This is a genomic window from Microbulbifer maximicatervae (SeqCode) (assembly GCF_052468295.1).
This window is the reverse complement of sequence record NZ_CP174340.1, coordinates 2,361,585-2,476,927: the sequence shown is the minus strand read 5'-3', so window position 1 is coordinate 2,476,927 and position 115,343 is coordinate 2,361,585. Positions and strand designations below refer to the sequence as shown.

Below are 115,343 nucleotides of genomic sequence, written 5' to 3'. Positions count from 1 at the left end.
TCCCAGGCATATTACCTGGATGCCTATAACTATCGCTACTTTGGTGATTACCGCTATGTGTTGGCAAGGAGCAGCCGCGATTTAGTGCAAACTCTTGACAGCCAATACAGTCAGTGTGAATACGATACTGCGGGAATTGAAGCCTACAAAATGCAGTGTTCTGAGACTTCCCAGGGGACGAAGGTGTGCGCAACTGCACATACTGGAGCCGGCTATTTCGTATTCGTGAGTGACGATCATCACGGCATGCACGTTATTTTCAACCGCTGGGACTGATTACACTATTAGTCCACTTATAAAACGCCTCCCTGTAAAGGGAGGCACCTGATTGCGAACCCTAATTAGCTTGCTCTATACAGTGCGCAAAGCTTATTGCCAGCAGGGTCTCGTAAGTAGGCGAGGTAGATTGGGCCAACGGCGCTATCCCGTACGCCTGGGGGCTCTTCGCAGCTGGTACCACCGTTGGCAATACCTGCAGCATGCCAGGCATCAACCTCTTCAGAACTGTTCACTGTAAAGCCAATAGTGCTGCCATTGCCATGGCTTGCGGGCTCCCCATTGATGGGTTTGGTGATGGCAAAAATACCGTTGTCATTAAAATAGAAGCAGCGGCCACGATCATCAATAGTGCCGGGTTTGTAACCCAATATTCCAAAAGTGGAATCGTAAAATACCTTTGATTCCTCGATATCGTTGGCCCCGACCATAATATGACTAAACATTGATGTCACCTTAAATTAATTTTAGGGTAGTTGTGCGTGAAAGATTGTATACCAATACTATTAAACATCAATGAATAATCATTAACTCAATGCCTAATAGAATTGTTCGTATATCCGTTACCTCCAGGCTGTACTTCTCAGGGTGTGTGGATTGGTGCAGCTTTCTACCTGTTGGGGTTTATATATGAGATGCCTCACAGATATATTAAATATTGTGCGATTCAATGATCATTAATATTTATTTTAAATTCTGTTGTTGATAATAATGTGGTGGCTAATTCGGGCGATATCGAAATTCTTATCGATATTTTTTTGCTTGACTGGCTGGTATTTGTTTTTTGTTCTTTTTAATAGGTTTTATTTTCTGGTTTGGTTTATTTTTATTGTGGTATATAGGTTGATGGTGTGAATTTTATGAGGTTAAAATTCTGGGGGTTTGATTTGATAAAAAATAATAAATGGTTTTCGCTTAAAGGTTTACTTTGGGTGTAAATTGCGCCAATTATTTAATTAAAAAATTTAATTTTATGGTCAGGTTAAGCTGTCGGCCGTATTTTTTAGGGATAAAAAATGAAGCGTCGAGATCTATTGAAGGCTGCAGGTGTAATGTCTGCATCACCGCTTATGGGAGTGGCATCAGCTAAGGCTGGAACAAGTAATGCTTTGGATGGCTCTAGTTTCCCAGAGTCAATAATGGTTGGTGATCTATCAGATTCCTCCGGAGTACTCAGTGTAATACAGGGAATCTTACCTGATGATGTTATCGGCCATCTTCTTATGGCTGAGGGTATTCCACTGGCGTCCAACCATCTTACACCTAATGGAAAGGGAGCTTTGACCCGGCTCGACTTTACTGGGCGGAGCAATAACAGTGAAGTTCCCTATACCCGAAAAATGATACGTACCGCGTCTGCGATAATGCAGGAGCAGGATTTAACAGGTTTTGATAAATTCAATTTATTAGGTGGGACAATATACTCAAGCCCGAATCTGGGATTTATGAACTACTGTAATACGGCCCCCAACTATATGGGAGATAACCGTTTTGCAATGAGTTATGAAGGGGGTATGCCCTATGAGTTTGATGCTACAACTCTAGAGATGGTAACCCCTATTGGAGAAGTGGATGAATGGAAATCGAGCTTACCTCCGCTGCTTGAAAATCTAACCCCAGAAAAGTGGCTATTTCCCCAGGTTCGGACTACCGGTCACCCTTTCTTTGATCTGGAAACAGGTAACTGTATCACCATCAACTATGGTGGAAATATTGGTGATTCTGGTAGCTCAGGATTTATTCGATTAATTCGCTGGGATCGAGAGGGTGCATTTGAAAGTTGGAACATTCGGGATCGTCAGGGTAACAACGCCTATATTGCTGCAAGCTCACACTCTCTTGGCGTAACGCGAAATCATATCATTGTCTTTGAAACTGCAGCGAGAGTTGAATCTACCCGAATTATTGGAACAAGAATAGTTCTGCCTCAAGAACACCGGACCCGGTGTTGGGTTATTCGGAAGGCCGATATGGTGCCGGGTGCTGATACTATTATCGCAGATTACCTGGAGCTCGGCTTTGATACGTCGGACATTGTCTGCAACTACGATGACAATGCGGGTGAGATTACCCTGTATGGCCAATATATGGGGGCAATGGATAAATCTGAGCAGTTATTCCGCTTTGAAATCCTGCAGAAGGGAGGTTTGGTACCCAAGTGGTTGTCCGGATACCCTGCAGCACCGCTGGATGTTGGAGGTTTGGTACGTGCCCGGATTCGAGTTAACTCAAATTCAGCTATTGAGATAAAAGAAGATTACCGGGTTATTCGGGATGATGCGCTTTCCTGGGATATGAATGATCCGGCTTACCGTGGGCACTTCCAGTTCCCTGAAACCTTTGAGCACCTTTATTGGGCTGCTGTGGGTTACAGGCCTGACCATATATCTATGCGGGTTTCCTGGGCATATCGCGATTATCCTGAGCGCCACTACGGCTATTGGAATATGCCTGAAGAAAGTCGTCCCTCTGCCTTGATTCATATGGACTGCGTCAATATGAAAATTGCGGATGCCTTTCAGTTCCCAGAAGATTGCGTAATGCGTACACCGCAATTTATGGCCCGCCCGGGCTCCACGGCCCAGAACGACGGTTTTGTGATTGCAGCAGTTGTACGCAAATATCCAACGACATCCGATTCCAATGGTAAAGAGTTTTGGATTTTTGATGCGGCACGTCTCAGCGGTGGGCCAATTTGTATCCTAGCTAACCGATCACTGGAATTTGCAACCACGAATCATGCACTGTGGGTGCCATCCATTGGTCGTCGCCCTTTATCAGCCTACCGGTCAAATTATGCTGATTTTCTTCGCAGTAAAGCGCCTGATCACAGCAGTAATGTTCGGGACATTATCGATGGGGAGCTGCTTCCCCGTTTTGGTTGATTTATCCAGTCTACGTTAATGCAATAAAGGGAGTTTAGGTATGTGTGCAGAAATAATAACCAAATCCAAACATTTATTGAGGTGGTGTAGAAAAGCTCTTTGTATAGCGGGCGTTTTTATGGCTGCTACAAGTGTTGCAGAGCAGCTACCGCCACCAATTGAAGTGCCTGAGGTATTAAAAAACTACCAGGATACTCAGGATTGTTTCCCTGGTGTTATCCATGATCCGACCAGTATTGAAGAAGTTCAGCAGATAGTACGTGATGCAGCGGATCAAGGCCGTAAAGTGATGACAGGGAGTCGTCGATTCAATAGTCAGATTGATGCGGCCTGTGTAGGTAATGGAGAAGTGCAAATCACTCTGGAAAATATGGATCAGGTTGTTAGCCTGGACAAAGATAACCTGTTGGTTACTGTCCAGGCCGGTATGAGATTCCGGGATTTGACCGCCTATCTTCGAGAGCATGAACTAAGTGTGCCCATGGTGACAGAGCTGGCCATATTCACGATAGGCGGTATGCTGGGAAGCGGTACTCACGGTTCAACTTTTACACAAAAAAGCAGCATGATCTCTGATTATGTCACCGAATTGAAGTTGGTTGATGGCAATGGGGACTTACGAGTAATCAATGGTGAGATGCTCAATGCCGCCAGGGTAAACCTAGGTGTTTTAGGCGTAGTTGTTGAAGTGACCATAGAGGTTGAACCTGGCTATAAAGTACAAGCAAAAGTAAAGGGGTATCACAGCGATGATGAGCTGGAGGATGTTGTTCTTGATTTGGCTCGAGATAATCATTCAGCTAATGTTGCCTGGTTCCCGGGATTAGGGCGCTATACCGTAACAACTTACAACAAGGTACCTTTGTCGACTAAGGGTAATGCCTACAATGCCCAGGCAGATGTATCAGACTTCTCCGAATATTTATTTGGGCTGATATTTGATAGCCTTCATGAAGCCGATAGTGCCGCATTGCAGTGTTTTGCAGCTTCTCTTCGCCATACTGCTCGCTCCAGTTCCTATTTCAGGGATGTTGATTCAGGCTTGAAAAAGTTTATTAAGCCCACTGGACATGCGGACCTGATGCAACATTTCGTATGTAAAGAGCCAGATAAATGTGTCTGGGATAACCTTCCAATTGCACTTCAGGAAGTCGCGATTCCATTTGAAGAATTGCCCAACTGGATTGCGGATGTCCGCCAGATTATTGCAAATAGTGAAAAAACCTGTTTTCCGCTGAATGGTATTTATTTCCGTTTTGGCAAGGCTTCCGATAGCTATTTAGGGATGACAGCAGGTCGCGATACAGCGTTTGTAGGGATTGAATATACCCTTCGTCAACGAGGTGAAGCTGTGCCAAAGAACTACTTTGTCAATTTGGAAATTGAGCAGATGTCTCTCCGGAAGTATGGAGCCAGACCTCATTGGGGTAAGAATTCAGTCGCTATTTTTGAGGACATGGCTGAGCGTTTCCCCAAGTGGTCCCAGTTTATGGATGTTAAAGAAGAGTTGGACCCAAACAATATATTTTCCAACCCCTTTTGGAATCGGGTAAGTGGGGCTGATCCTTTGGAAAACTATTTAACTCCTGGCTGCAATCCCGATGGTCAGTGCTATTGTCAAACGGATGAACACTGTGAGGAGGGTTCCAGCTGCCAAGCGGGAGTTTGGTATTCAGACGCAAGGATTTGTAAAGCTGACTAGAGCTCTTTGGGGGGGGATATTTCCACCCCCTGCGTTTAATTTGTAGTGAATAGCAATAAGAGGCTTTTAACTGCTGAGCGGGAAAGAATACTCGAGAGACTAAGCCTACAATCGGTTTTCATGCCTTATAGGTATTCTTTCCCTGCTCTTTATTATTAAGTTACAGGTTGCTGGTCACAGCAATTAGCAATGCTTTCTCTCACAAGTTGGCAGAAGTGTGCAGGATCTTCCAGAGGCAGCATATGATTTGCTGAGCTTACCTCTTGTGGATGAGTATCTGGAATCAATGTACCTGCCGCAAGCGATACAGTTCTAAATAGCTGGCGAGTATTGCTGCCGTAGGCCACGGAAACTGGAATAGATATGCCTGAAAGACTAGTTGGGTTCAGTGCGGGTTGTTCAGTTTGATTAAGCTGTAGAGGTAGGGTGTAGGCATTATCCAGCTGCTGTACACGATATTTAAGGGGCTGCTGAGAGAAGTAGCCTGCTTGATTCCCAGAGCCGTCGATTAGTAGCTTAACGGCAGTATCCAGCTCACCTTCAGCTGTTGTTTTAAAAATTTCTGCAAACATAGATTCAGCATCTTGGCGATACTCTTCCATGTCATTGTTTTCAATGTATCCCGGATATCCAGGCTCATAAAGGTACAGACTTTTGATTAATTTAGGTGCCTTTATGGCAGCATTTAAGCTCACATCGGCACCATAGGACCATCCTACTAGGTGGACAGGGCCTATATCTAGGGCCTCAATCAGCCCTGCTAGGTCTGCTGCATGGGTATCAATTCCAAAGGGGCCTTCCGAAGGATTACCCGGATTACCGAAATGCCTTTGGGTGAATGAAATCGCTCTAAATTCATTTGATAGAATTTTGCAGTGTTCTTGCCACATGCGAGCATCGGCCAGTGCGCCATGTACAAGAACAATGGGTTCTCCCTGTCCCTCCTGGAAATAAGAGATAGAGTGGTTGTTTACAGTGATAGAGTCTTTTGGATTTCTGTCCATGGGGCTAGCTTCCTGGGAGCCACTTTTTAGCGCTTATCATAGTCTATAGGAGCTTTATGCTTAACATTTTCTAGTTCAGTTGTTAGGAGAGAGAGACAGCTGCCCTAATGGCTCTCTTATGAGAGTAAACCGATAGGTTGTTGTGGTCAACTCCAAGCGGACACTTCTTTAAGCACATTTCTCAAATTCGATAGGGGCTAGGTCTCCCAGTGTTGTATGTATTCTTCGTGAGTTGTAATAAGCAATATAGGCTCTTACATCTGCTACCGCATCCTCCCTTGTCGGATAAAGGTTTCCCGTTACCCACTCCCGCTTCAGGCTGCTGAAGAAACGTTCAGTCGGTGCGTTGTCCCAACAATTTCCCTTACGGCTCATTGAACACACCATCCCATGCTGACTCAATAACGTTTGGTAGGTATGGCTGGCATACTGACTGCCACGATCAGAGTGATGCAGGAGACCTTTTGGAGGCGAACGCAAATTGACAGCCATCATCAACGCACGAGTTACCAGGGCCGTTTCCATCTTCCGATCTAGATGCCAACCAATAATCCGGCGCGAATAGAGATCAATCACTACCGCCAAGTACAACCAGCCCTGCGAAGTCCAAATATATGTAATATCAGTCGTCCAAACTTGATTTTTAGCACTCGGTGAGAACTCCCTATTTAGAAGGTTCTCTGCGACCGGCAGGTGATGTTTACTGTCTGTCGTCAGTGTAAATCGCTTCTTGCGCTTTACTGCCAAGCCTAGCTTTTTCATGAGCTTGCGGACTCGATAGCGCCCGACTTCAAAGCCTTCTTTACGTAACAGCTTCATTAACCGACGACTTCCCAGGCTCTGTCTAGATTCTGCAAATAGGGCCTTCAAACGATGGCATAGTTGCCATGTTTGAGCATCTATTGAGCTATTACCACGGCAACACCAATCGTAATAACCAGACTTACTTACCTTCATTACCCGGCAGAGCACCCTAACAGGAAAGCTGCCTTGCTGTTTTTCAATAAAGCTGTACTTTATTTCATTTCTTTCGCAAAGAAGGCGCTGGCCTTTTTTAGGATTTCTTTCTCCATCCGCAACTGCTTATTTTCACATCGTAATCGCTCTAATTCTGCGCGCTCACCTACATCCAACCTCACACCGTCTTCTTCCTGCTTCAGTTCCTTTATCCAGCGTCGCAGGTTATTGGCTGTTGTTCCTACAGCCTCTGCTGCTTTAGAAATTGAATACCCTTGCTCAGAGACTAGCGCTACGGCGTCTTTCTTAAATTCCGGCTTGAAATGCCGACGTGTACCTTTTGTTGTCATACTTCACCTCGCTTGGTAGTTTTACCATCTTAGCGAAGTGTCCGGAAGGATTAGACCACTACAGGTCTCCTAAGGGTAATCAACGAGTTTTTCGGGTATAGTTGATTTGTTTTGACGTAGCAGGTGGATGTATATGGAATCGTTGATAAAGGACCGTCTGAAATCACTGGAAGTAGAGCGAGATATTGAAATTATCTATGCCTGTGAGTCAGGAAGCCGCGCATGGGGATTTGAATCCCCTGATAGTGACTGGGATGTAAGGTTTATCTACAAGCGTAATATTCAGCAATATCTCACTATAGGTACTCCCAGAGATGTTGTTGAGGTTCCATTTGATAAGAAACTTGGCGATGAACTGGACTTGGTCGGCTGGGATATCAAGAAGACTTTAACTTTAATGAGGGCAAGTAACCCCACTTTAATTGAGTGGCTATTTTCGCCAAAGGTCTATTTTAGAAATGAAGATGTTTTGAAGTCATTGCAGGATTTGGCTTTAAAATGTTGGCAGCCGCGAGCATTAGCTCATCACTATGTCAGCATGGGATTTAATAATTATTCCAGGTTTATTCGCGAGGATGATCGAGGCTTTAAAGAGATTAAGGTCAAGAAGTTACTTTATGTTCTGCGTTCACTGCTTAATGCTCTGTATATAAAAGAGTTTACAAAAATTCCTCCTGTGGACTTTAGTCATATGTATAACGAGTTGTTGCCTTCCTCAGGAAGTGAGTGGCTTCTGGATATTCTTTCCAGTTTGATTTTGAAAAAGAAGGAGCTTGAAGAGGGCGATTTGATAGCCGTTGATGGCAAACTGGATGGCTGGATACAGGAAAATATGGATAGATCTGGTGCCAATTCTATAGAGGAAAGGCCAAAATTGGATCTTCCAGAGTTTGACAGGCTTTTTCGTAAAGTGGTTGGTTTATAGTCTTTTAAATCAGGCGGATAGGGCGTCACTTAACACGCGAGTAGACAGCCCAAAAAGCGCTGAGTGACTTGTAATACTTTCCAGTGAATAAACTCAAAGCTGTATAGACGCCCACAAGAATGCAGGCGTCAAAAGAGGCTCAGCTTTGGTTTTCCAGCAATTGATCCAGCGGCAACTCAGTGCGGTACCGCACCTGCTTCAAAGAGAAGCTGCTTTTAATATGATCGATTCCTGGGAGCTCAGTGAGTTTTTTGTCCAGGAATTCCTGATAGGCCTGCAAATTGGGTACAACAACGCGCAGCAGGTAGTCGAAATCACCGGTCATCAGGTAGCACTCCATCACTTCCGGCCATTGGCCGATAACCGATTCGAAGTCCTGCAACTCTTTTTTCACTTGGTGGTTAAGAGTAACCTGGATAAACACACTTACCGGCAACCCAACCTTTTCCGGTTCAAGCAGGGTAACTGCGCGTTTTATAAACCCTTGCTCGTTTAGATTTTTAACCCGCCGTGAACAGGGGGAGGGTGAGAGGCAGACTTTTTCTGCAAGCTCAATATTTGGAATGGTGGCATCCTGTTGAAGGATTTCCAGAATTTTTTTGTCGATGGCATCCAGTAAATAGGCCATGGTTATATTCCGTATCTCATCTCTCTGAACGTACGCCGGTATCGCCGGCTGCTAATCATCAACCTGCCAGTGAATCTTTGCTTCCCAGCGTTCTCCGGTAAATTGTGTGCATTGCGTACATGGTTTTTTTTGGTTTGTTATGGCAGTAGCTTCCTGTACTGCGCATCTTTTATGAGACCTTCTCGTTTTTTATTAATTTCCCGCTTATGGGTACGTTGCCCAACCGGTTGATACTGGTTAGCTGTAAACGGGCGGAAACTGATATCCCCTGATCAGTTCCAGGCTATGCCTCTCAAAAAGCTGAACCTTTGGCGCTTATTTAGTCACACAGAGTGTGAAGGCCAGAGGCGAGCACCATAAGAGGGCATGTCCTTTCCGTTGTATCCCCCAAAATACTTCATTTTGAGTGATTTGTTGCCAGTAGCTGGTCATCTTTAGCGAGTTATGGCGGCATTATGCCTGAGTCGGGCCAATTTTGGTATGACCTGCTCTGCCGGGCAGTGTTAATTTTAGCGCTATTAAACAGCTCTGGTCTGTTCTGCTGTAACTCGGGAGATGCCGCGAATATTTTCGCGACATGTTACTGGCGTCGAGAACTGGAGTGATGAAAGCAATAAAGCAATAAAGATAAAATAGGTGGTACCCATGGCAATGGTCGAAGGCGATCAGGAATTGGGCTTTGATAGCGAGTATTCGCTGAAAGCGGCTTTTACCCGTGAATCCGGCCGTGTATTCCTAACCGGAATTGACGCCCTGGTTCGTTTGCCCTTAATGCAAAAGCGCATGGATGAGCTGGCGGGCCTCAATACAGCTGGCTTTGTTTCCGGTTATCGCGGTTCCCCATTGGGCGGTTACGACCAGGCCCTGTGGCGGCACAAGAAGCTATTGGCCGAGCGGGAAATCCATTTTGAACCGGGCATTAATGAAGACCTGGGGGCGACCAATATTTGGGGTACCCAGTTGCTGGATCACTATCGCCAGCAGGCAACGAAAGATGGCGTCTTTTCTATTTGGTATGGCAAGGGCCACGGTGTAGATCGCACCGCAGATGTTTTCCGCCAAGCCAATATTCAGGGTACCTCAAAATTGGGCGGTGTTTTGGCGCTGTGTGGGGATGACCACACTGCAGAATCCTCCATGTTTTCCCACAATACCGACCAGATTTTTGAGTCGGTAATGATGCCGCTGATATTTCCGTCCTCCATTGATGAGTACCTGACCCTGGGCCTCGCGGGTATTGCCTTATCCCGTTTTTCGGGCTTGTGGGTGGGCTTTAAGGCAATTACTGAAACTGTAGAGGCCGGTGCTTCCTTGATTGTGCCGGAGTTGCCCCAGTTTACAATTCCAGCTGACTTCCCAATCCCGCCACACGGCCTGAACTACGATCCCCACCTGAATTGGCCTGCCGAGCGCCTCGAATATGAGCGCCGTATGCTGGAGGAGCGTTTGCCTGCAGCCAAGGCATTCGCCTATGCCAACCGCCTGGATAAAACCACCCACAGTGCGGAGCGAAAACGCTTCGGCATTGTAACGGTGGGTAAGGCCCACGGTGATTTGCTTGAGGCTTTAAAACTGCTCAACTTATCAGAGGCAGATCTGAACTCAGCAGGCATCTCCATCTATAAAGTGGCGATGTCCTGGCCGCTGGAGCCTAGGGGCATCAGTGAGTTCGCCAAGGGCATGGAGCGCTTGCTGGTAGTCGAGGAGAAGCGTCCCTTGGTGGAGGATCAGCTGAAAAACCTGCTCTACGGTTGGGAAGATAGTTATCGTCCGAAGGTAGTCGGTAAGAAAGACCTGGATGGCAAGGATCTGTTGCCGGCAGTGTGGGGCTTTGGCCCGGATCAGGTGGCCAAGGCCATTGCCCGCTGGCTGGTGGATACTGAACTGGCGGCACAGCTGATTCCCCTGGCAGAAAAACTGGGGGGCAATGTCGCTGCAAAGGCTCAGGGCTTGCTGGCTCGTGAACCCATTTTCTGTGCGGGTTGTCCTCATAACACTTCCACCAAATTGCCAGAAGGCAGTTTGGGGAGTGCCGGTATTGGCTGTCATATTATGGCTTTGGGTAAAGGCCTGCGCACCGATACCTATTCCCATATGGGAGGCGAGGGTGCCCAATGGGTGGGCCTGCACCGTTTCTCCAGCGCCGAGCATATTTTCCAGAATATGGGCGATGGAACCTACAACCACTCTGGGCTATTGGCCATTCGCCAGGCCGTGGCGAGCCAGGTGAATATCACCTACAAAATTCTTCTGAACGATGCGGTGGCCATGACCGGTGGCCAACCCGCCGATGGCGAAGTTAATGCTCCCTCCCTGGCTGCACAGTTGCTGGCCGAGGGAGTTGGCACAGTCGTTCTTTTGACTGAGAACCCCGACCACTGGCGTGAACACCGCAGCCAACTGCCCACTGCCGTAGAAGTTCTTCCCCGCTCTGAGCTGGACGCCGTGCAGCGTCGCCTGCGGGAAACTGCCGGTGTGACGGCGATTATTTATGAGCAGGTCTGTGCGGCCGAGAAACGCCGCCGCCGCAAGAAAAAACAGATGGTCAATCCATCCCAGCGACTGCTGATTAACCACCGGGTCTGCGAAGGCTGTGGCGATTGCAGTGTTCAGTCCAGCTGTATTGCCGTGGAGCCGCTGGAAACCCCGTTGGGGCGCAAGCGTCAGATCAATCAGTCCAGCTGCAACAAGGATATGCGCTGTGCCGATGGTTTCTGCCCGAGCTTTGTCACTGTAGAAGGGGGAGAACTGAAAAAGCCCCCGGTGCAGTCCCTGGCGGATGCCTTAGACGTGGCTATTGCCGGATTACCTTCTGCGCCGGTCGCGACTCTGGCCCAGCCACTCAGTATTTTGGTGGCCGGCATTGGTGGCAGTGGTGTACTTACCGTGGCGGCACTGCTGGGTATGGCGGCGCACCTGGAAGAGAAGGGCAGTACAACTTTGTACTTTACCGGTCTCTCACAAAAAAATGGTGCCGTGGTGGCTCATGTAAAAGTGGGAGAAAACCCCGAGGCGATTACCACCGCTCGTATTCGCGATGGCGCGGCGCAGTTGTTACTGGGCTGCGATATGGTCACCGCCGCTGGCCAGCGGACCAAATTTGCCACCGGCGAAATGCGTGCCCTGGTAAATACTGCTGAAGTACCGGTAGCGGCCTTTGTTCGCGACAACGAGCTGGCATTCCCCGCCGATGCGACCCAACAGAGTATTGAGTCCCTGTGTGCGGAGTATTTTGCCTTTGATGCGAATAAATATGCCCAGGCACTGTTTGGCGATACCGTAGCCAGTAACTTGATGATTATGGGTTTTGCCTGCCAGAAAGGACTGCTGCCAATCGGTGAAGCGGCCCTGGAACGGGCCATTGAACTCAATGGTGTGGCGGTAGAGAACAACCTGCGCGCTTTCCGCGCGGGCCGTTTACTGGCGGAAAACCCTAAAGCGATCGAGCAATTGGCAGTCCCGGCCAAGCCGGTGAAATTGGTGGAGCCTGAGGAGTCGGTGGAGCAGTTGCTGGAGCGATTGGCAGCAGAGCTTCGCGACTATCAAAGCCCGGCCTATGCGGCAGAGTTCCTTCGCCATATAGAGGCGCTGCGCAAAGCAGAATCCTCACTGCCAGCTACTCGGGGCGATCTTACCCGTATGGGTGCGCGCAGCCTTTATAAAGCGATGGCTTATAAAGATGAGTACGAAGTGGCGCGCCTCTACACCGGTGAAGATTTCAAGCGACAGCTACGTGAGACATTCAGCGGCGACTACACCCTGAAATTCCATATGGCGCCGCCGCTTCTTGCGCGCCCCGATAGCAGTGGTCGCGTGCGCAAAATGCAGTTTGGCCCCTGGATGGGCAAGCTGATGCCGCTGTTGGCTAAGGGTAAAGTTCTTCGCGGTACTGCACTGGATGTCTTCGGTTACACCCAGGAGCGCCGTGCTGAACGGCGCTGGGCCCAACAGGTGGCCAAAGCAGTTGATAGCGTGGCCGCGCATCTGTCCGGCGAAAACCTGTCAGAGGCACAAGAGCTGCTCGAAATCCCCCTTCAAGTGCGAGGCTATGGCCATGTGCGCGAGGAAAAATTCGCGGCGGTCAGCGATCGTTGGGATGAGCTTTCTGCAGTATTTGTGGATGGGGAGCAAGAGCCGACTTCTCTGGCGGCGTCCTAGACGCCGCAGCTCTTTTAATCGGTGTCAGCCCGGACGAAACGGGATAAGGCGGTTTAGCAACCAGCCGCTGACACCGGTAATCGCCACCGGTGCCTGTACCGCAGAGAAGCACAGGCACTCTTGATCTTCTGTGACCGTCGGGCGGTGCACATCGCCGGGTTCCCGCAACAGAAAGTCCCCTGGACTATAAACACCATCACTGTCAGAGAAGCTGCCGTACAAAACCAGGGTGAGTTCGTAGCCCCGGTGATCGTGCTCTGCAACTTTGCCACCACAACTCAGGCGATGAAAGCTCACTTCATATTGATCCTGCCCGGTTTTAAGTCGACACATTTTTAGGGCGGGCGCGATAGTTTTCCACTTGATCGGGGGATTTTTCTCCAGCAGCTTGTGCACGACTGGCGGCGCATCCGCCAGCATGGGCTCTGTGGATTTGGATCTCTCGGGAGCCACTTGTTGCTCCGGTTCAGCTGCCTGATCAATACGTCCCATCAGGCGTTGGAAAGCCTCATCGTTTACGGCCTGTGGTGCACAGGACTCCAGAATGGAGCCACCCAGGGTGTTCATGGTTTGATATTGAGCGCGACACTCGGCACACATTTGTATATGGGCAGAAACGACCAGGCTGGCGCCTTTGGGCAGGCTGCCGGAAGCGTATTCAAGGAGTAAATTTTTATCGGGGTGGTGGCGAATCATACTAAACCTATTTGGCCAACCTCGCTTGTAACTTCTTTAGGGCCAGTCGCACGCGGGACTTTACCGTGCCCAATGGTAATTCCAGCTCCTTGGATATCTCACTGTGGGATTTTCCCTCCATATACGCCTTTTCCAAGACGTGGCTCTGTTCTGCCGGCAGGCTGTGCAGGCCTTCCGCAACTTCCTTTTCGTTGCGTCTTCTCTGTAGAAATATCAACGGTTGGTGTTCGGGGGTTTCATCCCAAACATCCATGGCTTCAATAATCTCGGCGTTTTGATGACGCCCGTTGCGGCGCAACATGTCGATACGAGTGTTGCGCATAATGGTGAATATCCAGGTGCTGGCAGAAGCCTTACTGGCATCGAAGCTGGGGGCCTTGCGCCAGACTTTAAACAGGGTCTCCTGAACTAGCTCATCGGCGGCTTCAGCGCTAATTGCCTGGGTGGTGCGGCTGTGATGGAAACCCTTAATTAGTGGGGCAAAGTGGTGAAAGAGCTGCTCAAAGGACTGGCGATCACGCTCCGCACCGACTCGCGTCAGCAGGGCACTCCAGTCCTGGTCCTCTCTTTGTGTCAGTTTCACCGGGCCTATTTCACTTTTTGCTTGGGGGCTATGCGCCATGTTAACGGTCTTTCTGTCGTTGTCGATACTCACGCAATCAAGCATGTGTGGAAATTAGAGTTGGGAGCTGTTGTGGTACATCCGTGTACCACATTCTGCAACAGACTCTCAGGGGGAGACTTCCAAGTTGTCTGATAACTACTTACGCAGAGAGGGCATAACTGGATCACTCTGGCCTACCTTTTATTGAGCGGTGATCCACCCGATGGGGTGTGGCGTATTTATCTGCAGCTAGAACAGTAAGGAATCCGATGATGAGCGCGTTGATTGAGGAGCTAGAGGAGTACTACAAAGACTTCCTGATGCAGGAAACTGGCAGCCTTGGATCACTATATAGCGACGATGTCATTTTTTGTGACCCGTTGCATCGGATAGAGGGATTGCCTGCTTTAAAGAGTTACTTTGCGGGAATGAGCAGGGGGCTTACCCAGTGCCGCTTCCAATTTGATGATCTGCCGGTGGTGGGCGAGGGCAGCGCCTGCCTTTCGTGGACCATGCACTACCGACACCAATCACTCAAAGGTGGACGTCCATTACAACTTCGTGGCTGTAGCCTGTTGCGTTACACCGATAAGATTCACTACCACGAGGACTTTTACGATATGGGTGCCATGGTCTACGAGCAGGTTCCGGTATTGGGTTCCTGCATAGGTTTTATCAAGTCGCGAATGGAGCGCAACTAAGTGTCCCAGGGGATTCGCGATAAAACCATCTGGATCACAGGTGCTAGCTCGGGTATTGGGCGCGCGCTTACATTGCGCCTGGTGGAACAGAATAATTTTGTGATTGCCAGCAGTCGCAGGCTGGATGCGCTGACGGAGTTACAGAACATAGCCCCCAGTCGCCTCAGGGTTTTGGACTGTGATCTTAGTGATGATGCGGTGATGCCGGGTGTTACTCGGCGATTAGCGGACTTCACAGATCACCTGGATATGGTGATTGCCTGCGCTGGTACCTGTGAATATGACGACGACCTTCAATTGGATGTCACCATGTACCGACGGGTTTTTGATGGCAATTTCTTTGCCTTGGTGAATACCTTGAAGTGCGCGCAGCCACTGTTAGCCGCAAGTCGATCTCCGGTATTTGCTGCGCTCGGCAGTCTCTCGTCAGTGGTGCCTTTTCCCCGCGCCGAAGCGTATGGCAGTTCCAAAGCGGCGGTGGCCTATTTTCTGGAGTCGGTGCGCGCCGATACCAGCCTTACTCCACTTCGAGTGGTCCACATTCGCCCGGGGTTTGTCGACACCCGCCTTACCCAGCGCAATGACTTTGACATGCCTTTTTTAATGACTCCAGAGCAGGCCGCCGAGCGCATTGAACGCGGGCTCTGTGGTGTTGGGCATACAGTCGATTTTCCCAAACGGCTCAGCTGGCCTCTGCGGTTTCTGGGTTTTTTCAGCTCAATCTGGTTCCGTTTTTGCGTACCCAAAATGACAAGAATCCGCACACTAAGGAAGAATTGATGCGAATCGCTATTGTTGGCAGCGGCATTGCCGGTCTTACTGCCGCTTATCTATTGAATCGAAAGTACGATGTCACCCTGTTTGAAGCACAGGCGCGCCTGGGAGGGCATACCGCTACGGTTGATATTGATGATGGGGGGCGCCGGTTAGCAGTGGATACCGGCTTTATTGTTTACAACGACTGGACCTATCCGAATTTTATTCGCTTGCTTAAAGAGCTGGGAGTTCAATCCCAACCCACCTCCATGGGCTTTAGTGTGCGCTGCGATCAGGAGGGGTTTGAATATGCGGGTAACAATCTCAACAGCCTGTTTGCCCAGCGCTCGAACATCGTCAGCGCTGGGCACTGGCGTATGCTCTGGGACATTGTGCGCTTTAATCGTAATGCCCTCCGCGACTGGCAGGAGGGGAGGCTGGGCGAGACATTGACCCTGGGTGAGTATCTACCTGCGAACGGTTACTCCGCGGAATTCGCCAATCGCTATTTGGTACCTATGGGATCTGCTATCTGGTCTGCCAGTGTGGCGCAAATGCTGGAGTTTTCTGTCAGTTTCTTTGTCCGCTTCTTTGTCAATCACGGCCTGCTCAACCTGGTGCGTCGCCCGCAGTGGCGAGTGATTAAGGGTGGGTCGCGTGAATATATTGATCCGTTAATACAATCTTTCGCAGATAAAATTCGCTTATCTACGCCCATTGAGGGCGTGCAACGCTGTCGAGAAGGTGTGAATGTTCGCACCGCTGCAGGGGAAAATCTGGAGTTTGATGCCGTTGTTTTCGCTTGCCATTCCGATCAGGCCCTTCAATGTTTGACCGACCCCAGCGGCAGTGAGCAAAAAATCCTGGGGGCTATACCCTATGCAAAAAATGCCGTGGTCCTGCATACAGACAGCACCTTGCTACCCCGTCACCGTCGTAGTTGGTCGAGTTGGAATTATCAATTGCGCAGTGAACAGGATGCACTGCCTGTTTTGACATACAACATGAATATACTTCAGGGCTTGAATACCGAGAAAACCTATTGTGTCACCCTGAATGCCGAAGAGCTTATCGATCCCAAGTCTGTGCTCGGTCGTTTTGAATACTCCCATCCCCAGTTCTCTGTGGCCGGAACACGAGCGCAACAGCAGTGGGATAGTATTAATGGTGTTAACCGCACCTGGTTCTGCGGTGCTTATTGGGCAAATGGATTTCATGAAGACGGTGTAACGAGTGCGTTGCGAGTGGCTCGGGGGTTGGGTGTTGACTGGTAAGGAGGCCGGTATCATGGAAAGTGCGATTTATACCGGGTGGTTGGAGCACCGGCGCTTTGCGCCCAGAGCTCATCAGTTTCGCTACCAGGTTTTTATGATGTACGTCGATCTGGCAGAGGTGGAAGCCATTTGCCTGCTCTCACCTCTTTGGTCCTCCCAGCGGCGCGCACCTGCGAGATTTTGTCGCAGTGATTTTTTTGGCGATGAATCCCTCAGTCTTGATGAGGCGGTTCGACAGCGGGTGGAGGAGGAAGTGGGAGAGCAGCCTTCCGGACCTATTCGCTTGCTGGCCAATTGGCGCTACTTTGGCTACAACATGAATCCGCTCAGTGTTTACTATTGTTTCGATGCTGAGGGACAGAATGTGGATTGGCTGCTCCTGGATGTGCACAACACTCCCTGGAAAGAGCGTCACAGCTATGTTTTGGATTGCCGTAATAATACCAAGTTGCAAAAAGCGACCTTCGCAAAAACATTTCATGTCTCGCCTTTTATGCCCATGGCCCAAGGGTATCGATGGAGGGGGACAAAACCTGGAGAAAAGCTGACAGCTTACCTGCAAAATTTTGATGCGAGTGCCGAGGATACAGAAGACGGCACTCGCCCAATGTTTGATGCAACCCTGAGTTTACAGCGTTGCGAAATTAGCGGCCGATCACTTAATTCAATATTGATCCAGTATCCCTTGATGACCGTAAAAGTTATAGCCGCCATTTATTGGCAGGCACTGAAATTATGGGTCAAGCGTATCCCGGTATTTTCGCACCCTCGCGACGACGCCGAGGTTCAGGCAGGAGATAAACAACTATGAGAGCAGTTCAGGAAGTTGATCAGGCTTCGTCGTCAAAATCAGAAGTATCGGCACAGTCCTGGCTCGTTCGCCTGGCGCGCAAGCTGGTGTTGGAAAAACTCAAGGGTATTGGTCGTGGCCACTTGTTAATCGAAGAGGGGGAGCAATGTTACCACTTTGGCCAGAGACCAGAAGAAGCAGAGATCTCGGCACATATTTGCGTACATGATCCATCCAGCTATATACAGGTGCTATTAAACGGAACCATTGGTTCTGGAGAAGCCTTTATGCAGGGCGCCTGGACCTCAACCAATACCGTGGACCTGATTCGCCTGATGGTGGACAACATGGAATTGGTGGAAGGTATCGATAGTCGTTGGAGCTATTTACCCCGATTAGGTTTGCGCTGGTTACATCAATTAAATGCGAATAACCGCAATGGCTCACGTAAGAATATTTCTGCACACTATGACCTGGGCAATGAATTTTTCCGGTTGTTTTTGGACAGGACCATGCTGTATTCATCTGCGGTCTACCCGTCTGAAAACGCAACCCTGTTTGAAGCCTCTAATCACAAACTGGAACTGATCTGCCGAAAGCTAAAGTTAAAACCCTCTGATCACCTCCTTGAGATTGGTACTGGGTGGGGTGGTATGGCCATTCATGCTGCCAAGTACTATGGCTGTAAAGTAACAACCACTACTATTTCCCAAGAGCAATATGACTATGCCCGCCAATGGGTGAAGCACGAAGGGTTAGAGGAGCAGGTGACCCTGCTATTACAAGACTATCGGGACCTGAAAGGTAAGTACGATAAAATTGTATCGATTGAAATGGTGGAGGCGGTAGGGCACGAATTTCACAAGACTTTCTTCGCTGGTTGTAGCGAATTACTCAAAGAAGATGGCCTGATGGTGATGCAGGCAATCACCATTCGCGACCAGCGCTACCACGAATATCGTAAAGAGGTCGACTTTATTCAGCGATATATCTTCCCCGGTGGCTGCCTGCCATCTAATCAGGTTATCGCCGACCATATTGCCAATTCAACAGATATGCAGATTGTTGGGCTCGAAGACATCACCGCCCATTACGCCCGCACATTAAGTGACTGGCGCAAAGCATTTCTTGAGCGAATTTCCAAAGTGCGCGAGTTAGGTTTTGATGAGCGCTTTATCCGTATGTGGGAATTCTATTTATGCTATTGCGAAGGGGGATTTTTGCAACGAGTGATTGGTACCGCCCAATTTGTGTTCGCCAAACCTCGGTTTTTGGGCAGTTTCTAAACTCTCTCAAGTTAATCTTGTGAAGTGTTTGCCTTTCAGAATGGCTCAGGATCAAGGCGTGATTTCAGGAGATTGTTTAAACTTTTTAAGAGTTTGCAACCCAAGGATATTACGGAATCAACCAGAGGCTCTCCTGCATGTGGCGTTTTGTCGCTAATGCCTTACTTTTCGATATCGCCTGGCCACTGTGTGTCATAGTGGCCAAGGTATGGTTGGTGGTTCCCTTTACTCTGTTGAATCTATTTGTACATCTGCGCTATATCGCCAATTTGCCCAGGGAGCCTCTTTGGTTGGCAGGGGTGTTTATCTTTGGTGTGTCTATAGACTCTATCTTGTTTCATTTGGGGGTGATGCGAAATGACAGCGGCTCCTCCTGGCCTCCCTTATGGCTGATCTGCCTGTGGTTGAATTTTGCCATGACCTTACGATACAGTTTGGTTTTCTTACAGAAAAATCTATGGTTGGCGGTAATCCTGGGTGGTTTTTTTGGGCCATTTAGTTACTTTACCGGTGCATTCCTAAATGGCACTGTGGAATTGCACAGGCCCCTGTGGCAATCCCTGGGAACATTAAGTGTAATTTGGGCCTGCATCCTGCCGTTGTTTGCCTATTTGGCAAGAAAGATTTGTCAAAAAGAGGTGAGCAATGCTTGAATTTATTGCGATGTCGGCTATTGCCGGAACTAACTGTCACTATGAAGGGCCTTTCCTGGTCAAAGGTTTGGCCTATGATCCGGATAATCAACAGTTGCAGTACTGCGAATATTATACTTCGCAAGATAATGGCGAAATAACTGTTTTCTACTATGCACCCCAGGGTGATTTGATAGCAGAGAAAACTCTTCGAAAGCGAAATGGCCCCGCAGCTGGTCGCAGTGCCTTACTTAGGGAGCCTCTGAATAACTCCGTGATACCTCTGGCATGCAGAGTGGTTCACAATCAAGGCGCGGCTTCGTAGGAATGTCTAGACCTTTCAAGAAGTCGCAACGCGGAGTGTGAATCGCTCTGCAAGCCCCGAAGGGCGGGCCTTGAAGGCCACAGCTGCTGCGTTGCAGCTCTTGCAAAGGGCTACGGCCATTCGCGGCGAGCTGCGCCTAACATCTGCAGCCTTCAAGGCCCGCAGAGGCATTACGGAGTTATTCAGAGGCTCCCTAGTGCCACTCAAATAGATCGGAGGCATGGCGAAGTCCGTGAAGTCCTTTGGGATGACGGCCAGTGGATGATGCGCTACAGAGCCAACGAGGACGAAGCCTGGAAAGTAAGTTTGCGAGAGGCACGAAGTGTTGATGTAGTTGATGCAGGCTTTGATACTTATGTGCGTGACCACTGGGACTTATTGTCTTCAGGAAAAACTCTTAAATTCAATTTTGCTTCGCCACTGCATGGTCGATCGATAAAGCTGCGCGCTAAGGCAGTATCCTGTAATCAAGCGGCAGGTGAAAATACTTGTATACGAGTAGATGTTGCCCAGCCTCTTATCCGCCTTTTCGTAGAGGACTTAAATCTCACTTACGATACGGAGAGTCGGCGATTAAAGAGTTTTAAAGGCATAGTAAATATCCTCGATCCACAAGCGAAATCTCAAGAATTAGAAGTGTTTTACCAATATTCAATTCTGCCTACAGGAACCCAACCTGCAGATCCATAGATAAAAGGCGCCCCCACTAATAGCTACAACACTATTTACGCCTGTTGGATTTGTTGCCCAGCGGGTCATTCATTTTTAGGCGCCGGACTGGCGCCAAGTTCTACCAGCAGCTAAACCTAAAGAAGAAAAGCGTGACAAGCTCACTATCCTGTGGCGAAAGCGATATGGGGTGTTTGATGAAGACTGCTATTTCTGCAACTGCTGGAATTATGATGTCGCTGCTTTACGGCTGTGCGAATCAGCCAGAGCAGGTTCCCGGTGCCGGTGGAATTGTTATCGATACCTGGGGCGTTAACATGAATCAGTATCAAGCGGACCTTGCAGAGTGCAAGGGAATCGCTTACTCCACGTACAGTGACCAAGGGCGCAGAACAGCTGCCGGTGCTGCAGGTGGTGCTGTAGTAGGTGGTGCGCTTGGTGCAATAGTCGGTGACAGCGGGCGTGCTGCGGTAGCCGGAGCCGGTGCCGGCGCGCTTGTTGGGGGCTTGTCAGGGGCGGGTAGTGCGAGCTCTGAGGCAACCTACATTATCAAGAATTGCCTGGTTGGTCGCGGATATCGAGTGTTGAATTGATCTTCTGCGTAAAACTGCGGTCCAATTTCTCATCAGTCCTCTGCTATTCAGCAACCTCACAGGACTTGGCACTGGCCGGGGGAAGTACCCCCGGCCTTTTTTCTGTTTTACAGCTTTAATTTCAATCTTTTACTTTCTCCCGGTTAACACTTTTAATTTCTGTGCTAGATAGTAGGGCCACTAGTTTCTAGAAAATAAAATTGTAAGGGTGCAATAAAGTCTACAGCTGAATGGCGTCTAAACTTTTAAGGTCATTTGTGATTTCCTTTTCTTCAAGGAGCCGGCCATGTCTACTGCATCAACTATTAATGCCTATGCAGTCTTAGAGGCCGGCGGTCCATTTAAGACCTACCAAATTGCAGCAGGAGATTTGGGTGCAACAGAGGTTGAACTGGAAATCATGTACTGTGGCATCTGTCATAGTGACTTGAGCATGATTGAAAATGAATGGGGTATTGGACAGTACCCTATGGTTGCCGGTCACGAAGTCATCGGCCGTGTCACCGCGATGGGGGAGCAAGTAGCTCATCTTAAAAAGGGCACGGTGGTTGGGTTGGGGTGGAATTCAGGCTACTGTGAAACATGCCATACTTGCCGAATTGGTGACCTCAACTTATGTAGAGAGGCAAAGTTCACCATACTCACTAATGGAGGCTTTGCCGATAAAGCCAGGGCGGACATGAGTAGCCTGGTTGTTATCCCTGATGGTGTGGATTATGCATCAGCCGGCCCCCTTTTATGTGCGGGTATTACCGTATTCAATCCATTGGTCCAATTTGATATCAAACCCACTGACAAAGTGGCTGTGATTGGTATTGGTGGCTTGGGCCATCTTGCCTTGAAGTTTTTCCATGCCTGGGGATGTGAAGTTACCGCGTTTACATCCAGCGAGGAAAAACGCAAAGAAGCCTTAGCTCTCGGTGCTCATAAAACACTGAACTCCCGTGATCCCGCGGAGATTCAAGCGGCGGCAATGAGCTTTGACTTTATTCTGTCGACTGTGAATGTCAGTCTTGATTGGGATCTGTATATCCAGGCTTTGAAACCAAAAGGGCGTTTACACTTTGTTGGAGCTGTAACTAACCCAATACAATTTACTCTATTTCCCTTGTTATTTGGGCAGCGCTCAATTTCAGCATCTCCAGTCGGCAGCCCTGGTACCATCGAAACCATGCTTGATTTTGTGGCGCATCATAAGATCAAACCTGAGATAGAGATTTTCCCAATGAGCCAGATAGAAGCGGCATTTGAGCATTTGAAATCTGGTAAGGCTAAGTATCGAATTGTTTTGTCGCAGGAAGGGTAGGGATATTTAACTGGATCAGCTTCTGGGTGAGGAGAGCGCAAAGTCACACTACAAAGGAGCTTAAGTTAAAAGTATGGGGTTGGGATTTAGGCAGAAGCAATTCAATAGAAATCGATAAAGTCAGTTAGTTTTTTTCATAGTGAAGAACATACGGCCATCCATTCCTTTTCTCTCCATAAGTCCTAGAATATGATCCTCATCGACTTTTCGCATCATATCATGCATAGGTATCGTGTCATAAATCATAGTGGCACTTGATTTCCCTCTGTGTTCCAAGATGCGCAGGCGGGCTTGGGCTTTTGTGGTTATATGTAGTTGTTGGGTACGGAAGAACAAAGGAGCATCGTAAGCGTTGATAGATTTGAAGTCTGAATCCCAGCATAGTAAAGGATAGACCGTTTCAGAATCAATAAACTCTTTGCCGTACCAGCGTTTTCCTGCATCCATTTCATGCTGTAAAGGATGTTGTGTGTTAAATCCTTGCGCTTCCCATCGGCCGATAAGAAAGTTTATTGATATAGGTGAGAGATTATCGTAAAACTCAAGCAGTTCTTGTGGATCTACCTGATCCAGTTTTTTAAGTTTTTCTAATGTGGTTAAGAAGTGCATGGGCTTGATTTAGTAGGGTATGTTTCTGGAGCTTGTAATTGGGAAATAGCTTTCCAACATAACTAATACTGAGTATAGAAGTAGGAATATTTATAATCAATTATTCTTGCTGTGCTTGGCCGCTGATTTCAATGATGGTTACCCCCTCCGGCAGAGAGCCTAGAAACACTGGTCTTCGGTACAATATTCTTTGAGGAATTGGGTAAAACTAATACCTTCCTGGAACTGCACCTAATTACGAGCCATGATCTTTACCACTGTGAATCAAGTAAATGGCCGTGTCTATGTAGAGTTCATTGTGACCTTGCAGGGTGATAATTAGGGGGCTCATGTATATTTCAGAAGCCAAGAATAGAAAATATCAAAGAACTATTCAGGTGCTAGGGAAGTCAAATTCTTATACCCTTTCAGGAAGCAGTGAGGGTAACTGGTCTTATAGCTTGTCTGGGAGGGGTGGATCAGGTGCCCAATACTGATGAATGTAATACAAGTTGACCATTTGTATTTTTGTACTGATCAACTGGAATCAGCCGGTGCTCATGAAATTTCTGCTAGAGACTCTGATATCTTCCAAATTTTTACAGAGGTTGGGCATTTTTTATCTTGAGCGGGTGGGAGAAATTTTCTTGCACCAATAGTATCCACCTGGGCATTATACAGAACTATAGGAGCACCAGGCTCATAAAGCAGCTGAGTCCATTGTTGGTTTCTATACCTTATATTTTCTGTTGCATGATCATTGAAGCTATGAGCTGCAGGCAGGTCCATACATAGGGTTGCACCCTTAGTCCCCCTTGCGGAGGATTAATTTCCATGTGTACATTTATCATCCAGTCGTTGTAGCTGGGCAGTTTAATCATCAACAAAAGATGACAAGTGTCATATAAATTTGATGACAGAAATGACTTACCCGATTTCTGCTATTGCCTGATATTACATATAAATATTATTTCTGCACCGGTGTTACGGTGTTTATGGAGGCTTACATTGATCAAGAAAGTTTCTTTACTCGTTGGCGCGATAGTATTCCTTCTGGTGGTAGTCTGTACTATTTGGGTCCTTACAACGCCCCCGCTACCCAAGGATATCCAGAAACAGCTAAATCTGAGTCTTGAGAAACCACTACCTGAACTGATCTCAGGTCAGAGCGGATATGTTCGCTCAGGGAGCCTTAAAATTTGGTATCAGCTTAAAAGCCCAGAGGAGATACCTATTCGTGGCACAGTGTTACTGATAAACGGTATGGGCTCTTCCTCTCTGTATTGGCCATCTGAAGTCTATGAGCCACTCTTAGCTGCTGGCTATCAAGTACTACTCACCGATCATCGTGGATGCGGTGCCTCGAGTTGGGTTACCAACTGGACTAAGGAGACTGCTTACGACCTTTCCGACATGATGCGCGATAACCTTGCGGTTATGGACTCTCTGGGGATTAAGCAAGCTCATGTTATGGGCGCCTCAATGGGAGGGATGATTGCGCAAGAAATGGCCCTGCAATACCCCAATCGCTTGAAAAGCCTTACTTCAATCATGTCCTCAGGTTTTCTCGACGACCCCGAGTTACCCCAGGGAAAAACCTTCAGATACAATATGCTTCGGCTATTTCTTCGCTATGGACTCAGTGGCTCCGATGAGGGTATGGCTAAGTTGATGGTAAGTACTTATCACAGTCTTCAGGGGCAGGGAGGCTTTGATGTTGAACATATTGCACACACTACTCTCTACGAACTACGTCATAGGCAAGGATTTGATCATAATCTGCCAGTTCAGCAATTTACAGCAATCTCTCTTTCTGGCTCGCGGTTAGAGCGATTGGAGGACTTAGAGGTTCCCACAATGGTTATCCACGGTGATAGAGATCCCCTGTTAAATATTGCTCAAGCCAAAAAGTATGCAGCTCGCATTCCTGGTGCTAAAACATTGTGGGTAGAAGGTATGGGCCATGCCATGGCACCTGTATATGTGAAAGAATGGATGGAGCATGAAGTACAATTTTTGGAAGCTAATAACTAATGTCGGCATATCATTATTTACAAAGGTTCTATAGTTTCCCTGAGAATCTGAGAGGTGCTCTGAACTTAGTACCTTATTTTCAGGTTCTTATATATTTGCCCTTTATTTTCCATACTTTTAGTGAGGTTGCTTTTGGGGTGGTAGTGATTTGCCACTTGCTTCTCTTTCCCTTGTTCTTCCTCGTATTTTGGTGTAAAGGAACCAAAGTTACTGGTATTGTCCTGGTGTTAAACCTCTTCGGTGTTATCACTTCTTTCTATTCACTTGCCGGTATCGGTTTCTTTGCCTTTGCAGCTGCAGCTTGCTCAGCGTACAGGAAACTCTACGCATCCCTTGTTTTGCTGTGTGTTGTTACTTTTTCTTATTTGAGTACTGCCTACTTAACTGGACAATCACTATATGCTGTTTTGACGGGACTATTTTTTACAGCTATCAACGGCCTGAACTTTCTATTTCAACTGAGAAAGTACTTATCTAACCTGGTTATTAAACAAAGCCAAAAGGAAATTTCCTCTATGGCAAAGACTTCTGAGCGTAAGCGTATTGCGCAAGATTTGCACGATTCCCTCGGTCAGAGTCTCACGAGTATCACTTTAAAGGCGGAGCTTGCCGAAAGGCTTCTCGAAGTTGATCCAGCAACGGCACTGCAGCATATTCTTGATATTAAAAAAATCTCCAGAACAGCGATTACCGAGGTTCGAGAGACTGTATCGAATTATAAAATCAGTACACTGGCCAATGAGCTGGCGAGTTCAAAGTTTGCGCTGGAATCAGTGAATATTACCTGTATACATCATATCGAGGCCACAGAAATACCCCCTCAGGTTGACAATACATTGGCAATGACTATTCGCGAAGCCACCACGAATATTCTACGACACAGCCAAGCGAGCATGTGTGAAGTTTCGCTGTGGCTTGATAAGCAGCTTCTTTCTCTACATGTTTGTGATAATGGAAAGGCTGTGGGAAAGGTATCTATGGGGCATGGCCTCAGTGGTATGAGCGATCGCTGGAACCAGCTTGGAGGCAGTTTGAAAATACAATTCCAAGGTGGTTGTCATATTTACGCCACAATTCCCCTTAAATAAGTAGTTGTATTAAATGATGATTAAAGTGCTTTTAGTTGAAGATCAAGCGATGGTGCGCGGTGCATTGAGAGCACTACTTGACTTGGAGAAAGATATTCGGGTCGTCGCAACTGCGAGTAATGGGCGAGAGGCCCTTGAGATTTTCGATAATTGCAGCCCGGATTTGGTAGTTAGTGATATAGAAATGCCTGGGATGACAGGTCTTGAACTCGCAGAGCAATTACAGCGCCTTATAAATCCTCCCAAGGTTGTGATGCTGACAACTTTCTCAAGGAGTGGCTATATTCGTCGCGCACTCAATGCAGGGGTTAACGGCTACCTTCTTAAAGATGCTCCGCCGAGCCAGCTCGCAAGCTGTATCCGTCAAGTTTCAGCAGGTAAAACCATGGTAGCTCCTGAATTAGTGCAGCAAGCACTCAAATGTGGGGACAATCCGCTCTCCACTAAAGAGCAGAAGATTCTCCAGCTCGCATATACTGGGAAAACTACTGAGGAAATTGCACGAGAAATTTCACTCTCCGCGGGTACTATTCGAAATTATATCCATAGCAGCTGTCAAAAATTGAATGTCAGCAATAGAGTTGAAGCGGCACGCTTGGCCCAAAATTATGGTTGGATAGGGCCTACTGAATAACTTAAAATCGATTGTTCCAATAGTATAAAATGGTGGGACTGGTAAGCGCTTGAGTTGGTTTTTTTTGTATTTCTTTGTGTTTTTTCTAGATCGTATATTTGTTTAAGATATTCATATGAGCGGAGTTAGCTATTAAGGTATACATTGAAAATGGCTGTATATATCCCTTACGGATTATACAGCCATTTGTTAAGCGATGTTTTTATCTAGATTTAAAGATCAGAATTCGATGATTTCCAGAGTCAGTAACAAATAAGTTGTCTTTATATCCAAAAATTCCTGTTGGTTCCTTTAAAGTCGAAGCAGTAGGTGATTCAGGTTCATCAGGATAGCTAATACCGTTTTGGTTGGCATCATTTGGCTTGAAGCTTACAAAGTCAGCTTGTCCAAGCACTGTGTCTGCTGGGGCGAAATTGCTGGTTGGCCAATTATTCCAGACTAAAACTCTATTGTTCTTCGCGTCGGCAACAAAGAGTTGAATGCCATTTGACCAGATGCCAGTTTCTGGACGATTTAGGGTCTTACTATTTACTGGCCATTCAGTACCGTCCACATCGGGTAGTTCAATATTCCTTTCGCTGAATGAGGGTTGTCCGAGAACAATATCAGCAGGCGCAAAACTGCTGGTAGGAAAATTATTCCAAAGAAGAATTCGGTTATTTCCATTGTCAATAATGGCCAGTTTTTCTCCGTCACTCCAAACATCTGTTGGATCGTATAGGGTGCTTGCTGATAGTTGATATGATATACCACTTTGGTCTACATCGTTTGGATCACAGTTTTCTAACCCTGACTGACCAACAAGGAGATCCGGGGAGGTATAACTACTTTCAGGAATTTGGCTCCATATTAACACCCTGGAATTAGCTGCATCAGTAACCAATATTTTGCCATCAGTAACGGTGGCTCCCCAGTTAATCCAAAGTCCCAGGCTTCTACAGGGGGAGATGTCATAATCTCCAATATTTAAAGTCAGTGTAGGCGCTGCCCCTGCTCCGGATACCACACTATCGTAAATAGAAATATGCCTTTCCCGGTATTGAGAAATTAGCAGGTGCTCTCCATCAAAACTAATGTCTGAGGGACCGAATAATTCCTGTTCCGGGTTTGATAAAGCCAGAGTGTCCAGTCCGTCCTTGCCTATTACTGCATTTGCAGGTGAGCCATTTGTAATAGGAATTGAATTGAAAACTAAGACGCGATTGGACGAAGTATCTGATATAAATAGTTTCCCCTCATCATCGATGCTGACATCACCGGATGGCTGAAAGGCGAAATTTTTAGCATTTATTCCCAAATCTGTGCTGGAGAAGTTATCTTGCCCTATAACGACCTGTGCGGGATCAAAATTCTCAAAGTAAAAGGGAACAGTAAAGCTATTCTCATAAGTGATCAATGGAATCCCTACAAGATCGTCTATATCAATCTGAATGCTACGATCTTGAGCTGATTTCCAGCCATCTACAGGACTAATCGTTAAGGTATCATTGGGTATATTTGTTTTTGACCAGTTGATTGTATAGTCATCTTCTACGAGAGTACCAGATAGGGCAAGACTCTCGATATCCATGGTCTCAGAGAAGAGGACATTGATCGTGTCATCTTTCTCCAGGCGAGTGATATCTGGCTCGAAGCTAGTAATGGAAGGGGAGAGCGTATCAATATAGTAGGTGGCAGTTAGCGCTTCGATATCATAGCCGGAATCATCTGTGGCGTTAACTGTTAGGGAGTAGTTCGAAGAGTTGGTCCAGTCTCCCCTGGGATGCAATATAAGCGTATCTTCATCGAGTTGAGAAAGTTCACCGGCCTCTCCCATGCTTCCAGATATGACAATGTTGTCGATCAGAATAGATTCGCTAAAATCTAAATAGATTTGCTTATTTTTGCCAATAGTACTGCCGCTTAAAGGTGTAAAGCTAACTGTGAAGCGCGAGCTGCCAGCATCGGGGTCGTCCGTTGGAGGTGTAGTGGTATCTCCATCTCCACTCCCGGAACCATTTCCTGTCCCATTTCCGGAGCCACTCTCACCTCCACTTACTGGCCCGCTTCCAGAATTACTGTTCGCTGATTTGTCACCTCCAGAACCACCTCCACATCCAGAGAGAAGAGCAGCAACTGCAAGGCATATAATTAATTTTTGAGAATTCACTTTCATACATACTTCCCCATTAACAACAAAGGTTAACCTTCTAGCATTTAAATTAATGTTATTGCTAGAAAACTAATTCTAAATTATCTATGTGAACATTGCCTGAATAAGAAGGTTAAGATTTTTCAAAGAAATACACAGAGGTACTTGAAGTATTTTACCGAGAGTTCTGATTTGTATGTAAGAAAAAAATAGGAATGGGTAGTCATTACCATTTTCCATCTTACCTAGAAATAAGTAGAATAGTGATCTGGTAGAAAGTAAGGTTTATTTGGCTCTAATAGAGGTTGCTGTAAAATACACATGCAACTTTGTCTTCGATGAGAAGTACTTTTGATCTTTATTTTGTTGAGCTGTAGAGGGTTTGATAGGCAGCTAGAAGTGCAAGAGATAGCAGGTATTACTATTTGAAAGTGGCAATTTTTGATCCTAGCCATCAACAGCGGATACCATGGATTAGTTCTGCTTTAAGTGAGTGGAAAAAGGTAGCTGCAAAGGCGTTATCGTAGTAATTACCCTTGGCGCTCATACTGTACCGCAGATCATACGCTGTAATTAAAGATTGATAATTCCTAGAGCAATACTGAATCCTCCTGTCAGTATGCAGGAGAATATTCGTAGGCTTCTTACATCTCCATATAGTCATTTGAATAGCGTCATAAGTTAGCCATCCGTTTTCGACGTTACCCAACCAATTACTAGCCGACTATATAGGTCGATCACTACTGCTAGATATAACCAATCCTTTCGTGATTCGGTGCACCAGAAAACCAGTATACCAACAGATTGAAGAGAGGTGCTAGAGGTGAAGCAGGTGCTCTCTCAGACTGTTTGTTTTCTAAGGTGTAATGAAAGTATCAAGAAATCAGAATTTCAGTTTTAGGTGAAAACTGGAAGTAATGATGGTGGTGATGGAGTGGAGTTAGCAGTGCGCTAAAGAAAGGTTGCGTCGACAGTCCTTATGCTGTGTACCCAGCGCTTATCGCGCTCGCTGCAAGCATGTCGTACAGCCTCTTCAGCGCTTACATTATCTTTATAGTGGCTTTCAAAATTTCGATTGAGATTGAATCAGTATTTTGATGGAATTTCCAGCTGCTGGAGAATAGGGGAGTATTCTCAGTAAAGGCGCTGCGCTTTCTGGGATCTAAATGTTGACTACTCTAGTCCACAAGCTCCAAATGATGATCCAGTTGAAGGGTAACTCTTTTGGGGTGAGTTTCTATAATGAGAGGCCTCAAGATTATTGAGGCCTTTTTAATAAGCGCTAGCAGATAATTTTCTACTAGCTACTTGTTTTGGTTGGTGACCTTTAACTTAACGCCAAACACCCCATTGGCCGGTTGTACCCGGCTCCTCGCCCCTTGTCCACCATCCGGCAGTCCATGTTTCACCATTGTGGCTAACGATATCACCTGCGGTGTAGATTTCGTTGCTATCCCAAGCTTGAATACTGGGATCTGTGGGATCTGTGGGATCTGTGGGATCTGTGGGATCTGTGGGATCTGTGGGATCTGTGGGATCTGTGGGATCTGTGGGATCTGTGGTAGTTGATGGTTCAACAGTAAATGAGTAGATCTCGTCATCAACAGTAGAGTCACCGCTTACGGTTAACTTGAAACTTAATTCATGCTGTTCATTTGTTAAGCTTGACGTGTCGATAACCAGTGCACCACTGGGCCCGGTTGCGGTTTCAGCAGGGCTCCCACTTACCTGTGACCATTCCGTATTATTGATATTTCCGACACTTTCTCCCGATGAAAGTACCACTAAATCCCCATGCTCTACTCTAGCTATATCAAGCGGTTTTAAAACCTTAGGTGTGATAGTGGCGATTAATTCACTTCCGTTGCTTGTAATAGTGAATTGACCGGAGGCACGTGAGTCTTTGGAGTTGAAGTAGTTACCATGTAAATCACCCTGGAAGTACATGTAATGATTCATTTCTTCATGCCAGCGACCAATAAAAACATTTCCATTGTGGTTTGATTGGTACCAGCCGGTGACTTGAGAAGCTAAAAGCCTGTCCCAGTCATTCTTATTATCCTCGGTAATTGCCAGCGAAAATGATGAGTGTTCCTCACCATTTTTATTGAATACCGTATAATTGACGGTGTCCCCCACATTAACCGAATCTATACTATTGTCTTCTGGAATAAAGGTGTTGCCTTGAATCAGGTGCGGCTGTGTGGTGCCGGGATCAGGTTCGCTAGGCGGTTCAACATCAGTATTTACAATAGTGATATCACTACAGTTGTAGAAGCCTTCACCAACTGGGTCTACTCGCTGCCAACGTACAAATAAAATTGCATTACCTACCCTGTCTTCTGGAATGGTGACATTCATGCGATATTGACCATTGACGACAGGTACGTCCCCTTCCTCCTGGATAAGCTCAAGGTCATCCCATGCCAGTGGTTGTGACAGGTCTGCTTCCGCCTTCGTAAGGTAAAACTCCCAAAAAGATGGGTTGTGTGGCGCTGTTGCCTGGAATACGTATTCGAATGTTCCCGCATTGACTTCTACACGGGTCCAGGCATCAGTTGCTGCTCCCATTCCTTTTTTCTGCGAGTCATTTGCATAGCAAAGAGTTCCATCAGGAATGGCACTTTTTACAGCGGCAGAATTATTGTAGTCAGGGATGTTAATGGAGAATTCGTTGTGTTGTTGGAAAGGATAAGATCCAGAAATGGATTTTGCCAGGGCACAGCCTGGATTGGATGGTGTTCCAGACCAGATATTGCCTTGATCATAGCAAATTTTTTGCCTGGCTTTTGGAAATTCAGACCAGCCGTGAGCGTGTACTTGTAAGCTGAAAGGTATCAGCAACATTGTCGCAAGCGCGCTTTTTTTCTTAAAAGCATAAGGTTACTCCTGGTTTACATTATTCTCGTCGATTTATTTAGAGCGACTGGAATATTAAGTTCAATTTCCTGGTGAATACTGTGAAATAAGTTGGTGTTTGAGAATGCCGGCCATTCTTTCCTTGTCACCAGGATCAAAAAATTCAGTTAGTAAATAATTACCCGTTAAAAATTGCTAATAAGACAGACCTTTCACGTGGACATGGGTTCCATGCCATACATGAATTAACATGTTTTAATAAAATTTACGTTTCCATTAATCAATAATTGCTTGAGTAGTGGGTCAAAAAATGAAGTCATTTTTGGTGTTTTGTGACAATGTGATGACTGTCAAAGAAAATAAAGCATGAAGGGCGGTATAAAAGCTTGAAGTTTATGTGCTAAATACAGAGGGCTCCACGGATTAATGAAAAGGAAAAATACACACTAGCCTCATTAGCTTGCCTAAATTGTATTGGAGCAGGAAGGTTTTCTGGGGGACTGAAAAATCGCATTGTTTGAAGAGGTTTGTCTCATAGCAGCATCAACTATTGCAAAGTAAATTTAATGCACTTTCGATAGTCTAGTCTTTATCTATTCTTTAAGTGAATGTTAATTTATTTGGGTGGAGCTGATAGGGGTTAGACGAGAATAGGGGGAGTGACAATGACAAACCAATAATTGAGAAGCTTCGGCCTTCAAATATGTAGCGGGCAAAAATTGAACTGTAATTATTTTTTCAATCTATTTGCTTGTTGTATCAGATAAATCGGTCAATAAGTTAATGCTGTAGGCATCAATAGATTCAGGCGCTGGAGCTGATTTATATATCCTTGTACTTGTTTTTATAGATATTAGGTCTTAGGTGGAGCTTATCAGCTTTAAGCGATTATCAATTAGCTTGTATACCTTTAAGTTGTTATTGAATGCCCCGAGAAACCATGAGCCACAGGCAATCCAATATTCAGCATCATGTTCTTTTAGAATAAAAATATCTTGGACATCCGATGTCCTCCAGAACAGCTTTCCTTTTAGGAGATAGTAGTTTTTGAGTTCTACAATTTCTATATTTTTGCTTCTTGCCCAAGATCTTATCTCTCTCCTAAAATATCTGGATTTTGGCGGAAGTAGCACATACGGAAGTCCTCCAAGTATTAAGAATAAAAGTAAAGGTAGACTCCCTCCCAATTCAGGACCGAACGTATGGACTAGACTATCCAGGCCAACTGCTACTATTAGAATTAGAATCAATCTCATTTAACAATCCTAGCGGTTTCAAGCCCTATGGAGAGAGCGGCAGAAAGTGAAATATTCACTGTAGGCACATTTTTGTATCTTTCTTTAATTGCCAGATCTAAAAAGCACCTAAATAAAAACTATTCATCTGCATCATCGAATAAATGCTCTCACCATTTTGGTTTGGTTGCTTCAGTCATTTTCTGACTGTCATTAACCCTTAAAGCCGTTTTGATAAAAGAGTTTTTCACTCTTTAAATCGCAGTCCATCGGCTAAAAGTGCAACCATACGTCCTACTTGCCCAGATGAGTCTTCAGATGAGGACATCCCCAATCTCGCAATTCCTCCAAGTAGTTCATCTGCAGTTATATCTGAACGAACATCTCCCGATTCTATTGCTGCACCTAATACCATAGCGAGGGCAGGCCTTAAGTGCTGGTCAAAATAGCTTGGAAGGGTTTCAAAGGCTGGATCGCCTGAGTGCAATACTTCGGATAGTCCTCGCTTAGTGGCAAAAAAGGTCGCAAATATTTGCATACAGCTGGCCAGGGCTTCAAAGGGGGGGAGGTGTTTAGCTTGTTCTATCACTTCCTCAGAGCAGCTATCGATCTCCCTGCGGAAAACTGCCGCGATCAGGTCTGCCCGCTTCGGGTAGTGCCGATAAAGAGTGCCTACACCGACACCGGCCTTACCCGCAATCTCCCGCACTGGGGCATCTACGCCGGAGGTGGCGAATACTTCCTTGGCTGCCTGGAGCAGGGCGTCATGGTTGCGCTTGCCGTCTGCTCGCTTACGTTGGCTCGAATTAGTGTCATCAGATTTTGGCATATCTACCCCTTGCTAAGCGGAACATTGTTCCGTATATTTAATCGGAACGTTGTTCCGATTTTGCCATAGCCATGTGCTGGAGCCAATGGCCCATGAGCTGTATCTATGTGGAGACTGACGATGCACGATAGACCAATTGCATTGATAACTGGTGCTAATAGGGGAATAGGATTACAAGTCGCGAGGGACCTGAGTGCTAGAGGCGTTTCTGTCTTAGTTGGGGCTCGTGATTTTAAGCAGGGGCAAAAAGCAGCTGATTCCATAGGCGAAAGCGCTTGGCCTATTCAGCTAGATGTTACTGATGAGAGCAGTATCCGAGCTGCAGCCAACACTATAAGAAAAGACTTTGGCTATCTCGATATATTGGTTAATAACGCGGCGATTAGCCATGCAGGGGAGGCTGGAGTAACTCTGGCGGAAATCGGAAAAAAGACTCAGGTTAGCGCTGTAACTTTGGCTGAATTACGTGAGATATTTGAAACTAATGTTTTCGGGGTTGTGGCGGTCACCCAGGCAATGCTACCTCTTCTCAAACTCTCTCCTTCTGCCAAAGTAGTTAATGTTTCTAGCGGTGCTGGCTCGTTGATGAGCCATTCAAATCCCAACAATCCAGCACGAAAAATGTTTGGTGCCTACTCCATGTCAAAAACTGCGCTAAATGCTGTGACTATGGCTTTCTCAATTGATCTTGAAAAATCAAACATAAAGGTAAATGCCGTATGCCCTGGGTTTACTTGCACTGGCTTAAATAATTACGAGGGTGAGCAAACTGTAGCAGAGGGTGCGAGGGAAATCGTGCGTGTCGCACTTCTGGGCCAAGAAGGGGGTTCTGGTACTTTTACCAGTTTTAACGGTTCTATGCCCTGGTAATTCGGTGCTGACAGCGAATACCAGTGGCCACTTTACTGTGTTCTATTAATTCCATCGATCAAGTAGAAAGTTAAAATTGAAGGAGAATAATTTATGACAATATCAGATCATACATCAGTAAAAAAGCAAGGTCCTTTTATTATACATCATGCAATATTACTGCCTGACCTGGTCAGGGGGCAAGAGCTGAAGGTTCGTGTAATCGCACCGGTGAATGGTGAAAACTTACCAATCGTTATCTTCGCCCATGGATACAAATCACCACCTTATGGATACGCTCCAATAACTGAATTTCTCGCCTCTTTGGGTTTTGTAGTTCTGCAACCGGTTTTCCTGGATTCTGAGGTGCCAGATGATGACCCTAGAGTGCCTGAAATCTGGCAGTATCGAGTATCTGACATGAAGAGAGTTCTGGATGAGTTGGACAGTATCGAGAAAGCTGTTTCCATGTTGCGCGGCCGTCTAGATAAAGAAAAGGTAGTTGCTATTGGGCATTCCTATGGAGCACAAACTGTAGGTATGTTACTGGGGGCTCGGGTATTAAATGAAGGCAATATCCCTGGCCCCGATTTATCAGATAAGCGGGTGAGAGCGGGTGTTTTACTTTGTGCAACTGGAACGGGCGGAGAGAACCTATCCCCTTTTGCGGCCAAGTTCTTCCCATTTATGAATCCAAGTTTTACGGAAATGACTGCTCCATGCTTAGTTGTTGCAGCGGATCAGGATAATTCCCCACTGAGTACCCGTGGGCCAGACTGGTTTACTGATGCTTTTACTTTGGGAACTGGTGCAGAGTACTTGCTGACCCTTGTGGGGGCAAAGCATTTACTGGGTGGAATTAATGGGTATGGCGTTATAAGTGAAGAAGAAAACAACCCTGCCCATGTATCAATTGTGCAGGCCGTAATTTCTGCGTACTTAAGTAAGCAGTTCTATGAGAAAAACTCCGATTGGGACGTGTTACTAAGCACGCTAAAAAACCAAGATCCATCTATTGGTTTTGTTGAAGAAAAGTCAGCCAACACTTTTATGGCTTTATAGTCTGGAAACCTGTTAATTCTTTTCATTCAATTAATCAGTTTTTCTGGGCAGAAAGCGAAGCACCACTTTGCATTTAATCACTTCTACTTTTAGTGAATGATCTGCTAGTGTGATGAGTATACTTATCCAGGCTTTAATTGCATTGTAGTGAATACTATATCGAGTCTCTATATCGATAGAATATCTGCTTCACACCCAGGAAAAGATATAACGATTGTAAGGTGTATTATTTAGAAAACCAGGACTATAAATGGCAGGAATATTGACTGTGTGTAATTTATACAATTTTACGGGATTTTATTCCTTATTCTATTCTGTGTCAATATTTCTGACATTTATCGTTGTGGCTTTGTTGGATGCCCTACGTTGCTAATACAGCTTGGAATTTTAAGAAGAAGGTTGTGTTTTGGACAATGCTATTTATTGTAACTCTATATATTACCCAGGACTTAATCTATGAGAGTTGCGATACTGGTTGTGTTATTGCTAGTTAGTGTTGCTTATCTAAGTAGGCCGGAGAAAGCGAGCGAGTTACTTGCTGAGTTGTAGTGGTCTAATCCTTCCGGACACTTCGCTAAGATGGTAAAACTACCAAGCGAGGTGAAGTATGACAACAAAAGGTACACGCCGGTATTTCAAGCCGGAATTTAAGAAAGACGCCGTAGCGCTAGTCTCTGAGCAAGGGTATTCAATTTCTAAAGCAGCAGAGGCTGTAGGAACAACAGCCAATAACCTGCGACGCTGGATAAAGGAACTGAAGCAGGAAGAAGACGGTGTAAGGTTGGATGTAGGTGAGCGCGCAGAATTAGAGCGATTACGACGTGAAAATAAGCAGTTGCGGATGGAGAAAGAAATCCTAAAAAAGGCCAGCGCCTTCTTTGCGAAAGAAATGAAATAAAGTACAGCTTTATTGAAAAACAGCAAGGCAGCTTTCCTGTTAGGGTGCTCTGCCGGGTAATGCAGGTAAGTAAGACTGGCTATTACGATTGGTGTTGCCGTGGTAATAGCTCAATAGATGCTCAAACATGGCAACTATGCCATCGTTTGAAGGCCCTATTTGCAGAATCTAGACAGAGCCTCGGAAGTCGTCGGTTAATGAAGCTGTTACGTAAAGAAGGTTTTGAAGTCGGGCGCTATCGAGTCCGCAAGCTCATGAAAAAGCTAGGCTTGGCAGTAAAGCGTAAGAAGCGATTTACAATAACGACAGACAGTAAACATCACCTACCGGTCGCAGAGAACCTTCTGAATAGGGAGTTCTCACCGAGTGCTAAAAATCAAGTTTGGACGACTGATATTACATATATTTGGACTTCGCAGGGCTGGTTGTACTTGGCGGTAGTGATTGATCTCTATTCGCGCCGGATTATTGGTTGGCATCTAGATCGGAAGATGGAAACGGCCCTGGTAACTCGTGCGTTGATGATGGCTGTCAATTTGCGTTCGCCCCCAAAAGGTCTCCTGCATCACTCTGATCGTGGCAGTCAGTATGCCAGCCATACCTACCAAACGTTATTGAGTCAGCATGGGATGGTGTGTTCAATGAGCCGTAAGGGAAATTGTTGGGACAACGCACCGACTGAACGTTTCTTCAGCAGCCTGAAGCGGGAGTGGGTAACGGGAAACCTTTATCCGACAAGGGAGGATGCGGTAGCAGATGTAAGAGCCTATATTGCTTATTACAACTCACGAAGAATACATACAACACTGGGAGACCTAGCCCCTATCGAATTTGAGAAATGTGCTTAAAGAAGTGTCCGGTTGGAGTTGACCACAACAAGTACTGTGAAGATTCTCACCCAGATAAATCATTAGCCGACTGCAGACAGCAAATAACAACGCCTCAAATTAGATGTGATGTGCTGAAGGGCACTTTAGAAAAAGATGGTACTTGTGTTAGGTGGGGACCGCCAAAAGGGAGTAGGCGCGGGCTTGATAATGATATCAACTTGTAAACTTTCGCTGACTTAGTGAGCCTAAAATAATCCTTAGATCTTCTTGCCACAGCTCTAAATTAGGGTGAATAGCTAAGTGAGCTGATATCCACAGCATCACTGCCTATATCTTCAATCTATAAGTACCTAAGATCTAGCAAGGTTCCTATCTCAACAAAAATCCTAGTATTCAGTTCTCTAATTTATGAGGCTTTCCTGGGAGCACTTTCACATTTGAAGTCAAAGCTCCTCTCCAAAATCGGCTGTAGTTTCTTATCCGGAATATAGCCCCTTAGCCAGCTGAGCGGCTCTCCGTTGGAGGCGATAAGGAAGCTGAATGGAGTGCCGGGAGTTTCGCCCAGTACTTTTTGAAGCTGTGTGCTTGCTTGAAGCATGGGGAATTCCGGGCGTAGCTTTCGATATTCAGTCAGTAGGGCTTTTCGGGAGCCATTGATACCCAGGGCGATGGGCTGAAACTGTTGGGAGCACTCGCTAGCAAGCCGGTTGAGTGTTCGAACCTGGCGAAAGCACCAGGGGCAGTTCGGTTCAACCAGTACTATCAAGCTGGGTTTCCCTTTGAATTGCTGCAGGTTGATACGCTCGGGGCCGGCGAGGCTGCGCAGTTCAAAATCGTAAAGGGAAATGGCAGCTTCTGTCGCGCCAGTAGGCGCGAACAGAAGTGTGATTAGTGCGAGCCAGGTTCGCATTACAGGTTCCAGTCGAAGCCCAGGTAATATTCACGCCCTCGTAGCGGGCCGTAGATATAGGCTACGTCGTAGGCACCACTGGCATCCCAGAATAGAGGACTCTCACCTTCCTCAACCTGGGTGTAATCTGTCAGGTTGTTTCCGCCCAGATACAGGCTCAGATTTTCAGTGACGTCAAAGGTTAATTTAAGATCTACTGTCCAATAGGCGTCTGCGCTTGTGCTTTTTAACGTGGAGTCGCCCAACTGATTGAAACCTTCGTAGCCAAATTCATCCAAGTCCCGGGAGCCTACCCAAGTAGCGCTGGCATATAGCATCCAGTAATCCGCTTTGTAATCCAGATTGAATAGTGCACGTTGCTCTACTGGAGCAATGGCAAAAGATTCCCGGAAAACATCGTCGTAATCATAGGTCTCCAGTGTGCCACCGATAGTCAAATTTTCGGTCAGCGCGTAGCCGAGAGTGATATCGGCAGCACCTACGGAGGCGCTTTCCTGCATCTGGGTAAGCAGTGGTACTCCATCCTCGGTTTCGCTCAGTGCTGCGAGGTTATCGACTTCGGTAAATGCCAATGACAGGGTGCTGTTGAGACGCTCTCCCTCGAAGCTCAATGCATAAGTTGCGGATAGAGATTTTTCAAGGTTTTCGATCTCGATGGCAAAGCCATCACCGGCATCAAGAATGCCGTGATCTGTTTCGAAAAAGGATAGGGGGGCTCGGTATCCTCGTCCCAGCGCTACCCGGGAGGTCCACTGGTCGTCGTGCAGATAGCGGAGGTCTATACGCGGGGCCACCACCGTTTCATCGATCTCTGTACCGGGTTTTTGCTCGGCGACAAAGTCGGCTTTGGCATTGTCTACGCGTATGGCCAGTGCCACTTCGAGGTCTGGTGAAACGGTCCAGGTGTCCTGTATGTAGAGGCCGGTAGTTTGGTAGTCGAAACTATCTTCGATGTAATTATCGCTTTCCTCTCCTGCGACAGAGTCGGAACGCATGGATTCATCACGAAGATCGACACCAAAGGTGAGCATGTGCTGATCGTTAAGGATCAAATTGTTGCGCAGGTCGAAGTAGTTGAGTGTGTCTGTAGCGGTGTAATCGAACCCTTCGTAGAAGGAGTCCTGCTTGTGCTCAGACCAGGCGACAGTAAACAGCGTGTTATAGGATTCGCTGAATTCGTGGAGCCAACTTGAGGAAATTTCACTGCGAGTGGTGGAGATCCATTCGGTGGTTTCCCAGGGTTTGCCAATGTATTGCTGCCGCACATCGTCGTCGACAAACAAGTGGTCAGATTCCACACCATCGTAGCCTTGTAGGACGGAACCAATGCTGTATCCCTGAGGGCCGCCAAAAATACTGGAGTCGGTATAGGCTGTGCGCAGTACCACGTTGTCCCGCTCACCCAGGTCATGGGAGAGGCGAACTACATAGCTGGCGTTCTCTTGCAGCGGTGCTTCGCTAACTCCGTTGTCATCATTGTCCATCTGGTGGTGCTTATCATCCTGAATGACCAGCGATGTACGGGTGCGTTCATCATCGCTTACATAGCCGCCCATCATGCCTAGAAAGTAGCTGTCGTTGTCCTCCATGGAGGCATTGATGTTGAGGCCGGTTTCCTCGACTTCCTTGGAGATGACATTGATGGTTCCGCCGATTGCTTCGGGTGCGAGCAGCGATGCTCCCGCACCTCGGGCCACTTCGATACGAGAGACACCTGTTGTGGCCAGTGCATCCACTGCGTAATAGCCAGCCATCATGGTGTGAAGAGGAACGCCGTCGGTGAGGATGGTGGAGTGCTCACCGCGCATGCCGTTCAGCATTATTCGTTTGACCCCGCACATGGAGCACTCATTGGAAACCCGAACACCGGGGGACTTTTCAATGGCGTCAGTGAGGTTAACCGCCTGCAGGGATTTGATCAGACTTTCATCAACAACCTCAGTTTTCTGGATTGCATCCAGCAAGGCTCCGCGCTCATAGAGGCGCTGGCGCACACCGACTACTACGGTTTCCTCCATTACCGTGGGCTGATCTGAGGGAGTTTCATTGGCGAGGGAGGCGGGTACTGCGGCTGCGAGTGCAGTAGCTAGCAGGGTTTTGCGAAACATGAGAGGACTTCCAGCAAGTAAACTGCCGAATATGATAATGATTCGCATTTGCGCGGCAAGCGAGCAAAGGTGGTAGTTTTAGTGGCTTTGGATTTAGCGGGCCAGGAGGTATGGGCTCTAACTTGGAGGGGGCACTCAAGGGGCCTATGAGTTTCTTTGGGTTGGCTTAGTGTGCTGCTCTCATGAAAGAGTTGGAAAACCTTGGCCGATAGATTGCGGTTGAGGCCCGCTGTGGGCCCTCATTTAAGGGGAAGTTGATTCTCAGCGTTTTCTGTTACTGAGTTTCTGCTCCCTTTGAATACGTATATAAATTTCTTCGCGGTGAACTGCTAGGGATTTGGGGGCATGAATCCCGATCTTTACTTGGTTACCCTTAACCTCCAGCACTTTGAGTGAGATGTCTGTTCCAATTCTTAGGTTTTCACCAGTCCGACGCTTTAAGATCAACATATTTTTTCCTACTGAATTTCAAGCTATTTTTTTGGCTCCGAAACCGGAAGGCTTAGAAAGTCGTGATTGCAGGAAGGGCAGGGGGGGAGCGCGAGAACGGTAAGCATAAAAGAAGAAAAGGCGGGCACTACGCTCCCAGAGCTTGGGCAATCGCTTCAAGCTTCTGATTGCGCTCAGCTTTATTGAAGACGAGCGGGTTTCTAGCGTACTATGCATACAGCCATCTTGATAGGTGATTTATCAATTTGGTTAGCTGGCCCCTGGTGTTGGTAGCACCTTGGGTCAGCGCCTTTTACTTACTTTTACGTCACGCTACTGTTCTCCTCTAAGAAATGAGTCTTGGATTTGCTTGAATCAACAATCCTTAAAAAACTGCTGAGTAAGACTCTAATTCCGATAAATATTCATCAATTTTACGCAGCTTTGACACTAAAACAAACTTAATAAAATCCAATAAGATCATTTTAGTGCCTATATTTTTGTGTTTGTTTGAAAAGTCTACAGCGGTTTGTTGTATTACTGGGGGGAAGGATAACGCTGCTTGTCATTCTCTATATTGGTTTTTAAAACTAATACCATCAGTTCAATTGAGCCCCATTTGCTGACCAAAATTTTCATCGGACTTTGCGATTTTTGGACGTGTCACAGGGGCTTAACGTTGGTATTGGCCATGCAGGTTTACATTTCCAACCTTTCTTTTAATGAAATACTTAAGGGGTACTCAACCTCTGAGGGAAGAAGATTTTCCGCTTGCTCAAATTCTCTAGCTTTGACTAGTTGGTGAATTCTGTGGGCACTTTCGGTTACATCAGTAATTTTCTGAATCCATTCATTAACGTAAAGCATTACAGCTTTATTCGACAGCCCAATCTGAATAGCTCTGTGAGGAAGGGGTTCCAGATCTAAACTCCGTTCAGGGTCCCATTGAATACGGACAGGTGTAGTTCTCTTAGCTTCCAACCATACTTCTTTCGTTTGGTATTGATCGGTTTGGTGGCTAAGCAGGCTATTCTGTAAGGCCCATTCAAATCCTTCTCTAGTGATATCTATCGCCAGAATGCGGTTTTGCCCGCTGTCTTTTTCTCCCCAACCCGAACGGTACATCATCCATAGGAAAGAGGGTTTAATCCAGGTCATACGTTCCATTTTGAATGGTGGGGATACAAAGGTTCTGTTTTGTAGGGCGGAATTTGCAATGGCTGTGTTGTATGCTTGGTAGACGCGAATGGTGTGATTATTAAAGCTAGCGCGGATCTGGCGCGTGGGGATAGTCATTTCTTAACCTCTAAATACATACTGTAATGTTACAAGTGGTTAAGTCATTAGTAAAATTCTATGCAAATTTACTCCTCAAGAGGAGGAGTAGTAGAGTTCGATGATATAACGAAGCTCTACTACCAAATTATTAGTTAATTATTCATGCTTCAATAATCAGCACTAATCCAAACATTTTCAAAGTCGGTATAACCATAGATAGTAATATACCAAGTGCCCGATTGAGGAGCGTTCAAATTTATGGATTCATAGTTGCCCCAGTTTTCAGAAGCGTAGTCGGCATTTGACTCAGTGGCGGGTTCACCGTGCTTGATGTAGAGATCTGCATCACCAATGGAGTTGAATAGCGCTGCACCCGTAGCTACAGAAAGCTGGGTCGCTCCTTCAGGAACTTCAATCTTAAACTCTAATTGATCTCCTGCATGGCCATTCAGGTCAGAGATAACTTCGCCGGGAATTATAAATTCATCAGTAGATGATTCAGTAAAAGAGCCGGTCAGGGATACTTGATCGAAGTCTGTATAGCCGTGGAGCATGACATGCCAGATCCCGGGAGTTGGGTTTGCTATAGCAACGGACTCCTCATTGCCGCCTAAATAGGGCCGATAATCATAGACCGACTCAGTAGGTCTGCTAGCAAAACGAATATAGAGATCCGCATCGCCACTACCACCGGTCATCTCAAATGAAAGGTCGCTGGCATTTTCCGGTACTGTGATGGTGTAGAACAACGACTCTCCTGCACTGGCATTAAGACCGCTGACAGGTTTCTGATTAACCAGAATATTGTCGGACTGATCAGCCAGGGTTACCGTTGCCGTTAAATCTACACCCTCGAAGGAGCGTTCGATAGGAGATAGTAATATGTACCAGCGGCCGGTTTCAGGCGAAGTGATCTCAATATCTTCAATATTACCGCTATTTTTAGAACTGAAGTCAAAATCGGCTGGGGTAGGTTGGCGATTATAGGCCACATACATATTCATTTCACCGCCCAGTTCATCGCCTGAATTGTCAGTAATAACTGTCAAGGTTTGAGCATTTTCGGGCACGTCGATATGGAATACTTTTTCGCCTTTGCTACTTAAGTTCTCTCGCGTTTTTGATGGAATAAGAGTTAGCTCTGCCTCCTCATCACAAACTATTGAGTTACCGCCTTTAGCGGGGCTGAAGCTAATGCTCCCTTCATTAAGATAAGAATCAATTAACTCAAGTGCTTCGCAGGAGTAGACATCGAGGAGATTGTCCGTAACATCAATATCAGTTAAGAAATGTCGGTCCATTACCCACTCGAATTGCGCAGTGCCCAAGTAGTTGCCGGCAATATTTAATGTTTCTAGACGTTTAGGTAATTCGGGTAACTCTGTGAGGTTTTCATTAACAGCGGTTAAGTGCTTTAAGTATCGGAATACGTGAATACCTTGCAGTGACTGGATTTCCCCGTTGCCTGGAGTGCGAATTTCTTCAATGTTTGCTGCTTCCAGGCTGTCAATCTCACCATCGTTGTTTGTGTCGAAATAGGAAGTCAAATATGACTTGAATGCAGGGTCAGGAATATTAATATTGACCGCGCCATAGTGGGATGCTGCTGCAACCTGATCACCGCCGCCCAAGTCGATACGTTGGGCCATTATACGGCTGAAGTGCTCATAACCCGATTTAGGGATAATAGTCTCTTGCCCATTAACCGAAAATGCACGTGATGGATAGTGCATTACAGACAGGAAGTCATAGTTACTGTAGTTGTGGGTTTGCCGTATATCAAAATTGTGGACATACTCGGGTTTAATATTATCTTCAATGATTTCGACATATTCATCACGATCAGATCGCTGATGTTCATGCCTCATACCAATAACATGGCCCAATTCATGGACAATAATGTACTTGGTATCCCAGTTGTTCATGCTGAAGAATTGCCCACCGCCGGTTTTTCCAACCATGGAGCGGTTTTCAGTTCCGTTTCTTACGTGAACGTAGTCAGATTGATCAGTGCGTCTTAAAAATTGTAAGTCTGCAATTTCTTCCCAGACTTTGGTGGCGTCGATAAAACGCTGTTGATTTTCTTCAGCGACACTATCGTAAAAGTCGTAATATATGATTCCATCAGGCCACTTATTCGCTGATATTTCAACAGCGGACATAATGCTAACTTGACCGGAATCCTCTTGAACTGGCTCCAGCATATCTCCGGTCAGCTGGTATAGTTTGCCATCAATAATGACTTGGCTCGATTTGGGTTGCTCTTCCAATTGAGCAAACTCATTGCCGGTGTAACTTGGTATCGTTATATCTACAGCCTGGCTGTATGCCATTGCAGACTGAAAAGTTAAAGTTAGGGTTGCTGAAATTCCCAGTGCGGTACTGGTAAATAGTTTCATTTTCATGTTCCTGCTTTGAAAATGTTTTTAAAGTTTTGCCAAACTTTTATCCATAAATAGTCGAGTAGGAGGCATGCCTGATTAACTCTGGCAACAAGTTAAATCAGGATGAATATGCCGCCGCGCGGGAGAATACCGATGTTTGGATTTGAGGTCGATAGGTGGTTTTAAGTTGATTCAGAATGCTAGATTTGATTCGTGGCATTTCTGGAAGGGCGAACTCACGAACGAGATAAAATGTAGAGGATGACTATCAATTTTCGAATGTATATCTTGGTGTTATTAGCAATACTTGTGTTCTGAATATTAGAGATCACCCAGGTGCTTTGTTAGCTGGGTAAATAGTGCCAGATCCAAACCCACTTTCTCTAAACTACGAATATCTTCGAGACAATTTCATATGAATGAGTGGGGTCGTATCCAGTTTGAGGATATACGGCCACCTCAACCCGTCGTACAAACCCCTCAAATTGAACAACAAATAGCCTGGAAGGCAGTAGGGTACCCTGTTAGCCTCTCTTGCAAGCTAGATAGGAAGGAGCGGGCCTATGCAGGAGTCGGATGTTGCCAATCGGCTAATCGATGCGGCACGAGAGTGCTTTTTGAACGATGAGTACCACCGGGTCACAACTCGCCAGATCGCTGCTAAGGCTGGAGTGGCGGTATCGATGATTCGATATTACTTCGGTAGCAAGGATGGCCTCTATGAAGATATGATCCGCCAAACCCTTCTGCCATTGATCGAGGCCGTAGAGCAACTCAGCCTTGATGGCGATTGGGATTTTGGAGATTTCTTTGCCCTTTACTACTCCACCATGCAAGAGAATCCCAAGTTTCCGGCTCTGATCCTGAAAGTCATGGCCCTTAATCAAGGGCCGGGGAAAAATGTGATACGGCAGCTCCTGGAGCGGGGGCGTCAAAGGGGTTCTCGGCGGTTAGCTGAAATTAAAGGTGAAGAAGCCGAATCTGAAGACCCCAAGTATGATTTGCTCAGGATTTCATTTGTCAGTTTGGCTATGTTGCCGATGTTGGCCAAACCCGTCCTGGAAGAGCAAATGGGGCACGTTATGGACCCCGATTTCTTAAAACAGCTTGCAGAGTTTAATGGCCGACTTCTGAAGTCAGGTTTGCAAAGCTTATAGCGATAAGGCCTCAGCAAGTTGAGGCCGGTCTCTTATATCTATTTTTAATCAGATGTTATTTCTGAGGAGTTCTTATGCCCCAGTCAATGCAAAGAAATAGGGCCGTAAATTGGGTCTTTAAACGCGCTTCTAATATGATTAATAGTATTTGTAATATTCCTAATGCTCTGATGCCGCCTCCATTTCGAGTAATGCAAATTGGATCGCTATTTTGGCAGTCTAGATGTCTGTATACGGCTGTCCGATTAAATATAGCTGATCATATTAACGGTGAAGTCGTTCCGGTAGAAAAACTGGCAAATGATTGTAATGCAGATAAAGAGCATCTATATCGATTGATGAGGATGTTGTGTGCAATGGGGATTTTTAAGGAGGTAAAAGCAAGGCACTTTTCGCACAATCGAAACTCTGAAGTGTTGCGCAGTGATGCCAGTAACAGCGTAAGAAGTATGGTGCTCATGCATAACTCCCCAGAATTCAGCAAGCCCTGGTTTAATGGGTTTGAAGACCATATTAAAGATGGGAGTGTGCCTTTTGAAGGTGTTTATGATCAGGAAATGTTTGATTATATGAATGATCATCAATCTGTTAGCACGCTGTTTTCGGACGCTATGGATACCGTTGATAATCTTACCGGGCTACAGTATTTACAAGATTTTGATTGGAGCAGGTTTGATAGAATTATTGACTTGGGTGGGGCAAAAGGCAGCAAAAGTGCGAGTGTCCTCTCTTCATATAAAAACATAACGGCGATGGTGGTCGACAGGAATAATGTTGAGGGGACGGCAAGAGAGTACTGGAAAAACTCACTGAGTGATACAGTTGAAGAGCGATTGGACTTCTTCCCAGCAGATATTATTAACGATAGACTGCCGGTAGCTAATAGTGATAAGGATATCTACTTGTGTACGGCCGTTTTTCACTTGCTGAATGACAGTAAGGCAAAGCGACTCCTCAATAATATTTACTCTGCCATGCAAGGGCAAAATGCTACGCTCGCCATTGTTGACGCAGTATTACCTGAGAAGGGCGCAGACCTTAATTTGGCTGCCATGGACATGCAGATGTTGATGGGAACTCGTGGGCGGGAGCGAACTTACAGCGAATGGAACCAACTCTTTAGTGATAGTCCTTTCTACTTGGTGGAGACAATCTCCGTACGTACCTTTGCAAAACTGATGGTGTTGAAAAAGAGAAAGGGTTAGGTGCTAAGCACTAAGTGGGTGTCAACAAGCGCAATGTTATTAATCGTGAAAATGAAATAACATTGCGCTTATTGTATTGATGGCACGAATAGTCCGCTTATCAACTATAGATACGCCAGCAAGCCAATATCCGTAGTAGCTTAAAGTGCAGTATCACCTGTATTGGTTTTATATACGCCTATATTTACCTATAGCCTCTTTCTGCTAGTCGACTAAGGTTTCGGTCTTTGGTATCTCAGTAGATATTACAGAATTACTTAGGGGGCTCTGAGCCAATATATTTGAAATTACTGGATCTTAGCTATGTATCTAGTGTCCCGTCTAATAGGCAGTTTGCTAGTTTTATCGGTTATTTATGTGGGGTATGTTTGGGCTGATCTTGAGGATCGAGAGCTCGTTGCTGGGGTTACTTATGATATTCCAGGGCTGGCGTATAGAGAACCCTCTTCTGGCGCTATAGAAGGCTTTGAGCCTGACCTGGTCAGGGCAATTGGGGAAAAGTTATTTGGCGGCCCTGGCTATATAAGGCTAACCCGTGTGCTGGATGAGGATCGTATAAAGGCACTTGAAGACGGAAGAGTGGATATGGTGGTATCCCAGTTTACCATCACTCCAGAGCGCGAAGAAAAAGTGGACTTTTCGATTCCTTATTACGTCACTGGGGAGGGTTTACTGGTCCATAAAGATAGCGATATTGAGAGTTTTATCGATCTGGAAGGTAAGATAATTGCTGTTACTAAAGGCTCACTTTCCCTGAAAAGAATGCGTGCTGTCCTACCGTCATTGGAGGGGGCCAGATTGGTTGTAGCGCCCACAAGCTCAGCGACCTTAGAGGCTGTTCAAAGTGGAAATGCTGATGCTGCCTCCAATGACATTATCAACCTGGTACTTTTGCGTAAAGCATCAGCTTATCCGACTTTATATCGTCTGGTGAATATTAGTGGAGACTTCCCGCCAAAGCCCTTTGGTATCGGTGTTAAGAAAGGGAATAAGGAACTGCTCGAGCGACTAAATGCTGCTCTAGAAAGCCTAAAGGAGAGTGGGGAGATCAATAGAATGCTGGATAAGGCCGTTTCCAGTGTGGGTTCAGAGAATGACCCTGATGATACCTTCAGCGGCTCACAGTAGAGTAGTCGCAGAACTATCCGTACAGATAAAGTCTAATTAGGGGCGATATGACTACTAAATCCCCCAGTGTCTTCTTTTCTTTGCTTTTCAGCTCAGTCCTTTTCTTGGCTATTACTTACAGCAATTATCTACTGGGGAATTCCCCGATGCAGGCTACCCATTCGATCTTGGTGGAAACGGATGCACATGAGGGGCTTGTTTATGTACCCTCCCAGAAACGTCTCTACTTCACCAGTGTTCCAGATTTAGAGATTGAGAATCCACAGATAGCGATCCGTTACTACGACTTTATTACTGGCGAAGTTGTAACCTGGAAGCACCGAAGCAATATGGCAAACAGCATGTGGCTTAGCAATGACGGTGAATATTTATTGGTTGCAGAGCAGGGGAAAGGAGCAACCCCGGGCGCTATCAGCCGCATAAGCCTTTCAGACGGTCAACGAGAAGTGCTTGTAGATGCCTATAAAGGTAAGCCATTTAATTCACCCAATAAAGTTGTACAGTCAGCCTCTGGCTGGATCTACTTCACCGATCCAGATTACGGCTACAACCAAGGCTTCAAGCCTGAGCCAATGTTAACGCCAGCTGTCTACGCTTTTGATCCTTCAACAAAAAAGTTAATTCGCTTGTCAGCGGAGTACATGATGCCTCATGGGTTGGCAATCTCCCCAATAGGCAACCAAATCTATATTGGTGATACTGCAGCTATCGATGGAAAGAATCCTTACAACCCCAAAAAAACAAAAGACATTTATGTAAGCGCTTTGCCATCCCCGGAAAAATTGGAGGAGAAGCAATGGGTGTTGTCGGTACCAGTAGGGATTCCTGATGGTTTTATTGTTACTGGCCCCAAAAATGATCTGTGGGTGGCGGCAGGTGACGGGCTGCGACACTATCGAGAGAACGGCTCTCTGGTTAATCTTTACCCTGTTCCCGGCGGCGTGTATAGCGTAGCAACTGACGGTAAAGCAATTTACTCATCAAGTAATACCGCTATATGGAAGACAATGCCCTGAGGGGAAGAGGGGGGATAGTTCCTCTTACTTTTGGAGTGTTATTGCCTGTTCGATCTGTCTAGCTACGGCAAGTAGTGCCAAATCCGCTCCGGGTAACCCATCTATCTCCAGGCCCACCGGTAATCCATTGGTACTTGGCCCGATGGGGATGCTGATGCTCGGGGCACCGGTAACTGGTGCGGAGACATTGTTGTATATCAGTGTGTCCAGGGTGGGGAGTGTCTGTCCATTTAGCTCCAGTTGATATGAGGATGTTTCCAGGGGTTGCGCTTCGATAGGCGCAGTTGGAAATACGATCGCGTCCAGTTGATGCTGCTGGATGATCTTCGAATAGCTCTCGTGCACAGCAGGCAATTTCTTTAAGGCCGCTTGATAAGCTGAGTCTGGCGGCGCCTTAGGGCCGAGCACTGATTCCTGATAGACCTCTTTCACATCCTCACTTTTGATCATTGCTACCAAACCCTCTAGTTGAGTTTGTGGTTGATAATTCGCCAGAAAATGCCCCATGGCAGTCCGCATCTGATGAAACCCGACGGGAAATCCGATTTCGAGAGCGGCGCTGACTATTGGTGAAAGGTCTACTTCTACCAGGTCTACTCCGGCATCAATAAGGGTACTGATTAGAGCCCTGAAAGACTGGCTTACTCCAGGTGAGAGGTTGTCAAATAGAGGATGGGCAAGCCCCAAGCGCAACTGATTGATTGGCTTGCATTGGGGTACGGAGACTCCTGTCATCACTTCAAACAGATAGATGGTATCTTCGACACTAACAGCCATAGGGCCGATCGTGTCAAATGCTGGCACAGAGGGTACGACTCCTTGGCAGCTAAGGCTGCCAGTTGAAGGGCGAAAGCCAACAATACCAGTTAACGCCGCCGGTAATCTGACGGAGCCGGCGGTATCGGTGCCGAGGCCAGCGGGCACAATCCCCGCGGCTACAGCAACAGCGGTGCCCCCCGATGAACCGCCGGGGAAGCAAGCGATGTCCCACGGATTCCTTACGGCACCAAATGCAGCGTTATTGGAGGTTACGCCAAAGGCGAGCTCATGTAGATTGGTCTTCCCAACCACTATGGCCCCACATCCCTCTAGCCGCTCAACCACTGGGGCAGAGGACTTCGGCAGAAAGTTCATGCCAAGGGTCCCAGCAGTGGTATGCATACCCTTTACATTGATATTGTCTTTAACAGCGATGGGGATACCGGCAAGGGGCCTACGGTGGCTACCGGAGGCCAATTCCCTGTCAATGCATTTGGCTTTTTGAAGGGCGCCATGCCGATCGAGGCAGATAAAAGCATTGAGTTCGGAATGAGCAACTGCATTGTCACAAGCTTCTTCAATCAGTGATACTGCGCTAATCTTTCTTGCGAGCACCATCTCCACAAGCTCATGAAGGGAAGTCGTCATAGTTTGCTTACTAGCTTCTGATTGTACTTGGGATCTTAGATCATAGTGAGAAAGAAAGTAGGACGATAAGAATGATATTGGCTAATTTGATAGCACTAGCCTTGATCTCTCCGAGGCGTATCTGATGGTGAAGAGTGAGCAGCGCGTTTCTGGCCATTGAAAATATGAGGGTTATGGGTTTTGAAAATTGATGTATTACTGTTTGATCTCGGCGGCGTACTAATAGAGCTAAAAGGCCGTCCATTACCAACCGGTAAAGCGCCTGTGACTGATGTCATTATCTCCGGTCCGGTAAGGCAGTTTGAGAGAGGAGAAATCACCACGGAAGAATTTGCAAACGCTTTAAAATCTCAATTGGAAATAGAGGAATCGATAGAGACTATTATCGATCATTTCACAAACTGGCTTGCTGGATTCTATCCAGGAGCAATTGAATTACTCAGTTCTCTAGAGAAAAACTACAAAGTGGCCGCATTGACAAATACCAATGAACTTCACTGGCCACGCATCACTCATGAATTTAATGCACATAACTATTTTGGCAGAATATTCGCTTCCCACCTTATAGGTATGGCAAAGCCCGATGAAGCATTTTTCAAGCATGCGCTTGAGCAGCTGGAAGTCGAAGCCAGTAGTGTTGTGTATATGGATGATATCCCTAGAAACGTAGAGGTGGCGAATAAGGTGGGTATGACTGCGTTTCATACCAAGGGATTTGATTCGGTGTTGGAAGTGATAGAACGTTTAAATATTCAAAAATAGATTTTTGGCAGTAAGAAAGGTTGGAGGTCTAATAGACTATTGTGTAGAGGTAGTTTCTTGGCCTTAAAAATCTACTTAAGCTATCCAGACATGCCTGCCCTCAAGTTGCTCCCTCTTTCTAAATATTAATTTTTAGGAGCTTGTTCACAGTTCACGGCTAAGTTCATTCGAATGTTGGTTAGACTATAATTTGCGCCAGTTAGTAAGTACCAGCTCGGTGAAATATGATCATGATGAGTGTTATTTCTGGGTTCGGTTGAAAAACGGTGAAAAACTCTTATAAATTATGGGGTTACGTGAGTAGGGTAAAATTGAGATAGTAGTCATAGTGATCGTTTTTGCAGTTTGTTTAATCGTACCATTTTAGTGTAACTAGCTGACTTCTAAAGAGAAACTGTAATGGTGGCGGTAGATTGATTATGAGATAGTAGTCAATATAATAGTGGTCAGAATGATTACTATATAAATGTTATATTCACCAGGAAGTATTGTGCAAAGTATTGAAGATTTCATAAAGAATTACTCCCCAAGTGATTTGGAAAAAATTTCATTTGCTTGGAATGGAAAGCATGCTGAAGAGTTAGAAGACGCCAACTACGATTTTAGAAATGATGTGGCGAAGAAGCTTATAGATAAGGAGATGCTAGGCTCTAGTGAGCTGGTTAGAGACATTTTGCTTGCTGAAGCTTATTTATCCAAAGAGATATGGGGTGCTACCGGAGCCTTAACGGATCTTGGTACATTGTTGCTTTCTCAGTCTAAAGCCAAGTATGTGGATAGTTTCTTTGAAGCAAAAGGTCAGTCTTTCGACACCGAGTGCGGTCTCACATGTTACGATGTGCCAGTCGATATTATACGTGAAATTATTGAAGAGCTAAATCTAAGGCTCGCCTCAGAATCGGACAAACGTAATGTGGAATATTACATAGGCTATTTCTCTGAATATCTACCTAGGCAATTGCACGAAACTAAAGAAGATCAGAAACCTTGGTGGAAGTTTTGGCAATAGAATATAACAAGTGACTATGGTTGTTCGTCAAGTTATTAAGCCATACTTTCATCCCAGTAGGTGTTGTTTTTCACCATTGTATTCAGGATCGTAATCTGCTTTCTCATGCAGGCAACCAGAGCAACCTTTTTAGGTTTGCCAGCGTCGACTAATCGCTTATACATGGGCTTTAGTTTGGGATGATGTTGTATGGCCGACATGATGGAAACAAAAAGAACCGTGCGTACGCGATGCCTTCCACCTCGAATATATCGTTTGCCCTGGAAGTTGCCGCTATCACGGTTCATCGGGGCGATACCGACAAGTGCAGCGATTTCTTTACGGTTCAATTGTCCTAGCTCAGGAAGTTCACTCATTAACGTATAGGCCAATACATTTCCGACCCCTTTGGCACTCAACAATAGGTCACGCCTTTGCCGCCACTCAGACACACTGTTAACCAGTTTATCCAGTTGCTTGTCGATACCTTGTAGCTCTTTCTTGATGGTGTTTAGAATGGTCTGTATAGGTTTGTGTACTGATTTCGGCATTCTCTGAAGCCGATTCTTTTGCATTGTACTCATCTCTAAACACTGACTTCTTACCGCCAGTAAGTCACTGATCTCCCTAAGCTTTTCTGGTTTTAGCACCGACAGCCCTGGCTTCATGGCCTCACCAAAATGTGCAATATCCATTGCATCTAGCTTGTCAGTTTTGGCGAGGCGCCCTGCGGATTTAGCGAAGCTCCTTATCTGCGAAGGATTGCAAACAACAATAGGTAATCCGGCTTTGTCGGCGGCGCAAACAAACTCTAACTCGAGCCTTCCCGTAGACTCTATTAATACTCTTTGAGGTTTAAGAGGTTGTAGTTGTTTAATGGCATCTTTAATGCCATTTTTATCATTGGCAACACTAAAGAACTGGCCAGTAGGTCTCACATAAATATCGAGTTGTTTACTGCTGGTATCGATACCGACATTGATCTCTTGAGGTTCCATAAGATAAGCTATCTCCGCCTTGCTATTCGGGCTCGAGGCCCACATGACTATCCGAGTTATGCCTAGTGAGTGCTTATCACGTTCATACTTGTTATCGGTCTTTTACGAACCAGCCAAGCAGCGAACTGTGATAAACAAGGCCTTCGGTGGCCGCCGAAGGTGGGTCTCAATTTACCCGTTAACGAAAAGGATTTTCAACATCAGAATCGGGCAAGAACAACCATACAAGTACAAGCAGGTTGCTATGGGCCTTTGGCCCTTCGCGAGACGGCCTACGCTTCGCTCCAGCCGCCCCTGTTGTAATCGTTATTGTGGCGGTCGATTTTATTGATTTTTCGTAGTAACTGAAGCTTTAGTGCCACTAAATTGCAGCCGATATTGAGCCCTTTTTACTGGTTGCTATTCAAGCAGTTTCGTTCCTAGGGTATTTGCTCAAGTGTGGTAGAGGTGGGCAGTCTGCTGCAATTTCGTGGAGTGCCGGTAAGATAGGAATTGGTTGGGGAAAGTGCGGTATTCTTTCCTCGTAAATGTTGGGCAGCGGCCAGCCAAACTATGGCTGGCAAAGTGCTAGTAGTCGGTCCCGAGCGCGCCAACCATAACCAAGCTAGGCAAGCTCGCCCAACCCCTGCGGGGCTGGGCTGGACAGCCTACGCGTTGCTTCGGCTGCCCTTGCTAGCGGCGTTATGTGTAAGACTTACCCACGTTTAGTAGACACCCTGTATAGTTAGGTTTAGGCCTAACACGGAGGTGTATCATGGGTAAGAAAAGAACTCAGGCGTATACGGAGGAGTTCCGTAGAGAAGCAGTTAAGAGAGCGGAAAAGCCTGGAGTAACAACGGCTTCTGTGGCAAGAGAACTAGGCGTCAGCGCACAGCAGATCTACAACTGGCGTCGTCAATTTAATCGACTGTCTGATAAGCAGTTCAATAGTTTAGACGGTGTCGACTATTCCAAACAGGAAAGCGCTGAAGTTCGCAAGCTCAAGAAGGAGCTGCATGAAGCTCGTCAGGAGGTTGAGTTTCTAAAAAAGGCAGCTGCGTACTTTGCGAACCACCAAGAGTAAAGTACGCGCTGATACAAGAGCATGTAGGGTCATTCCCGGTTAGCTTGATGTGTCGGTGTTTAGAAGTCTCAAGATCGGGTTATTATCGATGGCGGGGGCGGTTGCCATCTGCTCGCACGATTAGAAAGATACGAACAATCGAGAAAATCCGAGAGACGTTTTCTGAGTTTAAAGGTCGTTATGGAGCGCCTAGAATCGCTTGCGAGCTTCAAGAATTAGGCGAGTCATGCTCGCGGAACTACGTCGCTAAGCTTATGCAACAAGAGCATATTAAAGCGAGAAACGGCAAAGGCTTTCGATATAGTCAGCCAGTAGAGAGGAATATCAATGTCGCCGCCAACCTACTTAAGCGTTGCTTCGATGTGGATCGACCAAATTGCCGCTGGACCAGTGACATTACGTATATCTGGGTTCTGGAGCGGTGGTTGTACCTCGCGGTAGTTATGGATCTGTACTCTCGACGTATTGTAGGTTGGGCATTTGACTCCCAGATGACCGATGAGTTGACACACCGAGCGTTGAAAATGGCCCTAGAGCGACGACAAATAAAACCTGGACTAATAGTTCACTCCGACAGGGGTGTGCAATATCGATCGCAGAAATACCAGGATCTCTTGTCTGAAAGTAAGTGCAAGCCGAGTATGAGTCGCCAGGCTAACTGTTGGGATAATGCGGCAATGGAATCATTCTTTAGCAGGCTAAAAGTCGAGATGGTCTATGCCAGAGCATTCGAAAGCGAAGAGCAAGCAAAATCTGCAGTGTTTGAATACATTGAGATTTTCTACAATAGGGTTCGTAGGCACTCTGCATTGGGCTATGTAAGTCCAGCAGAGTATGAGCGAAAATACGCATAGTTAGAGTGTCTACTTTTTGTGGGCAAGACCAGTGTGATCCATGAAAAAGATCTCTAAGTGGTTTGTAAGGTTTGGTTGGATATTTATTGCATATTCAGGGTTGGCTTTTATGAGCAATTTCTTGCCGGTAGATTTTTGGATAACAATAAGTAATTTCTTTACCGGCGAGGATAGTCACACTTACTATAAAGTTGTAGCTACAGAGGGTGGCCAAAACTATGTATTGGCTACATTAATTTTAGGGGCTGGCTTAGTTGTTTTAGGTAAGGTTATTGCCGCTAAATCAAACACATAACAAGCAGCAGCACGAACGCCCGGCAAAAAAGGCCGGGCTGGACGTCCTACACGCCGCTTCGCTCTGTTTCGGCCGCCCGTGTGCAGGGCGTTATAGCTAATCGAGCATGGAACGATACGAAGTCACAATAAATAGAATCGCTCAAGGTGAAATTCCTGTAGAGCAAGGAATCGAGTGGTTTCAAGGCCTCCCTGAAGAGGCGCAGCATGACGCTCTACGGGATATGAACTTATGCATTCATCAATCTCATCCACGAGAGTCTGAAATTGAAGAAGGTATCAAGTTGTCCGGCTTAAAGGAGTCCTATACGCCCTGCGTAATAATGCGGAAGAACAATTTCAATAATGCACGGGCAAAGGTGCTAGCTCTGCCCAGCCATGAATGGCTCAAGGCCTTTAAGCTTTGGCTCGCGATATTTACCATTGCTGATGGCCGTAGAAGAACTACGGATTGTAGGGCTGGGTGCAATCATTGGTGGCATAACCTTGAAAAGCTATAACAAAGCAAAGCAGCATCGCCCACTTCGTGGGCTGGACAGCTTTTCCGCGGCTTCGCCGCTCCAAATCTGCCGCTGTTTGCGGCGTTAGTGCGTCAAGCTAAGCTTGATGCTTCTTGCAGGGTGGAAGTCCCTGTCGGGTAAGGCCTAACCAGCCACCTGTATCGAGTGTTGCGCGTAGGGCGGAACAGAAGGGAAAGAAAATATAATTATCTTTTTTTTTCAACTGTGAACAAACTATGTGAAGCGTACACAGAGAATTCTATAGGCCATAGGGATTATCGTGATCCTGAAGTGCTGGTATCGCTCCGATAATAAAGTGAGCTCCGATTGACGAGATGTGTAACGCCATCGAAGTCCAGGCAATGCAACCGTAATGGTAAGGTTGTTGCGGATCGGCGGGGTTATTAAGCCGTGGCATGTAGAAAGAGAAGTATTGAGAACTTGAGAGATCCGAGCAGGTTCCTGAAGGAGCAGGTAGAGACGTTAAGCCTAATGGCGAAACCAACGAAGACCACTCGGAAGTCGGATCAGCTCATAGTAGTCCGAGAGCGGGAAAGCCGCTTACATGGCGAAGGGGCTGACAGTAATATCGGTGTGCAACAGAAACATAGTCCGGACAAAGTAGGGCTGGAGACACTATGACAACCGCCTTGCACGCCATCGCATTTAAAGCACAGAGCCACCCCAGACACAGGTTTCAGAATTTATACGGACTGCTAAATTCCAACCTGCTGTATCAAAGCTGGGGCCAGCTCAATAAGCAGGCCCGCCCCGGTATCGACGGAGTAACTACCGAAGTTTACCGGCAAAGACTGCCGCAAAATATTCAATGCCTACATCAACGGCTGTGTGACAAACGCTACCGCACCCAGGCGATTAAGCGGGTATTGATTCCCAAAGGCAACGGCAAGCAGCGCCCACTGGGGCTGCCTACGGTGGAAGACAAACTGGTGCAGCAGAGCGTAGCGCAGCTACTGCAAAGTATCTGGGAGCAGGATTTTCTGCCCTTCAGCTACGGTTACCGTCCCAGGAAAAGCGCCCACCAAGCCGTACACAGTCTTGGCTTAAATCTGCAATTCAAAGGCTACGGCTACATCGTTGAAGCCGATATTAAAGGCTTCTTTGATCAGCTGGATCACGACTGGTTACTGCGGATGCTAGCCCTTCGTATCGACGACAAAGCCCTGCTGACACTGATTAAGCAGTGGCTGAAAGTACGCGTGCAAACTCCAGATGGTAAGTTCAGTAAAGCGGCAGCAGGCACCCCGCAAGGAGGTGTGGTCAGTCCGGTACTGGCGAACATCTATCTGCACTACGTCCTGGATTTGTGGTTCGAGAAGAAAGTTAAGCCGCGTATGCGTGGCAGAGCCATGCTAATCCGGTACGCCGATGATTATGTAGTGGCTTTCCAATTGAAAACGGATGCAGAGCGCTTTTACCGGGTACTACCGCAACGGCTGAACAAGTTTGGCCTGCAGTTAGCCCCCGAGAAAACGCACCTGAAGCGCTTTAGCCGCTTCCATCCGGGCCGAAAACGGCAGTTCCAGTTTCTGGGTTTTGAGTTCTACTGGAGCTTGGACGTCAACAAACGCCCCAGGCTCAGGCGCCGGACTGCCGCACAGAAACAGAAGGGCGCAATGGAAGCGCTCTACCACTGGATCAAAGCCAAGCGCAGTGAGCGTCTGAGAGAATGGCTGCCCACACTGAAGCGCAAGCTACAGGGGTTCCAGAACTACTTCGGTCTACCAGACAACAGTCGAAGCTTGTCCCGTTTGTACAGCTATGTTTTACACAGCATACACAAATGGCTCAACCGGCGGAGTCAGCGCAAGAGTTACAACTGGAATGGTCTAAAGGAAATGCTGGGATATTTTGGGCTAAAGCCACCGCGAGTATACAAACGCAGTATACTTGTGGACTGGTATTAGGGTTCGTGCTTTACACGAGCGAATATATTACTGAAGAGCCGGATGCGGTAGTTCCGCACGTCCGGATCTGCGTGGGGGCAGTTAGGGTAACCGGCTGTCCTACCACTACTAACTCGTGAGAGATCGTAGAAAGAAATGAAAGGAATCTCGGTAGTCATAGTATCCTGTATTGTCATTTCAATGATTGGGTACTTCGGCTTAGCTGCCATTAACGAGCATATTGATCGTGAGTCAGGTGCTATTGTCGAGCAAACATTATCAGATAATACAATTAGTCAGCTTCAACATCTGTCTGAAGTTCAGTCACTAATAAATTCAGGAAATATTTCAGAAGCGAGCACCAAGCTATCTGAGCGGGCAGAGACTTTGAGGTATATTCTTAGCACCAACTGTAATTTGGCAAAGTGCAAAGACGCACTTAAAACCTATGAAACCGAGTAAAGTCATAACAAGTTTAGGCATGCTCGCCCGGCAAAAAGTCGCCGGGCTGGACGTCCACTATTCCGCTTCGCTCCATAGTGGCCGCCCATGCTAAAGGCGTTAGGGAGCTTATGAAACTATTGCTCGCGTTCATATCAGCAGCGGCATCTCCTGCCTTACTAATGGTCATATGGTATCTGTACGGGCAATTTCAGATATTTGAGGTGGATGATCCATATATCTGGGTTCGCACAGGAAATTTTGCTGTGATTTGCTTCTTTGTGCCTGGTGCATTTGTGTTGTTACTCGGGCTACCTGCCTATTTTCTTTTGCGTAAGTTTCGGTTGGTTCGCTGGTGGTCGACTTTGGTTGTTGGTTTTTCTTTGGCTGCAATCCCAATGGCAATTTTCACATGGCCTCTGAAGTATCCTGAGCTTAAAACAAGCGCTTCCGTAAACGGTGTGCAAACAATGGTAGATGGTGTGCCCACAGTAGCTGGCTGGCTTCAGTTTACGCAGGGAGTGCTTTTTCTTGGGGTGTGCGGCCTCGTGGGCGCATTAGCATTCTGGCTGACCGCCCCTAACAAGTTTAGGCAAGGGACGCAGTAAACTGCGCCCCAGCTAAAAGCGTGTGTGCCAGGCATGGCATTTAACTAGAGAGGTGAAAGTCCTCTTACCAGGTATTCGTGGAGCCGAAGGTTAGCGAAAGGGCAAGGTTAATATCGCGAGGTATTGGCTGGAGGAAGCCCAACGCAAATTCACGGGGTGATGAACAAGAACTGGATATGAGGTGTGACGTAGGCGGAGCCAGTGGGCACGTGACCATAAAGCTCTCCATCCACAATTGGCTTACGTTTTATAAATCCAGCATCTACGTGAAGAAAGTTAAATGTCTTACCCTGGGAGGTCTATGGGTTGTTAATGGAGTAACTGAAAACTGAGAGATTGGTTTTGACCGATCCATAGAAGTCAGCAGAAGGCATAGTAGGTAGATTTCGTGCTACTGAAGGCCTGAACAATTCTGGACAGTATTATTAATGCAGAGCTTGATGACTGCATCTGACAAGTAACTTAGTTGCCAGAAAAAAAACATTTTTTTTCTGGGTGAACATCAAACTGGAAACTTAATCATACATTGTCCAATTTCCCATCTCTTTTAATGCAGCGAATTCTAGATAGGAATAATCTGTTTCGAGCATTACAACAAGTTTCTCGTAACCAGGGTGCGCCAGGTCTCGATGGTATGACGGTAAAACAATTGCCGGAACATCTTAAGCAGACTTGGATTGCTACCCGACACAAGGTGTTAAGTAGTAGCTATCGTCCTCAACCGGTGAAACGCGTCTTTATACCAAAAGGCAATGGAGGCCTGCGTCCATTGGGTATACCCACTGTGCAAGATAGGTTGATCCAACAAGCTATCGCACAGATACTCAATGAGCAATGGGAGCCGAAGTTTCATGCTCTTAGTTTTGGTTTTAGACCAAATCGATCGGCACACCAGGCGATTAGACAGGTTCAAAACTTTGTCCGGCAAGGAAAGCGCTGGACGATCGATATGGACTTGAAATCCTTCTTTGATGAAGTGAATCATGACAAGCTCATGCTAACACTGAAGCAAAGTGGAATACCGGCTGATGTTCTGGGGTTGATAAACCGATACCTAAAAGCGCCAACGGTAGTCGATGGCAAGGTAATAGCTACAACAAAAGGCGTCCCGCAAGGTGGGCCGTTATCTCCGCTTCTAGCGAATATTGTGCTTAATGAACTGGACTGGGAGCTGCACAAGCGGCAACTCAGTTTTGTACGATATGCCGATGATTTTCAAATACTGGTGGGAAGTCGTCGGTCTGCAGAACGGATAAAAGCAAACCTTACGCACTTCATCAAATGTAAGCTGAAGCTCACAGTAAATACTGAGAAGAGTGCAGAGGATCATTTCTGGAAGCGGAGCTTTCTAGGATTTAGATTGCTGAAGAAAGATGCCCGGATAAAGGTATCAGAATCATCGATGAATAAATTGAAAGCCAAGATCAGAATGATCACCCGCCGAACACGAGGCCGCAAGTTTACTCAGATCATGGAAGAGTTAAATAAGTCCCTGCTTGGTTGGAAAGCGTACTTTGACATCAGTGAAGTACTGAGCCCTCTGAAAGATCTGGACAAGTGGATAAGGCGGAAGTTGCGATGTTATTTATGGAAACAATGGGGTCGAAGTGGTTACCGCCGATTAAGAAGGCTGGGAGTTGATCGCTTTTTAGCGTGGAACACGGCCAAATCAGCGCATGGTCCATGGAGGCTAAGCAAAAGCCCAGCCCTTTACAGAGCATTGCCAAATAGATACTTTAGGAACTTGGGGCTGCCGGAATTGGCAGATAGGAAGGGGAATAGAATTGAACCGCCATGGTACGTGACCCGTATGCCTGGTGGTGTGGGAGGAGAGGCATCGTGAGGTGCCTCCCTATCCCGATTAACTTTACGAGAAAGCTATGAGCTACGACTTAAATTTCTGGAATGAACCAGCAGGCTTTAAAGCAGAGCCTCTGGAGGTTTATCGCAGTCTCTCAGGTGGCGTACCTGTTAACGGCCTTAGTCAGATTGATATTGATAGCTTTTATAAAAGGATTATTCAAGAGTTTCCTGGCACTGAAGAAAGAAATGGATTTCTTGATTGGGAAGGTGAAAGCAACTCTTTTCAAGTATCTTCAAGTGCACAGCATGTAAGAATTGATTGTTATGGTGAGCCTGGAGAATGGATGAACGTATTCATAGATATTGGCAAAGAGTTTGGGTGCCTATTATATGATCCACAAACCAATGAGCGGTTTACGGGATAAAAAGTTAACAAGCGCGTCACTTAGGACGCTCGCAAGCTCGCGCCTATTACGTGGGCGCTAAGTTTTATACACAAGTTTTTTCAGTTTTATTATAAAAATCAATGAGTTACAGTTTGTACGTTATAGGGGCTACAAATTTGGCTGGATAATTATGCAGGACTGGGTCAGGGACGAAGTGAAAAATCAGGTTATGGGTGATACACGATTGAATAAGCGCTTGTCCAATATTCTCAGTAATTTAAGTTCCGACCCAAAGGGTAGCATTCCCTGTGCAAACAAGTCTTGGGCAGAAACCTTTGCAGCCTATCGATTTATCGAAAATGATAAAGTCAGCTTTGACTCCATTATGAGTGGCCATAAATCAGCCACTCTTGAAAGAATCAAGGTTCAGCCAGTTGTTCTTATCCCTCAGGATACCACTTTCCTAAATTTTGCTACCGATTTAGAAAGCAAAGAAATGGGAACACTCCGACGCAAAGAGACTAATCAGCAGCTCCTACATACGTCTATCGCTATAACACCATCCAGAGATAATCTGGGCATTATTGAGGGTAGCATGTGGCAGCGAGATAAAGAATCTAGTGCTAATTCTCGCTATACCAAGTCGATACAAGATAAAGAGAGTCGACGCTGGTTAGACCATTATGAATCAGCTTGTGAGATACAAGAGCGCTGCCCTGAAACCACGATTGTGAGCATCGCGGATAGAGAGGGGGATATTCATGAGTGGTTTCAATTAGCTGAAGATCAAAATGAACAGCGGCGTGCAAGCTATATTGTTCGAGCCAAGGCTAATCGTAGTTTAGAGATCGAAGGAGAAGATACGACTTTACTTTGGGACTATATGACCAAGCAGAAGTCCATCGGGAAATACTCAGTAGGTATCCCCAAAAGGAATGGACAGCCAGAAAGGGAAGCTAAGGTCAGTGTATCCATTGCAGAAGTAAGATTGCAGGGAAAAGGAAAATCAAAGCGACCTCTTTCTCTCTACGCAGTCTTTGCTAAGGAATTAAGCCCACCAGAAGGGGAAAAAGGTATTGAATGGATGCTGCTGACCGATCTTGCAGTTGAGGACTTTAAGCAAGCGAGGATCATTATTGAGTGGTATCGAAGTCGATGGGAAATTGAAACCTATTTCCGAGTGGTGAAAGGCGGATGCCAGATAGAAAGTAATCGCTTTAGAACCGAGCAGCGAATGCTGAACTGTATTGCAATCTATATGATTATTGGGTGGCGTCTACACTCCATGACAACACGGGCACGAACGCTTCCTGATACGTCGTGTACGAAAGTCTACTCTGAAAAAGAGTGGCGTATGATATGGATAATGCAAGCTAAAACCTCCCCACCAAATGAAGCTCCAAGTATGAGAGCTATAACGCGTATGCTGGCAGGACTTGGAGGCTTTCTGGGGCGGAGCGGCGATGGTGAGCCTGGAGTTAAAACCGTTTGGCAGGGGTACACTAAACTTCTCCATTATATGGAGGCAGCAGAGGCTTTAAATGGACTTAAATGATGTGTATAAAACACAGCGTGGGCGTTATGTGGTTACTGGAGTTTGAGAAATGATAATTAACAATTATGTACTGATTAAAAGAGATAATGCCAATATTGGCTGTTTCAAAAAGAGTATTGAAATGCCATGCGTGCCTCCAATCGGAACCAGGGTCTTGTTTAACAAAGCTATAGGCAGTTTATCCTTCATAGTGGAAACGATCACTTATTCAGAGGACTCTGCGGAGTTTAGTTTGCATTTTGAGTTAGACGTTAGTGAAGAAGAAGTTCGCACAGAGCTGCCTTTAAATGACAGTCATTTCCCTAAGCGCCTTATAAAACTGGGTTTTGAGCTTGAGTGGCTTGAAGAGGGCTACGAAGATCTAATAACCACATAACAAATTGTTCAAGCAGACAGCTAACGTTTGGCAATTTTGGTTTGGTTGGGTTTAGTGATTACGGTGGCTTTGTTTGAGTGTAGTGGTAGTTAGCTGCTGCTTGACAATGCGTTAAATGACAACACATAAAGTAACATGAAGTTAGTTATCCCTGTAGTTTTGATATTTTTGGGCGTTGCTATGTGCCTTTGGGGTGGCATGGAATTACTACAAGTTGAAGAATTTACTGGTAACAAATATACATCTGAAGGCAGAGATTCACACTCTGGGTTAATTGCAGTGTTAATCGGCCTTGCCACATTGGGCTATGGCTTGTTCGAGCTTCACTTAAAACGTGGCACTAAAAAGTAGATGAGAGCTAAATTGATAGTTCAGCCATTTAACAAGTCGGTGTTGTCGCCGCGAAAGACGCGGCTGGGACAGTCTACGCTTCGCTTCGGCTGCCCCAAACCTCAGCGTGTGTGCCAGGCATGGCATTTAACTAGAGAGGTGAAAGTCCTCTTACCAGGTATTCGTGGAGCCGAAGGTTAGCGAAAGGGCAAGGTTAATATCGCGAGGTATTGGCTGGAGGAAGCCCAACGCAAATTCACGGGGTGATGAACAAGAACTGGATATGAGGTGTGACGTAGGCGGAGCCAGTGGGCACGTGACCATAAAGCTCTCCATCCACAATTGGCTTACGTTTTATAAATCCAGCATCTACGTGAAGAAAGTTAAATGTCTTACCCTGGGAGGTCTATGGGTTGTTAATGGAGTAACTGAAAACTGAGAGATTGGTTTTGACCGATCCATAGAAGTCAGCAGAAGGCATAGTAGGTAGATTTCGTGCTACTGAAGGCCTGAACAATTCTGGACAGTATTATTAATGCAGAGCTTGATGACTGCATCTGACAAGTAACTTAGTTGCCAGAAAAAAAACATTTTTTTTCTGGGTGAACATCAAACTGGAAACTTAATCATACATTGTCCAATTTCCCATCTCTTTTAATGCAGCGAATTCTAGATAGGAATAATCTGTTTCGAGCATTACAACAAGTTTCTCGTAACCAGGGTGCGCCAGGTCTCGATGGTATGACGGTAAAACAATTGCCGGAACATCTTAAGCAGACTTGGATTGCTACCCGACACAAGGTGTTAAGTAGTAGCTATCGTCCTCAACCGGTGAAACGCGTCTTTATACCAAAAGGCAATGGAGGCCTGCGTCCATTGGGTATACCCACTGTGCAAGATAGGTTGATCCAACAAGCTATCGCACAGATACTCAATGAGCAATGGGAGCCGAAGTTTCATGCTCTTAGTTTTGGTTTTAGACCAAATCGATCGGCACACCAGGCGATTAGACAGGTTCAAAACTTTGTCCGGCAAGGAAAGCGCTGGACGATCGATATGGACTTGAAATCCTTCTTTGATGAAGTGAATCATGACAAGCTCATGCTAACACTGAAGCAAAGTGGAATACCGGCTGATGTTCTGGGGTTGATAAACCGATACCTAAAAGCGCCAACGGTAGTCGATGGCAAGGTAATAGCTACAACAAAAGGCGTCCCGCAAGGTGGGCCGTTATCTCCGCTTCTAGCGAATATTGTGCTTAATGAACTGGACTGGGAGCTGCACAAGCGGCAACTCAGTTTTGTACGATATGCCGATGATTTTCAAATACTGGTGGGAAGTCGTCGGTCTGCAGAACGGATAAAAGCAAACCTTACGCACTTCATCAAATGTAAGCTGAAGCTCACAGTAAATACTGAGAAGAGTGCAGAGGATCATTTCTGGAAGCGGAGCTTTCTAGGATTTAGATTGCTGAAGAAAGATGCCCGGATAAAGGTATCAGAATCATCGATGAATAAATTGAAAGCCAAGATCAGAATGATCACCCGCCGAACACGAGGCCGCAAGTTTACTCAGATCATGGAAGAGTTAAATAAGTCCCTGCTTGGTTGGAAAGCGTACTTTGACATCAGTGAAGTACTGAGCCCTCTGAAAGATCTGGACAAGTGGATAAGGCGGAAGTTGCGATGTTATTTATGGAAACAATGGGGTCGAAGTGGTTACCGCCGATTAAGAAGGCTGGGAGTTGATCGCTTTTTAGCGTGGAACACGGCCAAATCAGCGCATGGTCCATGGAGGCTAAGCAAAAGCCCAGCCCTTTACAGAGCATTGCCAAATAGATACTTTAGGAACTTGGGGCTGCCGGAATTGGCAGATAGGAAGGGGAATAGAATTGAACCGCCATGGTACGTGACCCGTATGCCTGGTGGTGTGGGAGGAGAGGCATCGTGAGGTGCCTCCCTATCCCGATTAAATCTCTCGAGAGAAATTGCATGAATCATAGTTTAATAAAAAATATTCAAGGGAGAATCGATGTTCTCAAAAATGAATTGATAGATGACCTTGATGAAAATATCAAAAGAATGAAGGCAAAGCATTCTGCCAAGGGGATTTTGAGATCTGGGGCTACGATCAAAAAGGTTATGGAGGAAATAAATAGCCTTGTCGATTCGTATTATTCAGATATTTTGGAGCACCTAAAATCTCTTCCCTTAAAGGCCTCACCAACATTGGAAGAAAGTCTAAACCAAGAAATAGATAAGGGTATATCGTCAATTCTCCCAGTAGCCAATGATAGATTGATCGCGATAACCGCCTTCGTTCAGAAACCTGACCTATATGAAAGAATGCTTCCAGAAGTGGAGGCTGAAAGCTCAAAAATCAAACTTCGCTTCGAAAATGATCTAAACGCTTACTTGATTGATTTGTTGAATACTCAAGAGCAAAGCACTAAGCCATGGGAAGATGAGGTATTAAAGCTATGGAGGTTTGTCACTAAAGGCAAAAGGAAAGTGCTTACTTTTCCGCTCGTAGCCATATTCATACTAACCCCTGCATTCGCTGGTCTTTCCGACTCATATTCAAAAATATTTACCAAGCTCTCGAATATTGTGCAGCAAGAAAAATCTGTACCAAGCAAAAGTGAGTCGGATGTCTTTAATGAGTGGATCATAGCTATTGGGCATGCTAAGTCAGAAAAGTCAGCGATAGAGTTAAAGAGTGATTTTAAAAAGGCATATTTGGCTTCTGGGCACGTAAACTACAAGAATGAGCCTATATGGGTTAACGATATATTTCACGTTAGGCACCCTAAAGAGAAAGACATATGGCTCGTTGTAATAGATCCCTTTTCTGGGGAGTCTTCTGAAAACCAGGTTAAAAAGGGGTTAGATGAGATGGCTCAATTGGCATTTAGCTCAAGGCAACTTACTAATACTCTTGGACATTTTTTATATGGTAGTAGTGTCATCTATTATAAGAAATCTGACTTTATTGATACATATGGAAAGATTGTCGGTCAGTGAAGATTTAACAAGGCGCTGCTGTCGGGCAAATTTTTCGCTGCGCTCCAAATTTGTCGCAGAGCGCGGCGTTAGCTGCAAGACTTACCCACGTTTAGTAGACACCCTGTATAGTTAGGTTTAGGCCTAACACGGAGGTGTATCATGGGTAAGAAAAGAACTCAGGCGTATACGGAGGAGTTCCGCAGAGAAGCAGTTAAGAGAGCGGAAAAGCCTGGAGCAACAACGGCTTCTGTGGCGCGAGAGCTAGGCGTCAGCGCACAGCAGATCTACAACTGGCGTCGTCAATTTAATCGACTGTCTGATAAGCAGTTCAATAGTTTAGACGGTGTTGACTATTCCAAACAGGAAAGCGCAGAAGTTCGCAAGCTCAAGAAGGAGCTGCATGAAGCTCGTCAGGAGGTTGAGTTTCTAAAAAAGGCAGCTGCGTACTTTGCGAACCACCAAGAGTAAAGTACGCATTGATACAAGAGCATGTAGGGTCATTCCCGGTTAGCTTGATGTGTCGGTGTTTAGAAGTCTCAAGATCGGGTTATTATCGATGGCGGGGGCGGTTGCCATCTGCTCGCACGATTAGAAAGATACGAACAATCGAGAAAATCCGAGAGACGTTTTCTGAGTTTAAAGGTCGTTATGGAGCGCCTAGAATCGCTTGCGAGCTTCAAGAATTAGGCGAGTCATGCTCGCGGAACTACGTCGCTAAGCTTATGCAACAGGAGCATATTAAAGCGAGAAACGGCAAAGGCTTTCGATATAGTCAGCTCGTAGAGAGGAATATCAATGTCGCCGCCAACCTACTTAAGCGTTGCTTCGATGTGGATCGACCAAATTGCCGCTGGACCAGTGACATTACGTATATCTGGGTTCTGGAGAGGTGGCTATACCTCGCGGTAGTTATGGATCTGTACTCTCGACGTATTGTAGGTTGGGCATTTGACTCCCAGATGACCGATGAGTTGACACATCGAGCGTTGAAAATGGCCCTAGAGCGACGACAAATAAAGCCTGGACTAATAGTTCACTCTGACAGGGGTGTGCAATATCGATCGCAGAAATACCAGGATCTCTTGTCTGAAAGTAAGTGCAAGCCGAGTATGAGTCGCCAGGCTAACTGTTGGGATAATGCGGCAATGGAATCATTCTTTAGCAGGCTAAAAGTCGAGATGGTCTATGCCAGAGCATTCGAAAGCGAAGAGCAAGCAAAATCTGCGGTGTTTGAATACATTGAGATTTTCTACAATAGGGTTCGTAGGCACTCTGCATTGGGCTATGTAAGTCCAGCAGAGTATGAGCGAAAATACGCATAGTTAGAGTGTCTACTTTTTGTGGGCAAGACCAACATAAAATGAAATATTTGTACCTAGCTGTAACTGTATTGCTACTTTCTGGCTGCTCTAGCGTCATAGATCGGTCTGTTGATGCTGACTACAAGCATTTGCTAGGTGAGAAAACTCTGACGGCCGATGCACTACTTTGTAAAAATGAGCCAAGAAAAATCAAGGGGGAGTCATCCTTCAGGAATGAAATTGTGTGACAGAAAATAGGTCCCGAATGTGTCAATGGACAAACACTGTACAGGCTACCTAAAGGCTCCAAGGTAGTTGTACGCTCAATTGAAGAGCGCAAATATAGGAACTTGTTCCACTTTGAGCATTGGTATCTTTTAGGCGAAGTAAATATCGGCGGAAAAGCTTTTAGTTTTTATCACTACTATGGCTTTGGGGACTTCCCGCAACAACCGGAGTGGCAGTAATGCAGAACAAGCAGCGGCAATTCGCAGCCTTCGGTTGTCGGACTACGCACTGCGTGCTTCGCCGTTGCGCTGGGCGCTAAGAGTAATCGATGCTTAAGCAACGAGAGTACACAAAAGAAGAGAAGGAAAAGTTCTTTAAGCGTTACTGGCTTGGAGTGTGGTTCTATTTCATAACATTCACTTTGGGCTCTACCATATATTTAAATGTTAGGCAGGAAGGTAATCCGTACTTGCCTCACACCAAACTAGCAGCATTGTGCTTTGTTATTTTAACTATGTATTACCTTACATTTTACGCAAGCAGAGTGGTTAAATGTCTTCACTGCAAGCATCAGTACTTTGGTGGTAATGTATTCAATACTCTAAGGCCACATAAGTGTCTGCACTGTGGTAAGTAAAGCTCTTAACAAGGGGGTAAATATCGTTCGCTATCACTCACTGGGATGCCGCATAAATCACGGCGTCCGTTAATCCAGCGATGAGTGCGAATATAGAATTCAGTATGGATAAGAAAGCGAAGAAAATATTATTTTCCACCTATTGGAAGAATGGTTGGATTGACTCAAAGGATAGAGTTTTATCTGATGAGGACTTTGAGTACGCGAAATCAAAAGGCTTGATGTTTGATCCGCTTTCTATTTCTCACGATGAGTGCATAGATGCCATTACTAACTTGGTTGGTGAAATATCTCGAGAGAAAATTGCTAAAGGTTTTGTAAGTAGCCTGAGTTCGCACCGTTTGGACTGGAGGTCTTCTTTATCCTCATATTCAATCGCCAAAAACATACCAAAGCATAAATATATGCCAGTAATCTCCGGCACTTCGTATACTGATGGTAAACCCACTTCACGCTCCTTTGCTTGTGGAGTCTGTAAGGACAGTCAATACGGGGTAGTGGGTCGAAAGAACTATGAAGGCGCGGATTTAAATGTATTAAATTTTGAGCGGATCAAATGGGGTGGTGTCCGTCAAGGTGATATTCTGTATACATACTTTGACTTAAGCCAATTTAAAATTACGGAAATCCCTGAACCTACTTCTGATGATATCCAATGCTTTAAGGAAATATTAGAAACCATCGAAAGTTCAGATTCCACAGATTATCCGAGCTCTCTTGAGAAAAGGTTGGCTCCGGTCTTGAAATCTAGTAAATCTGAACGCCAGGTATTAATAGAAATTCTAGCCAGTATTGGTGTGTTAAAGCCTGGTAGTTACGATCGCCCCATAAAAGGTAGAAATGATTGGGTATTTGTTGAGTATTGGCGAGGTGAGGATAAATATTGCCATGAGGCTGTAAGTGAATATTTTGACAAGTACTTGTAGGAAAATGCGAAGACAATCACCTAACAAGCGTATGTTGTCGGACTGGTTTTCTGCTGTGCTTCAAACCAGCCGTAAATGAAGGCATTATCAGTCTAAAGAAAATGAGCATTATTCACGTAATAGTAATTTCTTTATTGGCTTCGTCTTGCTCAGTCTCTGAAAACTCTGAAGCCGAATTCGGCTGGATTTTAGTCGCTGATCCAAAAGAAGATGCAATCCTTTCTGCCAGCAATGGGGATTTACGACTAATTGGTCTTTCAGGCATGATTCTCAGCGAAGTGTCATTAATGGATAAAAGCTGTGAGTACGGAAGTAATGTCAGATATTTGAAAATAGATGATGTAATAGATAGCTATGCTGAGAGAAAGTATCAGGCTATAGCACCAGTATATGCGGAGATGTATAACCATCACCTTATTAAATATCTAAGACAAGAAGGTATTGAGGTGTGCAACTCATAACAAGTTGCTCAAATACAATACGGTCGCAAAAAAGCGCGGCCTTCGTGGGGCTGCCTACACTGCGTTTCGGCTGTCCCTTAGCAAAGCGTTAAAGGTATGTCAATGATTAGAGCAGTTCTCATAATAGCCTCCCTTAGCATAATATCGGGTTGTGTTGGTTTGGCTGTTGGCACTTATGGGAAAAAAGAATGGGCTAGAACAGAGTTCAGTCTAGGGAATGAGAGAAATCAATTCTCATTCGAAAAGAGAGGTTCGCCTTACTCTGAGATTGAAATTATCGAACGTTGGGGAAATCCTGATTCTGTAAATAAATTTGAGTATTGCAAAGTACTTATTTATAAAGACGGAACGTCGTGGGCTGGTGCTGGAGCATTTGTTGGCGTAGTACCAGTTCCGCTCGCCGTACCAACTGGAACGTATAAGAATCGCTTCTATCTTCGTAACAATGCAGCTATTGGCTTAATTCAAGAGTACGGAGAAATAGATCGTGCTGTTGGATATACGTGTGGTAGCAATGAGTGCGTGGCTAGCTCTGGTGAAAAGGTTAATGAGCCTGAGGTTGATCCCAAGGTGGCGGTAACACAATGGTGTGGTAAGTCCCTTTAACAAACGCAGGCAGTTTGCTACGGTCCCTGGCGGGGCCTTAGCAGGACGCCCAATGCTGCGGGCGTTACGTTAATAAATGGAGTAACAATGAATAAATTTGTATTGGTTTATTTACCTTTTGTTTTAGCCGGTTGTGCTACAACCTATCAAGGACCTCAATCTGGTGAGATCGCAAAGATTAATTTTAAACTAGAAGAGGGTCTTAAAGATGGTCCTACTGTTTCAATGTTTGAGGGGCTAGAGTGTAATCCAAGCGAGTACGGAGAATATATCGGTGATCTTTGGGATGGAAACTGGACCGAACCATCAACACTTGAATTCACTGTGAATGTGCCTGCAAACAAACTCCTGTCTTTTGAGTTCTTTGATCGTACTGTATTTACTGGTGAAATGGTTATGGAGGGGCAGTTCTGTCGACATACATTTGCCTTTATCCCTGAGCCTGGTGCTCACTACACATTTACTTATGGGAATTGTGAATACAAGGGTGTGGTTACAGAAACCAAAGAAGAAATCACAACACAAAAGCCTTCTGGGAAATGTCACAGTGGTAGGTATTTCGGTGCCTACTAAATCACGTAACAATACAAGGTGTGGGATACTTTGTTCCCGTACTCATGGCGTTAGCTAGAGGTGTATCATGGAATTATCCCCTGAAGATATTAAGAAGCATCGTGCGCTAGTAAAAATGCAGCGAGGATATGAAATATCTATATTCATAGCATTGGCAATACTGTGTACTTATTTTTTAGGTATATTGGACTCAAATATGGCATTAGTTCTGATAGGTATTGAGCTTCTTAGTTTATCCATTGCCTATGCGGTTAATCCGGTAAGTAAACCGTATGGAAACCTACTAAGCACCGTAATCAATGGAGACATAAACAACATCATCAACCAACATAAGTCAAAATCGTAAATGGATATAACAAGTGACTATGGTTGTTCGTCAAGTTATTAAGCCATACTTTCATCCCAGTAGGTGTTGTTTTTCACCATTGTATTCAGGATCGTAATCTGCTTTCTCATGCAGGCAACCAGAGCAACCTTTTTAGGTTTGCCAGCGTCGACTAATCGCTTATACATGGGCTTTAGTTTGGGATGATGTTGTATGGCCGACATGATGGAAACAAAAAGAACCGTGCGTACGCGATGCCTTCCACCTCGAATATATCGTTTGCCCTGGAAGTTGCCGCTATCACGGTTCATCGGGGCGATACCGACAAGTGCAGCGATTTCTTTACGGTTCAATTGTCCTAGCTCAGGAAGTTCACTCATTAACGTATAGGCCAATACATTTCCGACCCCTTTGGCACTCAACAATAGGTCACGCCTTTGCCGCCACTCAGACACACTGTTAACCAGTTTATCCAGTTGCTTGTCGATACCTTGTAGCTCTTTCTTGATGGTGTTTAGAATGGTCTGTATAGGTTTGTGTACTGATTTCGGCATTCTCTGAAGCCGATTCTTTTGCATTGTACTCATCTCTAAACACTGACTTCTTACCGCCAGTAAGTCACTGATCTCCCTAAGCTTTTCTGGTTTTAGCACCGACAGCCCTGGCTTCATGGCCTCACCAAAATGTGCAATATCCATTGCATCTAGCTTGTCAGTTTTGGCGAGGCGCCCTGCGGATTTAGCGAAGCTCCTTATCTGCGAAGGATTGCAAACAACAATAGGTAATCCGGCTTTGTCGGCGGCGCAAACAAACTCTAACTCGAGCCTTCCCGTAGACTCTATTAATACTCTTTGAGGTTTAAGAGGTTGTAGTTGTTTAATGGCATCTTTAATGCCATTTTTATCATTGGCAACACTAAAGAACTGGCCAGTAGGTCTCACATAAATATCGAGTTGTTTACTGCTGGTATCGATACCGACATTGATCTCTTGAGGTTCCATAAGATAAGCTATCTCCGCCTTGCTATTCGGGCTCGAGGCCCACATGACTATCCGAGTTATGCCTAGTGAGTGCTTATCACGTTCATACTTGTTATCGGTCTTTTACGAACCAGCCAAGCAGCGAACTGTGATAAACAAGGCCTTCGGTGGCCGCCGAAGGTGGGTCTCAATTTACCCGTTAACGAAAAGGATTTTCAACATCAGAATCGGGCAAGAACAACCATACAAGGCCAAGCACAACGCCCACTGCGTGGGCTGGAATCAGCACTACGTACTTCGCCTTTATTGGCGGCGTTAGTGCGTCAAGCTAAGCTTGATGCTTCTTGCAGGGTGGAAGTCCCTGTCGGGTAAGGCCTAACCAGCCACCTGTATCGAGTGTTGCGCGTAGGGCGGAACAGAAGGGAAAGAAAATATAATTATCTTTTTTTTTTCAACTGTGAACAAACTATGTGAAGCGTACACAGAGAATTCTATAGGCCATAGGGATTATCGTGATCCTGAAGTGCTGGTATCGCTCCGATAATAAAGTGAGCTCCGATTGACGAGATGTGTAACGCCATCGAAGTCCAGGCAATGCAACCGTAATGGTAAGGTTGTTGCGGATCGGCGGGGTTATTAAGCCGTGGCATGTAGAAAGAGAAGTATTGAGAACTTGAGAGATCCGAGCAGGTTCCTGAAGGAGCAGGTAGAGACGTTAAGCCTAATGGCGAAACCAACGAAGACCACTCGGAAGTCGGATCAGCTCATAGTAGTCCGAGAGCGGGAAAGCCGCTTACATGGCGAAGGGGCTGACAGTAATATCGGTGTGCAACAGAAACATAGTCCGGACAAAGTAGGGCTGGAGACACTATGACAACCGCCTTGCACGCCATCGCATTTAAAGCACAGAGCCACCCCAGACACAGGTTTCAGAATTTATACGGACTGCTAAATTCCAACCTGCTGTATCAAAGCTGGGGCCAGCTCAATAAGCAGGCCCGCCCCGGTATCGACGGAGTAACTACCGAAGTTTACCGGCAAAGACTGCCGCAAAATATTCAATGCCTACATCAACGGCTGTGTGACAAACGCTACCGCACCCAGGCGATTAAGCGGGTATTGATTCCCAAAGGCAACGGCAAGCAGCGCCCACTGGGGCTGCCTACGGTGGAAGACAAACTGGTGCAGCAGAGCGTAGCGCAGCTACTGCAAAGTATCTGGGAGCAGGATTTTCTGCCCTTCAGCTACGGTTACCGTCCCAGGAAAAGCGCCCACCAAGCCGTACACAGTCTTGGCTTAAATCTGCAATTCAAAGGCTACGGCTACATCGTTGAAGCCGATATTAAAGGCTTCTTTGATCAGCTGGATCACGACTGGTTACTGCGGATGCTAGCCCTTCGTATCGACGACAAAGCCCTGCTGACACTGATTAAGCAGTGGCTGAAAGTACGCGTGCAAACTCCAGATGGTAAGTTCAGTAAAGCGGCAGCAGGCACCCCGCAAGGAGGTGTGGTCAGTCCGGTACTGGCGAACATCTATCTGCACTACGTCCTGGATTTGTGGTTCGAGAAGAAAGTTAAGCCGCGTATGCGTGGCAGAGCCATGCTAATCCGGTACGCCGATGATTATGTAGTGGCTTTCCAATTGAAAACGGATGCAGAGCGCTTTTACCGGGTACTACCGCAACGGCTGAACAAGTTTGGCCTGCAGTTAGCCCCCGAGAAAACGCACCTGAAGCGCTTTAGCCGCTTCCATCCGGGCCGAAAACGGCAGTTCCAGTTTCTGGGTTTTGAGTTCTACTGGAGCTTGGACGTCAACAAACGCCCCAGGCTCAGGCGCCGGACTGCCGCACAGAAACAGAAGGGCGCAATGGAAGCGCTCTACCACTGGATCAAAGCCAAGCGCAGTGAGCGTCTGAGAGAATGGCTGCCCACACTGAAGCGCAAGCTACAGGGGTTCCAGAACTACTTCGGTCTACCAGACAACAGTCGAAGCTTGTCCCGTTTGTACAGCTATGTTTTACACAGCATACACAAATGGCTCAACCGGCGGAGTCAGCGCAAGAGTTACAACTGGAATGGTCTAAAGGAAATGCTGGGATATTTTGGGCTAAAGCCACCGCGAGTATACAAACGCAGTATACTTGTGGACTGGTATTAGGGTTCGTGCTTTACACGAGCGAATATATTACTGAAGAGCCGGATGCGGTAGTTCCGCACGTCCGGATCTGCGTGGGGGCAGTTAGGGTAACCGGCTGTCCTACCACTACTAAGGTGAACATCAAGTGTCGACATCTACATCAAGGAATATATGAAATATCAATGTTGTGTGTGTAGCTCTAGATTTGAAGGCAGCCAAATCAAGGATGACTTCAAAAATGGAGTAAAAGAGGGCTTTTTATGCCCAGAGTGTGGTGCCAATATCAAAGATAATTTGAGTGGCCAGACGGCATTTGACCAAAAAGCCAAAGGCACATATTCATTTTACGCGTTCTTCTTAATAATTTTCTTCCTAGACAGTAAAATCGAACAATATATAAGCACTCCATTAGGTGCAAACAATTGGTTGGTTCTTGTTATTCTTTTTGGGGTGGCACTCTCTGTTTATGGGTTCATAAACCGTGGACTACTCAAAGAATCTAACGTATTAACCACACAGAGGGTGGGGTCATAACAAGTGACTATGGTTGCTCATCAAGTTATTAAGCCATACTTTCATCCCAGTAGGTGTTATTTTTCACTATCGTATTCTGGATCGAAATCTGCTTTCTCATGCAAGCAATTAGAGCAACCTTTTAGATTTTCCAGCGTTGACTAATCACTTTTGCATCGGCTTTATTTTGGGATGTGCTGTATGGCCGACATGTTGGAAACAAACAGATCCGTGCTTACACGATGCCTTCCGCCCCGAATATATCTCTTTCTCTGGAAGCGGCCACTGTCACGGTTCATTGGGGCGATACCGACAAGTGCAGCGATTTCTTTACGGTTCAATTTTCCTAGCTCGGGAAGTTCACTCTTCAATGTATAAGCCAATACATTTCCGCCCCCTTTAGCACTCAACAATAGGTCGCGCCTTTGCCGCCACTGAGACACACTGTTAATCAGTTTATCCAGTGGCTTGTCGATACCTTGTAGCTCTTTCTTGATGGTGTTTAGAATGGTCTGTATAGGTTTGTGTACTGATTTCGGCATTCTCTGAAGCCGTTTCTTTTGCATTGTACTCATCTCTAAATACTGACTTCTTACCGTCAATAAGTCACTGATCTCCCTGGGTTTTTCTGGCTTTAGCGTCGATAGTCTTGGCTTCATGGCCTCACCAATATGTGCAATATCCATTGCATCTAGCTTGTCAGTTTTGGCGAGGCGCCCTGCGAATTTAGCAAAGCTTCTTATCTGTGAAGGGTTGCAAACAACAACAGATTACCCTGCTTTGTCGTCGGAGCAAACAAACTCTAATTCGAGTCTTCCTGTAGACTCTATTAATACTCTTTGGGGTTTAAGAGGTTGTAGTTGTTTAATGGCCTCCTTGATACCATTTTTATCATTGGCAACACTAATGAATTGCCCAGTAGACCTCACATAATTATCGAGTTGTTTAAGGATCTTAGGGCTAACTTATCTTGGTACCTTGATAGGTGCTATAACTGGAAGAGAAGGCACAGTTCAGTTGGATTCAAAAGCCCAGATGAACATGACAAAATGGCCGCATAAGTTAAATATAAGGTAGCGTCTAATTTATGGGGGAGGCTTCCTACGGACTACATGCTCTTGTCGTTACGCTGGGGGTTATCGAGCAACATAAAGCTTCCTTACTTGTGCTTTGACAACTTAGCAACTTGTTTTCACTGATTTCACATTCATTTCACCTTTACTTCTTTAAAGTTCTGCTCAACCAGTTATTTCAGGAAGCTATCCATGTCGAGTAGCATTAACTTAAAGCAAATTGATCATCATTTTACCGCCGGGAAACAGCGGATTAGCCTGTTTAGGAATTTGAATATTGAGCTGTTCAGCGGCCATTCTTACGCAGTTGTTGGACCCTCTGGAGCAGGCAAATCAAGCTTATTGCTGTTAATGGCAGGTCTTGAACGCCCGGTTTCTGGCAAGGTGCAATTCCAGAATAATGGAGAGCAGCAACTATTAAAGAACCTGCGTCAAAGTTCAGGTTTTATTTTTCAGCAGTTTCACCTGTTGCCCGAACTTGATGCATTAAACAACGTCGCCCTGCCTTTAAAACTAAAAGGTGACAAACATGCATTATCCATAGCTGAATTATGGCTCGACAAGGTCGGGTTATCTGATCGAATGTATCATAAGCCACAGCAACTCAGTGGCGGTGAGCAACAACGGGTGGCCATTGCCCGTGCTTTTGTCATGAAGCCAGAATTTATTTTTGCCGATGAACCTACGGGCAACCTAGATGAGAAAACAGCGCAACATATCGCGCAATTGATGTTTGATTGTTGTCGGCAAAGCGGGGTGGGGCTGGTGCTGGTCACGCACTCGATGGAATTAGCAGAGCAGGCCGATACTTTACTGCAATTGAGCCAAGGCAAATTAGCGGTCAAGCCGCGCAACAAAGCTGCGGCTATGGCGGGCCCATTATGTTGATTTTATTTGTGTGGCAATTGTTCCGCCAGCAATATCACCAAGCGGATGTACGCTTAATTCGCTGGACTCAAGCAACTTTGATGTTTTTCATTTTAACGCTCAGCTTAACCAGCAGTTCCATTCAAACTTATTTAGCCAATAATTTACAGCAAATGCTCGGTAGCGATTTGGTGATTTCTCAGAATCAAGCGCTAACCGATGCACAACTAAGCAAGTTGCACCAGTATGCGCAGCAGTTGAGCGTTAGCCAGCTGGTGACTGTAACTTTGACTAATGATCACTATTGGCAAACGGTTCAATTAAAAGCAGTGGATGATCTTTATCCAGTACAAGGCACAGTGCAAGTGGCATTTGATAAGAATGGACAGGGGCAATCCCTGAGCCATGGGCCTAAATCTGGTGAAATCTGGGTCGATAGCCGATTGTTTTCTTCGCTGCAGCTCACCTTCGGTCAATCCTTAGACATCGGACATGGACAATTGAAGCTCACAGGTTTGGTACGACATGAACCCGACCGTCTGCTCGAAGGCCATTCCGTGGCGATGCGTGCATTGGTGCACCTGGATGATCTTTCAATGATACAAGCTGACAATACCCGCTTTCGCTATTTGCTTACGGGGGATGAAAGCGAGCTGAATAAGCTCAAGCAGTGGGCCACTACTGAGCTAGTGACCGCACAGCTTTACGACAAACACAGTGGCCATCCGCTGTCTTTGTTTTGGCAACGTGTTGAAAATTTTGTGGGTTTAGCATCGGTACTGTTGTTTTTGATGGCAGCCATTGCTATCGATCAAGCTGGTCGACGTCAGTTGATGTCCCAACAGCGCTTTGCGGCGGTATGTCTGGCCATGGGAAGTAATAAACTCCAGGTGTTCACTTTATCATTTGGTCATTGGCTACTAACAGTCATAGCAGGTCTACTTCCGGCAACCATCTTGGCATGGGGGGCGGGATACCTAATTTTGGAGCAAATGCAGATACAGTTTACGGACCTAACAGTCACCTGGAAATGGGCGGATTTATTCAGCAGTTATGCGCTGTTGTTGGCTCTATTGGCGATTTTCCAAATTCCCAATTGGCTAGTGATGGTCAAAGTAACCCCGGCGCAATTGATTCGCCAAATGGCGAGTCTGAATCACTTATTGCCTCGCTATGGATTTGCGTTAACCGGTGTGGCTGTGGTGGTCTTCGTTTACTCCGACAACGGTCTGCTCACGGCCATGACTCTATCCGCTATGGCGGCCACCTTGATATTGATGATGGTATTGACTTGGTTGGTATTGAGGTTGGGCTATACGGTGACGAGCCGTGCAACGGGCATGATGGCTTTTGGTTTTTATATGATGAAGCAGCGCTTGCTCAGCAAATCCATTCAAATTCTGGGTGTTGGAATGTGTGCCACTTTGTTGCTATTCACCTTAAGTTTGATGAAAGACATTGGCCAAACCATGGAAAGCTATACCCGCGAGCACGATGGTAATCTGATGATCACCCAAGCCAATGAACAACAGGTGCAAGACATTCGCCAATGGAGTGCGCAAACTGGCAGTGAGATTCGCCAATTAAAGCCATTTTGGTACGGACAGTTAAGCCATGTCAATGGCCAGACCTTGGTGGAATTTGCCACCGGCCCCAGCGAAAGTTTGGCTAGTTTACAAAAGCCTATCCGCTTGCATTTCAGTATTAAGCAAGCAAACAACAACCAAACCGTGATTGGCCAACGCTGGAAAGAAGGGGATGCTGACTGGCAACAAGTATCGGTGGAGCAAGAAGTTATGACCGATATGGGGTTGAAGCTCGGCGACCAATTGCGGTTTGAAGTTGCGGGGCAATCTTTGAACTTTGAAATTAAAGCCAGTCATAAATATGTACCAGGCAAAGGTTCCATCACCTTTTGGTTTAATGTGCCACAAAGCACCATGAACCAGCTTCAAATGCCGCCTCTTTATATGGGGAGTCTAGAGCTTGCGGGCACTGCTTGGGGACAATTGGCAGAGCTTTGGCAGCGTCATCCATCATTGCGGTTAATCTCGGTGCGCGAATTGACGCAACGCTTTGATGATACTTTATCGATGGTCATTATGCTGGTATCTGGATTTAGTTTGATGATTATTTTGCTGGCAGTGCTGGTGATCAGTGCATCGGTTAAAGGCTATGAAGCTGATGAGCGTAAAAAGAACGCTTTACTGATCAGCTTTGGTCAATCACGCCTTACGTGCTGTAGGCTAAGCCTGTTTGAGTGGTTGTTGACTTCTTTAATTGCTAGCGTGGGGGCCATTTTAGGTACTTACCTTACGGCCCAGCTGATCTATCAGTCTCAATTTGGCATCAATTACAAGCCGGATTGGTTATGGATAATCGCTACTTTACTCGTCAGTGCATTGGTGGTGTGCAGCGCTGGTATGATAGCCAATCGCAGCAGTTTAAAGTTTTCCGTTGGGACCTTGTTAAGGAATATAGGGTGAATAAAATTTTAATTTTGTTGTTGGAAGTTCCAAAGAATTGGGCAAATAACGTCATCGAATAGTTTGAGCCCAAAGACCTGTTGGAAAATTTCGCTAACCGTCTGAGAAGGAGGCATGATCCTCAGTCATCCGGGTGGGCAGTATGCTCTAATAAATAATAGTGGCGGAGATATAGAGTGGCTTATTATCCAGGTCAGCAGCAAGTAGCAATTCATAACAAGTGATTACGATTGCTCGTCAAGCCTTTAAGCCATACCCTAATCCCAGTCGGTGTTATTTTTACCAAGGTATTTAGGATTGTAAGCTGCTTTCTCATGCAAGTAATTTGGACGATCTTTTTAGGCTTGTCAGCGTCGACTAGTCGCTTATACATCGGCATAAAATTGAGATGAAATTGTAAGCAGACATAGTGGAAAGAAGTAGCAACGAGCGTACACGATGTCTTCCACTTCGAATTTATCGTTTGCGCTGGAAGCTGCCGCTATCACAGTTCATCAGGGCGATATCTACAAGTTCAGCAATTTCTTTTCGATTCAATTTTTCTGGCTCAGGAAGATCACATATTAATGTATAAGTCAATGCAATTCCGGTTCCTTTGGTTTTCAACAATAGATCTTGTTTTTGCTGCCGATCAGGTACATTGGTAACCAGTTTATTCAGTTGCTTATCGATTCCTTGTAGCTCATTCTTGAATGGTGCTTGGAGTGGTCTGGGTAGGTTTGTGCAGTGATTTCGGAATCCTCTGAAGCCGATTATTTTGCATTGTACTCATTTCTAAACAATGACTTCTTACAGCCAGTCAGCTATAGGTCTACCTAATTTTCCTGGCTTTGTAGCAGGTAGTCTAGGCCTCATATCCTAATCAAAATGTGCGGTATCAATAGCGCCTAGTTTGTCAGTCTTGGCGAGTCATCCGACGGTCTAGGTAAAGCTTCATATTTGCGAAGGGGTGCAAGAGACAATAAGCAACCCCGCAATGTCAGAGACACATACGAATTCTATTCCAAGTCTCCCTGTAGATTCTGTTAATACTCTTCAAGGCTTAATAGGTTGCAGGTGCTTAATGCCACTTTTATCATTGATGGCACTAAAGTGCTGGCCAGTAGGCCTCACATAAATATCGAGTTCTCTACTGCTTGTATTAATGTCGACATTGATCTCTAGAGGTTCTATAAGATAAGCTATCTCCGACTTGCTATTCGGGTTCGATGCCCACATGACTATTCGAGTTATGCTTAGTGGGTGCTTATCACATTCATACTTGTTATCGCTATTTTATGAACTGGCTAGGCAGCGAAGTGTGATAAACAAGGCTTTCGGTGGCCGCTGAAGGTGGGACTCAATTTGTCCGTCCTTGAAAAGGACTTTCAACATCAGAATCAGGGAAGAACAACCATACAAGGTAAATTTCATAGGGAAGTGTAAACCTGTCACTTTGCTTGCAAAAATACACGAGTAAACCGCTAGCTTTGCACTGCTCGTATTTAGGGCATTAGCCTATCGACAATCGTTTCGAAGTAAATGTTGGAATGAAGGATATGAAAAATATAAAGCCATACTTTTTCTCGCTCATACTTACTGCATCTTTTGCGGCCAATGCCATAGTCATTCGTCATGATATTGAAGATAATAAATATCAAATTCCCGTATCTACCTTTCCGGCACTTGTTGACTTTCCAGGTGAAGGGCACGGTGTATTAATTTACCCTCAATGGGTTGTTACAGCTGCACATGTAGCTTGTATGCAGCATTGTATTGAGGAGATAATGATTAACGGCCTATCACGTACGGTGGAGACAGTAATTGTACATCCAGGATACAAGGAGCCACCTTCAACTCTTGTTGAAGATGCATTAGCCTCGGGTGACGGATCAAATTTGAGGGAGTTTTTGGCATTGTCCGATGATATTGCGCTTATTAAGCTTAAAGAGCCAATTGCCGATGTTGAGCCTATCTCTCTTTTTCTTGGTAGTGATGAGAAAGGCAAGACTGTCCAAATAATCGGTAAAGGGGCGACGGGCAATGGCTATGATGGAGTGGAGCCTCAAACTCCCCATCGAACCACTTTACGCCGAGCTTATAATGTCATTTCTAATGTAGATGCACGTTGGATTTCCTACAAATTCGATTCGCCAAAATCTGCTATTCCACTCGAGGGTGTGTCGGGTAGTGGCGATAGTGGAAGCCCCGTCCTCATTAAGGAAAATGAGAAATGGTATCTTGCTGGCCTTGCTTCGTGGATGTCTAGCGAAAAAGATCTTCGTACATATCATGGCCCATTTTACGGTGATCTCGGAAATAGCGTTCGTATTTCTCATTATATAGTATGGATCGAAAGCACCATATCTGCCGAGGAATAAAAATAGTGATCCACGCTGACGGGAAGCTAGCGAAGCGTTGATCGGCATGAGAAATAAGACTTACCTACGTTTAGTAGGCGCTCTGTATGGTTAAGATTAGGCCTAACAAGGGGCGTATCATGGGTAAGAAAGAACTCAGGCGTATACGAAGGGGGTTTGCAGAGAGGCAGTTTAGAGGGCGGCCAAGTCAGGGGCAACAATTGACCTGTAGTACGAAAACTCAGCGCCAGTTAACAGCAGATTTGTGGATTTAAACTGTTGCCTGATAAGCACCAAGAGTTAGGTGAGTCGTGCTCACGGATCTACATCGCTTAGCTTATACAACAGGAGCATAGACTAATAGTTCGCTCTGACAGGGCTGTGTAATATCGTTCGAAGAAATGCCAGGATCTCTTGTCCGAAAGCAAGTTCAAGCGGAGTATGAGTCGCCAAGCTGACTGTTAGGACAATGCCGCAATGGAATCATTCTTTAGCAGGCTAAAAGTCGAGTTAGTCTATGCCGGAACACCCGAAAGCGAAGAGCAAACAAAATCTGAGGTGTTTGAATATATTGAGGTTTCCTACTATGGAGTTCGTAGGCACTCTGCATTAGGCTATATGGGTCCAGTTGAGTATGTGAGCAAATGCACATAGTTAGAGCGTCTACTTTTTGTGGGAAAGTCCAAAGCCAATGGAAGGTTCGGGTTAAATGAAAGAAAGAAGATATTCAGAATTAGACTGGTTAAGAGTTTTTCTAATCTTGGCTGTATTCTTACATCATGTGTTCATGCCGTTTAATGGGGACGGTTGGCATGTGATGAATGGAAAATCAAGTAAGTTACTTGATGATATCATGGTGTATTTTGAGCAGCTAAGATTGCATACTCTCTTTTTTATCGCTGGAGTAGGTAGCCTGCTTTTTCTAAAAAAGATTAATACAAGAACATTTATCGTCAATAAGTTCCATCGGCTTTTTGTCCCACTAATTGTTGGCATGGTACTCATTGTGCACCTCAAAATTACTTCGAAAACATAAATGACTACACAAGTATAATTGATGCGTATCAGCATTTATCTCTAACATTTGAATCTAATCATCTTTGGTTTATCGAGTTCCTTATTGTGTTTATGCTGCTTGCCGTGCCTTTTAAGTCAGGGCTCGACAGCCAAGCGGGTAAAGCCTTTATTATCAGACTTGAGCGGCTAGCGTTATTTAAGCATGGATTGTTTTCACTTGTCCTTGTAGTTCTATTGTTGAGGTGCGGCCTTAAACTTCTAATGCCTGCTCAAGATAACAGTATTGATAACTTATCTGTATCGTTGTTTTTCTTGCTGTGTAGTGGTCTAATCCTTCCGGACACTTCGCTAAGATGGTAAAACTACCAAGCGAGGTGAAGTATGACAACAAAAGGTACACGCCGGTATTTCAAGCCGGAATTTAAGAAAGACGCCGTAGCGCTAGTCTCTGAGCAAGGGTATTCAATTTCTAAAGCAGCAGAGGCTGTAGGAACAACAGCCAATAACCTGCGACGCTGGATAAAGGAACTGAAGCAGGAAGAAGACGGTGTAAGGTTGGATGTAGGTGAGCGCGCAGAATTAGAGCGATTACGACGTGAAAATAAGCAGTTGCGGATGGAGAAAGAAATCCTAAAAAAGGCCAGCGCCTTCTTTGCGAAAGAAATGAAATAAAGTACAGCTTTATTGAAAAACAGCAAGGCAGCTTTCCTGTTAGGGTGCTCTGCCGGGTAATGCAGGTAAGTAAGACTGGCTATTACGATTGGTGTTGCCGTGGTAATAGCTCAATAGATGCTCAAACATGGCAACTATGCCATCGTTTGAAGGCCCTATTTGCAGAATCTAGACAGAGCCTCGGAAGTCGTCGGTTAATGAAGCTGTTACGTAAAGAAGGTTTTGAAGTCGGGCGCTATCGAGTCCGCAAGCTCATGAAAAAGCTAGGCTTGGCAGTAAAGCGTAAGAAGCGATTTACAATAACGACAGACAGTAAACATCACCTACCGGTCGCAGAGAACCTTCTGAATAGGGAGTTCTCACCGAGTGCTAAAAATCAAGTTTGGACGACTGATATTACATATATTTGGACTTCGCAGGGCTGGTTGTACTTGGCGGTAGTGATTGATCTCTATTCGCGCCGGATTATTGGTTGGCATCTAGATCGGAAGATGGAAACGGCCCTGGTAACTCGTGCGTTGATGATGGCTGTCAATTTGCGTTCGCCCCCAAAAGGCCTCCTGCATCACTCTGATCGTGGCAGTCAGTATGCCAGCCATACCTACCAAACGTTATTGAGTCAGCATGGGATGGTGTGTTCAATGAGCCGTAAGGGAAATTGTTGGGACAACGCACCGACTGAACGTTTCTTCAGCAGCCTGAAGCGGGAGTGGGTAACGGGAAACCTTTATCCGACAAGGGAGGATGCGGTAGCAGATGTAAGAGCCTATATTGCTTATTACAACTCACGAAGAATACATACAACACTGGGAGACCTAGCCCCTATCGAATTTGAGAAATGTGCTTAAAGAAGTGTCCGGTTGGAGTTGACCACAACACTGTTCTTCATGGCTGGTATGTGTTTCATGAGTAGTCCTAAAATATGGGAATCTATGACTAACAACCGGTCAATCAATTTAAAATGGTTCATATTTAGCACTATCCTATTTTATGGCTATTACTTTAAACCTGATATTAGTGAATACGTATCACTAGCGGTACGTTGGCAGCTTTGGTGGTTTGTTTGTACGCTTGTTTCTTGGTCTGGGCTGTTGGTATTAGTGGGGTATGCAAGTGCGCTCTTCAAGCAAATACCCAAATGGCTACATACCGCAAATGAATTGATTTATCCATTCTATATATTGCACCAAACAGTTATCGTTGCGCTTGCCTTCTATATAGTGCAATGGGATGCAAGTATTGCGGTAAAGTCAATGAGCCTATTACTTGGTGCGTCCCTTGTATGTATTTTGCTATGTTATTATGTCGTAAAGCCTATAGGTATTTTTCGTTATCTGTTTGGTTTAAAGTCAAAGCGTGTAGTTTATAAGAGTTTAAGTCAGCAGGGCGTTGTAAGCGATGCCTCAGTTTGAGGTGGTCATTTTTTAGATGATTTGTAGTTGCAAGCACCACTGAACACACATCTCAGAGAGTTTTTCTGGAAGCTAGCATAGCCGTTTCATTCGAGCGCCTACATTTTGAGCTAACAAGCTCCACAAGTTATCAGCGCTATTTGTCAGGGACTGTCAGGTAGTTAACTGAGAAGCAGAGTATGGTATTTTCCCTGTAAATCTATCTGACAGCGGTTAGCCAAAGGCGGTTGGCAGAGTATGTAGGTCGTTCAAAGGTTGTCGGCTGTAACCAGGCCAGGCAAGATCTCCCGGCCGGAGACTAGGTTGGACAGCCTACGTTCCTCTTTGACTGCCCTTTATTGCAACGTTATATGCATAGGTAGCAAAATTGAAAAAGCGTTCTTAATCCCATTCATATTGAGCATTTCTTATTACATTTCCTGATGTATATTCAGAGCTGCTAATTTGCACTGGGATAATGGCTACAATATCCCTGGCTTTCTGATACTAATACTTTCATACCCTTGGACCTTAATTACCATTTATCAGTCACCAATATTATTTATGGATAATTTTGTTGACTTTCACCCAAGAGCATTAATTTTAGATATCATTGCTAGCTTGGGTTTTAGTTCAATTTTTTACCAGTAGTTTACCTAGGTAGATTATGTGTTCGTAAAGCATATAATATGCTGGCGCATTTGAAAGCGAAGAGTAAGTAAAATCTGAAGTGTTTGAATATATTTAAATTTATTCAATAAGATTGATGGGCAATTCTGCATTGGGCAATGTAAGTCCATCAGGGCATGAGCGTAAATATACATAGTTAGAATGTCTACTTTTTGTGGGCATGACTAATGTCTTTCTAGTTAGGAGTAGATTTTGGAAATTAGGAAGCTTAATACATTGCGGGGATTAGCAGCTCTAATTGTTTTTGTTACCCATTCTAGCGACATTACGAATTGGCTTGATGGCGTATTGGGTGGCGGTTCTGGAGCATACGGTGTAATGCTATTTTTCTTGCTCAGTGGCTTTTTGATGTCATATCTCTATTTGGAGAAAGACTTCACAAAAGCCAACGTCACATATTATTTTTTAGCGAGAATGGGAAGAGTTTTACCTTTATACTTGGTTGTGGTAGTTGGATCTTATTTGCTATCAATTTCAGGTGACAATACTCTTTACAGTATACCTGATCTTAATGCGCTATTAGGTCATTTGCTGTTCTTGTATGGAGAGAGCATTCTATGGTCAATTCCACCAGAAATACAGTTTTATTTCATTTTTATAATTTTCTGGGCATGTGCTAGGAATCGGTCTGGTTATATTTATCTATCTATTTTCACTTTAATGATTTTACTATTTTTCTCCAATTTCCCGAGAATATATGGTGAAGTTTATGGTATTCCATATAATGAGTTTAATGTGCTTAGGAGTTTGCCGTTTTTCTTTGTCGGTGTTATATTCGGGATGAACTATAAATCTCTCGAAGTTCCGCGGTATCTTAGAAAGCACTGGTTTATATTAGCGCTTTGTTTAATTCCTCTGATGTATCCTGATTTAACAGTTATTACCTCTGATGCAAAACAGAAAATGTGGCTAAGTTACGAAGTGTTACTGGTAATGAGTTGTGTTTTCTTTTGTGTAGTGTTTTTAGTTCCGAATAATAATATTCTACTAGCTAATAGGTTTGGCGATTTTTTCGGGAAGATTTCATATTCTTTGTACTTGCTGCATATGCCAATTATTGTGCAAGTAAATAAATTAAATTTATCTGTTGAGCAAAAGTTGACACTATCTTTCTCTTTAAGTGTACTGGCTGCATACATTTCTTTTCATTTTTTTGAGAAGCCTATTGCTAAGAAAATACGAAGCATGTCATCTGACAAGTCAAAGCAAAGGACGAAACAAGGCTGCGCCTCTGCTAAAGGAGTTTGAAACCTCTTCTTATCGAGTAGATGCTTTCCTTTTGAATAGGATAGAAGAGTGCGCATAAAATAGTAAGTGAGAAACGTGTGATTGGATACGTATCAGAGCTCAAAGTTGGAGTTGTAGCTCCAACAGAAGATCTTCAAGTCGACATGGTTACTATTGCCAAATTAATGAGAGCGTATCCTGTGGTGATATTTACGAGGCGACAAATAACTTAAGTTATCGATACTGCCCAAATTCTAAGCATGGATAGGCAAATAAGGTTTGGCTTTCAGTTAGTAAATATATAATCAGACCTAATTACCACTTATGCTAAGCCAATTTTTAGCAACCTTTCTGGCATCGGTGGTGTCCGAAGAGAGACGTAAATCAATCTTGGAATGAGTGCCGACAAATCAAACCTCCGATTAAAGCGATATTGAAATTCTGCCAAATAGCGCTGTGCATATTTCGGCCTAATAGCATGGTAAGTGCTACGTAGCGCACTCTTTAAATTACCAAGTACTGTATTTACCCAATAGAACTCAGGCTCTTCAACAGAAGCTCGGCCACCACCACAAACAATTTTGTCATGTACACAACCGGCCTCCTTAATGGCATTGAAGCATGGAAGACCATCTGAGATGACTGTGCTGCCACTGCAAAGGTACTTTTTACTCCAGGTTGAAATTTCACTGCTTTTGAAGCCCTTGATAATTGAGAGCTTAATACGGGTTGGGCGTCCCTCCTTGGTTGTTTCAACGGCCGCCACAAAGGGAGTTTTACCCTTGGCTCCGCGCCCGGGCTTGCATCCAGTACGCTCACCACCGAGATAGGCATCATCTAGTTCAATAAAACCGGACAGTTTGTATCGTTGGTCTCGCTCCATCATCACTTGCATGAGTTTCTGCTTCATACGCCATGCTGCGTTGTAAGAGATACCTAGATGTCGAGATAGCTCCATAGAGGAAATGCCCTTCTTATCCTGAGTAATCAGGAAAATACCGAGAAACCAGGTGGTGAGGGGGAGCTTCGTGGAGTCAAAAATTGTACGAGAGGTAATCGATGTCTGACGCCGACAATGGTTACATTGCTTAAGCTTGCGATAAGCGAGGTCGCAATGCTTGTCATGCCCGCAGTGAGGACAACTAAAGCCATTGGGCCAACGCCACTGCGACAGTGCATCGAAGCACTGTTCCTCGCTGCCGTACATTTTGAGGAATTGGGTCAAACTAATACCCTTCTGAAACTGTACCTTGTTGCGAGCCATGGCGTATTCCCTTGCAGATCAACGAGATAGCTGTATTTATATACAGTTACGCATAACTTAGCAAGAGTGGTAATTAGGTAATCAGATGACTTACTGAATGTTAGTTAACAGTTCTTGCAAAAGCTCTCAGTGCAGTTAGGTGGATTTATTTATAGCTTTCCTTGCAAATAGAATCATAGAAATATAGATGGAAACTGACAAGGGCGCTCAGTGCTTTATCTCTGCCGCCCTTGCCACTAGCGATAACTCATGCAATTAAGTTGTACTCTAATTCTTAACTGCATACCACAATGAACTCGATGTATTATTAGAATTGTTAATTATGCTAGTCCTCAGGGGGTGGCGGTGGTGGTGGAGGGGGCGGCGGTGGTTCGCTAGGGCTGTGCGGTGCGAGGGCAATTAGTAGAGTAACAACGCAGATTGCCTTCATTGTGAGGCCGCCAAGCAAACAAAAAATTAAAGCAAGAGAGTCGTCGTGAAGGTAGGTTAAGACGGGAAACAGCTGTGGTCTTTCCGGTGGTCGACCTTCCTGAATAGCCTCAACTAGGCGCTTTCCTTCTTCACTAATTTCTATTCTGCTTACAAGTGCTTGTCGAAGAGTTAAGAGCCATTTCTCCGTAGTGCCATACTTATTTAATCCCTCTTTAAGAGCTGTCGCCAATGTTTCATCGACCTCTGTATTGGCGCGTATCTTTATCAAAAGAGAATCCGCATCAAGCCTTAGAATTTCTGAAAGACTCTCCTTGAGTTGATCAAGAGATTCAAGTGCAGTCTGAGACGCTTCAATCATGCACTCAAGTGATTGAAGCATATACAACGACCAGACGTCTAATGTCCCGGAGGAAGTTAGTAACTCATCGTAGTATTTTGAATCTACCGCGAGACTATCTTCAATCCGTGTTGCTGCAAGGATTTTAGCGCGAAATGATCGATAAGACTTAAAGTCCCTGGCTGTCGTATCTGTTGCAGCAATCGTTGTTGCTGCCGTAAGTTCCATTATGTCTTCCATTGTCCATTTCCATTGTCCAATATGATTTAATAATGCGGTGGGGACAGTAATTATTTTATGTGGGCCAATCAAGCTGTTGTAAGGTTTTGTAATTTCCGTCATTGGCGGATAGAGTAACTATTATGTGTTTGTCATTTGGTCTTTTGTGACAATAAACAGTGAAGGGTTTAAATTATAAGTATTGTTTATTTCTGTTGTGAGTAAATTGAGAGCTCTTAAGTTGAATTTGATATATTGTTAGCTTAAGTAGTGATTCTGCAGTTGTAGATTTTGTTAATTGTTTAAGGTGGGTTTACCTTTGAGGTCTGAGTAAGGTGCTGCAGAAGGTAACCTTATTGTCTCAAGCTTGCCTTAATCGCTTTAGAGGCTGTTTTTAATAACTTTTGTAAATTTATCCGGCTAAGAATTCTCCTGTAATCTTTTGGTGCTGTGTTTTAATTGTGCTTTTGTAAGCCTTTATATCCAGCGTGTTATGATTTTTATGGGGACTTCACTGGAGTAGCTTAGTTGAGTAGTTGTTGAATCCTGGTGGAACTTAGAAGTCGGCGAGTCTGTGGTTAGTTTGGTGGATAAGTTTACATGCTTTTGGGGGGGGTGTATTTGATCAATCGGTGGTATAGCTTTCTGGGGTGGGAAGTATTCTGTTTTATAAAAACACAGAGCCCAAAGGGCCCTGTATTGTTTCGGCTAGTATGAGTCAGATTGCTTGAGTTCCTGGATTATTATTTATCCACCAAGAATTTTCCATGGATCGCTTGTATTTTTTTGAGTTTGATCAAGCAAAACAGATACCTGTAGTTAAGAGACGTATTAATAGTTGTCATTCGTTAGAACTTTACGGGCTGATCGTTTCAATTTTTAAGGCGTTACAAGGCTAAAATTACGATCAAATTTATCAAATAACCGCCCGAATTTTATTAGGGCCAAAGGATTTCCGCTTACCTTGAGTCGACCATCTTTGATTAGAGTAGGGGCGCCTACTAACCCGCTAAACATCATACGTAAGTCGGTACTGTTCAGAGCGAGGCTGGCAGAGGGCTCGCTACTGTGTCGGCCGGGGTAGCCGTGCAGTACCCCATTTTGCACTACGACTAAGTACTTTTCTCCAGTGTCAGTCATATCGATATTTAAGCGGATATCTGCATCTGCCGCTTTCTCACCGTTAAGGCGCACCGCCATCGCGTCGAAAAGCAGCTGGAGAGGGACTCGCGCTACTATTTCTTCATCGGGCAGTATTTCTTCACGGTATTCGATACCATGACGCAATTCCTTGGCTCCGGAGAGATAAAAGTTGCGCCAGATACCAGATTCTGACTGATAGCCGAGTTGCTCTAGGCTGTCAGCCAATAGGTAACGGGCTTGCTCGTTCTCAGGTTCAGCGAAAACCAAGTGCTTTAGCACCATGGCTACCCAGCGATAATTGCCCAGGGCAAAATCCTGTCGGGCCCGAGCCATAATGGCTTCTCCCCCCCCCATGTAGTCGATGTAGTGCTCTGCAGCTTCTTCCTGAGGAATAGGGTGGAGGTTTGCTGGGTTGCCATCAAAATAACCCAAATAGCGATTGTAAACTGCCTTGGCTCCAACATTGACAGTTCCGTAATATCCTCGATTGGCCCAAGCCTGAGAAAGGTTCTCGGGGAGCTCAAGGCGCTCTGCAACTTCGACCATATCGTAACCGTGGTTAGCTAGGCGCAGTGTTTGGTCGTGGATATATTTATAAAGATCCCTCTGCTTAGCCAGGTAATCCATAGCTTCATCTTTGCCCCAGGTGGGCCAGTGGTGGCTGCTGAAAACCACCTCGGTCTTATCGCCAAATTTCTCCATGGCGTACTCAATATAGCGACTCCAGGCCTTGGCATCGCGGGTTTTCGCACCACGCAGAGTGTAAATATTATGCAGTGTATGGTTGGCGATCTCACTCATGCAGAGTGCGTTAAATTGAGGGAAGAAAAACACAATCTCTGCGGGTGCTTCGGCCCCGGGTGTGTTAATGAAGACGATGTCCACTCCATCAACTGTCATCTCTGCACCGGTTTCAGTAATCTCTATTGTTGGTGTAGCTATTCCGTGCTCACCATCTGATACCCGGTTGCCTAAGCCGGATGAGACAAAACCCTCCGGACTGGAGGGCAGCAAATTTCCAAATTGGTATAACGCACGGCGCTGCATCACATTCCCGGTGCGCACATTCTCGCTAATCGCCTCCTTAGCAAAACCCTCTGGTGCAATAATGTCGATAGAACCGCTCGCGAGCTGTTCTTTAGTCAGAACTCCAGTTATACCGGCGAAATGGTCTGCGTGGCTATGGGTAAAAATAACGGCACTTACCGGTTGCTCTCCTAGTGCCTTGTTGGCCAGTGCAAGTGCTGCGGCTGCAGTCTCCGCAGAAGTGAGAGGGTCGATAACAATCCAGCCGTTTTCACCCTGCACCAGAGTCATATTGGCCAGATCCAGCGAGCGCACCTGATAGATACCATCTACCACTTTGAACAGGCCGTTATTCAGGACGTTGAGCTGGGCCTGACGCCAAAGGCTGGGGTTGACGGTATCAGGAGGGGTGCCTTGTAAAAATTGCATCTGGGATAGGCCATAGACTTCCCGACCTTCGGTATTTTTCACTTGGGCGCCGGGAATAGATTCAATAAAGCCTCGTTTAGCCAGCAGAAAATCAGTTTCATCGCCGAAGGGGAGTTGTTTTGCCAGGGATCTATTGTGGGAAATAGTTGCCTTGGAGGCGGGTTTGATCTCGGTATTTAAATTTTCTGTGTGAGTTTTCGGTTCACTACCACAGGCAATCAAAAAGAAGGACAGCAACCACATCAGTATCAGCGAGCGCATTGAGACTCCCCAAAATCGGTGTACATGAAACTTCATTTTTATACTGGGACAGGGTTTTTATTGCCCAGAGTGGCCTTAGCTTCTCCCACCTGCGGTGGCGCGTCAAGACAAGAACTGTTCCTTTGGCGGCGTAAAAGTCTTTCTGCAAGGGAAACAGTTTCATGTTACCCACTGGTTAACCAGTTTTGTCATTGGGCTTTGTATTTTCTACCAATACAGTCACGATTGTCGGCATTGTGATGTGTGAAGAGTTTGTGGTTCCTGAATCGAAGACGCTGGATTGTCGTAGCTGATAGTTTAATCTGGTCTGTTTTTATATGCCCTTAGGGATTTTATATTTAACAGGTTTAGGAAGGTTTCATAGGGTGTCTTATTTATCAAATTCTATTTTAAAAATAAGACACCATCTAGCTGGAGTTTGAACAGGTCGCCGATCAAAAATTCTTTAACTTCTATTAATCTTAACTCGAGAGGTAATTAAGCGGCAGGTGATAAATTTACGCTCTTTCTAGAGAGCGTTGCGCTTAAGAATGCGCAAAATGCCAGAGCTACGATATGAGGCAGGTAAAGTGTGTATTCACTGGTGTGGAAAAAATACAGAGTGGCTTCGCAGGCAATAATGGCAATTGCTGCAGTTGCCCATGGATGCAGTTTTATCAGCCTAGATGCTAATAAAATGAGTGTGAAAACAATTAGTCCATATCCTAGTAAATGGACAACAAAAATTTCCCAAAGGACAGCCCCTTCGTCTGAAAGGAATGCTTTGAAAGCTTCGGGTATAGCGATGGCTGCAGAATATTCTGTAATTAATGGGCCTAAGTATCCGGCGACTAAGCCTATTATTATTCCAGCTATTGTATTTTTCATTGAATCCATTCAATTTTTATAAGGTTGGCCAACTATACCTTATGTGGGGCTGTTAAAGAAAATACATGGCTTGTTGCTGCAAAAGGCTGCGGTTGAAATTGAAGTAATTGCTTTGATTCATCCGATTAATTTACAGGGGCTGAAAAATTTACGGGGAAGGGAAGCTTGGAGTTGGTACTTTGTGGGTGGTTAGCGAAATGATTTTCCACAAAAAAGCGGGCTAAAAGCCCGCTCTCTCATTGTTTTATGGGAGCTTATTGCCCCAATGTAAACAGTGCAGTGTTACCGCCAGTGGCAACAGTGTTAATAGTTTTGGTTTTTTCGCTGGCGAAACGGAACAGGTAGTGCGGGCCGCCGGCTTTGGGGCCGGTGCCGGATAGGCCGTGGCCGCCGAAGGGGTTAACACCTACTACTGCACCAACCATATCGCGGTTTACATAGCAGTTGCCGACGTTGATACGCTTGAATACCGCGTGGGCGCGGCCTTCTATGCGGGAGTGCAGTCCGAAGGTGAGGCCGTAGCCGGTGGCATTAATGCGGCGGATTAGGTCTTCCAGCTCGTCTGCCTTGAAGCGAACTACATGAAGGAAGGGTCCGAAAGTCTCGCGCTTGAGCACAGAGAAGTCTTCAATCTCTACTACCTGCGGGCCGAAGAAGGTGCCTTCGCTGGGCTTCTTCGCTTCCTCAAAAGCAAATAGTGGCTTGGCTTCTTTCGCCATGCGCTCGCGATGGGATTCCAGCATGCCGAGGGCTTTTTCGTCGATAACCGGACCGATATCGGTATCCAGTTTACCGGGATCGCCGAGGGTCAGTTCTTCACACGCGCCTTTCAGCATATTCAGCAGGTTATCGGCGATGACATCCTGTACACACAGGATACGCAGAGCGGAACAGCGCTGACCGGCACTGAGGAAGGCAGACTGAATTACATCGTCTACCACCTGCTCGGGCAGGGCAGTGGAGTCTACGACCATGACATTCTGGCCGCCGGTTTCGGCGATCAGCGGTACAATCGGGCCTTCTTTCGCTGCCAGCTGCTGGTTGATCAGGCGTGCAGTTTCGGTGGAGCCTGTGAAGGCTACACCGCCCAGGCGGGGATCTTCGATTAGCAGTTTGCCCACTGCGGCACCGGTACCTGTGATCAAGTGCAGTACTTTTGGCGGCACGCCGGCATCGAGCATCAAGCGCACGGCGTGTGCAGCGATGATGGGGGTTTGCTCTGCGGGTTTAGCCAGTACGGCATTACCGGCAGCGAGTGCGGCAACTACCTGGCCGGTAAAGATTGCCAGGGGGAAGTTCCAAGGGCTGATGCACACGAAGGTGCCACGACCACTCAAATACAGCTGATTTTGTTCACCGGTAGGGCCGGGCAGTTCGGTGGGTTCACTGAAATGCTGGCGTGCGCCGTTGGCGTAGTAGCGGCAGAAGTCGATAGCTTCGCGCACTTCACTAATGCCGTCATTTAGGGTGCGGCCCGCTTCAATACAAATAATTGCAGCCAGTTCATTGGCTTTATCTTCGTAGAGATCAGCAATTCTGTCGAGAATATCCGCGCGGTGTTTTCCACCCTGGCGATCCCAGTCGATCTGCGCTTCAGTGGCAGAGGCATAGGCCTGCTCAATCAGGTGCTTATCAGTATTCGCGGTGTGGCCAATTTTTTCGCCGGTTGCCGGGTTGTAAACCGGTTCTTCCGCTTCACCCATGGTGCCGTTGACGATAGGGCCACCGAGGAAATGCTTTGCGCGTTGCTGCTCAAGCTCTTTCAGCAGGGGATCAACGGAGAGTGGATCGGTCAGTTCGATGCCGTGTGAGTTTTTCCGTGGCAGGGCTTCTGCGCCCATATAAATATTCTCCGGGACAGGAATTTGCGGGTGACGGTAGGGGTTGCAGGCTTCGCTTTGTTCCAGGGTGTCCTGGACCAGGGCTTCAACCGGCGTTGCCTCGTCCATAAAGCGGTTAACAAAGGAGCTATTAGCTCCGTTTTCCAGCAGGCGACGAACCAGGTAGGGCAGTAAGTCACGATGTGCCCCTACGGGTGCATAGACGCGCACGGGAGCACGCTTGCCGTGTACCGCTTCAATTTGCGCGTACAGCAAGTGGCCCATGCCGTGCAGGCGCTGGAATTCGAAGTCGGTGCGGCCATTGGCCAGCTCCAGGATTAGCCCGACAGTGTAGGCATTGTGGGTGGCAAACTGTGGATAGATGGCATCGCCAGCTTCCAACAGTTTTTTCGCGCAGACCTGGTATGACAGATCGGTGTGGCATTTGCGCGTGTACACCGGGTAGTCCGGCAGGCCCATTTGCTGGGAGTGTTTGATTTCACTATCCCAGTAGGCACCTTTTACCAGGCGCACCATCAGCTTGCGGCCGGTATCGCGACCCAGGGCAATCAGCCAGTCGGCGACATGGGGTGCGCGCTTTTGGTAGGCCTGGAGTACAAAGCCCAATCCTTGCCAGTCTTTAATTTCGGGGTCGCGGGCGAGCGCCTCGAAGATATCCAGTGAGATATCCAGGCGGTCTGCCTCTTCTGCATCGATATTAAGGCCCATATCGTATTGGGCTGCAGCGACACAAAGACGCTTCACCTGGGGGAGCAATTCGTCCATTACGCGATCTCGCTGCAGCACACTGTAGCGGGGGTGCAGGGCGGAAAGCTTGATGGAAATACCGTTGGCTTCAACCACATCCTGCTGGGTGTTGTCTTTGCCGATCTCTTCGATAGCCATCATATAGGCATCGAAGTAGCGGTGGGCGTCGGCCATGGTGCGGGCACCTTCGCCCAGCATGTCAAAGGAAAAGCGGGTGCCCGGGAGGTTTTCTTTGGGGCCGCGCTTCAAAGCTTCCTTGATGGTGCGGCCGAGCACGTACTGGCCACCCATAATTTTCATGGCCTGCATCATTGAGGTGCGCACCATGGGTTCGCCGATACGGCTAACCAGGCGTTTCATCCAGTGGGAGGGACGCTCGGTGATATCCGGGTCCAGCTCCACCACGCTGCCGGTGAGCATCAGGCCCCAGGTTGAGGCGTTCACAAACAGGGAGTCGGACTGGCCACGATGGCTGGACCAGTTGCCGGAATGCACTTTCTCGGCGATTAGTTTGTCGGCAGTATCGGCGTCTGGTACCCGGAGCAGGGACTCCGCCAGACACATCAATGCAACCCCTTCCTTATTGGAAAGGCCGAATTGCTGAAGGAAAGCGTCCAGCGTTCCGCGCTTACTGCGCTGCTGTCGCGAATGATGAACCAGTGCGCGCGAGGTGTTCAGAATTTTCTTGCGCATCTCGTCGCTGGGGCGTGGCGCAGCCAGCAGCTCGCTCACGCAGAGGTTTTCGTCGGCGTGCAAATACTCGCGTGCCCGGTCCCGGGCATTCTGGAGGTCTCCGGCGAAGTTTGTCGACATATCGTCTCCCAAGCTCTATATCTAGGGTCAGAATAAAAAACCGGATTATGTGCGAAAATCGTTAGAATTAATCGCCATAATGTTGCGAGTTGTGGTTAAATATCACGCCTAATTGCGTGATTACCAGTAGGGTATTTTGTAATGTCTCGACAGTTGGAAGATCTTGATCGTATTGATCGCCAAATACTGCGAATTCTGCAACGTCACGGCCGCTTGCCGAATGTGGAATTGGCGCGCAGGGTTAACCTTAGTCCCACCCCTTGCCTAGAGCGAGTCAAGCGGCTCGAAAGGGAAGGATTTATTCGCGACTATGTAGCGCTACTCGACCCGCTCAAAGTTCATGCGGGCCTGGTGGTCTATATCCAGGTGACCCTGAACAATACAGCAACTGAGGCATTGGAAGCCTTTAATGAGCATGTGGCTGGACTGGAGGAGGTCCAGGAGTGCCATATGGTTGCCGGTGGTTTTGACTACCTGGTGAAAATTCGTATTAAGGATATGCTGGGTTATCGTCGCTTCCTCGGTGAAAAGCTGGCATCCGTACCGGGAGTACGGGAAACCCACACCTATGTGGTGATGGAGGAAGTGAAGACTGATACCGCTGTAGCGGTACCGGACCCAGAACCCAGTGTGAAAGGTTCGCGGCGCTAATTGAGCGCAGTCAAATATCCTGTGCGGAGAGAGAGAACTGTAGCGATTTTGCTGGTTGGCTTTTTTATGAACCTGGGTAGGAATCTGAATTCTCTCCTCAGGCCTCAATCATAGGGATTGATTGCTGATTTCATGGCTGAACAGATGGAATTGGCAACCATTGTCGGCGCGGTTTTTATTATGCTCGGCATAGCGATGCGGTACCAAGGTGGGTGCCGTGTGATTTGTCCGTAATAACTATAAGTAGGTACTGTATGGATTTTTCACTGAGCGAAGAACAGCAGATGATTCAGGATGCGGCAAAGCAATTTGCTGACAGTGAACTGAAACCCATTGCTGCCGAACTCGACAAGACCGGTAATAGAGAGCTCTTGTTGGAGAAGCTCAAGCAATTGGCAGAGCTGGGCTTTATGGGAATCAATATTGATCCCAATTACGGCGGTACTGGTGCTGGTACTGTCGCATTCTCCCTGGCGATTGCCGAGCTGGCGCGGGGCTGTGCCTCTGTTGCAACGACCACGTCCGTAACCAATATGGTGGCAGAGGTTATTCAGGCGGTAGGTTCGGAAGAGCAGCGCCAAAAATACCTCCCCAAAATCTGTAGTGGAGAATACCCCGCGGGTTCTTTCTGTCTCACCGAGCCCGGTTCCGGTTCGGATGCGGCCTCTATGCGCACCCGCGCGGAAAAGCAGGGTGATGAATACGTTCTTAATGGCAGTAAGCTCTTTATTAGTAGCGCCGAATTTGCCGGTATTTTTGTTGTTTGGGCAGTGACAGATTCTTCCGCGCCTAAAGGCAAAGGTATTTCCTGCTTCCTGGTTGAAGCCGGCACACCTGGCCTGGTGATTGGCAAGGCCGAAGAAAAAATGGGACAGAAAGCCTCTGTTACCAATGAGGTTTCTTTCGACAATTGTCGTATTCCTGCCTCCCATCTTTTGGGTGAAGAAAATCGCGGCTTTCGCATTGCTGCAGGTGAACTCGCAGGAGGTCGAATCGGTATTGGCTCCCTGGCGCTGGGTATCGGCTTTGAAGCTCTGGATTGCGCCCGGGCCTATCTGCATGAGCGGGAGCAGTTTGGTAAAAAACTGGCGGAATTCCAGGGACTGCAATGGCAGCTTGCCGATAAATATACTGAGATGGAAGGTGCGCGACTCCTATTGCTGCAAGCCGCTTGGCAGAAAGATGCCGGAATGCCGTTTGGCCCTGCCGCTTCAATGGGCAAACTGTTCGCCAGTGAGAAGGCTAACGAGGCATGTTATTTAGCTCTGCAAATGCACGGTGGTGTGGGCTATACCCGTGAATATCCACTCGAACGTATGAGTCGGGATGTGAGAATCACTACAATCTACGAAGGTACCAGTGAGATCCAGCGCCTGATTATTGCCAGGCATTTGCTGGATGTCAGATAATATTTAGTGACACATAAGCCGGCGCTCTTCGTCGGCTTTTTTGTTCTTTTCCCCATAAATTTGTCGGTTATTCTCCTGATGCCGGCATAAATACCCGCCCGTTTAATAGTTTCCTACCTATCCTCTACAAGGGACTCTGCCGCATCACTTTGCGAATCATGGAAAGGAAACAACTGATGAACGTTAACAAGCTGCCGCTGTTTTCGCTGTTCCTAGTATTCCTAGCCTGTTCGCTAACGATCGTAAGTGTCATGGCGCAAGAACCCAATCCCGCCAGTGTCGTCACAATGAAATCAAACCAGGCTGTACTGAAAGAGCTCCCCTTTGCAAATCGGAAGGACTTTGAGGATGTAAAGCGGGGGTTTATCGCTCCTCTACCAAATAATGGTGTTATTAAAAACAGCAAAGGCGATACGGTATGGAACTTGGAGCAATTTCAATTTGCTCGCGATAAAGAGGCTCCTGACAGTGCCAACCCCAGTCTGTGGAGGCAACTGCAATTAATTTCGGAGGGCGGTCTCTATGAGGTGATACCGCGAATCTACCAGGTTCGCAGTGCGGACCTCTCCAATATAACTTTTATTGAGGGCGATACCGGGGTCATTGTTATGGACCCGCTGATTTCTGCCGAGACGGCTGAAGCAGCGTTGAACCTCTATCGGCAGCATCGCGGAAATAAGCCTGTCGTTGCTGTGATCTACACCCACAGTCACGTTGACCACTATGGGGGGGTTCGCGGTGTTATCGATGAAGAAGATGTAAAATCAGGCAAGGTTAAGGTAATAGCCCCGCAAGATTTCCTGATTGAAGCTGTTAGTGAAAATGTCTTTGCAGGAAATCATATGGCGCGTCGTGCCAGTTTTATGTACGGGAACCTGATCCCTAAAGATCCCAAAGGTACCTTAGGGTCTGGCCTCGGTCTTGAAACCTCCACTGGCACCATCACACTGATAGAACCGACAGACTCCATTGTTGAGACCGGGCAAACTTTGGAACTGGATGGGCTTATCTTTGAATTTTTGTTGGCTCCGGGCTCTGAAGCGCCGGCAGAAATGCACTTCTATATTCCTCAACTCAAAGCCGTAACCGCTGCTGAGAATGCAACCCACACCCTGCACAACCTCTACACCTTGCGGGGAGCAAAGGTCCGAAATGCTCGTGACTGGTCTCGCTACCTCAATGAAACCGTGCAGCGCTGGGGTGGAAAAGCCGAAGTTCTGTTTGCACCCCATCACTGGCCAACCTGGGGACCAGAGAATGTGGTGAATCATCTGAAAAAGCAGCGAGACCTATACAAGTATCTCAACGATCAAACCCTACGATTAGCCAATCACGGGTACAACATGGTTCAAACGGCTGAGCTGATGGAGTTGCCTCCAGAGCTCTCACAATATTGGGCCAATCGCGGCTATTACGGCAGTGTAAATCACGATACCCGTGCGGTATGGAATTATTATTTAGGGTTTTTTGATGGCAATCCCGCTCGCCTGTATCCAATGCCACCGACGGCCGCGGGAATAAAGTACGTCGAGTATATGGGCGGGGCCGCCAATATTATCAAGCAAGCAAAGAAAGACTATGAGGCTGGAGAGTACCGCTGGGTTGCGGAGGTGTTAGATAGATTGGTTTCCGCAGAGCCTAATAATCGTGCAGCAAGAGACCTATTGGCAGATGCATTAGAGCAATTGGGCTATCAGCAGGAAAATGGTACCTGGCGCAACTTTTTTTTAAGCGGTGCCAGGGAATTGCGGGATGGCATCCAGCGATACCCGGTTCCTCTGACTGCGAGCCCGGACACTATTCGCAGCATGCCGGCTGGTTTGATTTTTGATTACCTGGGAATTCGGCTCAACGGCCCCAAGGCAACTGGCAAGAATCTCTCCATCAATATCAGCATGCCGGACGTAAACGAAAGGTATGCGCTTGTGCTTGAGAATGCGGTACTGAACTACGGGCCTCCTGTTAAGAATCCCGGCAGTAGCGTGCAGATAAACCGCTCAGATCTCAATGACATCATCTTGGGGAGTGCATCTATCCAGGAGAAGATGGAGGATGGGAAAATCAAAATTGAGGGCGATGCGGGAGAGTTGAAGACATTACTTTCTTTAATGGACCGGTTTGATTTCTGGTGGAACCTGGTTACGCCTGAACCGATGGATAAGATGTCGACATCAGACTTCTAGAATCAGGGCTATTTAGCTTAAATGCAAAGGTAAAGTGCCCCCCTGTGTTGGCGGTATTTTCAACTGTATTTTTGAGTCCGCTTAGATGGTTCTAGTGCATGTTTCAACTTCTTTGATTTATAGCTCTGCGAGTGGTTGCCAAATAAGTAGTTTCTAATGAAACTTGATGTGTTTTTAGCTGTTGGCTCCTACTAGCGGGGCAGAAATAATCAGTACACCCTGGTAATATAAACTGCATGAAATACGATGCCAGAAAACTTAGTACTGAGGAGCAGCACCTCATACGTAAAATTGCTGTTCAGCGAGTATTTGATGGAGAATCTGCGGCGGAGGTTAGTCGTAGCTTAGGGCTGGGGAGCAGAACTATTTTCCCATGGTTAAGGACTGCTCGGGAGAAAGGTATTGAAGCGCTATCTCCAAAAATTAGACCTGGACGCGGTAGAAAACTGTCAGCTATTGAAGAAGAGGAAGTCAAACGATGGATTATTGGTGGCGATCCAAGGCAATATGGCTTTGATTTCGGATTGTGGACACGTCAGATCGTATCGGATTTGATTTTTGAGAGATTCAAAATTGAACTTAGCGTTTCTAGTGTCGGCACACTTCTACATCGACTGGGCCTGACGCCACAAAAGCCTCTACGAAGAGCTTACGAGAGAGATGAGAAGGCGGTGAATAAATGGGTAAAGGAAGTCTATCCAAAGATTAAATCTTATGCGAAAAAAACTGGTGCAGAAATATTTTGGCTGGACGAGGCTAGTATCAGATCAGACGATCCACTCCAAAGGACATGGGGAGAAAAAGGAAAAACTCCAGTGGTAAAAACGAGTGGTCAAAGACAGTCAATCAATGCGATCTCAGCTTTATCGAATAGAGGTGGCTTCTGGTATCATATTTATAGTGGAAAGTTCACGGCAGAAAAGTGCGTAGAATGCTTCAAAAATTTCCAGAGAAGTCAGAAAAGACCAGTGATTCTCATTGTTGATGGGCACCCAGTACACAAATCGAAAAAGGTATTGGAGTATGTCGATTCACAGGATGGAAAGCTTGAAATGGTGTTCTTACCGCCATATGCACCAAACCTAAATCCAGATGAGTTGGTCTGGAATCATATGAGAAATATAGGGACTTCAAAGAGGCCGCTGAAAAAAGGTGAGACACTACTGAGTCGTGCAAATGCAGATTTGCAGAGCATCAAGAAAAATAGAAAACTTGTGAAATCATTTTTTCAAGAGTCGACTGTATTCTTTGCTGCTGCCTAGGTAGTAAGTCCGTCTATATCTAATAGAAAAAATATACAGTGCTGTTTCTCTCATTTTTAAACTTCCTCATTGTGTTCATATTTTTTTAAGTTACGCACAGAATTTAATTTCGTTTCCGCTAAAATTCCGCCCACTTTTGCATTTCATGACTGTCTGGAACTTATATTTTGGACAGTACCTAACATCAAAATAAAAAAACACGGCACTTAAGGCGATTATGGAAAAGTTATTCGGGCAGAAATTATTAGTACTTGCACTAACTGCGGCACTTGCAGCTTGTGGTGGGGGGGGAGGTTCGTCGGATTCTGGCTCCGATTCACCACCCGTGAGCGACGGTGGGGATGATTCCTCATTACCTGATAATGACCCATCGACTGTAACCGTTGGAGATGTATCAACAGCTGAGCTTGGGTTTGCGACAATTACCGCTACAGATATCACTTTGCCTAATGCAATGGTAAATGCTCAGGAGGTTTACCAGCTGGCCCACTATATTGGCCGTACGGACAGTGAGCAGGATGAGGAAAATATTGATATTCCTATCCGTAGCTATACGGCCTCCTGTGCTACGGATACTGACCAGCCAAAAATGTATGTATCCACAACTTTGTCAGAGGGGAATAGTGCCTCTGATACAACTTATGGGTCCGTTTACGAGCTTCAATATAACCCTGATAGCATGAGCTTCGAGCCGACGGGTAACGCCACCATTCTGAATCAATGCTATGAGTCACATGGTATTACGGCCAGTTCGGATTGCTCCAGGGTAGCTGTTTTATGCAATACAGAATATAAGGCCAGTGAGCGATATGATATCGAGAAAGATCTGGTAGAAGAGTACGGTACAACCTGGATGAAGATTGAAGATAATCTTGACAGTGTTGCAGGTACCGATAATGAGGAGAAGTATAATGACCAGATCTGGCTAATGGAGTGGGATAACAAGCCTATAACAGAAACTCCAGATGCCTATGTTGTCAATAAAATGCATGGTGGCACTCATTTGGGGACTCAGGAGCTATTGTACGTAGAGGATGATAGCCAGGGGCGCACAAGCTATGCGTTTTCCGTGACAGCTCGTGTTCTTGTTAGCGGTTCGCATTATTCGGCAGGGCTGACAGTAATCAATCGGGATGACTGGTCAATGTCCTTCTCCGGGGATGATCACCGGGGTTGGTACTGGGCGTGTGGTCATGGCCACGTTCTGAATATTCGAGCCTTTTATAACCCGGGGAATGAGATGTACGGGGCTCTGTGTACCAGCGATGGAAATAAATATTATCCATCCCCGGGCCTGAATGCGATAGCCATTAAAATGGAGGACAGTGGATCCTCTGTTTATGAAGGCACCTATAATCATTTAGTGCCCTCGACAAGTGCAATGATATCCAACGGTGGTGGCCATACGGTTGTCCCGGTTGATGCCGATACAAATCTCTCAGTTATTGTCTCTCCAAAGTACATTGAAGATTCGAACATGGATATGTTCTTACAGGATGAGCTGGGCATTGATACAAGTGGTGATGGCCCCTTAGATGAGGAATGTGCTGATAACGGCATTCGCAATTGCTTCTTCTCATATATCGACAGTGGTGAATATCCCGTAATTTCCAGGCAGGGTCTCTATTCTGGAGATGCCTTGGATACTACTTCCCTGACACGTGTAGGTATTGCAAAAGTTGATGGGGAAGGCAGTATTGAAGGTAATGGCATTGAATGGCTGGCAACGGATTCCGATTGCCAAATTAGTGATCCCCAGTTGGTTGATCTGAAAAATGGCCGTTACTTATTTGGTTACGCGCAGTTCCAGTGTATCTCCGATAACCTCCCGTACAATCGCAGTTACAATAAGAGTGGTGAGGCCATGCGTATGCTGGTGCCAAAAGCCTACTATGTAATGGAGATTGATGCTGACTTAAATGTACTTGAGGGGCCGGTAAAACTGACTGACTACGGTTGGGGTGGTTTGGATGAGCCTATGTACTTGGGTAATGGTAAAGTTGCCTGGAGCTATATTAAGAATCCTACCCTGGATAATTATATAGGCGGCCAACAAAATGTTTGGCAGGCAATAGTTTATCATTCTGACAGCGTAAATTAATTGCGCTGATTTGGGGTAAGCTTAGGCTTGCCCCAAATTGAATTATACCTGTGCATCTGTAGTAATTTATCTCCCTCTCTTTAAGTTGTTTTCGTAACTCAGATATACGTGCCATTACATTAGGGTGCATTATTTTTTATTGTGCTCCTGTGTAATCCATTTCCCAATTTCCCCTCAGTATAATCCCGCGGCTTTCCCGTTCCGAAAACCACTTTTCGTTAACAGTGGTGACAGACGTTCCGACTCCCTGAGTTGCGAAGACTGAAGGTGGAAAGGGCAGAGTACTTTTAGTGGACTTTATTTTGCTTTGAGCTGGCAGCGAAGGAATGTTGCATGGCTGGTTCGTAATCAATAAAGAGTGAGCTATGCAGCTATTTGTTGAGAATACATATGGAATTGTTTACCTGGCTCGAAGAGGTAGCGGTTTTAGCTCCGGATCTTCACTGCCAACTAGTGCTGAGCAAACCCTGGAAATGTTCAGTGTTTCATCTCTTCAAGAAATTTACGATTACTTCCTGGGTATGGGAGGGAGTTGTTCAGATCCTCTTCAACCAGGCAAGCAGCCTTATAGATGGGGTGATTTATCAGCCTCATTCCATTTAGATGCTCCTTCAAGCTACTCCTGGGTTGAGAGAGCTATTTATAAGGAGTTAGTTCAAAACCGCTTGGTAATCGAAGAGGCTCCATTTGCTGATGCGGTGCTAGCCGACAAGCAGTCCCAATTGATTCCTAAAATCGATACAGGCCTTCAGTATATTGTTGACCTAGGGCGAGTTAATTCAAGGTTATCGAACAATGAATCTACTGATCAGAGTGACTTTGCCGGAGGGCTAGCAATATGGCGTAAAGATTTATCTGAAGTAGAGACTTTGGTGAGTTCTATTCGCCCTTTGATGGCGCAGGGGTGCACCGCTAGGAACTATCTGCTGTATGAAAAGAGCATTGAAAAGCAAGATGAAAAATCTATACCGACTTCTAGCAGATCCCTAGTAGATGCGCTTGGTTTCGATGCCAATAAAGTTACCCAGCAGCACTTAGAGTTAGCCTTTGAAGTAGCTGAAACTTTATACCAGGATGCGAGAATACGTGAAACAAGTTTACGTTTCTTCCGCGATTACTTAAAAGCTCTATACCCATCGGAGGTTGCCCTACCAGAAAATGGCCTTTTTGAGATTATCTTAACATTCGCCATGGTAGCATCCATGAGCGATTCCAACGCTGTCGAGATTTCCAAAGATAATGCGGGCTTACTGAGGTCTCTTCAGGGCGTTAGTAACCTAATGCAGGAATTTGCCAAAATCAAAAAGCGTCGCAATGTATTTTTCCATAAACGCGCAGGAAGTACTGAGGGTAATAAGGCGAGCTTCTCTGATCTGAGTTCTTCTGAAGTTACAGTACCACCTTCCTCCGGTGGGCAACCATCAAGTGCAGGAGCGTCGCAAAGCGGTAAAGGAACCGCCAATGATAATTCTGAAGCGGGTTCTGACAGCAGCCAGGGTTCGCAGAGCTCTCAGAATACAATCTCTGACCAGCCCGATAAAGCTGGGACCATAACCGGCACAAGCCATACTGGGAAGGAAGTTCCTAATAATAGTTGTGCTATTGAAGGCGGTGATCCCATTAACTTAAAAACCGGGGAAGAGCGTTTGACCTTAGTCGATGCGCTATTAGACGGACCGCTTCCCCTTGTTTTTGAGCGCACTTACCGCAGTAGTAATCCCAAAGATTTCGGATTAGGTCATGGTTGGACTCACACCTTGGGAGAGAGGTTAATAACGGCACCTGATAAAAGTGTTCAGTTTATGGATGCGGAGGGTCGGGTAATTAGTTTTCCCTTTCCGGGGGATAGTGACCGCAGCCACAATGTTGTTGAGCATTTAACACTTACTCGTGTCGCCGGCGATCATTGGATTATTACCCCTTACGGGGCTCCCAATGGCGTGCAAAAACACTTTAAGGCAACCGGTGTAACAGGAGGACTTAAGCTTGCGGAAATACGTGATGGCTATGGTAACTTCTACCTGTTCCACTATATCGATGAGCGTTTAATATGCATTGAGAGCAGCCTCGGTGAAGCCTTGCATATCAGCCCTCCGCAAGGGCAGTCGAACAGCCTGCGTATCGGTGAGCTTAAGAAGGAAACTCGCGATGGCCACATTAAAGTACTCGCAAGCTATGAGTACAGCGATGTTGGAGATTTGGTTAAAGCCACCGACGCCGATGGTTACAGTGAGCAGTACCAATACCATCACCATGTAATTAAGCAGCGCATCATAAAAACTGGCTACCGTTTCCATTTTGAGTGGGATGCCGAAGGCCCTTCTGCCCGCTGTGTGAGACAGTGGGGTGACCCAATCGATGGTCAGGCGACTTACAATTACCAGTTTGACTGGGACGATGATGGTAAGGGCGTTACTGTTACTGATACCCGTGGCGGCAAAGAGCGCTACCGCTTTAACGACCGGGCCCTGCCGATCTATCACCGCGATCCCGAAGGTGCAGAGACTCTCTACAGCTACAACGACCTGGGGCAGGTTACTCGGGTACAACTGCCCAGCGACGATGGCAGCCTTCGCGAGGAAATTTACCAGTACGATGACCAGGGCCGCCTGATACAAAAGAGCGATGCCGCCGGCAATAACCATCGTATCGAATACAATGCTGAAGGCCTGCCCGCCAAAGTTACCGACCCTGCTGGGAATAACTGGCAAAGGGAGTACAACGAAAATGGCCAGATCGTGGCCAGTAAAGATCCCCTCGGTAACAAGACCCAATACGGCTATAACCCCGTTGGTTTGATCGGTAGTCTTACCGATCCTCTCGGCAATACCACGCGTTATCTGTGGAACCCCGAAGGCAAGCTCGCCGCAGTAAAAGACCCTATGGGCCGTACCCAGCACTACCGGTACGACGGTGCTCGCCGACTGGAAGAAGTGCAGCACGCCCCCGGCCAGCTGACCCGCTATGAATACGACGCTCAGGATCGTATCCATGCGGTGACCACTCCAGACGGTGCTCGTACTCAGTACAGCTACAACCCCCATGGATTACTTACCGAAGTTATTGACTCTGAAGGCCGCAGTACCTGCTATGCCTACGATGGCCTCAGCCAGGTAAAGGCCCGCACCAACCCGGATGGCAGCCGTCTGGAATATCACTATGACGGCGAGCGCAACCTAATCGGGCTCACCAATGAAAACGGCGAGCGCTATCAGCTTAAATACGACTTCAACGAACGCCTGATTGAAGAAGTAGGCTTCGACGGCCGCGTTACCCGCTATGCCTACAACCGTGCCGGCCATTTGGTAAGCTCCAGAGCCGTGACCGATACGGACAGCGGTAAAGGTATCGATACCATCTTCGAGCGCGATCCCTTTGGCCGCTTGTTGGAAGAGGTCACCCCGGACGGCAATACCAATTTCCGCTACAACCGCAGTGGGCAATTGATAGAGGCGGAAAATGCCCACAGCAAATTGCGTTGGGAATACGATGCCAATGGCCGAGTTACCGGCGACTGGCAGGGCAAAGAAAAGCTTAGTCACCGATACGATGCAGCAGGTAATCGTATTGCCACGACCTTGCCCGATGGAGAAGAACTTAAGTTTACTTTTAACCCTGCCGGACAATTCCAAAGCCTGCACCGCCGCCCTTTAGGTAGTAATACTGATGAGTTAATCACTCGTGTCAGCCATGATGAACAGGGTAGGGAAAGCCTGCGTCAACACGGCAATGGGCTGGAAAGCCAGAGAGACTACGATCCACAAGGCCGCCTGCAGAAACTCAGACTGGGCAAAACAAGTAATGTAAATCAGAAGCCAGTGTCCGATCCCACTTCAGGCACAAACCCAGTCCTTGAGCGTGGCTACCAGTACAACAAAGCTGGTCAGATAGCCAAAATTGAAGACAGCCTGCGCGGTAATCGCAGTTACCACTACGACGCTCTGGACCGCCTTACCCAGGTAGAGGGGCCCAACCCAGAGTATTTTGTACACGACCCTGCGCACAATATCCTTGCCGCTGCCAACTCAAAAGACGAAGCCAAACAGCAAGCCAGCGCTACTCAGGTAAAAGGCAATCGTCTCGCTTTTCGTGGTGATACACACTATCGCTACGATATTCACGGCAATCGGATTGCTGAACTGCGTGGAAAAGGACAAAAACTGCAGACGCGCTATCACTACAACAGTCGCCTGCAGCTGGTGCGTGTAGAGAAATTAAAGGTGGCAGAGGGTGTAGAGCAGTTCCAGCAGATAGCGCACTACCAATACGACCCACTGGGTCGCCGTATTAGTAAAGCTATAGGCGATGAGAAAATTGATTTCCTTTGGGATGGCGATACCCTTCTAAAGGAAACTAATGCCGATAATCAAACCAAACAGAACCTCAGTGCCCGTACCTACTACTTCGAACCGGGCACCTTTAAACCGGTTGCTTTAAACGAAAGTAAGCTTGGCAAAGAAGGGGTCTACTACTATCACCTGGACCACCTTGGCACCCCAGATACTCTTACCAACCAAGCTGGTGAAGTGGTATGGAGTGTCGCCTACAAGAGCTATGGCAATATTGCCTTAGCCTATGAAAATCAGATAGAGCAGCCGATCCGTTTCCAGGGGCAGTATTTTGATGAAGAAACTGGGCTGCATTACAACCGGTTTAGGTACTATGATCCGCAGGTCGGGGAGTTTACTCAGCAGGATCTGATTGGATTATTGGGTGGCTACAACAGCTACCAGTATGTGCCCAACCCTAGTAATTGGGTAGATCCATTTGGATTAACAGCTAAGAAAGAGCATTCGAATAGGCAGGCAAGTGCTATTGCGGGACCGCAAATACAGAGAAGCCCCGTTTCCGAATACTGCGCCTTAATGAATCAAGGGGGACAAATTGCAAATTTTATACCACCAAAATCAGAAGAGTTAGGTGAAACAACGACAGTAAAAGAGTTATTATTAACTGGATACTTTCCAGGGCCTGAAGGTATAATTTTAGAAGATAGTGAAGTTGATTATGGTGACTTATATAAGTTGTCGACTCTAAATGGTAGAACTGTTGAGTTTGGTTTGGGTTACAAAATCGGTCCTGACGGAAAGAGAAAATTAATAATTAACAATGGTGGAATTTCTACCATTGGATTTGCTGTCGATGTATACCCTTTGGCCCATACACATCCAACGCCAAACCGGTTCCAGACTGCACCATCAAAAGCCGATCTGAATATTATGCAGCAGCGAGTATCTAAGCTAAGGGAAGAAGATCCGGGTGCTGCGATAGAACCTCATATTATTGTTTATTCAGAAGATGGGGCTACAACAGCATTTAGTCCGCTACCATTTGATTACTTTGAAAAGGAAAGTATTTAATGGATAATTTTTACGGGTTTTCAATTGATGAGATTGAAGAGAGGGTAATCGAACCTCACGGTGGTCTGGATTGCTTTGTTTTGGTTAGATTTCCTGGGTATAAAATCCCAAGATATATATTAGATGGTGGGTTGCAGATGGATTTGGTTGTTGAGGAGGATAATCTTAATGATGCAACTGTGGCATACTTGGAGTATAAAGGAGTGAAAGAAATTGATTGGAGGTGAGCGTAATATTGTTCGCCCCCTCTCTTGTTATTAAAAAATAAATAATATTACTGTTGGCATCTGCTTGATAGTTATTTTCTTTAGTTTTTTATAGGAAATAAATATACGTTTAACGGGGGGTGAGGTGGAGGTTAAATGGGAAATGCAGATAGCGAGTAATACCATTTAGGTGAAGTAATGTTGGGTTGTAAGGTGTAGTTAAAAGATAGTACTGCAGTCGTATTTCATATGTTTAGCGTTGATCTGATGGTGTGTGTGGGCTTACCTCGCTGTCTCTTTTACTGGTATTTAAGTTCTTAATTTGGATCGGATAGAGTCTGTGTTTTTTGAAATTCCCAGGTGCTTAGGAGTGGGAAAGGTGCTCTTGGCTATTTGGTGACGTTGCGTAAGGCAAGGTGTTGGCTACTCTTATCCACTAGTTCTAAGTAGTGATCTATCTGAAAGGATATCCTTTTAGATCGTAGACTTGAGACTTCTGCATGAATATATTGTTGGGTTGAGGCGTGATCATCAAAGATTACGCAGATAAAAGTAATGTTTATTTAAGCAATTGTCTTACTATTGGCCAGTTGAGGTATAGGCATATTTTGATATTTCGTCGGTTCAGTGCTAGTTTCTGGAGAGTATGCTTTTTGAGATTTTAAAATGTGTATCAGAGCGTATACAAGCATTATCAATATCCAACTCAAATATTATCAGTGAGATATAAGCGTCTCATATTCAGTCTTTGATGTCTGAATTTGTCGACTTTATGTCATTTGCGACCAGTTCCACTAACTTAAACTTCTAGCTGTACCGCCTAGAAATACCTCGTCTATATGTTTGAGCTTTGCTTGAGATGTCCGATAAGCACTTAAGTATGTATCTCACCAAAATAAAAAGGAAATAGCCATGCGTTCTTTAATCTGGGCTGGCCTATGCTCGCTACTTTTTAGCAATATGGTCTGGGCCCACTCCACATCTAAAGATGCCTTCCATATAGGGATATTATTGTACGACGGTGCACAAACTATTGATTATGCCGGTCCCTATGAAGTTTTTGGGCAAGCTAATTATCGTTTAACAACGGTTTCGGAAGATGGTGGAACCATTACTTCAGCCATGGGGCTTAAAGTGGCTCCAGATACCAGCTTCGATCAGGACAATCAATTTGATGCATTAATTATCCCTGGGGGCAGTATTAATGAAGCAATGGAGAGCCCGGAAGTATTACAGTGGATTAAAGAGCAGTCCAAACAGGCTCAGTATGTTCTATCGGTATGTAACGGTGCTTTTATTTTGGCGAGTACCGGACTCCTGGATGGTAAGAAAGCAACCACCATTCGCGGAGCATTTGATTCTTTCGAGAAGAACTTCTCAGATGTTGAATTGGTAAAGAATAAAAAGTTTGTTGATAACGGCAAGTTTATTACAACAGCTGGCCTTTCATCTGGTATAGACGGAGCTTTATATCTGGTAAGCAAGGTTGATACGATTGAAAAAGCCAAAAGTGTCGCAGCGAAGATTGAGTACCTGTGGATGCCAGAGGGCGGCTATATCCGGGGGATGATGGCGGATAAAATCATGCCAAACCTTGGTGATTTGCCTGAGTCAATTAAGTTTGTTTCTAAGGAGTATAGCTATGGTAGCCTGGAAGAATGGTACACCGCGTTTCAGATTTCTGGTGATGTGGAAGCTGTAAAAGCCTGGATAAGTGAGCAAATGAAAGAAAATCCCGAGTGGAGGAAGGGGCCGTCTATTGACAATAAATGGGTGTATCAGTTTTCTGATGATCGTACTGTATTACAAGTTGACTTTGTTGCTCCCTCTGATATCAATCCTTGGGTGCTTAAGTTCAGCATATTAGATCAAGCATCATAATTTGGTAGTTTTCGTTAAAGGTGTGCGGGTTTTTTACCCAATTCCCGCGGTTTGTTTTGTGCAGTTGTAGCGCGGGCGATATCTGGTTGTCGTGCGGCTAGGCGAAACTTTTAAAGGTGGAGACGATAAAACCTAGAATATAGGAAAAGTATTTGCTTTCTGGTCTTCAGATTGAACATACCGTTTGCACCGCCACATCGTCATTTTTGAATGACATTGGGAAGGTTCTTCATTCCGGCGATAGCATATTTGATAGGGCTTGGAAATTGACCAGCCTCTCTTAATGTTATTAAATGTTTGAAAATTTGTGAACGACGGGTTTTTTCCGCCGGTAACTTGAATTTGACAAATTCTGTCCCAGTTTTCTAGTTGTATACTTACAGAAGACGCCATTGAAGCTATTGATAGCGAGGACAAAATTAAAAAAATACTCATAGCTCTCACAGTAAGCCATCCCGTCTGGTGACCTAATATTCGGATTTGCTACCCCAAGATTATATGGTTACGTGAAGCCCGTAACGAATTTCGAGAAGGCATCGGTGGCGGATTAATTATAAGTGTTTGTTACTTTTTTGTGAGGCGCGACTGTTAGGTCAAATTATGTTGATAGCGGTTGTTCACTATGGGGTTTTAGTCTGGGCTTGGAGTTAGGCATTTTGTGCGGCCTCTATATCCGTGCACCTGATGAAAAGTAAAATAGAAGCGAGCCGAGGCTCGCATTCTTAATGCTACCTGAAATTTAAATACTGCTTACTTCGATAGAGGATGTGTTGTTTTTATCTTGTGCCTTTTGAGTTTTCTCGGTGTCAATTTGGTGGGGCAAAAAAGTTAAAAATTCATCCTCAATCGCTGAATCAAGGAGTATCTTACAGTCCTCTTCATAGTTATTTAACAGGCGCCATGGATAGCGCTTACCTTGCCTGGGAAGTTCTCCATTTGCCCGTTTTACATAGCCAGAGTCCAGGCTGCTCATTACCGAACCTTGTTCAGAACTGCCTTCGCTATCTATCGCTGTACACACTTGAAAGTTATTTGTTTCCATATACTTGAATAATCGGCAAATATAGCGAGCGGTAATGTCTGCTTTAAGAGTCCAGGGAGCGTTGGTATAGCCGAATACCCATGAGATGTTAGGAACCCCCTCCATTAGCACTGCTTTGTAAGTCATCTTTTGATTGACTGCTACCGGTGCACCATCAATACAGAGCTTGATACCTCCTAGAACTTGTAACTTTAATCCGGTCGCACTGATAATAATGTCTGCGTCTAATTGTTGCCCTGATTTAAGTAGGATACCCTTACCTGAGAAGGTTTCTATTTCACCGGTGGCAACAGAAGCTTTTCCTGAGCAGATTGAGGAGAACAGATCTCCATCGGGTACAACGCAGAGACGTTGATCCCAGGGGTTGTAACTGGGGTCGAAGTGACTGAGATCGTAATTAGCTGGAAGGCTTTTTCTTACATCTTTTAATAGTAACTTTCTAATAAAGTTAGGCCAGCGCTTAGCAGCTTTAAAAATCCAGCGCTGCAATTTGATATTGCGCCAGCGTCCTAGTCTGTGGACCCAGGGTGCTGGCAAAAATTTTGATAGTACACGAGAGATTTTATCGATAGATGGAACTGAAATGATATAGCTTGGGGAGCGTTGCAACATGGTGACATGTTGGGCGGTGGTTGCGAGCGAGGGGACCAGGGTAACAGCGGTAGCGCCGCTGCCGATCACGATAATACGCTTGCTGCGGTAGTCCAGGTTTTCTGGCCACTGTTGGGGATGAATCAGTTTTCCTTGATAGTTTTCTATACCTGGATATTGCGGCAAGTAGCCCTCTTTATGGTCGTAATACCCAGTACAGGCAATCAGAAAACTACAGGTATATCTCACTGGGCTGCCAGATTCGGTGTTGTGACCTTCCAGAGTCCAAGCTCGGTCTGTACTGGACCAGTTTGCCGTAGTTAAACTTATTCCAAAGTGAATTCTCTTTTTAACGTCATATTGCTCTGCGGTGGTTTCAATATATTTTTGGATAGATGGGCCATCCGCGAGTATTTTCTCGCCGGACCAGGGTTGGAAGTCATAGCCGAAGCTGTACATATCGGAATCAGATCGAATGCCCGGGTATTTAAAGAGGTCCCAGGTGCCGCCGACTTGTGCCCGACGCTCGATAATGGCGAAGCTGCGCCTGGGGCATTCGCGACTCAAATGACAAGCCATTCCTACCCCTGAGAGTCCCGCGCCGATAATTAATACATCGAAATGAGTCGGTTTCACAATCCCTATCCCTGCAAATTTCTATGCCTTATAGACTGGGTAGATGTGCCCATGATTTATTGTTAGATTGCGACAAATAATTGTCTTTCCGCGCCACAAAGATGGGGAGCAAGTTATGGGTAGCCTTGTACGAGTCAGTATTCTTTCCGGTTTCAGTGAATTCGTGGAGCAGCTTGGGTGCGGGGGGGAAGCCTTCTTGGCCGAGTTCGGTATGCCGTGTGATATCAGCCCGGCAGATTCCCGCTTGGTATCATTTGTTGAGGTCGCGCGCCTGCTGGAAACTGCAGCACGCCGGTTAGATCGCCCCGATTTGGGGCTGTGCCTCGCATCGCGACAAGGGGTGGACCGCTTAGGTGGGATAGGTGTAGTTGCATGCAATGCGGCCACTCCACGGCAAGCCTTGCTATCCGTTAGGCGCTTTCTTTCTCTTCATAGTTCATCCCTCAGTATGCAACTGGAGCCATTAAGTGAGGGAGATGTACTACGAATTGTTTTTGATTGGCAGGACCCAGCTCTCAGTAGCTATTGCCAGATCCGGGAGCAGGTGCTGGGAAATACGCTGACGATGATACGGATGTTGGTAGAGACTGAGTGTTGCCCGCAAAACGTACTGCTGCCTCATGGTCCTCAAATGGTAGAGGGTGACTACTGCAATTACTTTGGGTGTGAGGTTCTGTTTAGCTCGGGCTATTGTGCGATGGATTTCCCAGCTGCATTTCTGGATACACCACTGAAGTCTGCCGATCCAGTGGTTGAGCGATTGGCCATTCACCATTTGGAGCAGCAGAGTGCGACGCTGCCCGTTCCTCTAACTGTAGAAATTCGACAATTACTCAGTGAAATATTGCCCAGCGGCAGATCTCAGCTCGGCACTGTGGCAGGGGAGCTGAAGCTCCACCCCAGAACTTTACAGCGCCGCCTGGCTGCGGAAGGGCTTAGGTTCGAAGAGCTATTGGATAACGTGCGGCGGGATCTGGCGACTCGATACTTATCCGATCCGAATCTGGCCTTGGGGCAGATCACGGGTTTGTTGGGGTACTCCGAGCAGAGTACATTTCAGCGAGCTTGTCGACGTTGGTTTGCGGAGACTCCCCGGAATCATCGCTTGCGCCTTGCAGGCAGCGCAATTGTGGGGCGGCCGGAATCTCCGTAATAGCCTGTAGGGGGCGGTTCTTTTAATATTCAGTAGGCTCCACCTCTCCAGGGCGCCAGGTTTTCTCCAGCCATGGCCCCAAGGGTCCATACAGTCTCAGGATTACGAAGAAACCTTTGTTGGGTAGGGTCTCCAGCCAGTTTTTCTCAAACCCTTTTGGCGCCTTGGGTCCAAAATAAACGTCATAAGAACCATCGGAGTTTTGTCTTATCCCTTTCGACTGGCTGCTTACTGCGGGAAAGGGCTGGCTGGTTTTTAACATTGAGCGCGTTTGGCTGTCGTAGATATTCACTGCCCAAAAGGCATTGACCGGTACATCGGGGGGCAGGTGCAATTTGTATTTTCTAGAGCCGTCAAAGGGTTCTTTATTTTCATCGACAAAGGCAATGGCGTAATCAGAACCTTTGCCAGGTTCAATAGCAGTCATTGCTGGGCTGACACCGGTATAGGGGTAGAAGTAGCTGACTCGAGCGTCACTATTAATGGTTTTGCCATCGGGGCCATTGAAGAAGATGTTCTTGCCGGGAAACGCCATTACCCAAGCGCTATCTGTGCCTGGGTAGATTTTGATATCGGAGAGGGATTTGTCTGT

General features: G+C 46.1%; 96 protein-coding genes and 1 pseudogene (2 of these 97 cut by a window edge). 67 read left to right on the top strand and 30 right to left on the bottom strand.

Going from position 1 to position 115,343, the window contains the following annotated elements; all coding sequences use genetic code 11:
* Positions 1-276, top strand: partial view of a hypothetical protein gene (locus ACJJIQ_RS11250; RefSeq protein ID WP_445364643.1) — the end only. It extends 495 nt beyond the left edge of the window; 276 of the gene's 771 nt are visible here — the last part of the coding sequence; its start codon lies off the left edge, out of view; its stop codon occupies positions 274-276.
* A gap of 65 nt (positions 277-341) precedes the next feature.
* Here ACJJIQ_RS11250 and ACJJIQ_RS11245 read toward each other — a convergent pair whose 3' ends face one another.
* Positions 342-722 (bottom strand): VOC family protein, encoded by a 381-nt coding sequence (locus tag ACJJIQ_RS11245; RefSeq protein WP_413665310.1) that lies wholly within the window; start codon positions 720-722, stop codon positions 342-344.
* A 570-nt stretch (positions 723-1,292) separates the two neighbouring features.
* Here ACJJIQ_RS11245 and ACJJIQ_RS11240 point away from each other — a divergent pair.
* Entirely contained in the window at positions 1,293-3,161 is a 1,869-nt protein-coding gene (locus tag ACJJIQ_RS11240; protein ID WP_445364642.1) for a carotenoid oxygenase family protein, read from the top strand.
* 118 nt (positions 3,162-3,279) lie between these two features.
* Positions 3,280-4,863, top strand: a complete 1,584-nt coding sequence (locus ACJJIQ_RS11235) for a D-arabinono-1,4-lactone oxidase (RefSeq protein ID WP_445364641.1) — start codon at positions 3,280-3,282, stop codon at positions 4,861-4,863.
* Between the two features lie 155 nt (positions 4,864-5,018).
* Here the strand turns inward: ACJJIQ_RS11235 and ACJJIQ_RS11230 are convergent, their stop codons facing one another.
* Both ACJJIQ_RS11230 and ACJJIQ_RS11225 read right to left on the bottom strand, forming a co-directional pair.
* Positions 5,019-5,867 carry an alpha/beta fold hydrolase gene (locus ACJJIQ_RS11230; RefSeq protein WP_445364640.1) on the bottom strand — a complete coding sequence of 283 codons (849 nt, stop codon included), beginning with the start codon at positions 5,865-5,867 and terminating at the stop codon, positions 5,019-5,021.
* Positions 5,868-6,035: 168 nt separating this feature from the next.
* Positions 6,036-7,174 (bottom strand): IS3 family transposase gene (locus ACJJIQ_RS11225; protein WP_445364639.1). Its coding sequence is split into 2 segments (ribosomal slippage): positions 6,036-6,925 and positions 6,925-7,174, totalling 1,140 coding nucleotides; the frame shifts between segments, so codons are not numbered across the junction.
* A gap of 133 nt (positions 7,175-7,307) precedes the next feature.
* Here ACJJIQ_RS11225 and ACJJIQ_RS11220 point away from each other — a divergent pair.
* Positions 7,308-8,099, top strand: a complete 792-nt coding sequence (locus ACJJIQ_RS11220; protein ID WP_413665314.1) for a nucleotidyltransferase domain-containing protein — start codon at positions 7,308-7,310, stop codon at positions 8,097-8,099.
* Positions 8,100-8,238: 139 nt separating this feature from the next.
* On the opposite strand, the gene ACJJIQ_RS11215 is transcribed toward ACJJIQ_RS11220, so the two are convergent.
* A complete protein-coding gene (locus ACJJIQ_RS11215; protein WP_413665315.1) occupies positions 8,239-8,727 on the bottom strand; it encodes an Lrp/AsnC family transcriptional regulator in 489 nt (162 codons plus the stop codon).
* Between the two features lie 645 nt (positions 8,728-9,372).
* On the opposite strand from ACJJIQ_RS11215, the gene ACJJIQ_RS11210 reads away from it, so the two are divergent.
* Positions 9,373-12,885, top strand: a complete 3,513-nt coding sequence (locus tag ACJJIQ_RS11210) for an indolepyruvate ferredoxin oxidoreductase family protein (protein WP_445364638.1) — start codon at positions 9,373-9,375, stop codon at positions 12,883-12,885.
* Between the two features lie 24 nt (positions 12,886-12,909).
* Here the strand turns inward: ACJJIQ_RS11210 and ACJJIQ_RS11205 are convergent, their stop codons facing one another.
* On the bottom strand, positions 12,910-13,581 hold the full coding sequence (locus ACJJIQ_RS11205; protein ID WP_444932841.1) for a ChrR family anti-sigma-E factor: 672 nt from the start codon (positions 13,579-13,581) through the stop codon (positions 12,910-12,912).
* A gap of 7 nt (positions 13,582-13,588) precedes the next feature.
* Positions 13,589-14,164 (bottom strand): sigma-70 family RNA polymerase sigma factor, encoded by a 576-nt coding sequence (locus ACJJIQ_RS11200; protein WP_445364637.1) that lies wholly within the window; start codon positions 14,162-14,164, stop codon positions 13,589-13,591.
* A 293-nt stretch (positions 14,165-14,457) separates the two neighbouring features.
* Here ACJJIQ_RS11200 and ACJJIQ_RS11195 point away from each other — a divergent pair, with 293 nt between their 5' ends.
* From ACJJIQ_RS11195 to ahr, 11 genes are all read left to right on the top strand, one after another.
* Complete coding sequence (locus tag ACJJIQ_RS11195; RefSeq protein ID WP_413665319.1) at positions 14,458-14,886, top strand: nuclear transport factor 2 family protein; 429 nt, start codon at positions 14,458-14,460, stop codon at positions 14,884-14,886.
* Positions 14,887-15,666 carry an SDR family NAD(P)-dependent oxidoreductase gene (locus tag ACJJIQ_RS11190; RefSeq protein ID WP_445364636.1) on the top strand — a complete coding sequence of 260 codons (780 nt, stop codon included), beginning with the start codon at positions 14,887-14,889 and terminating at the stop codon, positions 15,664-15,666.
* Complete coding sequence (locus tag ACJJIQ_RS11185; RefSeq protein WP_445364635.1) at positions 15,666-16,916, top strand: NAD(P)/FAD-dependent oxidoreductase; 1,251 nt, start codon at positions 15,666-15,668, stop codon at positions 16,914-16,916. The genes ACJJIQ_RS11190 and ACJJIQ_RS11185 overlap by 1 nt, the downstream gene beginning before the upstream one ends.
* A gap of 13 nt (positions 16,917-16,929) precedes the next feature.
* On the top strand, positions 16,930-17,727 hold the full coding sequence (locus tag ACJJIQ_RS11180; protein WP_445364634.1) for a DUF1365 domain-containing protein: 798 nt from the start codon (positions 16,930-16,932) through the stop codon (positions 17,725-17,727).
* A complete protein-coding gene (locus ACJJIQ_RS11175; RefSeq protein ID WP_445364633.1) occupies positions 17,724-18,992 on the top strand; it encodes a class I SAM-dependent methyltransferase in 1,269 nt (422 codons plus the stop codon). The genes ACJJIQ_RS11180 and ACJJIQ_RS11175 overlap by 4 nt, the downstream gene beginning before the upstream one ends.
* Before the next feature lie 137 nt (positions 18,993-19,129).
* Positions 19,130-19,645 (top strand): DUF2878 domain-containing protein, encoded by a 516-nt coding sequence (locus ACJJIQ_RS11170; protein WP_444912753.1) that lies wholly within the window; start codon positions 19,130-19,132, stop codon positions 19,643-19,645.
* Positions 19,638-19,949, top strand: a complete 312-nt coding sequence (locus ACJJIQ_RS11165; RefSeq protein ID WP_445364632.1) for a hypothetical protein — start codon at positions 19,638-19,640, stop codon at positions 19,947-19,949. The genes ACJJIQ_RS11170 and ACJJIQ_RS11165 overlap by 8 nt, the downstream gene beginning before the upstream one ends.
* A gap of 37 nt (positions 19,950-19,986) precedes the next feature.
* Positions 19,987-20,160, top strand: coding sequence for a hypothetical protein (locus ACJJIQ_RS11160; RefSeq protein WP_445364631.1), 174 nt, complete (start codon positions 19,987-19,989; stop codon positions 20,158-20,160).
* A gap of 50 nt (positions 20,161-20,210) precedes the next feature.
* Entirely contained in the window at positions 20,211-20,639 is a 429-nt protein-coding gene (locus tag ACJJIQ_RS11155) for a hypothetical protein (protein ID WP_445364630.1), read from the top strand.
* A 176-nt stretch (positions 20,640-20,815) separates the two neighbouring features.
* Positions 20,816-21,211, top strand: coding sequence for a YMGG-like glycine zipper-containing protein (locus ACJJIQ_RS11150; protein WP_444896834.1), 396 nt, complete (start codon positions 20,816-20,818; stop codon positions 21,209-21,211).
* Positions 21,212-21,497: 286 nt separating this feature from the next.
* Positions 21,498-22,517, top strand: a complete 1,020-nt coding sequence (gene ahr / locus ACJJIQ_RS11145) for an NADPH-dependent aldehyde reductase Ahr (protein WP_445364629.1) — start codon at positions 21,498-21,500, stop codon at positions 22,515-22,517.
* Between the two features lie 120 nt (positions 22,518-22,637).
* On the opposite strand, the gene ACJJIQ_RS11140 is transcribed toward ahr, so the two are convergent.
* Both ACJJIQ_RS11140 and ACJJIQ_RS11135 read right to left on the bottom strand, forming a co-directional pair.
* On the bottom strand, positions 22,638-23,126 hold the full coding sequence (locus tag ACJJIQ_RS11140) for a DUF4334 domain-containing protein (protein ID WP_445356160.1): 489 nt from the start codon (positions 23,124-23,126) through the stop codon (positions 22,638-22,640).
* A 537-nt stretch (positions 23,127-23,663) separates the two neighbouring features.
* Positions 23,664-23,894: a hypothetical protein gene (locus ACJJIQ_RS11135; RefSeq protein WP_445356161.1), complete on the bottom strand. Its 231-nt coding sequence runs from the start codon at positions 23,892-23,894 to the stop codon at positions 23,664-23,666.
* Between the two features lie 219 nt (positions 23,895-24,113).
* Between ACJJIQ_RS11135 and ACJJIQ_RS11130 the strand changes: the two genes are divergently transcribed.
* The 3 genes from ACJJIQ_RS11130 (at position 24,114) to ACJJIQ_RS11120 (ending at position 26,861) form a co-directional block, all read left to right on the top strand.
* Positions 24,114-25,139 (top strand): alpha/beta fold hydrolase, encoded by a 1,026-nt coding sequence (locus ACJJIQ_RS11130; protein WP_445364628.1) that lies wholly within the window; start codon positions 24,114-24,116, stop codon positions 25,137-25,139.
* Between the two features lie 515 nt (positions 25,140-25,654).
* A complete protein-coding gene (locus tag ACJJIQ_RS11125; RefSeq protein ID WP_445356163.1) occupies positions 25,655-26,227 on the top strand; it encodes a sensor histidine kinase in 573 nt (190 codons plus the stop codon).
* Between the two features lie 13 nt (positions 26,228-26,240).
* Positions 26,241-26,861: a response regulator gene (locus ACJJIQ_RS11120; protein ID WP_445364627.1), complete on the top strand. Its 621-nt coding sequence runs from the start codon at positions 26,241-26,243 to the stop codon at positions 26,859-26,861.
* Between the two features lie 202 nt (positions 26,862-27,063).
* Here ACJJIQ_RS11120 and ACJJIQ_RS11115 read toward each other — a convergent pair whose 3' ends face one another.
* The 5 genes and pseudogenes from ACJJIQ_RS11115 to ACJJIQ_RS11095 form a co-directional block, all read right to left on the bottom strand.
* Positions 27,064-29,016 carry an NHL repeat-containing protein gene (locus ACJJIQ_RS11115; protein WP_445364626.1) on the bottom strand — a complete coding sequence of 651 codons (1,953 nt, stop codon included), beginning with the start codon at positions 29,014-29,016 and terminating at the stop codon, positions 27,064-27,066.
* 436 nt (positions 29,017-29,452) lie between these two features.
* Positions 29,453-29,751: pseudogene (locus ACJJIQ_RS11110) on the bottom strand (DDE-type integrase/transposase/recombinase); the annotation flags it as partial.
* A 573-nt stretch (positions 29,752-30,324) separates the two neighbouring features.
* Positions 30,325-31,839 (bottom strand): lytic polysaccharide monooxygenase, encoded by a 1,515-nt coding sequence (locus tag ACJJIQ_RS11105; RefSeq protein ID WP_445364625.1) that lies wholly within the window; start codon positions 31,837-31,839, stop codon positions 30,325-30,327.
* Between the two features lie 872 nt (positions 31,840-32,711).
* The gene (locus ACJJIQ_RS11100; protein ID WP_445364624.1) at positions 32,712-33,107 is read right to left on the bottom strand and encodes a hypothetical protein; all 396 of its coding nucleotides are present in this window, start codon (positions 33,105-33,107) and stop codon (positions 32,712-32,714) included.
* 226 nt (positions 33,108-33,333) lie between these two features.
* Positions 33,334-33,915: a TetR/AcrR family transcriptional regulator gene (locus ACJJIQ_RS11095; RefSeq protein WP_445364623.1), complete on the bottom strand. Its 582-nt coding sequence runs from the start codon at positions 33,913-33,915 to the stop codon at positions 33,334-33,336.
* A gap of 120 nt (positions 33,916-34,035) precedes the next feature.
* Here ACJJIQ_RS11095 and ACJJIQ_RS11090 point away from each other — a divergent pair, with 120 nt between their 5' ends.
* The 3 genes from ACJJIQ_RS11090 to ACJJIQ_RS11080 all read left to right on the top strand — a co-directional run bounded on the left by ACJJIQ_RS11090 (position 34,036) and on the right by ACJJIQ_RS11080 (position 37,572).
* The gene (locus ACJJIQ_RS11090) at positions 34,036-34,785 is read left to right on the top strand and encodes an SDR family NAD(P)-dependent oxidoreductase (RefSeq protein WP_445364622.1); all 750 of its coding nucleotides are present in this window, start codon (positions 34,036-34,038) and stop codon (positions 34,783-34,785) included.
* Positions 34,786-34,878: 93 nt separating this feature from the next.
* A complete protein-coding gene (locus ACJJIQ_RS11085) occupies positions 34,879-35,826 on the top strand; it encodes an alpha/beta hydrolase family protein (protein WP_445364621.1) in 948 nt (315 codons plus the stop codon).
* A 607-nt stretch (positions 35,827-36,433) separates the two neighbouring features.
* Positions 36,434-37,572, top strand: a protein-coding gene (locus ACJJIQ_RS11080) for an IS3 family transposase (RefSeq protein ID WP_445354143.1) whose coding sequence is annotated in 2 segments (ribosomal slippage) — positions 36,434-36,683 and positions 36,683-37,572 — 1,140 coding nt in all. Because the reading frame shifts where the segments join, the coding sequence is not laid out codon by codon here.
* Between the two features lie 388 nt (positions 37,573-37,960).
* Here ACJJIQ_RS11080 and ACJJIQ_RS11075 read toward each other — a convergent pair.
* From ACJJIQ_RS11075 to ACJJIQ_RS11055, 5 genes are all read right to left on the bottom strand, one after another.
* Positions 37,961-38,464: a TlpA family protein disulfide reductase gene (locus ACJJIQ_RS11075; RefSeq protein ID WP_445364620.1), complete on the bottom strand. Its 504-nt coding sequence runs from the start codon at positions 38,462-38,464 to the stop codon at positions 37,961-37,963.
* Positions 38,464-40,572 carry a TonB-dependent receptor plug domain-containing protein gene (locus tag ACJJIQ_RS11070; RefSeq protein WP_445364619.1) on the bottom strand — a complete coding sequence of 703 codons (2,109 nt, stop codon included), beginning with the start codon at positions 40,570-40,572 and terminating at the stop codon, positions 38,464-38,466. Before ACJJIQ_RS11070 ends, ACJJIQ_RS11075 begins: the two co-directional genes overlap by 1 nt.
* Before the next feature lie 261 nt (positions 40,573-40,833).
* Positions 40,834-41,022, bottom strand: a complete 189-nt coding sequence (csrA, locus tag ACJJIQ_RS11065) for a carbon storage regulator CsrA (RefSeq protein ID WP_282933247.1) — start codon at positions 41,020-41,022, stop codon at positions 40,834-40,836.
* A 678-nt stretch (positions 41,023-41,700) separates the two neighbouring features.
* A complete protein-coding gene (locus ACJJIQ_RS11060) occupies positions 41,701-42,297 on the bottom strand; it encodes a DUF4291 domain-containing protein (RefSeq protein WP_444935623.1) in 597 nt (198 codons plus the stop codon).
* A 149-nt stretch (positions 42,298-42,446) separates the two neighbouring features.
* Positions 42,447-44,678: a pre-peptidase C-terminal domain-containing protein gene (locus tag ACJJIQ_RS11055; protein ID WP_445364618.1), complete on the bottom strand. Its 2,232-nt coding sequence runs from the start codon at positions 44,676-44,678 to the stop codon at positions 42,447-42,449.
* A gap of 548 nt (positions 44,679-45,226) precedes the next feature.
* Here ACJJIQ_RS11055 and ACJJIQ_RS11050 point away from each other — a divergent pair.
* The 4 genes from ACJJIQ_RS11050 (at position 45,227) to ACJJIQ_RS11035 (ending at position 49,169) form a co-directional block, all read left to right on the top strand.
* Entirely contained in the window at positions 45,227-45,820 is a 594-nt protein-coding gene (locus tag ACJJIQ_RS11050; protein ID WP_444894188.1) for a TetR/AcrR family transcriptional regulator, read from the top strand.
* Between the two features lie 74 nt (positions 45,821-45,894).
* Positions 45,895-47,025: a methyltransferase gene (locus tag ACJJIQ_RS11045; RefSeq protein WP_445364617.1), complete on the top strand. Its 1,131-nt coding sequence runs from the start codon at positions 45,895-45,897 to the stop codon at positions 47,023-47,025.
* A gap of 303 nt (positions 47,026-47,328) precedes the next feature.
* Positions 47,329-48,153, top strand: coding sequence for a transporter substrate-binding domain-containing protein (locus tag ACJJIQ_RS11040; RefSeq protein ID WP_282933242.1), 825 nt, complete (start codon positions 47,329-47,331; stop codon positions 48,151-48,153).
* Between the two features lie 146 nt (positions 48,154-48,299).
* A complete protein-coding gene (locus ACJJIQ_RS11035) occupies positions 48,300-49,169 on the top strand; it encodes an SMP-30/gluconolactonase/LRE family protein (RefSeq protein WP_445364616.1) in 870 nt (289 codons plus the stop codon).
* 24 nt (positions 49,170-49,193) lie between these two features.
* Here the strand turns inward: ACJJIQ_RS11035 and ACJJIQ_RS11030 are convergent, their stop codons facing one another.
* Positions 49,194-50,576 (bottom strand): amidase family protein, encoded by a 1,383-nt coding sequence (locus ACJJIQ_RS11030; protein WP_444913464.1) that lies wholly within the window; start codon positions 50,574-50,576, stop codon positions 49,194-49,196.
* Positions 50,577-50,756: 180 nt separating this feature from the next.
* On the opposite strand from ACJJIQ_RS11030, the gene ACJJIQ_RS11025 reads away from it, so the two are divergent.
* Together ACJJIQ_RS11025 and ACJJIQ_RS11020 are read left to right on the top strand one after the other, a co-directional pair.
* Positions 50,757-51,338 carry an HAD family hydrolase gene (locus ACJJIQ_RS11025; protein ID WP_445364615.1) on the top strand — a complete coding sequence of 194 codons (582 nt, stop codon included), beginning with the start codon at positions 50,757-50,759 and terminating at the stop codon, positions 51,336-51,338.
* A 490-nt stretch (positions 51,339-51,828) separates the two neighbouring features.
* Complete coding sequence (locus tag ACJJIQ_RS11020) at positions 51,829-52,347, top strand: hypothetical protein (RefSeq protein ID WP_445364614.1); 519 nt, start codon at positions 51,829-51,831, stop codon at positions 52,345-52,347.
* A gap of 35 nt (positions 52,348-52,382) precedes the next feature.
* Here the strand turns inward: ACJJIQ_RS11020 and ACJJIQ_RS11015 are convergent, their stop codons facing one another.
* Positions 52,383-53,324, bottom strand: coding sequence for an IS110 family RNA-guided transposase (locus tag ACJJIQ_RS11015; RefSeq protein ID WP_413662913.1), 942 nt, complete (start codon positions 53,322-53,324; stop codon positions 52,383-52,385).
* Positions 53,325-54,078: 754 nt separating this feature from the next.
* Here ACJJIQ_RS11015 and ACJJIQ_RS11010 point away from each other — a divergent pair.
* The 20 genes from ACJJIQ_RS11010 to ACJJIQ_RS10915 all read left to right on the top strand — a co-directional run bounded on the left by ACJJIQ_RS11010 (position 54,079) and on the right by ACJJIQ_RS10915 (position 71,524).
* Positions 54,079-54,387, top strand: coding sequence for a transposase (locus ACJJIQ_RS11010; RefSeq protein WP_444926030.1), 309 nt, complete (start codon positions 54,079-54,081; stop codon positions 54,385-54,387).
* An 8-nt stretch (positions 54,388-54,395) separates the two neighbouring features.
* Positions 54,396-55,241 carry an IS3 family transposase gene (locus ACJJIQ_RS11005; protein WP_445364809.1) on the top strand — a complete coding sequence of 282 codons (846 nt, stop codon included), beginning with the start codon at positions 54,396-54,398 and terminating at the stop codon, positions 55,239-55,241.
* A 40-nt stretch (positions 55,242-55,281) separates the two neighbouring features.
* Complete coding sequence (locus ACJJIQ_RS11000; protein WP_444907568.1) at positions 55,282-55,536, top strand: hypothetical protein; 255 nt, start codon at positions 55,282-55,284, stop codon at positions 55,534-55,536.
* A gap of 106 nt (positions 55,537-55,642) precedes the next feature.
* On the top strand, positions 55,643-56,035 hold the full coding sequence (locus ACJJIQ_RS10995) for a DUF5958 family protein (protein ID WP_445364613.1): 393 nt from the start codon (positions 55,643-55,645) through the stop codon (positions 56,033-56,035).
* Between the two features lie 638 nt (positions 56,036-56,673).
* Positions 56,674-57,963 (top strand): group II intron reverse transcriptase/maturase, encoded by a 1,290-nt coding sequence (gene ltrA / locus ACJJIQ_RS10990; protein WP_444925282.1) that lies wholly within the window; start codon positions 56,674-56,676, stop codon positions 57,961-57,963.
* A 551-nt stretch (positions 57,964-58,514) separates the two neighbouring features.
* Entirely contained in the window at positions 58,515-58,991 is a 477-nt protein-coding gene (locus ACJJIQ_RS10985; protein WP_445364612.1) for a hypothetical protein, read from the top strand.
* A gap of 550 nt (positions 58,992-59,541) precedes the next feature.
* Positions 59,542-60,834, top strand: coding sequence for a group II intron reverse transcriptase/maturase (gene ltrA / locus ACJJIQ_RS10980; protein WP_445362219.1), 1,293 nt, complete (start codon positions 59,542-59,544; stop codon positions 60,832-60,834).
* 37 nt (positions 60,835-60,871) lie between these two features.
* On the top strand, positions 60,872-61,219 hold the full coding sequence (locus ACJJIQ_RS10975) for a hypothetical protein (RefSeq protein ID WP_444942268.1): 348 nt from the start codon (positions 60,872-60,874) through the stop codon (positions 61,217-61,219).
* Between the two features lie 151 nt (positions 61,220-61,370).
* Positions 61,371-62,735 (top strand): IS4 family transposase, encoded by a 1,365-nt coding sequence (locus tag ACJJIQ_RS10970; RefSeq protein ID WP_445363802.1) that lies wholly within the window; start codon positions 61,371-61,373, stop codon positions 62,733-62,735.
* Positions 62,736-62,784: 49 nt separating this feature from the next.
* Positions 62,785-63,111, top strand: coding sequence for a hypothetical protein (locus ACJJIQ_RS10965; RefSeq protein WP_444942269.1), 327 nt, complete (start codon positions 62,785-62,787; stop codon positions 63,109-63,111).
* A 135-nt stretch (positions 63,112-63,246) separates the two neighbouring features.
* Entirely contained in the window at positions 63,247-63,462 is a 216-nt protein-coding gene (locus ACJJIQ_RS10960; RefSeq protein ID WP_444942270.1) for a hypothetical protein, read from the top strand.
* 636 nt (positions 63,463-64,098) lie between these two features.
* The gene (gene ltrA, locus ACJJIQ_RS10955; protein ID WP_445362219.1) at positions 64,099-65,391 is read left to right on the top strand and encodes a group II intron reverse transcriptase/maturase; all 1,293 of its coding nucleotides are present in this window, start codon (positions 64,099-64,101) and stop codon (positions 65,389-65,391) included.
* Positions 65,392-65,432: 41 nt separating this feature from the next.
* Positions 65,433-66,464: a hypothetical protein gene (locus tag ACJJIQ_RS10950; protein WP_445364611.1), complete on the top strand. Its 1,032-nt coding sequence runs from the start codon at positions 65,433-65,435 to the stop codon at positions 66,462-66,464.
* Positions 66,465-66,605: 141 nt separating this feature from the next.
* Entirely contained in the window at positions 66,606-66,914 is a 309-nt protein-coding gene (locus ACJJIQ_RS10945; RefSeq protein WP_444895975.1) for a transposase, read from the top strand.
* An 8-nt stretch (positions 66,915-66,922) separates the two neighbouring features.
* The gene (locus ACJJIQ_RS10940; RefSeq protein WP_445364610.1) at positions 66,923-67,768 is read left to right on the top strand and encodes an IS3 family transposase; all 846 of its coding nucleotides are present in this window, start codon (positions 66,923-66,925) and stop codon (positions 67,766-67,768) included.
* 948 nt (positions 67,769-68,716) lie between these two features.
* Positions 68,717-69,538 (top strand): hypothetical protein, encoded by an 822-nt coding sequence (locus ACJJIQ_RS10935; RefSeq protein ID WP_445364609.1) that lies wholly within the window; start codon positions 68,717-68,719, stop codon positions 69,536-69,538.
* Positions 69,539-69,639: 101 nt separating this feature from the next.
* Entirely contained in the window at positions 69,640-69,999 is a 360-nt protein-coding gene (locus tag ACJJIQ_RS10930) for a hypothetical protein (RefSeq protein ID WP_445364608.1), read from the top strand.
* Positions 70,000-70,101: 102 nt separating this feature from the next.
* Positions 70,102-70,605: a hypothetical protein gene (locus ACJJIQ_RS10925; RefSeq protein WP_445364607.1), complete on the top strand. Its 504-nt coding sequence runs from the start codon at positions 70,102-70,104 to the stop codon at positions 70,603-70,605.
* An 87-nt stretch (positions 70,606-70,692) separates the two neighbouring features.
* Positions 70,693-71,178: a hypothetical protein gene (locus tag ACJJIQ_RS10920; RefSeq protein WP_445364606.1), complete on the top strand. Its 486-nt coding sequence runs from the start codon at positions 70,693-70,695 to the stop codon at positions 71,176-71,178.
* 67 nt (positions 71,179-71,245) lie between these two features.
* A complete protein-coding gene (locus tag ACJJIQ_RS10915) occupies positions 71,246-71,524 on the top strand; it encodes a hypothetical protein (RefSeq protein ID WP_445364605.1) in 279 nt (92 codons plus the stop codon).
* A 38-nt stretch (positions 71,525-71,562) separates the two neighbouring features.
* On the opposite strand, the gene ACJJIQ_RS10910 is transcribed toward ACJJIQ_RS10915, so the two are convergent.
* Entirely contained in the window at positions 71,563-72,504 is a 942-nt protein-coding gene (locus ACJJIQ_RS10910) for an IS110 family RNA-guided transposase (RefSeq protein ID WP_413662913.1), read from the bottom strand.
* 849 nt (positions 72,505-73,353) lie between these two features.
* Here ACJJIQ_RS10910 and ltrA (ACJJIQ_RS10905) point away from each other — a divergent pair.
* Together ltrA (ACJJIQ_RS10905) and ACJJIQ_RS10900 are read left to right on the top strand one after the other, a co-directional pair.
* The gene (gene ltrA / locus ACJJIQ_RS10905; protein ID WP_444925282.1) at positions 73,354-74,643 is read left to right on the top strand and encodes a group II intron reverse transcriptase/maturase; all 1,290 of its coding nucleotides are present in this window, start codon (positions 73,354-73,356) and stop codon (positions 74,641-74,643) included.
* Positions 74,644-74,793: 150 nt separating this feature from the next.
* Positions 74,794-75,156, top strand: a complete 363-nt coding sequence (locus ACJJIQ_RS10900) for a hypothetical protein (protein ID WP_445364604.1) — start codon at positions 74,794-74,796, stop codon at positions 75,154-75,156.
* A gap of 161 nt (positions 75,157-75,317) precedes the next feature.
* Here ACJJIQ_RS10900 and ACJJIQ_RS10895 read toward each other — a convergent pair whose 3' ends face one another.
* Positions 75,318-75,878 (bottom strand): transposase, encoded by a 561-nt coding sequence (locus ACJJIQ_RS10895; RefSeq protein WP_445364808.1) that lies wholly within the window; start codon positions 75,876-75,878, stop codon positions 75,318-75,320.
* Positions 75,879-76,400: 522 nt separating this feature from the next.
* Between ACJJIQ_RS10895 and ACJJIQ_RS10890 the strand changes: the two genes are divergently transcribed.
* Entirely contained in the window at positions 76,401-77,096 is a 696-nt protein-coding gene (locus ACJJIQ_RS10890; RefSeq protein ID WP_445364603.1) for an ABC transporter ATP-binding protein, read from the top strand.
* Positions 77,090-79,561: an ABC transporter permease gene (locus ACJJIQ_RS10885; protein ID WP_445364602.1), complete on the top strand. Its 2,472-nt coding sequence runs from the start codon at positions 77,090-77,092 to the stop codon at positions 79,559-79,561. The genes ACJJIQ_RS10890 and ACJJIQ_RS10885 overlap by 7 nt, the downstream gene beginning before the upstream one ends.
* 456 nt (positions 79,562-80,017) lie before the next feature.
* Here ACJJIQ_RS10885 and ACJJIQ_RS10880 read toward each other — a convergent pair whose 3' ends face one another.
* Entirely contained in the window at positions 80,018-80,167 is a 150-nt protein-coding gene (locus tag ACJJIQ_RS10880; protein WP_445364601.1) for a hypothetical protein, read from the bottom strand.
* Positions 80,168-81,099: 932 nt separating this feature from the next.
* Between ACJJIQ_RS10880 and ACJJIQ_RS10875 the strand changes: the two genes are divergently transcribed.
* The 6 genes from ACJJIQ_RS10875 (at position 81,100) to ACJJIQ_RS10850 (ending at position 86,918) form a co-directional block, all read left to right on the top strand.
* Positions 81,100-81,921, top strand: a complete 822-nt coding sequence (locus tag ACJJIQ_RS10875) for a trypsin-like serine protease (protein ID WP_445364600.1) — start codon at positions 81,100-81,102, stop codon at positions 81,919-81,921.
* A gap of 456 nt (positions 81,922-82,377) precedes the next feature.
* A complete protein-coding gene (locus ACJJIQ_RS10870) occupies positions 82,378-82,554 on the top strand; it encodes an IS3 family transposase (protein WP_445364599.1) in 177 nt (58 codons plus the stop codon).
* Positions 82,555-82,609: 55 nt separating this feature from the next.
* Positions 82,610-82,936, top strand: coding sequence for an acyltransferase family protein (locus ACJJIQ_RS10865; RefSeq protein WP_445364598.1), 327 nt, complete (start codon positions 82,610-82,612; stop codon positions 82,934-82,936).
* A 362-nt stretch (positions 82,937-83,298) separates the two neighbouring features.
* Positions 83,299-84,437, top strand: a protein-coding gene (locus ACJJIQ_RS10860; protein WP_445354143.1) for an IS3 family transposase whose coding sequence is annotated in 2 segments (ribosomal slippage) — positions 83,299-83,548 and positions 83,548-84,437 — 1,140 coding nt in all. Because the reading frame shifts where the segments join, the coding sequence is not laid out codon by codon here.
* 57 nt (positions 84,438-84,494) lie between these two features.
* Positions 84,495-85,001, top strand: a complete 507-nt coding sequence (locus ACJJIQ_RS10855; protein WP_445364597.1) for a hypothetical protein — start codon at positions 84,495-84,497, stop codon at positions 84,999-85,001.
* Positions 85,002-85,862: 861 nt separating this feature from the next.
* Positions 85,863-86,918, top strand: a complete 1,056-nt coding sequence (locus ACJJIQ_RS10850) for an acyltransferase family protein (RefSeq protein ID WP_445364596.1) — start codon at positions 85,863-85,865, stop codon at positions 86,916-86,918.
* A gap of 301 nt (positions 86,919-87,219) precedes the next feature.
* Here the strand turns inward: ACJJIQ_RS10850 and ACJJIQ_RS10845 are convergent, their stop codons facing one another.
* The 5 genes from ACJJIQ_RS10845 to putA form a co-directional block, all read right to left on the bottom strand.
* Positions 87,220-88,161 carry an IS1595 family transposase gene (locus ACJJIQ_RS10845; RefSeq protein ID WP_445362153.1) on the bottom strand — a complete coding sequence of 314 codons (942 nt, stop codon included), beginning with the start codon at positions 88,159-88,161 and terminating at the stop codon, positions 87,220-87,222.
* Between the two features lie 325 nt (positions 88,162-88,486).
* Positions 88,487-89,170: a hypothetical protein gene (locus tag ACJJIQ_RS10840; protein ID WP_445364595.1), complete on the bottom strand. Its 684-nt coding sequence runs from the start codon at positions 89,168-89,170 to the stop codon at positions 88,487-88,489.
* A gap of 858 nt (positions 89,171-90,028) precedes the next feature.
* On the bottom strand, positions 90,029-92,008 hold the full coding sequence (locus ACJJIQ_RS10835; RefSeq protein WP_445364594.1) for an alkyl/aryl-sulfatase: 1,980 nt from the start codon (positions 92,006-92,008) through the stop codon (positions 90,029-90,031).
* A gap of 477 nt (positions 92,009-92,485) precedes the next feature.
* Entirely contained in the window at positions 92,486-92,875 is a 390-nt protein-coding gene (locus tag ACJJIQ_RS10830) for a hypothetical protein (protein WP_445364593.1), read from the bottom strand.
* 254 nt (positions 92,876-93,129) lie between these two features.
* On the bottom strand, positions 93,130-96,276 hold the full coding sequence (putA, locus tag ACJJIQ_RS10825; protein WP_445364592.1) for a bifunctional proline dehydrogenase/L-glutamate gamma-semialdehyde dehydrogenase PutA: 3,147 nt from the start codon (positions 96,274-96,276) through the stop codon (positions 93,130-93,132).
* A 141-nt stretch (positions 96,277-96,417) separates the two neighbouring features.
* Here putA and ACJJIQ_RS10820 point away from each other — a divergent pair, with 141 nt between their 5' ends.
* The 8 genes from ACJJIQ_RS10820 (at position 96,418) to ACJJIQ_RS10785 (ending at position 111,329) form a co-directional block, all read left to right on the top strand.
* Positions 96,418-96,927, top strand: coding sequence for an Lrp/AsnC ligand binding domain-containing protein (locus ACJJIQ_RS10820; RefSeq protein WP_108732847.1), 510 nt, complete (start codon positions 96,418-96,420; stop codon positions 96,925-96,927).
* Positions 96,928-97,181: 254 nt separating this feature from the next.
* Positions 97,182-98,336 (top strand): acyl-CoA dehydrogenase family protein, encoded by a 1,155-nt coding sequence (locus ACJJIQ_RS10815; RefSeq protein ID WP_413665396.1) that lies wholly within the window; start codon positions 97,182-97,184, stop codon positions 98,334-98,336.
* A 176-nt stretch (positions 98,337-98,512) separates the two neighbouring features.
* On the top strand, positions 98,513-100,519 hold the full coding sequence (locus tag ACJJIQ_RS10810; protein WP_445364591.1) for an alkyl/aryl-sulfatase: 2,007 nt from the start codon (positions 98,513-98,515) through the stop codon (positions 100,517-100,519).
* A 236-nt stretch (positions 100,520-100,755) separates the two neighbouring features.
* Complete coding sequence (locus tag ACJJIQ_RS10805) at positions 100,756-101,781, top strand: IS630 family transposase (RefSeq protein WP_445362554.1); 1,026 nt, start codon at positions 100,756-100,758, stop codon at positions 101,779-101,781.
* A 217-nt stretch (positions 101,782-101,998) separates the two neighbouring features.
* A complete protein-coding gene (locus tag ACJJIQ_RS10800) occupies positions 101,999-103,882 on the top strand; it encodes a hypothetical protein (protein ID WP_445364590.1) in 1,884 nt (627 codons plus the stop codon).
* Positions 103,883-104,247: 365 nt separating this feature from the next.
* On the top strand, positions 104,248-109,242 hold the full coding sequence (locus ACJJIQ_RS10795) for an RHS repeat-associated core domain-containing protein (protein ID WP_445364589.1): 4,995 nt from the start codon (positions 104,248-104,250) through the stop codon (positions 109,240-109,242).
* Positions 109,242-109,469, top strand: coding sequence for a hypothetical protein (locus tag ACJJIQ_RS10790; protein WP_445364588.1), 228 nt, complete (start codon positions 109,242-109,244; stop codon positions 109,467-109,469). Before ACJJIQ_RS10795 ends, ACJJIQ_RS10790 begins: the two co-directional genes overlap by 1 nt.
* 891 nt (positions 109,470-110,360) lie before the next feature.
* Positions 110,361-111,329, top strand: coding sequence for a DJ-1/PfpI family protein (locus tag ACJJIQ_RS10785; RefSeq protein ID WP_445364587.1), 969 nt, complete (start codon positions 110,361-110,363; stop codon positions 111,327-111,329).
* Between the two features lie 739 nt (positions 111,330-112,068).
* Here the strand turns inward: ACJJIQ_RS10785 and ACJJIQ_RS10780 are convergent.
* On the bottom strand, positions 112,069-113,598 hold the full coding sequence (locus ACJJIQ_RS10780) for a flavin-containing monooxygenase (protein ID WP_445364586.1): 1,530 nt from the start codon (positions 113,596-113,598) through the stop codon (positions 112,069-112,071).
* A 115-nt stretch (positions 113,599-113,713) separates the two neighbouring features.
* Here ACJJIQ_RS10780 and ACJJIQ_RS10775 point away from each other — a divergent pair, with 115 nt between their 5' ends.
* On the top strand, positions 113,714-114,751 hold the full coding sequence (locus tag ACJJIQ_RS10775; protein ID WP_444942004.1) for an AraC family transcriptional regulator: 1,038 nt from the start codon (positions 113,714-113,716) through the stop codon (positions 114,749-114,751).
* A 22-nt stretch (positions 114,752-114,773) separates the two neighbouring features.
* On the opposite strand, the gene ACJJIQ_RS10770 is transcribed toward ACJJIQ_RS10775, so the two are convergent.
* Positions 114,774-115,343 carry the 3' portion of a DUF1254 domain-containing protein gene (locus ACJJIQ_RS10770; protein ID WP_444942003.1) on the bottom strand. The gene runs 963 nt beyond the window's last position, so only the last 570 of its 1,533 coding nucleotides appear in the window; its start codon lies beyond the right edge, outside the window — the gene reads right to left on this strand; its stop codon occupies positions 114,774-114,776.

Excerpts from the sequence above, each read along its gene's own strand:
- ACJJIQ_RS11245 (WP_413665310.1), bottom strand. The coding sequence starts at position 722 with ATGTTTAGTCATATTATGGTCGGGGCCAACGATATCGAGGAATCAAAG.
- ACJJIQ_RS11240 (WP_445364642.1), top strand. The coding sequence starts at position 1,293 with ATGAAGCGTCGAGATCTATTGAAGGCTGCAGGTGTAATGTCTGCATCA.
- ACJJIQ_RS11235 (WP_445364641.1), top strand. The coding sequence starts at position 3,280 with ATGGCTGCTACAAGTGTTGCAGAGCAGCTACCGCCACCAATTGAAGTG.
- ACJJIQ_RS11230 (WP_445364640.1), bottom strand. The coding sequence starts at position 5,867 with ATGGACAGAAATCCAAAAGACTCTATCACTGTAAACAACCACTCTATC.
- ACJJIQ_RS11220 (WP_413665314.1), top strand. The coding sequence starts at position 7,308 with ATGGAATCGTTGATAAAGGACCGTCTGAAATCACTGGAAGTAGAGCGA.
- ACJJIQ_RS11215 (WP_413665315.1), bottom strand. The coding sequence starts at position 8,727 with ATGGCCTATTTACTGGATGCCATCGACAAAAAAATTCTGGAAATCCTT.
- ACJJIQ_RS11210 (WP_445364638.1), top strand. The coding sequence starts at position 9,373 with ATGGCAATGGTCGAAGGCGATCAGGAATTGGGCTTTGATAGCGAGTAT.
- ACJJIQ_RS11205 (WP_444932841.1), bottom strand. The coding sequence starts at position 13,581 with ATGATTCGCCACCACCCCGATAAAAATTTACTCCTTGAATACGCTTCC.
- ACJJIQ_RS11195 (WP_413665319.1), top strand. The coding sequence starts at position 14,458 with ATGAGCGCGTTGATTGAGGAGCTAGAGGAGTACTACAAAGACTTCCTG.
- ACJJIQ_RS11185 (WP_445364635.1), top strand. The coding sequence starts at position 15,666 with ATGCGAATCGCTATTGTTGGCAGCGGCATTGCCGGTCTTACTGCCGCT.
- ACJJIQ_RS11180 (WP_445364634.1), top strand. The coding sequence starts at position 16,930 with ATGGAAAGTGCGATTTATACCGGGTGGTTGGAGCACCGGCGCTTTGCG.
- ACJJIQ_RS11175 (WP_445364633.1), top strand. The coding sequence starts at position 17,724 with ATGAGAGCAGTTCAGGAAGTTGATCAGGCTTCGTCGTCAAAATCAGAA.
- ACJJIQ_RS11170 (WP_444912753.1), top strand. The coding sequence starts at position 19,130 with ATGTGGCGTTTTGTCGCTAATGCCTTACTTTTCGATATCGCCTGGCCA.
- ACJJIQ_RS11165 (WP_445364632.1), top strand. The coding sequence starts at position 19,638 with ATGCTTGAATTTATTGCGATGTCGGCTATTGCCGGAACTAACTGTCAC.
- ACJJIQ_RS11155 (WP_445364630.1), top strand. The coding sequence starts at position 20,211 with ATGATGCGCTACAGAGCCAACGAGGACGAAGCCTGGAAAGTAAGTTTG.
- ACJJIQ_RS11150 (WP_444896834.1), top strand. The coding sequence starts at position 20,816 with ATGAAGACTGCTATTTCTGCAACTGCTGGAATTATGATGTCGCTGCTT.
- ahr (WP_445364629.1), top strand. The coding sequence starts at position 21,498 with ATGTCTACTGCATCAACTATTAATGCCTATGCAGTCTTAGAGGCCGGC.
- ACJJIQ_RS11140 (WP_445356160.1), bottom strand. The coding sequence starts at position 23,126 with ATGCACTTCTTAACCACATTAGAAAAACTTAAAAAACTGGATCAGGTA.
- ACJJIQ_RS11135 (WP_445356161.1), bottom strand. The coding sequence starts at position 23,894 with ATGGACCTGCCTGCAGCTCATAGCTTCAATGATCATGCAACAGAAAAT.
- ACJJIQ_RS11125 (WP_445356163.1), top strand. The coding sequence starts at position 25,655 with ATGGCAAAGACTTCTGAGCGTAAGCGTATTGCGCAAGATTTGCACGAT.
- ACJJIQ_RS11120 (WP_445364627.1), top strand. The coding sequence starts at position 26,241 with ATGATGATTAAAGTGCTTTTAGTTGAAGATCAAGCGATGGTGCGCGGT.
- ACJJIQ_RS11115 (WP_445364626.1), bottom strand. The coding sequence starts at position 29,016 with ATGAAAGTGAATTCTCAAAAATTAATTATATGCCTTGCAGTTGCTGCT.
- ACJJIQ_RS11105 (WP_445364625.1), bottom strand. The coding sequence starts at position 31,839 with ATGTTGCTGATACCTTTCAGCTTACAAGTACACGCTCACGGCTGGTCT.
- ACJJIQ_RS11100 (WP_445364624.1), bottom strand. The coding sequence starts at position 33,107 with ATGAGATTGATTCTAATTCTAATAGTAGCAGTTGGCCTGGATAGTCTA.
- ACJJIQ_RS11095 (WP_445364623.1), bottom strand. The coding sequence starts at position 33,915 with ATGCCAAAATCTGATGACACTAATTCGAGCCAACGTAAGCGAGCAGAC.
- ACJJIQ_RS11090 (WP_445364622.1), top strand. The coding sequence starts at position 34,036 with ATGCACGATAGACCAATTGCATTGATAACTGGTGCTAATAGGGGAATA.
- ACJJIQ_RS11085 (WP_445364621.1), top strand. The coding sequence starts at position 34,879 with ATGACAATATCAGATCATACATCAGTAAAAAAGCAAGGTCCTTTTATT.
- ACJJIQ_RS11075 (WP_445364620.1), bottom strand. The coding sequence starts at position 38,464 with ATGCGAACCTGGCTCGCACTAATCACACTTCTGTTCGCGCCTACTGGC.
- ACJJIQ_RS11070 (WP_445364619.1), bottom strand. The coding sequence starts at position 40,572 with ATGTTTCGCAAAACCCTGCTAGCTACTGCACTCGCAGCCGCAGTACCC.
- csrA (WP_282933247.1), bottom strand. The coding sequence starts at position 41,022 with ATGTTGATCTTAAAGCGTCGGACTGGTGAAAACCTAAGAATTGGAACA.
- ACJJIQ_RS11060 (WP_444935623.1), bottom strand. The coding sequence starts at position 42,297 with ATGACTATCCCCACGCGCCAGATCCGCGCTAGCTTTAATAATCACACC.
- ACJJIQ_RS11055 (WP_445364618.1), bottom strand. The coding sequence starts at position 44,678 with ATGAAACTATTTACCAGTACCGCACTGGGAATTTCAGCAACCCTAACT.
- ACJJIQ_RS11050 (WP_444894188.1), top strand. The coding sequence starts at position 45,227 with ATGCAGGAGTCGGATGTTGCCAATCGGCTAATCGATGCGGCACGAGAG.
- ACJJIQ_RS11045 (WP_445364617.1), top strand. The coding sequence starts at position 45,895 with ATGCCCCAGTCAATGCAAAGAAATAGGGCCGTAAATTGGGTCTTTAAA.
- ACJJIQ_RS11040 (WP_282933242.1), top strand. The coding sequence starts at position 47,329 with ATGTATCTAGTGTCCCGTCTAATAGGCAGTTTGCTAGTTTTATCGGTT.
- ACJJIQ_RS11035 (WP_445364616.1), top strand. The coding sequence starts at position 48,300 with ATGCAGGCTACCCATTCGATCTTGGTGGAAACGGATGCACATGAGGGG.
- ACJJIQ_RS11030 (WP_444913464.1), bottom strand. The coding sequence starts at position 50,576 with ATGACGACTTCCCTTCATGAGCTTGTGGAGATGGTGCTCGCAAGAAAG.
- ACJJIQ_RS11015 (WP_413662913.1), bottom strand. The coding sequence starts at position 53,324 with ATGGAACCTCAAGAGATCAATGTCGGTATCGATACCAGCAGTAAACAA.
- ACJJIQ_RS11010 (WP_444926030.1), top strand. The coding sequence starts at position 54,079 with ATGGGTAAGAAAAGAACTCAGGCGTATACGGAGGAGTTCCGTAGAGAA.
- ACJJIQ_RS11000 (WP_444907568.1), top strand. The coding sequence starts at position 55,282 with ATGAAAAAGATCTCTAAGTGGTTTGTAAGGTTTGGTTGGATATTTATT.
- ACJJIQ_RS10995 (WP_445364613.1), top strand. The coding sequence starts at position 55,643 with ATGGAACGATACGAAGTCACAATAAATAGAATCGCTCAAGGTGAAATT.
- ltrA (WP_444925282.1), top strand. The coding sequence starts at position 56,674 with ATGACAACCGCCTTGCACGCCATCGCATTTAAAGCACAGAGCCACCCC.
- ACJJIQ_RS10985 (WP_445364612.1), top strand. The coding sequence starts at position 58,515 with ATGAAACTATTGCTCGCGTTCATATCAGCAGCGGCATCTCCTGCCTTA.
- ltrA (WP_445362219.1), top strand. The coding sequence starts at position 59,542 with ATGCAGCGAATTCTAGATAGGAATAATCTGTTTCGAGCATTACAACAA.
- ACJJIQ_RS10975 (WP_444942268.1), top strand. The coding sequence starts at position 60,872 with ATGAGCTACGACTTAAATTTCTGGAATGAACCAGCAGGCTTTAAAGCA.
- ACJJIQ_RS10970 (WP_445363802.1), top strand. The coding sequence starts at position 61,371 with ATGCAGGACTGGGTCAGGGACGAAGTGAAAAATCAGGTTATGGGTGAT.
- ACJJIQ_RS10965 (WP_444942269.1), top strand. The coding sequence starts at position 62,785 with ATGATAATTAACAATTATGTACTGATTAAAAGAGATAATGCCAATATT.
- ACJJIQ_RS10960 (WP_444942270.1), top strand. The coding sequence starts at position 63,247 with ATGAAGTTAGTTATCCCTGTAGTTTTGATATTTTTGGGCGTTGCTATG.
- ltrA (WP_445362219.1), top strand. The coding sequence starts at position 64,099 with ATGCAGCGAATTCTAGATAGGAATAATCTGTTTCGAGCATTACAACAA.
- ACJJIQ_RS10950 (WP_445364611.1), top strand. The coding sequence starts at position 65,433 with ATGAATCATAGTTTAATAAAAAATATTCAAGGGAGAATCGATGTTCTC.
- ACJJIQ_RS10945 (WP_444895975.1), top strand. The coding sequence starts at position 66,606 with ATGGGTAAGAAAAGAACTCAGGCGTATACGGAGGAGTTCCGCAGAGAA.
- ACJJIQ_RS10935 (WP_445364609.1), top strand. The coding sequence starts at position 68,717 with ATGGATAAGAAAGCGAAGAAAATATTATTTTCCACCTATTGGAAGAAT.
- ACJJIQ_RS10930 (WP_445364608.1), top strand. The coding sequence starts at position 69,640 with ATGAGCATTATTCACGTAATAGTAATTTCTTTATTGGCTTCGTCTTGC.
- ACJJIQ_RS10925 (WP_445364607.1), top strand. The coding sequence starts at position 70,102 with ATGATTAGAGCAGTTCTCATAATAGCCTCCCTTAGCATAATATCGGGT.
- ACJJIQ_RS10920 (WP_445364606.1), top strand. The coding sequence starts at position 70,693 with ATGAATAAATTTGTATTGGTTTATTTACCTTTTGTTTTAGCCGGTTGT.
- ACJJIQ_RS10915 (WP_445364605.1), top strand. The coding sequence starts at position 71,246 with ATGGAATTATCCCCTGAAGATATTAAGAAGCATCGTGCGCTAGTAAAA.
- ACJJIQ_RS10910 (WP_413662913.1), bottom strand. The coding sequence starts at position 72,504 with ATGGAACCTCAAGAGATCAATGTCGGTATCGATACCAGCAGTAAACAA.
- ltrA (WP_444925282.1), top strand. The coding sequence starts at position 73,354 with ATGACAACCGCCTTGCACGCCATCGCATTTAAAGCACAGAGCCACCCC.
- ACJJIQ_RS10900 (WP_445364604.1), top strand. The coding sequence starts at position 74,794 with ATGAAATATCAATGTTGTGTGTGTAGCTCTAGATTTGAAGGCAGCCAA.
- ACJJIQ_RS10890 (WP_445364603.1), top strand. The coding sequence starts at position 76,401 with ATGTCGAGTAGCATTAACTTAAAGCAAATTGATCATCATTTTACCGCC.
- ACJJIQ_RS10885 (WP_445364602.1), top strand. The coding sequence starts at position 77,090 with ATGTTGATTTTATTTGTGTGGCAATTGTTCCGCCAGCAATATCACCAA.
- ACJJIQ_RS10875 (WP_445364600.1), top strand. The coding sequence starts at position 81,100 with ATGAAAAATATAAAGCCATACTTTTTCTCGCTCATACTTACTGCATCT.
- ACJJIQ_RS10870 (WP_445364599.1), top strand. The coding sequence starts at position 82,378 with ATGGAATCATTCTTTAGCAGGCTAAAAGTCGAGTTAGTCTATGCCGGA.
- ACJJIQ_RS10865 (WP_445364598.1), top strand. The coding sequence starts at position 82,610 with ATGAAAGAAAGAAGATATTCAGAATTAGACTGGTTAAGAGTTTTTCTA.
- ACJJIQ_RS10855 (WP_445364597.1), top strand. The coding sequence starts at position 84,495 with ATGAGTAGTCCTAAAATATGGGAATCTATGACTAACAACCGGTCAATC.
- ACJJIQ_RS10845 (WP_445362153.1), bottom strand. The coding sequence starts at position 88,161 with ATGGCTCGCAACAAGGTACAGTTTCAGAAGGGTATTAGTTTGACCCAA.
- ACJJIQ_RS10840 (WP_445364595.1), bottom strand. The coding sequence starts at position 89,170 with ATGGAAGACATAATGGAACTTACGGCAGCAACAACGATTGCTGCAACA.
- ACJJIQ_RS10835 (WP_445364594.1), bottom strand. The coding sequence starts at position 92,008 with ATGCGCTCGCTGATACTGATGTGGTTGCTGTCCTTCTTTTTGATTGCC.
- ACJJIQ_RS10830 (WP_445364593.1), bottom strand. The coding sequence starts at position 92,875 with ATGAAAAATACAATAGCTGGAATAATAATAGGCTTAGTCGCCGGATAC.
- putA (WP_445364592.1), bottom strand. The coding sequence starts at position 96,276 with ATGTCGACAAACTTCGCCGGAGACCTCCAGAATGCCCGGGACCGGGCA.
- ACJJIQ_RS10820 (WP_108732847.1), top strand. The coding sequence starts at position 96,418 with ATGTCTCGACAGTTGGAAGATCTTGATCGTATTGATCGCCAAATACTG.
- ACJJIQ_RS10815 (WP_413665396.1), top strand. The coding sequence starts at position 97,182 with ATGGATTTTTCACTGAGCGAAGAACAGCAGATGATTCAGGATGCGGCA.
- ACJJIQ_RS10810 (WP_445364591.1), top strand. The coding sequence starts at position 98,513 with ATGAACGTTAACAAGCTGCCGCTGTTTTCGCTGTTCCTAGTATTCCTA.
- ACJJIQ_RS10805 (WP_445362554.1), top strand. The coding sequence starts at position 100,756 with ATGAAATACGATGCCAGAAAACTTAGTACTGAGGAGCAGCACCTCATA.
- ACJJIQ_RS10800 (WP_445364590.1), top strand. The coding sequence starts at position 101,999 with ATGGAAAAGTTATTCGGGCAGAAATTATTAGTACTTGCACTAACTGCG.
- ACJJIQ_RS10795 (WP_445364589.1), top strand. The coding sequence starts at position 104,248 with ATGCAGCTATTTGTTGAGAATACATATGGAATTGTTTACCTGGCTCGA.
- ACJJIQ_RS10790 (WP_445364588.1), top strand. The coding sequence starts at position 109,242 with ATGGATAATTTTTACGGGTTTTCAATTGATGAGATTGAAGAGAGGGTA.
- ACJJIQ_RS10785 (WP_445364587.1), top strand. The coding sequence starts at position 110,361 with ATGCGTTCTTTAATCTGGGCTGGCCTATGCTCGCTACTTTTTAGCAAT.
- ACJJIQ_RS10775 (WP_444942004.1), top strand. The coding sequence starts at position 113,714 with ATGGGTAGCCTTGTACGAGTCAGTATTCTTTCCGGTTTCAGTGAATTC.